At 66.7% G+C, this 113,943-nt stretch carries 101 protein-coding genes and 1 tRNA gene (1 of these 102 only partly in view); 63 read left to right on the forward strand and 39 right to left on the reverse strand.

The window, feature by feature from the left end:
- Positions 1-254, reverse strand: a 254-nt coding sequence (locus BMY35_RS29200) for an alcohol dehydrogenase catalytic domain-containing protein (RefSeq protein WP_177213737.1), incomplete at its 3' end; no start/stop codon positions are given.
- 657 nt (positions 255-911) lie between these two features.
- Between BMY35_RS29200 and BMY35_RS29205 the strand changes: the two genes are divergently transcribed.
- The 5 genes from BMY35_RS29205 to BMY35_RS29225 are packed head-to-tail and all read left to right on the forward strand — an operon-like array spanning position 912 to position 5,347.
- A complete protein-coding gene (locus BMY35_RS29205; RefSeq protein WP_093206503.1) occupies positions 912-2,090 on the forward strand; it encodes an aminotransferase class V-fold PLP-dependent enzyme in 1,179 nt (392 codons plus the stop codon).
- Positions 2,091-2,131: 41 nt separating this feature from the next.
- Positions 2,132-3,031 carry a transporter substrate-binding domain-containing protein gene (locus BMY35_RS29210; RefSeq protein WP_093206504.1) on the forward strand — a complete coding sequence of 300 codons (900 nt, stop codon included), beginning with the start codon at positions 2,132-2,134 and terminating at the stop codon, positions 3,029-3,031.
- A 42-nt stretch (positions 3,032-3,073) separates the two neighbouring features.
- Entirely contained in the window at positions 3,074-3,847 is a 774-nt protein-coding gene (locus BMY35_RS29215; protein ID WP_093206505.1) for an amino acid ABC transporter permease, read from the forward strand.
- Entirely contained in the window at positions 3,844-4,536 is a 693-nt protein-coding gene (locus tag BMY35_RS29220) for an amino acid ABC transporter permease (protein ID WP_093206506.1), read from the forward strand. Before BMY35_RS29215 ends, BMY35_RS29220 begins: the two co-directional genes overlap by 4 nt.
- Before the next feature lie 19 nt (positions 4,537-4,555).
- Positions 4,556-5,347 carry an IclR family transcriptional regulator gene (locus tag BMY35_RS29225; protein WP_170217132.1) on the forward strand — a complete coding sequence of 264 codons (792 nt, stop codon included), beginning with the start codon at positions 4,556-4,558 and terminating at the stop codon, positions 5,345-5,347.
- A gap of 34 nt (positions 5,348-5,381) precedes the next feature.
- Here the strand turns inward: BMY35_RS29225 and BMY35_RS29230 are convergent, their stop codons facing one another.
- Genes BMY35_RS29230 through BMY35_RS29240 form a run of 3 tightly spaced genes read right to left on the reverse strand, consistent with a single transcriptional unit; the run spans position 5,382 to position 10,342 of the window.
- Positions 5,382-6,116: an amino acid ABC transporter ATP-binding protein gene (locus tag BMY35_RS29230; protein WP_093206508.1), complete on the reverse strand. Its 735-nt coding sequence runs from the start codon at positions 6,114-6,116 to the stop codon at positions 5,382-5,384.
- 24 nt (positions 6,117-6,140) lie between these two features.
- Positions 6,141-7,388, reverse strand: coding sequence for a M20/M25/M40 family metallo-hydrolase (locus BMY35_RS29235; RefSeq protein WP_093206509.1), 1,248 nt, complete (start codon positions 7,386-7,388; stop codon positions 6,141-6,143).
- 5 nt (positions 7,389-7,393) lie between these two features.
- A complete protein-coding gene (locus tag BMY35_RS29240; RefSeq protein ID WP_093206510.1) occupies positions 7,394-10,342 on the reverse strand; it encodes an FAD-dependent oxidoreductase in 2,949 nt (982 codons plus the stop codon).
- A gap of 109 nt (positions 10,343-10,451) precedes the next feature.
- On the opposite strand from BMY35_RS29240, the gene BMY35_RS29245 reads away from it, so the two are divergent.
- The 6 genes from BMY35_RS29245 to BMY35_RS29270 all read left to right on the forward strand — a co-directional run bounded on the left by BMY35_RS29245 (position 10,452) and on the right by BMY35_RS29270 (position 17,798).
- The gene (locus BMY35_RS29245) at positions 10,452-11,348 is read left to right on the forward strand and encodes a dihydrodipicolinate synthase family protein (protein ID WP_093206511.1); all 897 of its coding nucleotides are present in this window, start codon (positions 10,452-10,454) and stop codon (positions 11,346-11,348) included.
- Positions 11,349-11,454: 106 nt separating this feature from the next.
- Positions 11,455-12,288 carry an ABC transporter substrate-binding protein gene (locus BMY35_RS29250; RefSeq protein WP_093206512.1) on the forward strand — a complete coding sequence of 278 codons (834 nt, stop codon included), beginning with the start codon at positions 11,455-11,457 and terminating at the stop codon, positions 12,286-12,288.
- Positions 12,289-12,336: 48 nt separating this feature from the next.
- Positions 12,337-13,059, forward strand: a complete 723-nt coding sequence (locus tag BMY35_RS29255; protein WP_093206513.1) for an amino acid ABC transporter permease — start codon at positions 12,337-12,339, stop codon at positions 13,057-13,059.
- A 25-nt stretch (positions 13,060-13,084) separates the two neighbouring features.
- Complete coding sequence (gene hydA / locus BMY35_RS29260; RefSeq protein ID WP_093206514.1) at positions 13,085-14,539, forward strand: dihydropyrimidinase; 1,455 nt, start codon at positions 13,085-13,087, stop codon at positions 14,537-14,539.
- Between the two features lie 72 nt (positions 14,540-14,611).
- On the forward strand, positions 14,612-15,298 hold the full coding sequence (locus BMY35_RS29265) for a GntR family transcriptional regulator (protein WP_093206515.1): 687 nt from the start codon (positions 14,612-14,614) through the stop codon (positions 15,296-15,298).
- Positions 15,299-15,401: 103 nt separating this feature from the next.
- Positions 15,402-17,798: a DNA polymerase II gene (locus BMY35_RS29270; RefSeq protein WP_177213738.1), complete on the forward strand. Its 2,397-nt coding sequence runs from the start codon at positions 15,402-15,404 to the stop codon at positions 17,796-17,798.
- Between the two features lie 74 nt (positions 17,799-17,872).
- Here the strand turns inward: BMY35_RS29270 and BMY35_RS29275 are convergent, their stop codons facing one another.
- Positions 17,873-18,796: a LysR substrate-binding domain-containing protein gene (locus tag BMY35_RS29275; RefSeq protein ID WP_093206516.1), complete on the reverse strand. Its 924-nt coding sequence runs from the start codon at positions 18,794-18,796 to the stop codon at positions 17,873-17,875.
- A 127-nt stretch (positions 18,797-18,923) separates the two neighbouring features.
- Here BMY35_RS29275 and BMY35_RS29280 point away from each other — a divergent pair, with 127 nt between their 5' ends.
- A complete protein-coding gene (locus BMY35_RS29280) occupies positions 18,924-22,550 on the forward strand; it encodes an ABC transporter ATP-binding protein/permease (RefSeq protein WP_093206517.1) in 3,627 nt (1,208 codons plus the stop codon).
- Between the two features lie 82 nt (positions 22,551-22,632).
- Here the strand turns inward: BMY35_RS29280 and BMY35_RS29285 are convergent, their stop codons facing one another.
- Positions 22,633-23,448, reverse strand: a complete 816-nt coding sequence (locus BMY35_RS29285; RefSeq protein ID WP_093206518.1) for a class I SAM-dependent methyltransferase — start codon at positions 23,446-23,448, stop codon at positions 22,633-22,635.
- Complete coding sequence (locus BMY35_RS29290; protein ID WP_093206519.1) at positions 23,445-23,834, reverse strand: cupin domain-containing protein; 390 nt, start codon at positions 23,832-23,834, stop codon at positions 23,445-23,447. The genes BMY35_RS29285 and BMY35_RS29290 overlap by 4 nt, the downstream gene beginning before the upstream one ends.
- A gap of 141 nt (positions 23,835-23,975) precedes the next feature.
- On the opposite strand from BMY35_RS29290, the gene BMY35_RS29295 reads away from it, so the two are divergent.
- A complete protein-coding gene (locus tag BMY35_RS29295) occupies positions 23,976-27,131 on the forward strand; it encodes an ATP-binding protein (protein WP_093206520.1) in 3,156 nt (1,051 codons plus the stop codon).
- A gap of 577 nt (positions 27,132-27,708) precedes the next feature.
- On the opposite strand, the gene BMY35_RS29300 is transcribed toward BMY35_RS29295, so the two are convergent.
- Positions 27,709-28,527, reverse strand: coding sequence for a hypothetical protein (locus BMY35_RS29300; protein WP_093206521.1), 819 nt, complete (start codon positions 28,525-28,527; stop codon positions 27,709-27,711).
- Positions 28,528-28,802: 275 nt separating this feature from the next.
- Positions 28,803-29,108 carry a helix-turn-helix domain-containing protein gene (locus BMY35_RS29305; RefSeq protein ID WP_093206522.1) on the reverse strand — a complete coding sequence of 102 codons (306 nt, stop codon included), beginning with the start codon at positions 29,106-29,108 and terminating at the stop codon, positions 28,803-28,805.
- 262 nt (positions 29,109-29,370) lie between these two features.
- Between BMY35_RS29305 and BMY35_RS29310 the strand changes: the two genes are divergently transcribed.
- The 10 genes from BMY35_RS29310 (at position 29,371) to BMY35_RS29355 (ending at position 38,640) form a co-directional block, all read left to right on the forward strand.
- Entirely contained in the window at positions 29,371-29,943 is a 573-nt protein-coding gene (locus tag BMY35_RS29310; RefSeq protein ID WP_093206523.1) for a helix-turn-helix domain-containing protein, read from the forward strand.
- A gap of 453 nt (positions 29,944-30,396) precedes the next feature.
- Positions 30,397-31,290 (forward strand): nucleoside triphosphate pyrophosphohydrolase family protein, encoded by an 894-nt coding sequence (locus BMY35_RS29315; RefSeq protein ID WP_093206524.1) that lies wholly within the window; start codon positions 30,397-30,399, stop codon positions 31,288-31,290.
- A 124-nt stretch (positions 31,291-31,414) separates the two neighbouring features.
- The gene (locus BMY35_RS29320) at positions 31,415-33,592 is read left to right on the forward strand and encodes a metallophosphoesterase (RefSeq protein ID WP_093206525.1); all 2,178 of its coding nucleotides are present in this window, start codon (positions 31,415-31,417) and stop codon (positions 33,590-33,592) included.
- 106 nt (positions 33,593-33,698) lie between these two features.
- Complete coding sequence (locus tag BMY35_RS29325; protein WP_093206526.1) at positions 33,699-34,364, forward strand: 4'-phosphopantetheinyl transferase superfamily protein; 666 nt, start codon at positions 33,699-33,701, stop codon at positions 34,362-34,364.
- 51 nt (positions 34,365-34,415) lie between these two features.
- Complete coding sequence (locus tag BMY35_RS29330) at positions 34,416-34,760, forward strand: hypothetical protein (RefSeq protein ID WP_093206527.1); 345 nt, start codon at positions 34,416-34,418, stop codon at positions 34,758-34,760.
- Positions 34,760-35,113 carry a helix-turn-helix domain-containing protein gene (locus BMY35_RS29335; protein ID WP_093206528.1) on the forward strand — a complete coding sequence of 118 codons (354 nt, stop codon included), beginning with the start codon at positions 34,760-34,762 and terminating at the stop codon, positions 35,111-35,113. The genes BMY35_RS29330 and BMY35_RS29335 overlap by 1 nt, the downstream gene beginning before the upstream one ends.
- On the forward strand, positions 35,097-36,089 hold the full coding sequence (locus BMY35_RS29340) for an ImmA/IrrE family metallo-endopeptidase (RefSeq protein WP_093206529.1): 993 nt from the start codon (positions 35,097-35,099) through the stop codon (positions 36,087-36,089). Before BMY35_RS29335 ends, BMY35_RS29340 begins: the two co-directional genes overlap by 17 nt.
- A complete protein-coding gene (locus tag BMY35_RS29345; protein WP_093206530.1) occupies positions 36,086-36,751 on the forward strand; it encodes a C1 family peptidase in 666 nt (221 codons plus the stop codon). The genes BMY35_RS29340 and BMY35_RS29345 overlap by 4 nt, the downstream gene beginning before the upstream one ends.
- On the forward strand, positions 36,748-37,548 hold the full coding sequence (locus BMY35_RS29350; RefSeq protein WP_093206531.1) for a thymidylate synthase family protein: 801 nt from the start codon (positions 36,748-36,750) through the stop codon (positions 37,546-37,548). The genes BMY35_RS29345 and BMY35_RS29350 overlap by 4 nt, the downstream gene beginning before the upstream one ends.
- 9 nt (positions 37,549-37,557) lie before the next feature.
- Positions 37,558-38,640: a nucleoside triphosphate pyrophosphohydrolase family protein gene (locus BMY35_RS29355; protein WP_093206532.1), complete on the forward strand. Its 1,083-nt coding sequence runs from the start codon at positions 37,558-37,560 to the stop codon at positions 38,638-38,640.
- Here BMY35_RS29355 and BMY35_RS29360 read toward each other — a convergent pair.
- Entirely contained in the window at positions 38,616-39,701 is a 1,086-nt protein-coding gene (locus BMY35_RS29360) for a nucleotide kinase domain-containing protein (protein ID WP_093206533.1), read from the reverse strand. The genes BMY35_RS29355 and BMY35_RS29360 overlap by 25 nt on opposite strands.
- Positions 39,702-39,752: 51 nt before the next feature.
- Here BMY35_RS29360 and BMY35_RS29365 point away from each other — a divergent pair, with 51 nt between their 5' ends.
- Positions 39,753-40,106: a helix-turn-helix domain-containing protein gene (locus BMY35_RS29365; protein ID WP_143080771.1), complete on the forward strand. Its 354-nt coding sequence runs from the start codon at positions 39,753-39,755 to the stop codon at positions 40,104-40,106.
- A gap of 133 nt (positions 40,107-40,239) precedes the next feature.
- On the opposite strand, the gene BMY35_RS29370 is transcribed toward BMY35_RS29365, so the two are convergent.
- On the reverse strand, positions 40,240-40,512 hold the full coding sequence (locus BMY35_RS29370; RefSeq protein WP_093206534.1) for a helix-turn-helix domain-containing protein: 273 nt from the start codon (positions 40,510-40,512) through the stop codon (positions 40,240-40,242).
- 253 nt (positions 40,513-40,765) lie between these two features.
- Between BMY35_RS29370 and BMY35_RS29375 the strand changes: the two genes are divergently transcribed.
- From BMY35_RS29375 to BMY35_RS29395, 4 genes are all read left to right on the forward strand, one after another.
- On the forward strand, positions 40,766-41,338 hold the full coding sequence (locus BMY35_RS29375; RefSeq protein ID WP_093206535.1) for a helix-turn-helix domain-containing protein: 573 nt from the start codon (positions 40,766-40,768) through the stop codon (positions 41,336-41,338).
- A gap of 513 nt (positions 41,339-41,851) precedes the next feature.
- Entirely contained in the window at positions 41,852-42,403 is a 552-nt protein-coding gene (locus BMY35_RS38915; protein ID WP_256229972.1) for a hypothetical protein, read from the forward strand.
- Positions 42,404-42,458: 55 nt separating this feature from the next.
- A complete protein-coding gene (locus BMY35_RS29390) occupies positions 42,459-43,502 on the forward strand; it encodes a relaxase/mobilization nuclease domain-containing protein (RefSeq protein WP_256229974.1) in 1,044 nt (347 codons plus the stop codon).
- Positions 43,503-43,848: 346 nt separating this feature from the next.
- Positions 43,849-44,100: a helix-turn-helix transcriptional regulator gene (locus BMY35_RS29395; RefSeq protein ID WP_093206537.1), complete on the forward strand. Its 252-nt coding sequence runs from the start codon at positions 43,849-43,851 to the stop codon at positions 44,098-44,100.
- Between the two features lie 96 nt (positions 44,101-44,196).
- Here BMY35_RS29395 and BMY35_RS29400 read toward each other — a convergent pair whose 3' ends face one another.
- The 5 genes from BMY35_RS29400 to BMY35_RS29415 are packed head-to-tail and all read right to left on the reverse strand — an operon-like array spanning position 44,197 to position 47,565.
- Positions 44,197-45,171 carry an SDH family Clp fold serine proteinase gene (locus tag BMY35_RS29400; protein ID WP_093206538.1) on the reverse strand — a complete coding sequence of 325 codons (975 nt, stop codon included), beginning with the start codon at positions 45,169-45,171 and terminating at the stop codon, positions 44,197-44,199.
- Positions 45,172-45,186: 15 nt separating this feature from the next.
- Positions 45,187-45,501 (reverse strand): ubiquitination-like system serine protease family protein, encoded by a 315-nt coding sequence (locus BMY35_RS39140; protein ID WP_371287206.1) that lies wholly within the window; start codon positions 45,499-45,501, stop codon positions 45,187-45,189.
- A complete protein-coding gene (locus tag BMY35_RS29405; RefSeq protein ID WP_093206539.1) occupies positions 45,498-46,877 on the reverse strand; it encodes a HesA/MoeB/ThiF family protein in 1,380 nt (459 codons plus the stop codon). Before BMY35_RS29405 ends, BMY35_RS39140 begins: the two co-directional genes overlap by 4 nt.
- Complete coding sequence (locus tag BMY35_RS29410) at positions 46,874-47,266, reverse strand: E2/UBC family protein (RefSeq protein ID WP_093206540.1); 393 nt, start codon at positions 47,264-47,266, stop codon at positions 46,874-46,876. The genes BMY35_RS29405 and BMY35_RS29410 overlap by 4 nt, the downstream gene beginning before the upstream one ends.
- Before the next feature lie 20 nt (positions 47,267-47,286).
- Positions 47,287-47,565, reverse strand: coding sequence for a multiubiquitin domain-containing protein (locus BMY35_RS29415; RefSeq protein WP_177213740.1), 279 nt, complete (start codon positions 47,563-47,565; stop codon positions 47,287-47,289).
- A gap of 107 nt (positions 47,566-47,672) precedes the next feature.
- Here BMY35_RS29415 and BMY35_RS37955 point away from each other — a divergent pair, with 107 nt between their 5' ends.
- The 4 genes from BMY35_RS37955 to BMY35_RS29425 all read left to right on the forward strand — a co-directional run bounded on the left by BMY35_RS37955 (position 47,673) and on the right by BMY35_RS29425 (position 49,485).
- A complete protein-coding gene (locus BMY35_RS37955) occupies positions 47,673-47,870 on the forward strand; it encodes a ribbon-helix-helix protein, CopG family (protein ID WP_218153028.1) in 198 nt (65 codons plus the stop codon).
- 80 nt (positions 47,871-47,950) lie between these two features.
- The gene (locus BMY35_RS37960) at positions 47,951-48,253 is read left to right on the forward strand and encodes a hypothetical protein (RefSeq protein WP_143080774.1); all 303 of its coding nucleotides are present in this window, start codon (positions 47,951-47,953) and stop codon (positions 48,251-48,253) included.
- On the forward strand, positions 48,250-49,059 hold the full coding sequence (locus tag BMY35_RS29420) for a zeta toxin family protein (protein ID WP_093206542.1): 810 nt from the start codon (positions 48,250-48,252) through the stop codon (positions 49,057-49,059). The genes BMY35_RS37960 and BMY35_RS29420 overlap by 4 nt, the downstream gene beginning before the upstream one ends.
- Positions 49,060-49,236: 177 nt before the next feature.
- Positions 49,237-49,485, forward strand: coding sequence for a VapC50 family PIN domain-containing toxin (locus BMY35_RS29425; RefSeq protein WP_177213741.1), 249 nt, complete (start codon positions 49,237-49,239; stop codon positions 49,483-49,485).
- A gap of 30 nt (positions 49,486-49,515) precedes the next feature.
- Here BMY35_RS29425 and BMY35_RS29430 read toward each other — a convergent pair whose 3' ends face one another.
- Together BMY35_RS29430 and BMY35_RS29435 are read right to left on the reverse strand one after the other, a co-directional pair.
- Positions 49,516-50,745 (reverse strand): tyrosine-type recombinase/integrase, encoded by a 1,230-nt coding sequence (locus BMY35_RS29430; RefSeq protein WP_093206543.1) that lies wholly within the window; start codon positions 50,743-50,745, stop codon positions 49,516-49,518.
- Between the two features lie 174 nt (positions 50,746-50,919).
- Positions 50,920-50,994: transfer RNA gene (locus tag BMY35_RS29435), tRNA-Arg, on the reverse strand.
- Between the two features lie 252 nt (positions 50,995-51,246).
- Here BMY35_RS29435 and BMY35_RS29440 point away from each other — a divergent pair.
- From BMY35_RS29440 to BMY35_RS29455, 4 genes are all read left to right on the forward strand, one after another.
- Positions 51,247-52,278 (forward strand): Bug family tripartite tricarboxylate transporter substrate binding protein, encoded by a 1,032-nt coding sequence (locus BMY35_RS29440; protein WP_093206544.1) that lies wholly within the window; start codon positions 51,247-51,249, stop codon positions 52,276-52,278.
- A 105-nt stretch (positions 52,279-52,383) separates the two neighbouring features.
- Positions 52,384-52,905: a tripartite tricarboxylate transporter TctB family protein gene (locus BMY35_RS29445; protein ID WP_093206545.1), complete on the forward strand. Its 522-nt coding sequence runs from the start codon at positions 52,384-52,386 to the stop codon at positions 52,903-52,905.
- Positions 52,906-52,930: 25 nt separating this feature from the next.
- Complete coding sequence (locus tag BMY35_RS29450; protein ID WP_093206546.1) at positions 52,931-54,463, forward strand: tripartite tricarboxylate transporter permease; 1,533 nt, start codon at positions 52,931-52,933, stop codon at positions 54,461-54,463.
- Between the two features lie 17 nt (positions 54,464-54,480).
- Positions 54,481-55,317 carry a cytidylate kinase family protein gene (locus tag BMY35_RS29455; RefSeq protein ID WP_093206547.1) on the forward strand — a complete coding sequence of 279 codons (837 nt, stop codon included), beginning with the start codon at positions 54,481-54,483 and terminating at the stop codon, positions 55,315-55,317.
- Positions 55,318-55,388: 71 nt separating this feature from the next.
- On the opposite strand, the gene BMY35_RS29460 is transcribed toward BMY35_RS29455, so the two are convergent.
- Positions 55,389-55,997, reverse strand: coding sequence for a Crp/Fnr family transcriptional regulator (locus tag BMY35_RS29460; protein ID WP_056595369.1), 609 nt, complete (start codon positions 55,995-55,997; stop codon positions 55,389-55,391).
- A 150-nt stretch (positions 55,998-56,147) separates the two neighbouring features.
- Between BMY35_RS29460 and oxc the strand changes: the two genes are divergently transcribed.
- The 11 genes from oxc (at position 56,148) to BMY35_RS29515 (ending at position 68,337) form a co-directional block, all read left to right on the forward strand.
- On the forward strand, positions 56,148-57,977 hold the full coding sequence (gene oxc, locus BMY35_RS29465; RefSeq protein ID WP_093206548.1) for an oxalyl-CoA decarboxylase: 1,830 nt from the start codon (positions 56,148-56,150) through the stop codon (positions 57,975-57,977).
- 33 nt (positions 57,978-58,010) lie between these two features.
- Positions 58,011-59,282, forward strand: a complete 1,272-nt coding sequence (frc, locus tag BMY35_RS29470; protein ID WP_093206549.1) for a formyl-CoA transferase — start codon at positions 58,011-58,013, stop codon at positions 59,280-59,282.
- Positions 59,283-59,376: 94 nt separating this feature from the next.
- Positions 59,377-59,823, forward strand: coding sequence for a PAS domain-containing protein (locus BMY35_RS29475; RefSeq protein ID WP_093206550.1), 447 nt, complete (start codon positions 59,377-59,379; stop codon positions 59,821-59,823).
- Between the two features lie 154 nt (positions 59,824-59,977).
- Entirely contained in the window at positions 59,978-61,225 is a 1,248-nt protein-coding gene (gene frc, locus BMY35_RS29480; RefSeq protein WP_093206551.1) for a formyl-CoA transferase, read from the forward strand.
- A 234-nt stretch (positions 61,226-61,459) separates the two neighbouring features.
- Positions 61,460-61,777, forward strand: coding sequence for an HAD family hydrolase (locus BMY35_RS29485; RefSeq protein ID WP_093206552.1), 318 nt, complete (start codon positions 61,460-61,462; stop codon positions 61,775-61,777).
- Between the two features lie 35 nt (positions 61,778-61,812).
- Positions 61,813-62,991, forward strand: coding sequence for an ADP-forming succinate--CoA ligase subunit beta (gene sucC / locus BMY35_RS29490; RefSeq protein ID WP_093206553.1), 1,179 nt, complete (start codon positions 61,813-61,815; stop codon positions 62,989-62,991).
- 34 nt (positions 62,992-63,025) lie between these two features.
- The gene (sucD, locus tag BMY35_RS29495) at positions 63,026-63,925 is read left to right on the forward strand and encodes a succinate--CoA ligase subunit alpha (protein ID WP_093206554.1); all 900 of its coding nucleotides are present in this window, start codon (positions 63,026-63,028) and stop codon (positions 63,923-63,925) included.
- 51 nt (positions 63,926-63,976) lie between these two features.
- Positions 63,977-64,759 (forward strand): fumarylacetoacetate hydrolase family protein, encoded by a 783-nt coding sequence (locus tag BMY35_RS29500; protein ID WP_093206555.1) that lies wholly within the window; start codon positions 63,977-63,979, stop codon positions 64,757-64,759.
- 46 nt (positions 64,760-64,805) lie between these two features.
- Complete coding sequence (locus BMY35_RS29505; protein ID WP_093206711.1) at positions 64,806-65,819, forward strand: 2-dehydropantoate 2-reductase; 1,014 nt, start codon at positions 64,806-64,808, stop codon at positions 65,817-65,819.
- Between the two features lie 154 nt (positions 65,820-65,973).
- A complete protein-coding gene (gene pyk, locus BMY35_RS29510) occupies positions 65,974-67,392 on the forward strand; it encodes a pyruvate kinase (RefSeq protein ID WP_093206556.1) in 1,419 nt (472 codons plus the stop codon).
- A 21-nt stretch (positions 67,393-67,413) separates the two neighbouring features.
- On the forward strand, positions 67,414-68,337 hold the full coding sequence (locus BMY35_RS29515) for a LysR family transcriptional regulator (RefSeq protein ID WP_093206557.1): 924 nt from the start codon (positions 67,414-67,416) through the stop codon (positions 68,335-68,337).
- 66 nt (positions 68,338-68,403) lie between these two features.
- On the opposite strand, the gene BMY35_RS38400 is transcribed toward BMY35_RS29515, so the two are convergent.
- Entirely contained in the window at positions 68,404-68,568 is a 165-nt protein-coding gene (locus BMY35_RS38400; protein ID WP_170217133.1) for a hypothetical protein, read from the reverse strand.
- A 678-nt stretch (positions 68,569-69,246) separates the two neighbouring features.
- Between BMY35_RS38400 and oxlT the strand changes: the two genes are divergently transcribed.
- The 7 genes from oxlT to BMY35_RS29550 all read left to right on the forward strand — a co-directional run bounded on the left by oxlT (position 69,247) and on the right by BMY35_RS29550 (position 77,557).
- Positions 69,247-70,527, forward strand: a complete 1,281-nt coding sequence (oxlT, locus tag BMY35_RS29520) for an oxalate/formate MFS antiporter (RefSeq protein ID WP_371287213.1) — start codon at positions 69,247-69,249, stop codon at positions 70,525-70,527.
- Between the two features lie 107 nt (positions 70,528-70,634).
- Complete coding sequence (locus BMY35_RS29525) at positions 70,635-71,123, forward strand: gamma carbonic anhydrase family protein (protein WP_093206558.1); 489 nt, start codon at positions 70,635-70,637, stop codon at positions 71,121-71,123.
- 273 nt (positions 71,124-71,396) lie between these two features.
- Positions 71,397-71,909, forward strand: a complete 513-nt coding sequence (locus BMY35_RS29530; RefSeq protein WP_093206559.1) for a formate dehydrogenase subunit gamma — start codon at positions 71,397-71,399, stop codon at positions 71,907-71,909.
- Positions 71,906-73,465 carry a formate dehydrogenase beta subunit gene (locus BMY35_RS29535; RefSeq protein ID WP_093206560.1) on the forward strand — a complete coding sequence of 520 codons (1,560 nt, stop codon included), beginning with the start codon at positions 71,906-71,908 and terminating at the stop codon, positions 73,463-73,465. Before BMY35_RS29530 ends, BMY35_RS29535 begins: the two co-directional genes overlap by 4 nt.
- 46 nt (positions 73,466-73,511) lie before the next feature.
- Entirely contained in the window at positions 73,512-76,385 is a 2,874-nt protein-coding gene (gene fdhF / locus BMY35_RS29540; protein ID WP_093206561.1) for a formate dehydrogenase subunit alpha, read from the forward strand.
- Between the two features lie 19 nt (positions 76,386-76,404).
- Positions 76,405-77,259 carry a formate dehydrogenase accessory sulfurtransferase FdhD gene (gene fdhD, locus BMY35_RS29545; RefSeq protein WP_170217141.1) on the forward strand — a complete coding sequence of 285 codons (855 nt, stop codon included), beginning with the start codon at positions 76,405-76,407 and terminating at the stop codon, positions 77,257-77,259.
- A 43-nt stretch (positions 77,260-77,302) separates the two neighbouring features.
- The gene (locus tag BMY35_RS29550; protein ID WP_093206563.1) at positions 77,303-77,557 is read left to right on the forward strand and encodes a formate dehydrogenase subunit delta; all 255 of its coding nucleotides are present in this window, start codon (positions 77,303-77,305) and stop codon (positions 77,555-77,557) included.
- A gap of 15 nt (positions 77,558-77,572) precedes the next feature.
- Here BMY35_RS29550 and BMY35_RS29555 read toward each other — a convergent pair whose 3' ends face one another.
- The 7 genes from BMY35_RS29555 to BMY35_RS29585 form a co-directional block, all read right to left on the reverse strand.
- Complete coding sequence (locus BMY35_RS29555) at positions 77,573-77,908, reverse strand: hypothetical protein (protein ID WP_240652167.1); 336 nt, start codon at positions 77,906-77,908, stop codon at positions 77,573-77,575.
- A gap of 96 nt (positions 77,909-78,004) precedes the next feature.
- Positions 78,005-82,081, reverse strand: coding sequence for a translocation/assembly module TamB domain-containing protein (locus BMY35_RS29560; RefSeq protein WP_093206564.1), 4,077 nt, complete (start codon positions 82,079-82,081; stop codon positions 78,005-78,007).
- A 15-nt stretch (positions 82,082-82,096) separates the two neighbouring features.
- The gene (locus BMY35_RS29565) at positions 82,097-84,043 is read right to left on the reverse strand and encodes an autotransporter assembly complex protein TamA (protein ID WP_093206565.1); all 1,947 of its coding nucleotides are present in this window, start codon (positions 84,041-84,043) and stop codon (positions 82,097-82,099) included.
- 63 nt (positions 84,044-84,106) lie between these two features.
- Positions 84,107-85,294: a vWA domain-containing protein gene (locus BMY35_RS29570; protein ID WP_093206566.1), complete on the reverse strand. Its 1,188-nt coding sequence runs from the start codon at positions 85,292-85,294 to the stop codon at positions 84,107-84,109.
- Between the two features lie 44 nt (positions 85,295-85,338).
- On the reverse strand, positions 85,339-85,926 hold the full coding sequence (locus BMY35_RS29575) for a GNAT family N-acetyltransferase (protein WP_093206567.1): 588 nt from the start codon (positions 85,924-85,926) through the stop codon (positions 85,339-85,341).
- A gap of 29 nt (positions 85,927-85,955) precedes the next feature.
- A complete protein-coding gene (locus BMY35_RS29580; protein WP_093206568.1) occupies positions 85,956-86,201 on the reverse strand; it encodes a hypothetical protein in 246 nt (81 codons plus the stop codon).
- A gap of 3 nt (positions 86,202-86,204) precedes the next feature.
- The gene (locus BMY35_RS29585; RefSeq protein ID WP_093206569.1) at positions 86,205-87,059 is read right to left on the reverse strand and encodes an AAA family ATPase; all 855 of its coding nucleotides are present in this window, start codon (positions 87,057-87,059) and stop codon (positions 86,205-86,207) included.
- 169 nt (positions 87,060-87,228) lie between these two features.
- On the opposite strand from BMY35_RS29585, the gene BMY35_RS29590 reads away from it, so the two are divergent.
- Positions 87,229-87,921 (forward strand): c-type cytochrome, encoded by a 693-nt coding sequence (locus BMY35_RS29590; protein ID WP_093206570.1) that lies wholly within the window; start codon positions 87,229-87,231, stop codon positions 87,919-87,921.
- Positions 87,922-88,013: 92 nt separating this feature from the next.
- Here BMY35_RS29590 and pcaG read toward each other — a convergent pair whose 3' ends face one another.
- Positions 88,014-88,622: a protocatechuate 3,4-dioxygenase subunit alpha gene (gene pcaG, locus BMY35_RS29595; protein WP_093206571.1), complete on the reverse strand. Its 609-nt coding sequence runs from the start codon at positions 88,620-88,622 to the stop codon at positions 88,014-88,016.
- A gap of 17 nt (positions 88,623-88,639) precedes the next feature.
- Entirely contained in the window at positions 88,640-89,374 is a 735-nt protein-coding gene (gene pcaH, locus BMY35_RS29600; RefSeq protein ID WP_093206572.1) for a protocatechuate 3,4-dioxygenase subunit beta, read from the reverse strand.
- A gap of 118 nt (positions 89,375-89,492) precedes the next feature.
- Here pcaH and BMY35_RS29605 point away from each other — a divergent pair, with 118 nt between their 5' ends.
- On the forward strand, positions 89,493-90,491 hold the full coding sequence (locus tag BMY35_RS29605; protein WP_093206573.1) for a LysR substrate-binding domain-containing protein: 999 nt from the start codon (positions 89,493-89,495) through the stop codon (positions 90,489-90,491).
- A gap of 3 nt (positions 90,492-90,494) precedes the next feature.
- On the opposite strand, the gene BMY35_RS29610 is transcribed toward BMY35_RS29605, so the two are convergent.
- Positions 90,495-90,929, reverse strand: coding sequence for a DUF1841 family protein (locus tag BMY35_RS29610; protein ID WP_019656213.1), 435 nt, complete (start codon positions 90,927-90,929; stop codon positions 90,495-90,497).
- Between the two features lie 313 nt (positions 90,930-91,242).
- Here BMY35_RS29610 and BMY35_RS29615 point away from each other — a divergent pair, with 313 nt between their 5' ends.
- The 7 genes from BMY35_RS29615 (at position 91,243) to BMY35_RS29645 (ending at position 104,610) form a co-directional block, all read left to right on the forward strand.
- A complete protein-coding gene (locus BMY35_RS29615; protein WP_371287209.1) occupies positions 91,243-95,631 on the forward strand; it encodes a hypothetical protein in 4,389 nt (1,462 codons plus the stop codon).
- 96 nt (positions 95,632-95,727) lie between these two features.
- Positions 95,728-96,231, forward strand: coding sequence for a peptidoglycan-associated lipoprotein Pal (gene pal, locus BMY35_RS29620; RefSeq protein ID WP_093206713.1), 504 nt, complete (start codon positions 95,728-95,730; stop codon positions 96,229-96,231).
- Positions 96,232-96,343: 112 nt separating this feature from the next.
- Positions 96,344-99,430, forward strand: coding sequence for a glutamate ligase domain-containing protein (locus BMY35_RS29625; RefSeq protein WP_093206575.1), 3,087 nt, complete (start codon positions 96,344-96,346; stop codon positions 99,428-99,430).
- Positions 99,427-99,720, forward strand: coding sequence for a hypothetical protein (locus BMY35_RS29630; protein WP_093206576.1), 294 nt, complete (start codon positions 99,427-99,429; stop codon positions 99,718-99,720). The genes BMY35_RS29625 and BMY35_RS29630 overlap by 4 nt, the downstream gene beginning before the upstream one ends.
- Positions 99,721-99,822: 102 nt before the next feature.
- Entirely contained in the window at positions 99,823-101,646 is a 1,824-nt protein-coding gene (locus BMY35_RS29635) for a peptidase domain-containing ABC transporter (RefSeq protein ID WP_093206577.1), read from the forward strand.
- 40 nt (positions 101,647-101,686) lie between these two features.
- Positions 101,687-103,003 (forward strand): HlyD family type I secretion periplasmic adaptor subunit, encoded by a 1,317-nt coding sequence (locus BMY35_RS29640; RefSeq protein ID WP_093206578.1) that lies wholly within the window; start codon positions 101,687-101,689, stop codon positions 103,001-103,003.
- Positions 103,000-104,610 carry a TolC family protein gene (locus tag BMY35_RS29645; protein ID WP_093206579.1) on the forward strand — a complete coding sequence of 537 codons (1,611 nt, stop codon included), beginning with the start codon at positions 103,000-103,002 and terminating at the stop codon, positions 104,608-104,610. Before BMY35_RS29640 ends, BMY35_RS29645 begins: the two co-directional genes overlap by 4 nt.
- Positions 104,611-104,789: 179 nt before the next feature.
- Here the strand turns inward: BMY35_RS29645 and BMY35_RS29650 are convergent, their stop codons facing one another.
- The 9 genes in view from BMY35_RS29650 to BMY35_RS29690 are tightly spaced (at most 36 nt apart) and all read right to left on the reverse strand, a layout consistent with a single transcriptional unit that may run on beyond the window.
- Positions 104,790-106,226: a sigma 54-interacting transcriptional regulator gene (locus tag BMY35_RS29650; RefSeq protein WP_093206580.1), complete on the reverse strand. Its 1,437-nt coding sequence runs from the start codon at positions 106,224-106,226 to the stop codon at positions 104,790-104,792.
- A gap of 16 nt (positions 106,227-106,242) precedes the next feature.
- The gene (locus tag BMY35_RS29655; protein ID WP_093206581.1) at positions 106,243-108,270 is read right to left on the reverse strand and encodes a TadG family pilus assembly protein; all 2,028 of its coding nucleotides are present in this window, start codon (positions 108,268-108,270) and stop codon (positions 106,243-106,245) included.
- Positions 108,271-108,283: 13 nt separating this feature from the next.
- On the reverse strand, positions 108,284-108,784 hold the full coding sequence (locus tag BMY35_RS29660; protein WP_093206582.1) for a TadE/TadG family type IV pilus assembly protein: 501 nt from the start codon (positions 108,782-108,784) through the stop codon (positions 108,284-108,286).
- The gene (locus tag BMY35_RS29665; protein ID WP_093206583.1) at positions 108,781-109,260 is read right to left on the reverse strand and encodes a TadE/TadG family type IV pilus assembly protein; all 480 of its coding nucleotides are present in this window, start codon (positions 109,258-109,260) and stop codon (positions 108,781-108,783) included. The genes BMY35_RS29660 and BMY35_RS29665 overlap by 4 nt, the downstream gene beginning before the upstream one ends.
- A 36-nt stretch (positions 109,261-109,296) precedes the next feature.
- Positions 109,297-109,761 carry a DUF3613 domain-containing protein gene (locus BMY35_RS29670; RefSeq protein ID WP_093206584.1) on the reverse strand — a complete coding sequence of 155 codons (465 nt, stop codon included), beginning with the start codon at positions 109,759-109,761 and terminating at the stop codon, positions 109,297-109,299.
- Positions 109,758-110,732 (reverse strand): tetratricopeptide repeat protein, encoded by a 975-nt coding sequence (locus tag BMY35_RS29675; RefSeq protein ID WP_093206585.1) that lies wholly within the window; start codon positions 110,730-110,732, stop codon positions 109,758-109,760. Before BMY35_RS29675 ends, BMY35_RS29670 begins: the two co-directional genes overlap by 4 nt.
- Positions 110,729-111,691 (reverse strand): type II secretion system F family protein, encoded by a 963-nt coding sequence (locus BMY35_RS29680; RefSeq protein ID WP_093206586.1) that lies wholly within the window; start codon positions 111,689-111,691, stop codon positions 110,729-110,731. The genes BMY35_RS29675 and BMY35_RS29680 overlap by 4 nt, the downstream gene beginning before the upstream one ends.
- The gene (locus tag BMY35_RS29685) at positions 111,688-112,698 is read right to left on the reverse strand and encodes a type II secretion system F family protein (RefSeq protein ID WP_256230004.1); all 1,011 of its coding nucleotides are present in this window, start codon (positions 112,696-112,698) and stop codon (positions 111,688-111,690) included. The genes BMY35_RS29680 and BMY35_RS29685 overlap by 4 nt, the downstream gene beginning before the upstream one ends.
- On the reverse strand, positions 112,691-113,943 hold the 3' portion of the coding sequence (locus tag BMY35_RS29690) for a TadA family conjugal transfer-associated ATPase (protein ID WP_093206588.1). It continues 70 nt past the right edge of the window; the window shows 1,253 of its 1,323 coding nt (coding positions 71-1,323); its start codon lies off the right edge, out of view — the gene reads right to left on this strand; its stop codon occupies positions 112,691-112,693. Before BMY35_RS29690 ends, BMY35_RS29685 begins: the two co-directional genes overlap by 8 nt.

The raw sequence follows: 113,943 nt of genomic DNA on the forward strand, positions 1-113,943 counted from the left end.
ATGACGTGGTCGCCCTTCTTCAGGGTGGTGACGCCGGGGCCGACGTCGACCACGATGCCCGCGCCTTCATGGCCGAGGATGGCGGGGAAGATGCCCTCGGGGTCGGCGCCCGAGAGGGTGTAGTAGTCGGTATGGCAGATGCCGGTGGCCTTGATCTCGACGAGCACTTCGCCGAACTTCGGGCCTTCGAGGTCCACGGTTTCGATGGTGAGCGGGGCTGCGGATTTCCAGGCGACGGCGGCTTTGGTTTTCATGGGACGAAGGTTCCTCGAGGGGCGAACGCCGCAAGGCGCGGCGATGTACGTTGGCTTCGTGGCAGAGGGAAACCCGCAAGCACCGAAGCGCATGGCACGGCAATCAGCCTGCTCACGAAGTCCTGCAGCTGCAGGGCGCGGCGGATGGTATGTCCGCGTGCCGCCTTGAGGTGTTCGGATTTCGATACGCAGGAGCCCGACGAACGGGCTTTCGCAGGCTGCCTCCTGCGTCGCGCTTGCCCGTGTGGCGCGCTGGTTGCATTCGCGTCCGGAAAGTGCAACGCAAAAAATCATCCGAACGGTTCCGGGCTCACGTCGCCCCGGCATGGTGCAGGAGTCCTGCTCTGGCAAGGGCGCCATCGCAGGGGGCGCCTGCTGCCCAGCCCTCTCCAAAACCCTGCAGGCAGTGCTTGGAAGTGCTCGTTCGACGCGGCTTGCAGCGAAATTTTGTCTCGAAATCCGGACGCGACTTCTGGAGCGATCTACCCGTGTTTTTCCTCGTAAGCCCAGCCTCCGGAACGGCCGAATATCGAGACGTGGTGACTCGAAGGCACTCCTAGGATGACACCGTCGCATCGATTCACGTCACACGGTGGTCATGCGTTCCGTGCACTAGCCGCCCCATTCCGGGGCAACGATTGTTGAACTGAGGAAGCCATGTCCGCCATTCTCGAGATTGATTCCATCCGCCAGGAGTTTCCGGTCACCAAGCGGATGCTCTACCTGGACTCCGCGCACCAGACGCCCATGGCGACCTGCGTGCGCCAGGCGCTTTCCGAATTTCTCGCGGAAGGCAACGAGATGGCCGGCCCGAAGCCGGTGTGGATGCGCCGCGTCGAGCGCGCCCGGGAGGACGTCGCCGCGCTGCTGAACGCATCGCCCGGCGAGATCGCCTTCACGAAGAACACGTCCGAGGGCCTCAACATCGCCGCCAATGCCGTTCCGCTCGCGGAAGGCGACACGGTCCTGATGCTCGAGGGCGACCATCCGAACAATGCCTATGCCTGGCTCAACCTGAAGCGCAAGGGCGTGCAGGTGCGCTTCGTGAAGGTGGCGGACGACGAGGTCGCGACGGCGGAAACCTTCGAGCCCTTCGTCGACGCCAGGACCCGGGTCATCTCGTTGTCGCACGTGACCTTCCATGCGGGCCAGCGACACGACATCGCCAGCATCGGTCGCCTGTGCGCGCAAAAGGGCATATACCTGGTCGTCGACGCGATGCAGTCCATCGGCGTGCTGCCGGTCGATGTGCGGAAGCTGGGCGTGTCCGTGCTGGCCGCCGGTTGCCACAAGGGATTGCTGGTGCCCCAGGGGCTGGGCATCCTCTACGTGAAGGCAGGTCTCGACGAGCTGCAGCCGGCGTACCTGGCGATGAGCAGCCTGGCGAATCCTCCCGAGGACTACATCGCGCGGCCCGACGACCTGGCGCCGCGCAAGGATGCAGGGCGCTTCGAGTTCGGCAACTACAACCTCCCCGACCTGCATGCCTTGTCGAGCTCGATCGAACTCATTCGAAAGACCGGCGTCGATCGCATCGAGGCCCATGTGCTCGAGCTGGGCGACCGGCTGATCGGCGGGCTCGAAACGCTCGGCGTGCGCCTCGTCGGACCACGAGCCCGTGCGGGCCGCGCGCACATCTACGTGCTGGACCTGCCGGTCGCGGAGTGGCTGGACTACTTCACGCAGAACCAGGTTCGCGTATCGCCCGAGCGCGGCGGCATCCGCATCTCCTTCGGCCTCTTCAACACTTCCGAAGACGTCGACCAGGTCGTATCGCTGATCCGGCAGCGCCTGAGCCGCGCCGCCCAGCCGGCCGCGGCAAGCCGGGTCGACTGATCGCCATCCGTTTTTTCTTCATTGATCGCAGGAGAGTCTTCATGAACCCGAAGTCGTCGTTTCTCACCGTTGCCGCAGCATGCCTGCTGGTCGCGACCATGCCCAGCTTCGCCCAGACCGGCGGGGACACGCTGCAGAAGATCAAGGAAACCGGGGCGATCACGCTCGGCTACCGCGAGTCGTCCGTGCCGTTCTCTTTCCTGGACGGCCAGCAGAAGCCCGTCGGCATCTCGATGGACCTGTGCGCGGCCATCGTGGACAAGGTGAAGCAGCAGCTGAACCTGCCGAAGCTGGAGGTCAAGCAGGTGGCCGTCAACTCGTCGAACCGCATCCCGCTGGTCGTCAACGGCACCGTGGACGTCGAGTGCGGAGGCACGGCGAACAACGCGGCGCGGCAGAAGCAGGTCGCGTTCTCCGTGGCCACCTTCGTCAGCCAGCCGCTGTGGCTGGTGCGCGTGGACTCCGGCGTGAAGAGCGCGGCCGACCTCAAGGGCAAGACCATCGTGGTTACGCAAGGCTCCAACGCCGTGGGCTTCGCGCGCAAGTTCAACGAAGAACAGAAGATGGCGCTGATGACGATCGCGGCCAAGGACCATGGCGAGTCGATGCTCACGCTCGACAGCAACCGGGCCGTGGCCTGGCTCGAGGACGACATCCTGCTGGCGGGCGAGAAGGCGAACTCGCGCAACCCGGCGTCGTTTGCCCTCGTGCCCGGCGGCTTCGACAATATCTACTACGGCCTGATGCTGCGAAAGGACGACCCGGCGTTCAAAGCTCTTGTCGACGGCGTGATCGGCGGCCTCATGAAGAGCGGCGAGTTCGACAGGCTCTACAGGAAGTGGTTCGAGTCGCCGATCCCGCCGCGCAACGTGAGCCTGGCCTTTCCGATGACGGAGAAGCTCAGGGAGCGCGTGAAGGCGCCCAGCGACCGGATCGACTGAGGCATAGCGACCACCATCACCTGACACTGACCGGAGCTCGATGTGTTCGAAGTTCTTTTCGAGACAGTCCAGGACGGCGAGGAGCTCTACCTCGCCTGGCTGTTCAGCGGCCTGGCCTGGACGGTCGCGCTGGCCCTGGCGGGCTGGTGCGTGGCCTTCGTGCTGGGGGTTCTGGTCGGCTGCGGCCGGACATCCTCCAACAGGGCCATCGCGCTGGCCGCGCGGCTCTACGTCGAGGTCTTCCGCAACATTCCCATCATCGTCCAGATGTTCCTCTGGTACTTCGTGCTGCCGGAACTGCTGCCGGCCGATCTCGGCAGCGCGATGAAGAAGATGGTGCCTCCCTGGGGCGCCTTCTTTCCCGCGCTGATCGCGCTGTCGCTCTACACCGGTGCGCGGGTGGCTGAGCAGGTCAAGGCAGGAATCGAAGCCTTGCCCTACGGCCAACGTTCGGCGGCCCGGGCACTGGGCATGACGGAGCTGGGGGTGTACCGAACCATCCTGCTGCCGCAGGCGCTGCGCATCATCATGCCGACGCTGACCAGCGAGGTGATGGGCATCTTCAAGAACACGTCGGTGGCACTGACCATCGGGCTCCTCGAGCTCACCGCACAGGCCCGGCAGATCAACGAGTTCACCTTCAAGACCTTCCAGGCCTTCGGCGCGGCAACCATCCTCTATCTGCTGCTCGCGCTCTCCGTCTACGCCGTCATGCACGGCCTGGAGAAACGACTTCGCACGCCCGGCACGGAGCCCATGATCGCGAAGCGCCGCTTCCTTTTCTTTCCCATGCGAAAGGAGGCGGCGAAGCCATGAACCACTTCGACTTCTCAGTGATCGCGCAGGCCTGGCCGTTCCTGCTCGACGGCCTGGTGTTCTCCCTGCAGCTCACGGCGGTCGGCTTTGCCGGCGGCCTGGTGCTCGGCATCGGGCTCGCTCTCGTGAGGCACCTGGAGGTGCCGGTCGCGTCGCAGCTCGCGAGCGCGTACATCACGCTGATTCGCTCGGTGCCGCTGATCATGGTGCTCTTCTGGTTCTTCTTCCTGATGCCGCTCGTGCTGATGTGGATGACCGGGGCTTCGCGACCGGTGCAGATCGGACCCGTGTGGACTGCCTTCGTGACGTTCACGCTGTTCGAGGCCGCCTACTACGCCGAGATCATCCGCGCCGGGTTCAAGTCGATCGCGAAGGGGCAGTACGGCGCGTGCAGGGCGCTGGGGATGTCGACCTGGCAAGGCTACCGGTTGATCATCCTGCCGCAGGTGCTGCGCGTGGTCAGCCCGATCCTGCTCACGCAGACGATCATCCTGTTCCAGGACACCTCGCTGGTCTACGTGCTGTCGGTCACCGACCTGCTGGGCGCCGCCTCGAAGATCGCCCAGCGCGATGCGCGCCTCGTCGAGATGTACCTGGCGGTCGCCGTGATCTACATGGTGCTCTGCTCGGCGACGTCGCAGCTCGTGGCCGTACTGAAGAGTCGCTATGCCGTCCCGGGCCGACGCTAGAAGCCGGAATAATGCGGCCATGGGCGCTGCGACCAGGAAAGCGAAGAAGACCTCGACGGCCGTCGCGGGAACGCCTGTCGAGCGGCTGTTCGCGGTGCTCAACCTGGCGGCGAAGATGGGCATGATCTCCGCGGCCGACATCGTCTACCTCCTCGACCTGCCCAGGCCCACGGCGCATCGCATGATCGCCACGCTGGAGGAGCTGCAGTTCCTCCAGAAGATGCCGGTCAAGGGCAAGTACGCGGTCGCGCCCAAGCTGGTCGGGCTGGCGACGTCGATCCTGGGCTCCACGATCGTCTACGCGCCGATCCAGGCGCTGCTGACGGCCGTTGCGCAGAAGACCGGAGAGACCTGCGGCCTCGCGCTGATGTCCTCCGGCGAGGTCGAGTACATCGCGAGCGTCATGGGGCAGTCTCCGCTCACGCTGCAGTTCCAGGCCGGGCAGAAGGCACCGCTGCACTGCACGTCCAGCGGGCAGGTCTTCCTGGCGGCGCTGCCGCCGGACGAACTCGCCAGGTTCATGGCCTCGGGGCCTTGGGAGCCGCTCACGCCCAAGACCATCACCGAGCCCAAGGTGCTCCAGGAGCGCCTTCGGAAGGTGAAGAACCAGGGGTATGCGGCCAACGAGTCGGAGTACATCGTCGGTGTGGTCGGGGCCGCGGTGGCCATACAGAACACGGACGGCCAGGTCGTGGCGGCGCTCACGATCTCCGCACCGAAGAGCCGCCGCACGCTGGAGGAGGTCGTGGCGATGGTGCCGACGCTGACGACCTACGCGGACCGGATCAGGCGGGCGATCCAGCCCAGGTGAGATCCCGGCGGCTCCCTGCGCAGGCGGTGCCGTCTCAATGCTGCAGGATCTTCGAGAGGAACTGCCGCGCGCGGTCGGAGCGCCCCGAGGGGTTGCCGAAGAACTCCTCCTTGGCGCAGTCCTCGACGATGCGGCCCCGGTCCATGAAGATCACGCGGTTCGCCACCTTGCGCGCGAAGCCCATCTCGTGGGTGACGCACATCATCGTCATGCCTTCGCGTGCGAGCTCGACCATCACGTCGAGCACCTCGTTGACCATCTCCGGGTCGAGCGCGGAGGTGGGCTCGTCGAACAGCATGGCCACCGGGTTCATCGCGAGCGCGCGGGCGATCGCCACGCGCTGCTGCTGGCCACCGGAGAGCTGGCTGGGAAACTTGTGCGCATGGGCGCGCATGCCGACGCGCTGCAGCAGCGCCATGGATGCGGTGCGGGCCTCGGAGGCGGAGCGCTTGAGCACCTTGACCTGCGCGATCGACAGGTTGTCCTCGATCGACAGGTGCGGGAACAGCTCGAAGTGCTGGAACACCATGCCCACGCGGGCGCGCAGCCTGTTGAGATCGGTCTTCGGATCGCCCACCGACACGCCGTCGACGGTGATGCGGCCCCGCTGGAACGGCTCCAGCGCATTGACGCACTTGATGAGGGTGGACTTGCCCGAACCCGAAGGCCCGCAGACCACCACGACCTCGCCCTTGCGGACCTGGGTGGTGCAGTCGGTCAGCACCTGGAAGGCGCCGTAGCTCTTGTCGACGTGGCTGATCTCGATCATGTCGTGTCCTCGATGCAATGGGATTCAGCGCGTGAGCAGCCGGTGGAGGGTGTTGGCGACCACGCGCGTGGCCTTGCGCAGCTCGTCCAGCGGCACGCGCTCGTCGGCGCGATGCCCGTTGGCTTCGAGCAGCGACTCGGGGCCGGCGCCGTACATCACGGTGGGAATGCCCGCCTCGCTGTACAGGCGCGCGTCGGTGTACAGCGGCACGCCGATGGGCGTCACGGGCTTGCCCATCACTTCGCTGGCCTCCTGGCACACCAGGGCAGCCAGTTCGTCGGCGCCGGGCGCGGGCGCGAAGGGGCGGGCCAGCAGGATCTGGCGGACTTCCACCGAGATGCCGGGCAGCGGGCGGCAGGCCGCTTCGATGACTTCGCGCAGCTCGGCCTCGACGGCCTCGGGCGATTCCTCGGGCACGATGCGCCGGTCGATGCGCAGGGTCAGCACGTCGGACACCACGTTGGTGTTGATGCCGCCGTCGATCAGGCCCACCACCATCGTGGGATGGGTGATGCCCGGCGTGTGCGAGGGGCGGGCGGCGAGGCTGTCGCGGTAGCGGTAGAGCGCGGGCAGCAGGGTGGCCGCGGCTTCGATCGCGTCGTGGCCGGTGTCGGGGCGCGCGGCATGCGCCGAAGTGCCGCGCACGACGACCTCGAGGTGGAGGCAGCCGTTGTGCGCCACCACGACGTGGTGAGAGAACGCGGCGGAAAGCACGAAGTCGGGCTTGCTCAGGCCCTTCGAGAGGATCCAAGCGGGGCCGGTCATGCCGCCGGTCTCCTCGTCGTAGGTCAGGTGCAGCTCCAGCGTGCCGGCCAGCGGCGTGCCCGAGGCCGCGAGGTGCTTGAGCGCGCGCATCGCGAAGGCGTAGGTGGTGAAGTCCGACTTCGAAACCGCGGCGCCGCGTCCGTAGAGCCAGCCGTCGTGCACCTCGCCGCCGTAGGGGTCGACGCTCCAGCCCGCGCCGGGCGGAACCACGTCGCCGTGTGCATTGAGCGCCACCACCGGGCCGTCGCCGAAGCGTTCGCGCACGATCAGGTTGGTCACGCTGCGCATGCCGTGCGCGGCCGCGAACTCGGCGGGCACTTCGTGGCGCTCCACCTCGAAGCCCATGGCTTCGAGCAGCCGCGCGGTGAGCTCGGCATGCGGGGCGCAGTCGCCCGGCGGGTTGTCTGAGGGGCAGCGCACCAGCTCGGCGAGGGTGCGCACCTGCTCGTCGAAGTGCGTGTCGATGAAGTCGCGCAGCGTGTCGCGCGGGGAGGCGTTTTCGGTCATGGCGGTCAGAGGAAGCGGTCGATGAGAAAGGGGCTGATGTCGATGTCGGCGCGGCCGCGCACGATCAGGTCGGCGACCAGCCGCGCGGTGATGGGGGCGAGCGTGTAGCCGTTGGAGGTCACGGCGTTGTAGAAGCCGGGGCGGCCCGGCACTTCGCCGAGGATCGGCGCGCCGTCGATGTTCACGTTCATGCCGGCCCAGCAGCGCACCATGTGCAGCCCGCGCACGGCCGGCAGCACGTGGCCGGCCACCCAGAGGTTGCCTTCGATGCTCTCGCGCTCGGCGCGGTTGAGGCGCATGTCCTCGTTGAAGGCGGCCGTCCAGCCGCCACCGATGATCAGGCCGCCGCTGGCCGCCTGCTTCAGGCTCAGGTGCCGGTCGGCGTGCGCGACGAGATGATTGACCAGCGGCGGCGCGGGCTCGGTCACGATCATCTGCAGCGGCGCGCCCTTGACCGGGATGCTCACGCCCAGCATGCGGCCGACGGCGCTCGACCATGCGCCGCTCGCGTTCACGACGCGCCCGGCGTGGATGGTGCCGCGCGAGGTGCGCACCATGAAGCCTGCGCCTTCGCCAGGCAGCGCCTCGATGGACTGCACGTCGCAGCCGCGCAGCATGCGCGCACCCTGCTGCTGCGCGCGCCGCGAGACCGCATAGGTGGCACGCAGCGGGTTGATCTTTCCTTCCATGGGGCAGAGTTCGGCGCCCAGCAGCTCGCCGGACAGGGCGGGCGAGAGGCGGCGCAGCTCGGCGCCGTCGATCACCTGCGCGTCGATGCCATGGCTGCGCTCCAGCGCGGCCTTGGCTTCGAGAAAGCGCATGCCGGCCTCGCTGTCGGCGACCATGAGGCCGCCGGTGATCTTGATCTCGAGGTCTTCGCCGCAGTCGGCCTCGATCTCCTGCCACAGGCGCACCGACATCGGCCCGAGCGGCAAGGTGGCCGCGGCCGGGCCGCCGCCTTCCTGCGCCTTGGCGCCGAAGTCGAAGGACAGCAGCTGCACGTGCAGGCTGCCGGCGTTGGCGCCCGAGGCCTGCAGGTTGATGTCGTCGCGGTCGACCACCGTCACGTCCTGGCCGGCCTTCGACAGGTAGTAGCCGAGGCAGGAGCCGAGCACGCCGGCGCCGATCACGAGCACGTCGGTGCGCAGCGTGGTCTCGAACGGCGCTTGCTCCACCGGCCGCGCGAGGTTGGGCGTGATGGCGGGCTTGTGGCCGCCCCACTCGGGTTTCTCGAAGCCGAGTGCGCCCGCCGGCACCGGCTTGGCGGGCGGGCGAGGCGCGAAGTACTGCTCCACCTGCGGCGGTCGGCCGGTCATCTCGGTCAACAACCTGCCCGCGGTGACGGCGCAGTAGCGCGCCTGGCAGCGGCCCATGCCCAGGCGCGTGTTGCGCTTGAGCGCGGCCAGCGTGTCGCTGCCGGCGCGGATCTGCTCGCGCACCGAGCCGAAGGTGATCTCCTCGCAGCGGCACAGCAGGGTTTCGTCGGGAACCGCTTCGAGGGATATGGGCGGCGGTGCGTAGATCGACCACAGCGCCTGCTGGAAGCATTCGGCGCGATGCAGTTTTTCCGTCGCTTCTTCTGGTTCCGGGGCTTGCAGGCCCAGATTTCGCGCGACGGCGGTGCCCGCCAGCGTGCCGCGCGCAAGCGCGACGCGGCAGCCGCCGAGATCGGCGCCGTCACCCACCACATACACGCCGGGCAGGCTGGTGGCGCCGTCTTCCTGCGTGACGGTCGCGAGATAGCCGAGGTGGCGGGGCGCGAGGCGGTGCTCGCAGCCGAGCATGCGCGCGAGCTCGGTGGAGGGGATGAAGCCGTAGCCGAGACAGAGTGTGCCGGCTTCGAGGCGGCGCACCGTGGAGGGAACGGCGTGGCCTTGGGCGTCGATCCGCGCTACTTGCACCGAGCTCAATTCGGCGGAGCCTTCCGCGGAAACGACGGCGTGTTCCCACAGCACGGGCACCTTGTGCGCGCGCAGCTTCCGCAGGTAGCGCCAGCCGTCGATCAGCAGGTCGGGGGCCGTGCGCGCCGCAGCGAGTAGATGGCGCCATTGCCGCGGCGAGGGGCGCGGGGCCGACTCCAGTACGGCGACGACCTCGGCGCCGCCGGCGAGAAGCTCCGCGGCGAGCTGCAGGTTGAGCGGCCCGTTGCCGGCGATCACCACGCGGCGCCCGGGTGCGACGCGGTATGCGCGCGCGAGCGTCTGGCCGGCGCCGGTGGTCATCACTCCGGGCAGGGTCCAGCCGGGGAAGGGCGCGGGGCGCTCGTAGGCGCCGGGGGCGATGACGAGCTGCCGGCAGCCGATGACGCAGGCTCGTCCGTCGATGAGCGCCGCGACCTCGCGCGGCGAGAAGGCGGCCCAGACCTGCGCGCCCTGGGCGATGACGACGCCGGCTGCGCGGACTTCATGTTCGAGCGCGAGGCCCTGCGCGAACTGGCGGTCGGCCGGCGAGGGCGCCTCGTGAGAAGGCGCGAGCGGCTTGTAGAACTGGCCGCCGGACTGGGGGCGCTCGTCGAGTACCAGCACATCGGCACCCGCCCGGCGCGCGGCGAGCGCGGCCGAAAGTCCGGCCGGGCCCGCGCCGACGACGAGCACGTCGACCTGACGGCGCTCGGGTTCGGCGCCGGGCGCTGGGGTGAGCGGCCGCAGCGGATCGTTGGGCGTACCGGCGGGTTGCGCCGAGCGAACCTGCTGGCCGTCGGCCACTTTCGTGAGGCAGGCGCGCTGGCTGGCCTGGCCATCGACGGTGACGAGGCAGTCGAAGCACGCCCCCATGCCGCAGTAGAGACCGCGGCGCTCGCCGCCGCGCGTGTGGCGCATCGCCTTGATGCCGCCGGCCGCCAGCGCCGCCGCGATGGTTTCGCCTTCCAGGCCCTCGACGGGCTGCCCGTCGTACCAGAAGCGCACGGGGCGCCCGGCCGGGGTGATGGAAGGGTGGGTCAGTCTGGCGCTCATGGGCAATGCGAAGGAAGAACGTCAACTTACGGTTGACGCGTCGAATTGTATACGTATACTCAACGTATACATATACCGAATCGACTCGAATTTTCCCCAAGGACTGCCCATGACAGCGTTCCGAGGCACCTATACGGTGCTCATCACCCCCATGACCGCCGACGGCAAGCACGTGGACGTGCCTGCGCTGAAGAAGCTGGTCAACTGGCAAATCGAGGAAGGCATCCACGGGCTGATCCCCCTGGGAAGCACCGGTGAGTTCCTCTCGCTGACGCCCGACGAGCGCCAGCTGGTGATCGAAACCTGCGTGAGTACCGCTGCAAAACGCGTGCCGGTGTTGATCGGTACCGGAGCGGAGTGGACCGACGAGTGCGTGCGGCTGAGCCGCGAGGCCGAGGACATGGGCGCCGACGGCGTCATGATCATTCCGCCCTTCTACAGCACGCCCACCGACGACGAGCTGTTCGAGCACTACCGCAAGGTGGGCGAGGCCATCGGCATTCCGATCATGGTCTACAACAACCCGGCCACCGCCAACGTCGACCTCAAGCCCGAGCTGGTGGCGCGCCTCTCGCGCATCGACAACTGCAAGTACATCAAGGAGTCGACGCTCGAGGTGACCCGCGTGCGCGACATCATCGAGCTGTGCGGCGACCGCATGACCGTGTTCGCGGGCATCCTGGGCTACGAATCGTTCTGGCTCGGCGCCCAGGGCTGGGTGGCCGTGTGCTCCAACCTCATCCCGAAGATGTCGGCGCGCCTGTTCGAGCTGGTGGCCGACGAGCGCGACATGCCCGCCGCGCTCGAGCTCTATAAAAAGATGCTGCCTATCGTGCGCTGGGTCGGCGGCCACCGCTACGTCGCGGCCTCCAAGGACGGCCTGTCGATGATGGGCCTGCCGGTCGGCAAGCCCCGCGCCCCCCGCCTGCCGCTGCCCGATGCGGACGTCGCGGACCTGCGCCGCGAGCTCGCACGCCTCGAACTGCTGGACTCGATCCGCGCCTGACGCCGCCGCCGCTGCACGCCAGGCACCTCATTCCCGTTTCTCCGTTTTCCCCCGTTTTCTCCGTTTCTCACCTCGTCGCCTCGATCCTCCCTCCAGGACAAACATCATGAAACTGCTCCCCGCTCTCGCGTCGGCAACGGCACTCTTCATCTCCTGCGCTGGCGTCGCGAACGCGCAGCAGGCCTGCAAGTCGCCCGTGCCGGATTCGGCCCTCGTCAAGAAGGGCACGCTGACCATGTCGGTCAACCCGACGCTGCCGCCGATGCAGTTCGTCGACCAGTCCGGCGCGCTCAAGGGCATGCGCGTGGAGCTGGGCGAGCAGATCGCCAAGCGCCTGTGCCTCACGCCCGAGTACGTGCGCATCGAGTTCTCGGCCATGATCCCCGGCCTGCAGGCCGGCCGCTGGGACGTCATCAACACCGGCATCTTCTTCACCGACGAGCGCGCCAAGCTCATGCAGATGCTCGTCTATGAAGACCAGGCCATCAGCATCAGCGCCGCCAAGGGCAACCCGCTGAAGATCGCCAAGCCCGAAGATCTCTCGGGCAAGAGCATCGGCGTGGAGATCGGCGGCTTCGAGGAACGCAAGGCGCGCGAGCTCGACAAGCAGCTCACCGACAAGGGCATGAAGGGCATGACCATCCGCACCTTCGAGAACTTCGCGATGGCCTTCCAGGCACTGCGCGCGGGGCAGGTCGAGGTGGCGCTGTCCATCGACTCGACCGGCGCCGAATACCAGAAGCGCGGCGACTTCGAGCGCGTGCTGCACGGCCTGTTCCCCACGCCGGTCGCGCTGGCCGCGCGCAACAAGGACCTGGCCGCCGCGATGGCCAAGGTCATGAACGACATGAAGGCCGACGGCAGCTTCCAGAAGCTGTTCGACCAGTACGGCGTCAAGGCCGCCGACGGCGCCGTGGCCGTCAAGGGCCCGGCGAGCTGACGGCGCGCCGTCATCGACATCGCCATCGAGCAAGCGAAGGAGACTTCCATGGGACAAGGCTGGAGCTGGTCGGGCTTCTTCGACTACCTGTTCAATCCGTACATCCTCAGCGGCGCGGTGACCACGCTGTGGCTCACGCTCGCGGCGATCGCGGGCGGGTTGGTCGTGGGCTGCGCGCTGGCACTGGCCCGCCTGTCCAGCCACCGCTGGCTGGCGGCGCCGGCGCATTTCTACATCTGGGTGTTCCGCGGTACGCCGCTGCTGGTGCAGCTCATCATCATCTTCACCGGGCTGCCGCAGCTGGGGCTGAAGCTCTCGGTGATCGAGTCGGCCCTGCTGGGGCTGATCCTCAACGAGGCGGCCTACCTCGCCGAGATCGTGCGCGGCGGCATCCAGTCGATTCCCGTCGGGCAGACCAACGCGGCGCGCGCCGTGGGCTTCAGCAGTGCGCAGACCATGCGCTACATCGTGCTGCCGCAGGCCATGCGCCTGATCGTGCCGACGCTGGGCAACAGCATCAACGGCCTGCTCAAGACCACCTCGATCACCTCGGTGATCTCGATGGAAGAGCTGCTGCGCCGCACGCAGGTGCTGATCCAGGAGAAGTTCATGGTGCTCGAGCTCTTCATCGTTGCGGCCATCTACTACCTGCTCATGACCACCGCCTGGGACTTCGTCCAGCGCCGCATCGAGCGCCACTACGGCCGTGCCTACGGCAATGCCGCCACGCCGCCGGCGGTGCCCGCCGAACCTGCGCTGGAGCAGCGCTAGGAAGAACGATGAGGAACCAACGCCCATGAGCACCTACGACCTGATCCTGCGCAACGCCGACATCGCCACCGCCGGCGACCGCTACACCGCCGACATCGGTGTGCGCGACGGGCGCATCTGCGCCATCGCGCAAGGCCTCGACGCGAGCGCCGCGCGCGAGATCGACGCACGCGGCCGGCTGGTCACGCCCGGCGGCGTCGACGGCCACTGCCACTTCGACCAGCCCACCAGCGACGGCTCGCGCTTCGCGGACGACTTTCTCTCCGGCACCCGCTCGGCGGCCTGCGGCGGCACCACCACCGTGCTGCCCTTCGCCGCGCAGCAGAAGGGCCGCAGCGTCCAGGAGGCCGTCGACGACTATCACCGCCGCGCCGAGGGCAAGGCGGTGATCGACTACGCCTTCCACCTGATCGTGGCCGACGCCACGCGCGACGTGACGCAGCGCGAGCTGCCCGCCTTGATCGAGAAGGGCTACACCTCCTTCAAGATCTACATGACTTACGACGACCTGAAGCTGGACGACCGCCAGATCATCGAGGTGCTGGCTACCGCCCGCCGCCACGGCGCGATGACGATGATCCACGCCGAGAACAGCGACTGCATCGCCTGGCTCACCGAGCAGCTGCTCGACGCGGGCCTCACCGCGCCGCGTTACCACTCCAGCTCGCGGCCGATGGCGGTGGAGCGCGAGGCGACGCACCGTGCCATCGCGCTGGCGGAACTGGTCGACACGCCCATCCTGATCGTGCACGTCTCGGGCCGCGAGGCCGTCGAGCAGATCCACTGGGCGCGCGGGCGCGGACTGCCCATCCATGCCGAGACCTGTCCGCAGTACCTGTTCCTGAGCGCGGAGGACCTGGGCATCGACCCCGACGATCCGATGCATGGCGCGCGCTGCATCTGCAGCCCGCCGCCGCGCGACAAGGCGAACCAGCAGTTCATCTGGAACGGCCTGTCCAGCGGACTCTTCACCATCTTCTCGTCCGACCACGCGCCCTTCAACATGAACGGCAGCGACGGCAAGCGCGTGGCCGGCGACGACGCTTCCTTCGACCGCATCCCCAACGGCATTCCCGGCGTGGAAACCCGCCTGCCGCTGCTCATGAGCGAAGGCGTGCTCAAGGGGCGCATCGACATCCACCGCTTCGTCGAACTCACGGCCACGAACCCGGCGCGCCTGTACGGCCTGTACCCGCGCAAGGGCACCATCGCCGTGGGCAGCGACGCCGACTTCGTGGTGTGGGACGTGTTCCCCCAGGGCCAGGAGAAGCTGCTGTCCAACGACATGCTCCACCACGACGCCGACTACACCCCCTACGAGGGCATGCGGCTGCGCGCCTGGCCCGGCCTGACCGTCTCGCGCGGGCGCGTGGTGTGGCGGGACGGCGTGTTCCAGGCCGAGCCCGGCTCCGGCCAGTTCCTTCCGTGCCTGCGGCCCCGTGCGCCCAACGACGGCAATCCGCTGGACAAATGGCTCTGAAAGAATGGCCCTGAGCCCGCCAGGCCGGCCCTGCTAAGCTCACCCGCCCTCGTGGCTTCCGCCCATTCCCGCATGCCCAGCCTTCCCAGCCCCTCGCAGCCCGCCACCATCACGATCGCCCCCCTGGAGGTGCGCTCGGCCAGCCTGGCCGAACAGGCCTACGACCGGCTGCGCACCCTCATCCTCGATCGCCAGATATCGGCCGGCAGCCCGCTGCAGGAGGCGCGGCTGGCGGAAGACCTGCGCATCTCGCGCACGCCCATGAGGGAGGCGCTGGTGCGGCTGGCGGGGGAGGGGCTGCTGGTGCGGCGCGACGCGCGCTCCTACGCCGTGCGTGCGCTGGAGACCAAGGAATACTTCGACTGCATGCGCGCGCGCGAGGTGATCGAGTGCGAGGCCATCGCGCTGGCGGTGGGCAAGATCACCGACGCCGAGATCGAGACGCTCGAGGCCGACATCGCGACGCTCGGCGCCAGCGAGCACAGCGAAACCGAACACTGGCACTTCGACGATCGCTTTCACATGCTGATCGCTACGGCCAGCGGCAACGTGGTGTTTCCGCGGCTGGTGGAAGAACTGCGCGTCAATGCGCGGCTCTTCCGGCTGCACAGTCCGCTGCACCGGCAGCCGGAGAACCACGACGAGCACGGAGAGATCATTCGCGCACTGCGCGCGCGCGACGCCGAGCGCGCCCGCGCGGCCATGCGCGACCACCTGCGCAACCTGCAGGAAGACGTGAAGCGCGCGCTCACCGAGTAGTTCGGCTGCGTGCCGGAAGGCGCCCGGACGAGTGGCGCTGTCAGATGCAGTGGCGACTGCGCAAGAATCGGTGGTGACCGAGTCCGCCCTTCCTCGCACCCCCATGCTCCAGCCTCCCGTGGCGCCCACCGAACTCAAGGGCTTCATCCTCACCCGCCACTGGCGGGATGCCCCGGCAGGCACGGAAATCGAATACTGGCTGGCCACGGATGCGGGGCCGATGCGGGTCGTGCTCACTTCCCAGACCTCCGTCGCCTTCGTCGCGACCCGGCACCGCGCGGCGGTGGAGGCTCAACTGGCCGCCATGCCTGGGATGGAGATTCGCGAGCTCGAATTGAAGAACTTCCAGCAGGAGCCCGTCGTCGGTGTCTACGCGAAGCACTTCCGGCAGATCGGCCGGCTGGCGCGCGCACTCCGGGCGCAGGACATCCCGCTGCTCGAGGCCGACGTGCGCCCGCACGACCGCCACCTCATGGAGCGGTTCATCACCGCCGGCGTGCAGGTGGAAGGAGGGCACACGGACCGTTGCGCGCTCGTCGACTGCAGGCTCAGGCCCGCGCCCGACTACCGTCCGGCGCTCAGGATGGTGTCCCTGGACATCGAGACCAGCCAGTACGAGGCGCTCTACTCCATCGCGCTGGACGCAACACAGGACCGGACCGTCTTCATGCTGGGCGAGCCGCCGGCCGTGCCGGGCGAGGCAGCGGCGAGTGCGGACTTCTCGCTCGTCTACTGCCCGACCCGCAAGTCCATGATCGAGAAGCTCAACGACTGGTTCGAGAGGAACGACCCGGACGTCATCGTCGGCTGGAGCGTCATCCAGTTCGACCTGCGCGTGCTGCAGAAGACGGCCGACGACTGCGGGGCGCAACTCCTTCTTGGACGGGATCGGCACACCATCGACTGGCGCACCCATCCGGGCAAGCAGGGCTACCTGTTCGCCTCCGTGCCCGGGCGGGTGATCGTCGACGGCATCGAGGCGCTGCGGGCCGCGATGTGGAGCTTTCCCTCCTTCAGCCTGGAGAGCGTCTCGCAGGCGCTGCTGGGCGAGGGCAAGGCCATCGGCGACGAGTACGACAAGATGGCGGAGATCGAGCGGCGCTACCAGGAGGACAAGCCCGCGCTCGCGCTCTACAACATCCGGGATTGCGAGCTGGTCCTGCGCATCTTCGAGAAGGCGAAGCTGCTGCAGTTCGTGATGGAGCGGGCCCAGACCACGGGCCTGCAGATCGACCACTTCGGCGGCTCCATCGCGGCGTTCAGCCACCACTACCTGCCGCGCATGCATCGCCTGGGCTACGTGGCGCCGAGCGTGGGCGAGATCGCGAGCAAGGCCTTTCCCGGCGGCTACGTGATGGACTCGAAGCCGGGGTTCTACGACTCCGTCGTGGTGCTGGACTACAAGAGCCTTTATCCCTCGATCATCCGGACCTTCCTCGTCGACCCCGTGGGCCTCGTGGAAGGCGCCAACGCCGCCGACCCTTCAATGCTCGTCCAGGGGCCCCAGGGGACGACCTTCTCGCGCACGAGGCACTGCCTGCCCGAGATCGTGACCACGCTCTGGCGCGCGCGGGACGAGGCCAAGCGGGCCAGGAACGAACCGCTGTCGCAAGCCCTGAAGCTGCTGATGAACTCGTTCGCCGGCGTGCTGGGTGCGTCCGAATGCCGTTTCTTCAATCCCAGGCTGGTGTCCGCCGTGACCCTGCGCGGGCACGAGATGATGAAGCTCACGCGCGAATTCGTGGAGCGCCGGGGCTACGAGACCATCTACGGCGACACCGACTCCATCTTCATCTGGCTCGGGCGCACCCACGCCAACGGGGAGGCACATGCCGTCGCGGCGGGCCTGGTGAAGGACATCAACGACTGGTGGACGCGCACCCTTCGCGAGACACACAAGCTTGAGAACTTCCTGGAGATCGAGTTCGATACCCACTACAGCAAGTTCTTCATGCCCACCATCCGCGGCTCGGACGTGGGCAGCAAGAAGCGCTATGCCGGCCTGAGCAAGGACGCCGCGGGCAAGGAGGAAATGATCTACCGCGGCCTGGAGATGGCCCGCAGCGACTGGACCCCGTTGGCGCGGCAGTTCCAGGAGGGGCTGCTCTCGCGCATCTTCCGGGGCGAGCCCTACGAGGAGTTCGTGAGGGAGTACGTGCGCTCGACGCTGTCCGGCGGCAAGGACGAGCTGCTTGTCTACAGGAAGCGCCTGCGCCATCGCCTCGATGCCTACCTCGTCAACGTGCCGCCGCAGGTGCGCGCCGCGCGCATCGCGGACGAACACAACGACCGGCTCCACCGACCCAGGCAGTACCAGAACGGCGGCTGGATCCGGTACGTCATGACCCGCAGCGGCCCGGAGCCGATGGAGGCCCTCCACTCCCGCATCGACTACGACCACTACCTGAGCCGGCAACTGCAGCCGATCGCCGACGCCATCCTCCAGCCCATGGGCAAGAGCTTCGCGGCCCTGACGACCTCGCAGCAGCATCTTTTCTAGCGCGCCGCGAGCGGGGCGAGGCTTTCCGGACTCGGCGTCCGGGCCTTCGTCCGGTCACCCCGGGCCATGCAAGGTCACCACGTCGGCGCGCGGCGGCCCTCTTCGGTCAGGAACTCCACCAGCGTCGGCAGCGATGCGTCCATCGGCCGGTTGGCGTGGATCCGCATCACATAGCCCCATGAGCCGGGCATGCTCAGGCCCGGCGTCAGCGCCACCAGCCGGCCGCGGGCGAGCTCGTCGTCGATCAGCGGCGCCCGGCCCAGCGCGATGCCGACGCCCGCCGCCGCAGCGGCGGCCACGGTGGACAGGCCGCTGAGCACCAGCGGATCCTGGCCGGCGCCTTCCGGCAGGCCCAGCCGCACGCGCCAGGTGCGCCAGTCGGTCTCGGGGCTGTCGACATGCTTTTCCTGCAGCCAGCGGTGGCGCGCGAACACGGCCGGATCGTCGCGCTCGTGCGGCGCGACCAGGGCCGGGCTGCAGACCGGCACCACGGTTTCGGTCATCAACGGAATGTCGCCGGGCGCCGCCAGGTGCGGCCCGAGGTCGCGCACATGCAGGAACGCGAGGTCGATGTCCTGCGCCTTCCAGGCGGGGTCCTGGCTGGCGTGCAGGAACACCTGCACGTCGATGTCGGGGTGCAGCTCGATGAAGCGCCCGATGCGCGGCGCCAGCCACAGCGCGGCCAGCGAGGGGTTGGCCGACACGTTCAGGCTGCGGCGGCGCCCGCCTCGGGCGCTGGCGCGCGCATTGCCGCAGGCGGTCTCGAGCAGGGTCAAGGCCTGTTGTACGGATGCCAGCAGCGCGGCACCGGCCTCGGTGGTCTGCGCGCGGCGCACCGTGCCGCCGCGGTGCAGCAGGAGCACCCCCAGGTCGGCCTCCAGCGCACGCAGCTGATGGCTGACGGCACTCTTCGTGACGTTGAGTTCCGACGCGGCACGGCTCAGGCTGCCCAGGCGGGCAACGGCTTCGAACGCGCGCAAGGCGGCCAGGGGCGGCATGAGGATCGGAATGAACGGCAGGTCGTCGGAGGGTGCAATTTATCTCAACTCCCGATTGAAAAACTATCGCTTTCGCACGTGCGGCGGATGCAAGACCATCGCGGCTTCGCAGAAAGCATCGACCGACATGTACTTCGACATCAGGCTTTGGCAATTGACCGCGGGACTGCGCTTGCGCATGGCGGGCGGCATCTTCCTGGGGTTGCTGGCGCTGGCCGCCGGCATCGCCCGCTACGTCTTCCTCGGCCAGTTGCTGGCGCGCGTGTTCGAGGGAGCACCCGCCAAGGAGTGGATCGCGCCGGCCGCCTGCGTCGGCGCCATGGTGCTGCTGCGCGCCTTGTTCGACCACCTCCGCACGGTGCAGGCCAACCGTTCCTCGGCCGACATGCAGCAGGCGCTGCGTGCGCGGCTGTACGACCGCATCGTGGCGCTGGGCCCGGCCTGGTTCGCCAACCAGCGCACCGGCGGCGTGATGCTGACGGTGGTGGACGGCGTGGAGCAGCTGCAGACCTTCTTCGGCCAGTACCTGCCGCAGGTCGTCATCGCGGCGGTGGCGCCGTTCGCGATCTTCGCGGTCATCGCCTTCTGGGACGTGCCGACCGCGCTGGTATTCCTGGTCGCGGCGCTGTTCGCGCTGTTCGGCCCGATGGCGGTGCACATGCTGGACCGCCGCGCCAGCCTGGCGCGCAGCCGTTCCATGGACGAGTTCGGCGAGGAGTTCCTCGACGCGGTGCAGGGCCTGCCCACCCTGAAGTCCTACGGCCAGGGCAAGGCCTGGGGCGAGCGCCTGGCCGCGCGCGCCCGCAAGCTCTCCGACAGTACTTTCTGGGTGCTCTCGGTCAGCCTGCTCACGCGCGGCATCAGCGACCTGGGCGTGGCGCTGGGCGCCGCACTGGCGCTGGCACTGGGCGCCTGGCGGGTGGCGTCCGGCGACATGAGCGTGGAGGCGCTGCTGATCGTGCTGATGGCCGGCACCGAGATCTTCCGGCCGCTGCGCGAGCTGCGTTCCGTCCTGCACCGGGGCATGCTGGGCCAGTCCGCCGCGGCCAGCATCCACGCGCTGATGGACGCCCAACCGGTGACCGCCGCACCCGCTGCCCAGGCGACTGCCGCACCGGCGCGCCTGGAACCCACCATCGAATTCGACGGAGTGGCGTTCTCGTACTCGCCGCAACGTCCCGCCCACCGGGGCCTGTCGTTCCGCATCGCGGCCGGCGAGCGCGTCGGCATCGTGGGCCCGAGCGGTGCGGGCAAGTCCACCATCGTGCGCCTGCTGCTGCGCGAGTGCGTGCCGCAGGCCGGCACCGTCCGCGTGGGCGGCCACGACATCAACGGCCTCGACACGCAGACGCTGCTGAGCCAGATCGCACTGGTCAGCCAGGACATCACGCTGTTCCACGGCACCATCGACGACAACCTGCGGCTGGGGCGGCCCGACGCCACCCACGAACAGGTGCGCGCCGCGGCGCGTGCCGCCAACATCGACGACTTCATCATGGCGCTGCCGCAGGGCTACGCCACGCCCATCGGCGAACGCGGCCTGCAGCTGTCGGGCGGCCAACGCCAGCGCGTGGCGATCGCACGCGCGCTGCTGCGCGACGCGCCCATCCTGATCCTGGACGAAGCGCTGTCGTCGGTGGACACCGAGAACGAGGCATTGATCCAGCAGGCGCTGGACCGACTCATGGCCGGGCGCACCACGCTGATCCTGGCGCATCGCCTGGCCAGCATCATCGGCGCCGACCGCTGCCTGGTGCTGGACCAGGGGCGCGTGGTCGAGCAGGGCCGGCACGCCGAGCTGATGCGCCAGCAGGGCCTCTATCACCGCCTGATGCACGAGCAGGCGCTCGACCTGGCCGGCACCGACACCGCCGTCGCTCCGGCGCCTGCGGCGGCGCAGACGGCCTCGCCGCGCGGCTCAAGAGAAGATGGCGACGTCGATGTCGATGACGACGGCGGTCGCAGGCCGGAGCCGCGCCTTCTGGACGCCGATGCCGACAAGGTCGGCTGGAAGGCCACGCTGGCCACCCTGCTGTCGGTGGTACAGCCTTGGCGCGGCACGCTGATCGCCACGATCCTGCTGGGTGTTGCGCGCGTGGCGGCCTTCATCGGCGTCGGCGTGCTCAGCGCGCTGGTGGTGGCCGCGATACGCGACGGCCGCGACACCACCGCGCTGATCGTCGGCCTGCTGGTCGCTGCGCCGCTGGCCGCGCTGTTTCACTGGCTCGAGTCCTGGCTGGCGCACGCCATGGCCTACCGGCTGCTCGCCGACATGCGCATCAAGCTCTACGACAAGCTGGAGCGGCTGGCGCCTGCCTACCTGCTGCAGCGGCGCTCGGGCGACCTTGTCGCGCTGGCCACGCACGACGTGGAAATGGTCGAGTACTTCTACGCCCACACCATCGCGCCGGCCATCGTCTCGGTCCTGGTGCCGCTGTCGGTGCTGGGTTTCCTGGCGGCGTACAGCTGGCCTGTCGCCCTGGCGCTGCTGCCGTTCCTGGCCTATGCGCTGGTGTCGCCCATCAGGGGCCGGCGCAAGGTCGACGCACTGGGCGACCGTGCCCGTCACGCGCTGGGCGAGATGAGCGCCCACACCGCCGAGACCATCCAGGGCCTTGCCGACCTGACCGCCTTCCAGGCCACGGGGCGCCGCCGCGCGCAGTTTCTCGCGGTGGCCGACCAGAGCCGCACGAGGCGCCTCGAGATCCTGGACGACCTGTCGCGCCAGACCGCGTGGTTCGAAATTGCCATGGGGCTGGGCGGCCTGACCGTCGCCGTGATCGGCGCATGGCAGGTGGCCATCGGTGCCTTGCCCGCCGGCATGCTGCCGCTGCTGGTGCTGATCGCGTCGGCCACCTTCCTACCGGTGTCCGAGATCTCGCAGGTCAGCCGGCAGCTGGCCGACACCATCGCGGCCACCCGTCGCCTGCATGTGGTCAACAACGAGCCCGAGCCGGTCGTCGACGGTCCGCTGCTTCCGCCGGCGTCGACCCACGGCCTGTCGCTGGCCTTCGAGGGGGTCTTCTTCGCCTACCCCGGCAAGACGCGGGACGCCCTGCGCGACCTGAGCTTCACCGTTCCGGCCGGAGCCACGGTGGCCGTGGTCGGCGCCTCCGGCGCGGGCAAGAGCACCGTGGCCAGCTTGCTGCTGCGGTTCTGGGACCCCCGCCAGGGCACCGTCAGCATCGACGGCGTGGACGTGCGCCAGCTTCGGCTCGACGGCCTTCGCGAACGCGTCGCGCTGGTGTCGCAGGACACCTACCTGTTCAACGACACGCTCGAGGCGAACATCCGGCTGGCCCGCCCCAACGCCGGCAGCGAGGAACTGGCCCAGGCCCTGGAGCGTGCCGCCCTGACGGGCTTCGTGCAGACCCTGCCCGACGGCCTGGCCACGCGCGTCGGCGAGCGCGGCATGCAGCTGTCGGGCGGCCAGCGCCAGCGCATCTCGATCGCCCGCGCCTTCCTGAAGAACGCACCGGTGCTCATCCTGGACGAGGCCACCTCGCACCTGGACACGCTCTCGGAAATGCAGGTGCGCAGCGCGCTGGACGTCCTCATGCAGCACCGGACCACGCTCGTGATCGCCCACCGACTGTCTACCATCCGCGACGCCGACCTGATCCTGGTGCTGGACGACGGCGCGCTGGCCGAAGCCGGCACGCACGAGCAGCTGCTGCGCCAGCAAGGCATCTACGCGAAGCTGGCCAGCCACCAGGGGGCGGGCGTGATGCAACCGCAGCGCGCGCGGGCGTGAAGGAGGATCGAGCCGCAGGCCGCGCGTGGGAGCGCGAGCGCTTCCCGCGGTTCGTGCCGGCCGGGCGACGGGACACCGCGGATCAGCCCACTTCCACCGTCACTCGCAGGAACGTCGCGGCGATCAGGCAGGTGTTGGGGTACTGGCTCTGGTTCTGGCTCTGGAACAGCGTCACCAGTTCCGTGCGCAGTTCGTCGGTGCGCCCCGCCTGGGCTGCCGCGTCGAATGCATTCATGGTCGGGCCGTAGAACTGCCGGAACGTGTCGACGAACTCCGCCGGTGAACCTTTGAAGTCGAAGATGTAGCTATCGCGTTCGTAGCTGATGGCCTCCGAAGCGACGCCCGCTGCGCCAAAGCGCTCGATGATGTTCGGGGTCGAGCCCCAGCCCATCGGGCTCACGAAGCCCTCGGGCGGCGGGGGCGCATACGACGAGCTGATCTTCAGGATCTGCGCCACCAGCGTGGGGTCGTTCGGGATCCAGTTGCCCATGAGGATGCGGCCGCCCGGGCGCGTGACACGCACCATCTCCCGTGCCGCGTCGAAGGGCTTGGGCGCGAACATGGCGCCGAACATGCTGATGACGAGGTCGAAGGACTTGTTCTCGAGCCGCAGGTCGCAGGCGTCCCCTTCCTCGAACCGGCAGCTGGCCGACAGCCCGGCCTGGGCTGCCCGCCGGTTGCCCGCGGCGACCAGGTTGGCGGCGATGTCGACGCCCAGCACCTGTGCGCCGAGTTTCGCGGCCGGGATGGCGGTGTTGCCATCGCCGCAGCCGAGGTCCAGCACCTTCATGCCGGGCGTGATGTGCGCGTGCCGCACGACGTCTTCACCGCTCTCGCGCATGCTCTCGGCGATGCGGGTGAAGTCGCCTTTTTCCCAGAGGGCCTTGTTCGGGTTCATGACTTCACCTTCTCGATCATGTGGTCGATCACGTGCGTGTGCTCGTGTTGCGGGCTGAACATCACGATCTCCGCGTCGGCGTCGACCTTGACGTTGTGGCCGGGCGGCCAGTAGAACAGGTCGTTGGCCTGGACGGTCTCCTGCTCCCCGGCGTCGTCGGTGGTGGTGATCCGGCCCTTGAGCACGAACCCCCAGTGCGGGCACTGGCAGGAGTTGTGGTTGTTCAGGCCCTGGAAGAGCGGCGTCGTGTCGACGCCCGCCGACAGCGTGAAGTACTCGCCGCTGATCTTGCTGTAGCCGGTCGCGTCACCGAAATTCAAACGCTGCCGGATCACGGCACCGGGAATTTCCATCTTCACGTCGACTGTGTCTTTTGCGATATGCATGAGGTACTCCTTGAGGGTCCGCGGGCGCGGGGGTGGTGCGTCTATTCGTTGCACCCGCCAGGTTCGATAGACGGCATACTCATCCTCCACGCTTGGCGTTCCTGAAACGTTCCCGGCCTGTGCCGGTGGAAAGGAATCGCGATGTCGCCCCCACCGACTCCGTCGTTCGATGCCGTGTCGATCCGGCTGCTGGGCCCATTCCGCCTGAGCGTGGGGTTGGCCGGGGATGACCCGCCGGCTCCGCCGGTGCCGCTGACCCGGCGGGCCGCCGAGCTGCTGCAGCTGCTGGCGTTGCAGCCCGGACGCAGCCTGGCGAACGAGCAGGTGGTGGAAGCCCTGTGGCCGCACCTGGACCCCGACGCAGGCAGCGCCAACCTGCGCAAGGCGGCGCACCACGCGCGCCAGTTCATCGGCCGGCCCGACGCCCTGGTGCTGCGAGGCGGCCGGGTTTTCCTGCTGCCCGACCAGGCTGTGGCGTGCGACGTCGACCGGTTCGAGCGCGCAGCGGACGAGGCCCTGCACGGCGGCGACCCGCAGGCCTGCAAGGCGGCCGCGCAGCTCTACGGTGGCGACCTCCTGCCGGACGCCCGCTACGAAGCCTGGACCGAGGCGCCGCGCCAGCGGTTGCGCGACAAGTTCCTGCAGCTGCTGCGCCAGACCGGCGACCTGGAACGGCTGGTGCGCGAAGACCCCACCGACGAGGCGGCCCATGTGCAGCTGATGCGCGAGGAACTGGCGGCCGGGCGACGCTCTTCGGCGCTGCGCTGGTACGGCCACCTGCGCGACCATCTGCAGCAGACCCTGGGCATGCGTCCCGGCCCGCCGGCCGAGGCGCTGTACCGCGAATGCGTGGCGGGCCTGGAAGGTGCCGCGCCGCGTTTCGTCGGCCGTGCCATGGAACTTGTGCGTGTCCTGGGTTGGCTGCGCGCCAGCCTCGCGGGCCGTCCGGGGGGCGCGGTGGTGCGCGCGCCGGCAGGAATGGGCAAGACCGCGTTCTGCCGCCGCCTCGCCGAAGAAGCGCGGGGCCTGGGCTGGCAGGTGCGCTCGTTGCAGGCCGGCGACTGGACCCGGCCCTACGGCATCGCGGCCGACCTGGTGGAGCCCCTGCTCGGCGAGCTGCCCGACGCGGCACAGGCTATCGGTGTGCACGCCCAGGCCGTGCTGGCGCAGATGACCGCCTCGGGCGACGTGAAGCCGCTGGCCCTGCCGCTCGGGCGCCACCAGATGGTGGGCGCCGTGCGCCGGCTGCTGCTGGCCACCGCCGCGCAAAAGCCGGTGCTGCTCATCGTCGACGATGCGCACGCGGCGGACGACGCGAGCGCCCAGGCGCTGACGCAACTGGCTGCGAGCGGCCCCCCGGTGTTCGTGCTGCTCGCATGCCGGCACGCGCTGCCGCCCCTGCTGGATCGGAACACCTCGCGCCTGCAGCGCGCCGGCCAGCTGGAGGCCCTTGAACTGGGCCCGCTGTCCGAGGAAGAAGCGGCGCTGCTCGCAGCCCGCTCGGCCGACGCACCGATGACGGCCGAGGCCACCACCGCCATCGCCCGTCGTGCCGAAGGCCTGCCGTTTGCCGTGGTCGAGCTCGCGCGCGGAGCGGCCAGCTCAGACGGCGCCACGGCGGTGATGTCCCGCAGCCTGTCGTCGGCCCTGGCCGAACGCCTGTGCGACCTGGACCCCGGCGCGACGGAGGCCCTGCGCCGGTTGGCCCTGTCGGCCGAAGATTTCGACGTGGCTACGGCCGTGGCGCTGGCCGCCGATGAAGGCCACGACGCGTTGGCGCGGCTCGACCAGGCGCTGGCCGCGGGCGTGCTGGTGGTAGCCGATGGCCGCTACCGTTTCCGCCACGCACTCGTGCGGGACGCGCTGGCCGAAGGCATCCCGCCGCACCGGCGTGTGCTGTTGCATCGCGACGTGGCGGCGCGGCTCGCGAAAGGCGGTGCGGCACCGGGCCTGGTGGGCCATCACTGGCTTGCCGCGGGCGATGCCGAGCGGGCGATGCCGTGTTCGCTGGCGGCTGCGCGTCAGGCCTTCCGCCTCGGTGCCTACGAGGACGTGTTGCGCCACGTCGAGCCGCTGCTCGCGCACCGGGCGGCGCAGCCGGAAGCCCTGGCGCTGCGTGCCGAGTCCCTGGATGCGCTGGGCCGGCCTGGCACGTTGGCCGCCTACGATGCGGCCGCCGCCGTCGTTCCGGAGGCGCTGTCCCACGAACTGCGCGCCAAGCGGGCCCTGGCGCAAGTGAAGATGAGCGACCCGCCCGGTGCCTTGCAGTACCTGCGGGACGTGCATCCCACCACGGTGGCGGGGCGGCTGGCCGAAGCGCTGGCGTACAGCGGCGCGGCGGCCCTGGGCTTCGGGGACCCCGCCGAAGGTACGCGCCGGTCGGCCGAAGTGCGCCGGATCGCCCTGGAGACCGGCGACGAAGGCACGCTCGTGATCGCCTCCTGGTCGCAGGCCGCGGCGGCCCACGCGCGCGGCGACCTGCACAGCAGCGTGTGGGCCGACCTCAAGGAGACGAGCCACCTGCCGCAGCTGGCGGTGCGCGTGTTCGATGGCCACCTGTGCATCACGCAGCGCTTCCTGTACGGCTCGCGGCCGTACGCCGAGGTCATCGCGTTCGCCGATGCGCTGGCCACGCAGGCGCAGCAGTTGGGCGCGGCGCGCGGGCATGCGTTCGCGGTCACGCTGCGCGGCGAGGCCCGGCTGCTCAGCGGCCAGCTCGACGCCGCCGAGCAGGACCTGGTGGCGGGCGGGCGCATGCACCGCGCGATCGGCGGCGCGACAGGCGAAGCGCTGTCGCTGCAGCGCCGTTCCGAACTGGCGATCTACCGCGGGCAGATGGACCGGGCGCGCGGCCTGCTCGACGAAGCGCTCGACGTCGCGCGCCAGTCCGACGTCGGTTTCCACCTGCTGGACCGCATCTACGGCACCCGCATCGCGATGGCCACGCAGCCCGATGCTGCGCTGGGCGTGCTGGAGGAGGCCGAGGCCAACGTGCGCGGCCCGCTGGAAAGCTGCCCCGGCTGCCGCATCACCTTCGCCATCCCGGCCACCATCGCGGCCGCGAGAGCGCACGAACTGGACCTGGCGGCCAGCCACCAGCAGCAGTCCGAATACCTGGCCAACGTGGTGATGAAGCTGCCGGCCTGGTACGCCTCGCTGCACGAGGCGCAGGCGCACATCGAACGGGCCGCCGGCCGTGTCGCTGCCGCACGCGAAGGCTTCGTCGCGGCGGCGCGGGAGTTCCACGCCTGCGGCCATGCACTGGACGCCGCACGCTGCCGGGAGTTGGCGGGCTAGGAAGCCCGCGCGGCACGAGCGTGACGAACGGATGGGGCTGCCGACTTCAGCGTCCGAAATCTGCTGAATGTCCCACGCATGTTCCGGTCGAAAAAAAAGCCGTTGAACATCAACGGCTTGCTGGTGCTTCGACAGGAATCGAAAACTAGGCTGTAGGGCGCATGAATCTGGAGTTTATTTATTCTGAATTCCGAAGATACCGACAAAAGTACCGGCAAATTGTTTGATGTCGTGCTTGCGCCACGGCAGGATAGTCGCGAGCGGCTGGACCTCATCGCGAAGGTCGGGGTTCGTCCGAGATCTCATTTTCTCGGCGGCAACGCGCGTCAGCTCTTCGCAGTTCTGCCGGCCCTCGGGCCAACCCCTCAAGCGTGGGTTCGCTGATTCCCCAACGATTTATCACAATTCGGATTCCGTATCGTTTATGCCATCGCTGACCCACAGCGCGCTCGATACAGAACTGCGTCTTGAGATATCTGTACGCCATAATTTGTTCGATACCCGCCGCTTGGCAAGCAGATGCCGCCAGCGCGAACGCAGCAAATGCCGCAGACCGGCCGCCACTCAGGTGCATTTGTTACCCGCCGGCTGCGATGAGGTAGCGGAGTGTGAGCCCTGCTGCTTCGCGAGGCAACTTGAATACCTCGCCGTACAGCGCCATTGTTAGTTCGCATGCATAGCGTTTGCTCCCCAGCGTGGTCTGCGGCTTGCCAATAGCCTCCATGTCTGCCACATAACGCGGGTTCAAGGCTTGAAGGGACATCACCACAGGCTCGAAGGCCTCCATAAACTGGGCCTCAGTCGGGACAGGCCGTGCTTCAACGACGGCAGCACGAAAGACTTCTGCGAGTGCGTCGCCGTCTCGCTGTGAAAGATCCCTGGGCAGCATTCCGATCAGATCGGAGTGACCTACGGCGCCTTCGGGCATAAGGAAACGGTAGCAGGAGTCGTCGCCACGATCACGCAGCACCTTGATCTCTTCCATCATCACGCGCATGTACGCGATGGCGGCAGCATCGCTGGTCGTTGGGACGCGTTTGAGAATTAGCGCCTGAACGTTTGCGGCCATCTCATCTGAGACTTTACCCATGTTTTCGCCCGCCTTGAGGCGAATCCGTGCAGCGTCAAGAATGCGGTTGTACGTTACGGGCTCGTATGCCTTCATGGCAACCCACGCAGGCGACTTCGACAGCTCACTGTCAATCCCGTATGCGTTGTAGTGAGCGTGCAGGATTGGCGTCACGTACTCGCGAGAGAGGCCGAAAAGCATCGCGAATACGGCGAGGGAAACCAGACGTCCCACCCCTTCGCTGCTTTTCTTGCCAAGTATCAGCGTCGCGATCAGTGCACCAACGGCACCGCACACCGAACCCACCACCATGCCGATCCAGTCCATACCTTCTCTCCTCGGTTGGGGACGAGTGTAGGGGGCGCGGGAAAGCTCGATCAACAAGCGCAGTGGTGCACTTTCCCTTATGCAAGGCGAACGAAGCTGTGCGGTTCCCTACCCGCCCAATCCGTCTCGTTGCGCCTGCAACATCGCATTCATCGCCTTTGCGACCTTGCGCATTTCGAGCCAACGGCCGCCTGAGTGGTCGCGAAGGACGGGGTTCATTGACCGCACAAGATTACTCGGCTACGAGGTACTTTGTCTGAATGTGGCTGGGACTGCTAGCCGGCTCGGCGGACACGTTTGACTACCCGCGCGGGCAGCGTTTCCACAAGTTGGGATACCGAGACCTCCAGGCCGCCGGCCAGCCTCCAAACGTTGAAGAGCGACAAGTTGCGCTCGCCGCGTTCAACAGAACCAACGTAGTTGGGGTGCAAGCCGGCCAACTCCGCAAGTTGCTCGATCGTAATGAGGCGGTCGTGTCGTAGGGCGCGCAGATGCTCGCCAAATGCTTGTTGCAGACGCTTCAGATCTTTGCTGGACGCGGAGTCCAGTGGCTGGGGCTTGTTTGCAACTACTCGGGGCATGCGCCCAAGTTTTCAATCTCCAACACTAAGAGTACACAAACTATCAGTTTGGTTGCGATACGGATTCTGGCAAAATGGCTGAAAACAAAACGCATAGTGTGTTTTGTTTCGATCAGATTTCTTTCCTCGTCAGCTCAACTATCTGGAGCGGAGTGAGATTCAAATGACGCGTCGACAAGTCGCTTCGCCTCTGCCAACGGCCCGACCTCTGCGGCTGCCGGTCTCGGTGACGCGTCTCCGCCCGAGGCAATCCGCACCTGTCGTGCGCAGTCTGTCCGCAGCACGCATCGGCGCGCAGGTGAGGGCGCTGCGCATGGCGGCCGAGGTGTCTGGCGGCGAACTGGCCAAGACCTCGGGGATTTCTGCCTCGATGCTTTCGCGCATCGAGCGCGGTCTGGTCTCGCCTTCGGTGGAGACACTGGAGCGCCTCGCGCAGGGGCTGCATGTGCCGACCTCACGCTTCTTCAGTGATCAGGCGCGGCGCACTGACTTTTGCCATGTGCGTGCAGGACATGGTGTCTTGGTCGATCGGATCGGCGCCGTGGCGGACTACCGCTACGAGCTGCTGGGTCATCTGCTTTCGGGCAACCTGTTCGTCGAGCCCTATCTGGTCACGCTGCTACCCGGCGCCGATCCCTACGTGACCTTCCAGCATCCGGGCCTCAAGTTCCTGTACTTCTTGTCCGGGGAGGTCAGCTACCGCTATGGCGGCAGGACTGTGGAGGTGAGGGCAGGGGACTCGCTGCTGTTCGATGCGAGTGCACTCCATGGGATCGAGGCCATTCGGACCCAGCCGGTCTCTTACCTCTCTGTAGTGTTCACGCTGCGGGAGTAGGCTGTTCTTGGGCCGGAGGGGATCGAATATCGGGCTAGGACCAACCAAAACCTACCTCGTAATGCCGCCGCCTTTGCGAGATACCGTATGCGAATCAGGTCGCCCCTCCCATAAATTTGGGATGCTCTCTCTGTAACCAAAGATTACACTGTCTGCATGAGGCTATCAGTCGGGCCAACCACTTCGGGACGTGTGAAACGAGCTATCGTGCTTGGCAACAACGGGCAGAGGCGAGAAGCCAGGAATGGATGCGACGAAGAAACCTCGCTTCGATTGCGGTCACGCTGACCGTCGCAATCAGCGTTGTGAGAGCAGTCTACTGAGCGTGCGAAGCTGGCGTAGCTGTTTAGATTCGAGCCACTTTCATTAATCTCGACGGTTTGGCGAGTGCCGTTGTTGTGGATGTGATTGTTTTCAACTTCTAAGCACGATTGTTCAGACAAGAAAGCAAAGATGGACCTCGACGAATACCAACGGCAGGCAAACAGCACGGACCAGACGGTTAATAAGGACGAGATGACGGCCTGGCTAACGTCGGTGCTGGGATTGGCTGCGCGCTCTGGAGCGCTGGCAACCGAGTACCTACGCTACGTACGCGATGGTGCCGCTTATCAGGCGTTCAATCAGCACATCGGCGAAACCCTGGGCGATCTGCTGTGGTACATCGCGAACATTGCTAGCAAGAATAATTTTTCCCTCGAGCAGATCGCAAAGTTGAACTTAAAGAAAACCGCGAGCCTGTGGGGCGCTCCGCCTCGGAAAAAGGGCGCCGCCCTCGACGAAGGGTATCCGCCCAATGAGCGCTTCCCGAGGCGTTTCAAGATTGATGTCGTGTCGGCCGAGCGCGAAGACGCCAAAGGCACAAAGGTACTGCAGCTCACATACGAAGGTGCTGCATTCGGCGATCCTCTGACCGACAACGCGGCTGTGGAGGACGGGTATAGATTCCATGACATGTTTCACTTGGCGTTCGTCGCTCATCTATGCTGGTCTCCGGTGTTGCGTGGCAAGATGTTTTTTGATTGCAAGCGCAAGAGCAATAAAAACATTGACGAGATTCAAGACGGTGGCCGAGCTGCAGTAATTGACGAAGCAATTGCTGCGCTGATCTTTAATGAGGCACGCAAGAACTCCAACTACGAGAACGTCCACAGCGTCAGCATCCAGTTGCTGCAACTCATTGCCCAGCTGACTTCGCATCTGGAGGTCAGTTGTCGGACGATGGGGGAGTGGAATCGCGCCATCCTCAACGCATTCGAGGTGTGGCGGCAGGTTAGCGCGCAGCCCAACGGCAGCCTGATTGGCGACCTGGACGCGCAAACGCTTATTTACGTGCCCCATGCATAAGGAAGGTTCAGGTCCGTGCTCCAGGGCCGCCGGTGCGGTTGCGTGGCGGCACGCTATGCACATGGTCCTCAAGGTGCCCCAGCATGCCAGCGGTTCCCGAAACGCAATTGCGGATAAAAGCTGAATGAGCATCCCGGTACGGCTATTGCACATCACTGACAGCCATATTGTTGTGGGTGGCGGCGACTACCGTCCATACGACAATAAGCTAGACCTCCCGATCGACGATCACTCGAGGGAGGAAGCTTTCAAGCTGCTGATCCATCGGATCGCGGAACGTATGGGGAATGGCGGCGAGACGCTTGACGGCGTCATTTTCTCGGGCGACGCGCTTTTGCGGGGCAAACCTGGCGGCAACCGTGCGTTGCTGGACCTAGTGATGCAGCGCTTCAACCTCGCCGCTAACAGGATTCTCGCGGTGCCTGGCAATCACGATGTGCCCCAAGGTACCGCGCCCGGCAGCGGCGAGCGCTACAGCGACTTTGTTTCTGTTTGGCGCAGTGCGGGCTGCATTACGCCTTGGCTGGATGGAGTTGATGCTCTGCCAGAGAAAGCTGACCCGTCGCGACACGTGCTGACCGCGACAGACAATTCGTGGGCGGTGCTGGCGGTTAACTCGTGTAATTGGTCTCACGTCGATGCAGCGGTTCCTGAAGCACTGCGGGAGGTCTGGGTGCACCTGCCCGCGGCGGCCGCCGAGTCGAAGGGGGCGGAAGCGCAGGAGGCGATCAAGAAGGCGCTGAACGATCTTCTGCGACACGACGCCGCGCACATTTCGCGCGCACAGTTCGAACACATTCGCGACATGTTTGAGCGGTTGCCCGGGCCCCAGCACGGCAGGCAGCTACGTATGGTGGCGCTGCATCATCACCTTAAGAATCCGAGCATGCGTCTCGAGATTAAGACCATGCCGGATCTCCTCCCGCTGGAGGCGCTCCGCGCGCAGCTGCGCGAGCTGGATGTGCGTGTCGTGTTCCATGGGCACAAGCACGTCTCGCGGCAGTACTTTGACTACATCGAGTCGAGGAGCGACCCTGAGGCCCCGCCCCGCAAGACGCTGGTACTGTCCGGCGGCACGTTTAGCGACGGCGATGAGCGCGACGCCGCCAGTTGCGTTGAGCTTGAGGGACTGCCATGGACACCGTCCGTGCGGGTCAGTACGTTTGCGGTGCCGCAGGCGGGCTTGCCGCTGCAGCCGAAGCCCAGCCCGCAGCTGCGGCTGTGGGACTACGCAGACAGTGCCCCTGCAGGCGCACTGGCGTTGATCAAGGGAACAGATCTCGATGAGGTCTACGCCAAGGTGCGCGCTTGTGCGGGCGGCGATGCCAAAGGGTTGCCATTGGTGGTGGAACTGGACCTCGCAGCCGACGCGCCAGTAGGGGTGCTGCCGCACGGCTACCCCGCCAGCGCGGCAGAGCAGCGGCGCCACGGCTGGTTGCGCGAGTTGGTCGAATGGTGGCAGCGTCGCGACTCGCAGTTGCAGGGGCGCATTCCCTACATTCATGGCAGTCGGCTTCTCAAGTACGCCGGCAACATCGATCAGATCACCCGGGTAACCAAGTTGCTGAAGGACCGCAACACCAGCAGGGCGATCGCGATGCTGGTCGACCCTCGACTCGATTTCGTTGACGAGCCAAAGCGACGTGAGTTTGCGTCGTTCTGCATGGTTCAATTCGTTAGGCGTCAGGACCCCAAAGGTGGCCTTCCGTTTATCGACGCCATTGGCTATTACAGGGCGCAAGAGATGACTCAGTGGTGGCCAATTAACGTGGCCGAGCTCCGGCATTTGCAGCTACAGATCATTCAAGGCGGAGTGAAGGCGCGCGCCGGGCGCATTACGACGATGACGGCCGATGCGCGCGCGGATGATGCGCCGTCGCCGACGCATGCAGCAATGCCGCTTGTTGATCGCTGGCTGGACCAGGCGCCCGAAAAATTCTTCATCCTGGCCAGCGCCATGCAAACGGGAAGGCTAGAGGGCAAGGCCGAGGCCGTAGGCAGGGAGTGGCTTGATGAGCTGGAGACGCTGCAGCAGTCTGTTCATCGTCCCGCTAACGATGGAGGGCCTGTTGTTGCCATTGACGGCCTGGATCGCCTCGGTGCGTATCTCAAGGCCGGCGATGGCAGTTTTGCCGGGGTGAGCGGCGAGCTTGCCACCGTTCTGGACCAACTGGCTCGCCACGCAGAGATAAAGCCCGCTGATTCGGGTAGCACCGAAGCTTGGCTGCGCGTGATGGACGGTCACCTGGCTAGGGCCACAGCCCTGAGCCGGAAGGCGCTGGGGGCGGAGCAGCCGTCTTGACCACCGACGTGCAGACCTTCTCCACGTATGTGGTAAGGCGTGAGGCCGGTGGTCGGCGTCGTGGACTAGGTACGCCCGGCGACGCGCCGGACGGGAGCCGCGTCAAGTGAACGCGAATCGAGAAACCTTCTTCTGGCACGGCGCCAGCTTGTGCGTTGCGCGGTTCAGCGCAAGTGCGATCGCCGCCTTGCCCGAGGAGCGTGCAATCGTCGCGCGGGACAGCACTACCCGGCAGCTCGAATTTGCCGCGGGCAGGGGAGCGGCGCGCGTGGCTGCTAGCGCAATCACCCGGGGTGTCCTTGAGCCGTTGTCCGTCGGGCAGTTCGACGAGCCTGTGTTCCCTGCGGGCATGGTGGGCAGCATTGCCCATGCGGCCGGTTGGGCGGCCGCGGCGGTGGGCTCATCCAGCAAATTCCGGGCAATAGGCGTAGACCTTGATGACGCACGCCGTATCACGTTGGCCGTTGCGCCCACCATAGCCACTCCTCGGGAGCTCAATGCCGTGGTGGAGTTGGGTTGGGCCGGTTGCCCAGACCTAGCGGCCAACTTCGCGTTCTGCGCCAAGGAGGCGTTTTTCAAATGTCAGTGTGCGCTTACAGGCATCCGGGACTTGTCTTTTCTCGATGTTGAGCTTGCACCGTCGACCGATCGTCGCTACCTCCTTCCACGCCCCCATGCGGAAGAAGTCGCCCGCGCGTGCGCAGGCGTGTACATCGACGCGCGGTCCATGGGCAACTTCCGTTTGGCCATAGCGCTGGCGCCGGTTGTTTGATTTTCGAACAACAACGATGTATATTGTTGGAAAACCGAACGAAAGGGCGCCATGAAAAAGGCACTGACCAAGGCTGAGTTCGATGCACAAGAAGCGGTGCTGCGAGCGGAGATCGTTAAGGCGATTGAAGTGCAAGCTGCTGAGAGCTATATCCCGGCGGCGCCCGAGAACACCGACGTTTTCGACGTGCCAGCGGTCGACTCCAAGACTGTCGCAAAGTTGTCTCCGATGATTGAAGAGAAGGTCGGACATAAGCTGAAGCCGAGTTGGATCAAGAAGGGCGGATACGCGTCGGCCCAAGCGGCGGCTCAGCACGTCATCGACATGCTGCGCGAGCATCACTACCAAGTCGACCAGTCCAAGGTGGTGCCGTTCATCCAGAAGAAGGCCGCGTGATGGAAGAGCGCCTCGCCCTTGCAGAGCGCATGAAGACCGCGCGTGAGTATCTCGGTCTCTCTCAGCAGGAGGTCGCCGACCATCTGAAGATCTCGCGGTCGGCCGTCTCCCTCATGGAGAACGGGCAGCGGAAGATCGAGACGCTCGAGTTGAAGGCTCTTGCAAGTCTGTACCAGCGACCCGTGGGCTATTTCACTGGCGAAGAAGTTGCGCAGGAGCGACCGGAAGAGGTCGAGATGCTGGCTAGAAAAGCTGAGCAACTCTCTCCACAGGACCGAGAAGAGCTCCTGCGTTTCAGCGAATTTTTAATGCAGCGCGCACAAGCGTCAAAGGGCCATGGTGACAAAACGTGACGCCATCCTGAATGGGACGATCAAGGCGACCGAGCTCCACAAGCAGCTGGGTCTCCAGCAGGCGCTTGCAGGCGGGCAGGCTCCGATCGACGTCTTGGGCGTCATGCACCACCTTGGCTTGGTAGTCATTTTTCGGCCGCTCGAGGGCCTTCTCGGCGCCTACCTGCCATTGCCTGGCGTGGCGGGAATCATCGTCACCACCAAGCGGCCACTCCAAGTTCAGCGATTCACTGCGGCGCACGAGCTTGGTCACTTCATGTTCAAGCACGCCGTCAGCACCGACAAGGATGTTGGCTTTGCTGCACGCGGCGAGATAAAGAGATACGACCCGCAGGAAGTTGAGGCGGACGCGTTCGCTTCGGAATTCTTGATGCCCAAGTGGCTGATTGCCGCGCATGTGAGAAGACAGAACTGGACTTTGAACGAGCTGCGACTGCAGCCGTACGTCTATCAACTTTCGCTTCGCCTAGGTGTCAGCTACGAAGCCCTGTGCTGGGCGCTGCAGGGTCACGGCATCATTCCCCGAACGGTGGCGGATGATCTACGAGCCCGAGAGGTGAAGGCGGCAAAGCAGGTGGCTGCAGGCGACGTGAAGCCGGCCACTTGGTGGGCCGACGTGTGGACAGTGCGGGAGCAAGACAACGGCGCTACGCTGCTAGGCGGACCAGATGACTTGCTGGTACTGAACCTGCAGGAGCACACGACCGCCGGATACCGGTGGGACCTTTCCGCGGCCGAAAGGTTGGGGCTCACCATCAAACAGGACACCCAGTTGCCGGTGCCTCAGATGGAAATCGGAGCCATGCCGACCCGGCGTGCCACGCTGCAAGGCGAGGTAGAGGGCACGCTGTTGCTGGAGCAGCGCAGGGCATGGGAGGCGCGCGGCAATGCAGGCGCTTCTCTCAAATTTGAGCTTTCACTTCATGGCAAGGAGTCCTCTGGTCTTCCCAGAGTTGCGAGGTTGAAGCACGCATGAGTTCATCTGTGGGAGAGATCGAGCCTGAGACCGATCTGCGGCACTACTGGGTTGGCGTGCGCGATCAGGGAATGCGCAGTTCGTGCTTGGCATGCTCAACTAGCGACTGTCACGCCTATGCGCATGGTCTCGGCGATCCGCTGTCGGTCGAGCATTTGTTCTATCGGGCATCCAAGCGCATGCCCGGCGGCAACAGCAGCACAGGGCTGACGTTTGACGCGATGACCGATACCTTGAAACGCGATGGCCAATGCGCGGAATCGCACTGGCCGTATTCGCAGACACAGCCGTCGCCTTGGGCTCCGCCAGATGGGATCACTGACCTCTGGCGAGGTGACACAAGCTTCACGAAGCTGGGAGCATCCGCAGCTCTGGTCTCCCTTCTCCAAGGGGGAACGCCCGTGATACTGGCGGTACGCATGCGCGAGTCGTTCCATGACGTGGCTGCGCCGCACTACACCATTGCGGATGGTGGCGCTTACCTTGGCGCGCACGCCGTTGTGGCTGCGGGCTTCGGCAAAGATTCCGCTGGGGGCGTGCAGATCCTCATTCGAAATAGCTGGGGGTTCCAGTGGGGCTTTGGCGGGTATGCGTGGCTGCCGGCGTCGTATATCGAATCGAACCTTCTTGGGTTTTCATCTGTTAGGGCGATCCAATCATGATCATTGCGCGCGGAAAAACGAGAGTAGGGGCTTGGCTTGATGCCATCTCTCAAATTGACCCGAAGAACGACGGCGGTCGAGCGTATAACGTTGTCGTCGAGGTTGCGCAGCCCTCCCTCGCTACAGCCGAGTCGCGGGAGGCTGAGCGGCTTGTAGATAGCGTTCTCGTAGCATCTGGTAAGCAGCCGTTGGTCACCGTCGCGGAGACGATCTTCCCGATGACCGAGTACAGGCAGGGCGGGATGAAGAGGGTCTACGAGTACCCGGAAACCATCTACAAAAACATCGCGGCCGAAAATCCGTGGGGCACGTACGCATTGCGTCTTGTCGCTGAGCGCGTCGATTCCGATGGGGAGACTTATCGCCCATTGGAGGCGATGATCAACAAAATGCGGAGGCAGCTTGAAGGCGAGGGCGGCAAGACGGCGCAACGCAAGCGTTGCTTTTATGAGCTAGACGTCGGCATGCCAGCGGCCGAGCTTAAGCTTTATGACCCAGACGACGACGCAGAAGCCACTATTCGCACGCAATGCCTCAGCCATCTGAGTTTCAAGTTCGGGAAGACGAACAGCCTGTATCTCACCGCGATGTACCGCAGCCAGTACTTTGTGGAAAAGGCACTCGGAAACTACCGTGGACTTGCCGCCTTGCAGGCCGCGGTTGCGCACGAGCTGAAGCTCGAAGCAGGGCCTTTGGTGGTCCACGCCACCTACGCGAACTACGACGCCGCAGCGGTCGGTGGCCCCGATGATGCCAAGGCCCTTATTGAAAGCGCACGTAAGGTGCTTGCTGGTTAGGGGCTGAGCATGCATCTCGATGACTACCAGCGAGAAGCAGCAAAGAATTCGCGCGTCAATTGGGGCGACGCGCAATCTCGTCACATCCCTGCGTTGGGGCTGCTAAGTGAGGCGGGCTCGCTAGCGGGGGAGGTGAAAAAGCTCATCCGTGATGGCGCCGCCTACACCGACGGATACAAGAGCCTTCAGATCGAGTTTGGCGATGTGCTTTGGTACGTGGCGGAGATTGCCACGCACGCCGGTGTGACGCTCAGCGAGCTCAGGTCCCCGCCTGACTCGCCATCGCGTGATGGACTAAGGCACATCTATCGGCTGGCGCACGCTGTCAGCGCGCTGATGAGCACGTCGCTATCGTCGGCAGATAGCGAGTCGACGATTGGGCTTCGGGGTGCAATTGCCGAGGCGTTAAATGCCTTACTCGACGCGATCGGCGCGGAGCAGATGAACCTCGAGGAAATCTGCCGACTCAATCTCGTCAAGGGCTCCAGCTACTTCGGCGGCCTACCCATCGGGCCCGCACCATTGCTGGATGCAGACTACCCAATGCATGAACAGTTGCCAAGGCGTATTGACATCAACGTTCTGGAGCTGGAGCGCAGCTCCCGCAAGGTTGAAGTAATCCTGCGTGTGAACGGGCTAAACATCGGGGATCGCTTGACCGACAACTCGCACACCGACGACGGGTACCGCTTCCATGACGCTTTCCACCTTGCCTACGTCGCGGTGCTGGGTTGGTCGCCTGTGTCTCGGACTCTTTTTCGATGCAAGCGAAAGAGCGTTGGGGAGATCGACGAGGTGCAAGATGGGGCACGCGCAGCGATCGTCGAAGAGGCGATCACGCACACCATTTGGGACTACGCCCGGGGTATGTCAATGCTGCACAACGTGGACCGCATCGACCACAACATCCTCACGTTGGTTCAGCGAATGGTCAGAGGCCTGGAAGTGGAGTCGTGTGCGCTGTACGAGTGGCAGCGCGCGTTTATCGTCGGGTTTGAAGCGTTCCGTCGGCTTCGTGAAAACGGAGGCGGTTGGCTACGGCTGGATGCCGATAGACGCGCGCTCGATTACTTCCGCGAACGGCCAGTTTGAGCAACGCCCGGGATCGCACTGTTGATCTTCCATTTCGGTGGAAACCACGGGGACGGCACAGGCTGCATGTTGACGGCGAACTTCTGCTTGATGCGCGTTCGACCGGAGATTCCGCTAACCTCCGGGTGCGCCACGCGTGCGTACTTATCCACTTCGCAGAACAGATTCTGACAGTCGATAAGCTGTAGCGGCCTGCCCCACAGGTCCGAAAATTTGAGCCCCAGGCGTTCGAACTCTTGCGACTGCTTTTCAGTGACCCACCGGATGAGGTTGGTCTCGTCATAGTCGCCGAGGTCGACAAAGCACTTGCGAATGCCGTCGCGCGCACCGGGCCCAGGAACGACAAACTCCATCTCGGAAAAGCTGAGCTCGTTTGTGTAGTTCAAATCGATGATGAACTGATAAGCGAGGAAGCGCCCAAAGCTGGGAACCGAAAGCAGGCGCTGATACGCCGCCTCCATCGTCGGAGCCTCTAAAAGGTCAGCCGGCAACCCCTTGGCGATCTCAGATGCCAAGAGCTCCAGATGCATGACATGCTTGCGGCCCCGCGGGCCCGCCGAAACGCCGCTGGGCATGATGTACGCGGCGGAATAGATCGAGCCACCCGTGCTCCTAGCCTGCTCGAGCACATTCGCGAATGCTTCCACATTGAAGCTTTTTGCATCTATCGTGCCGAACACGTGCTCTAGTAGCTTCCACGTCTCGATCTTGTTGAAGATCTTGAAGAGAAGCACGCGCAGGACAGTTGACTTCCAATCGAAGCCACCCCCGTAGATGACCTCCCTAATGAGGTACTGGCTGACGCGATCGGATGCGCGGTACGCGTTGGTGAATTTGTGCTGCTGCAGGATCGAGTCGGTAGTCCAAGGGGACGAGGCTCCCCTGACACGCCGGTGATAAATCGCCTGCCGCTCGACGGCAAACCGCCAATAGGTATCGAAGACCGCTGAGGGGCGCGGCGCTGACTTTCGGACGAACACATATGGGCTTGCGCCTGGCGCCGCAGTAGCGCTGGCGGGCGCGCTTGAACGGCTTGATTGGGATCGGTAGGCGTGCAACATGAGAATTCCCGCTTAGAATACCACATTCCCAAAGGGAATACACGCTGAAAAATGCCTTCGTTTCATCCCGATCCATTGGACCCGAGAGCCTTCAAGGTGACCGGGCTTATTCGCGCCGCTCGAGGTCAGATGAAGCAGGCGGAGTTTGGCCGTGCACTGGGCAACTTCAGCCAATCTCAAATCTCGAAATATGAGAAAGGCGAAGTAGATCCGCCTGCAGCGGTCATCGAGCGATGCATGGCTATTGTCGCTGAGCGCTGGGCGGGGTCTGCACCAGAACTTGAAACGGATTTGCTCCGCCAGGTCGAGTGGATGGTGGCCACGCCTGAGCTGAATCAGATTGCGCTCGGGCTGTCGCTGATTCTGGCAAGCCTGCGGCAGCATTTGCGGACCACCGGACGGTGACTTTTGCGCTTTGCCTGCTGAGCAAGCCTTGGGGCTGATCGCCGATGCGCTCTGACTTCGGAGCCGGTCAGCGGCATCTACAGAGATGGCTTCAATCGGAGTAGCGATTGCCCTGGATGACCGGCGAGATCTCTCACTCAGCCGCCGACTTAGTCCGCAGCTCTTTCTTGTAGCGCTTCATCAAGGAACTAATGAGTTCCGAAGGCTCTACCTCGAGCCCATTGCACAAGAAGATGAGACTGGTCAATGAAGGGCTGGTAGTGGCCGTCTCCAATTTGGCAATGAATGTGCGATTGAGGCCCGACGCAAAACCGAGCTCTTCCTGATTGAACCCGCGCACTGCCCGCCGAGCCTTCAGCTCGGCCGCAAAGGCTTTCAGTAGTGCGGGATCCTGCGTCGATCGCATGCAACGAATCTCGCTGCATGGACTTCTTTATGCACCTGCTTGTATGGTACATAATGAGTTGCGCATCTGCGTTTCTAATTCGCAATGGATCGCTCCTCCTGCGGGTTGCCTCTGTTGCCGAGATGCAAAGCTCTTACCGCTGCCAACGAATCCAATGACGCGTCGACAGATCGCTTCGCCTCTACCAACGGCCCGTCCGCTGCGGCTGCCGATCTCGGTGACGCGTGTCCGCCCGAGGCAATCCGCACCTGTCGTGCGCAGTTTGTCCACGGCTCGCATCGGTGCGCAGGTCAGGGCGCTGCGCATGGCGGCCGAGGTGTCTGGCGGTGAACTGGCCAAGACCTCGGGGATTTCTGCTTCGATGCTTTCTCGCATCGAGCGCGGTCTTGTCTCGCCTTCGGTGGAGACGCTGGAGCGCCTCGCGCAGGGGCTGCATGTTCCGCTCTCGCGCTTCTTCGGGGATCAGGCGCGACGTACGGACTTTTGCCATGTGCGCGCAGGGCAGGGCGTTGTCGTGGATCGGGTCGGGGCCGTGGCGGACTACCGCTACGAGTTGCTGGGTCACCTCCTGTCGGGCAACCTGTTCGTCGAGCCCTACCTGGTCACGCTGCTGCCCGGCGCCGATCCCTACGTGACCTTCCAGCACCCGGGCCTCAAGTTCCTGTACTTCCTGTCCGGGGAGGTCAGCTACCGCTATGGCGGCAGGACGGCGGAGGTGAGGGCGGGGGACTCGCTGCTGTTCGATGCGAGTGCACTCCATGGGATCGAGGCCATTCGGACCCAGCCGGTCTCTTATCTGTCAGTGGTCTTCACGCTGCGGGAGTAGCCTGTTCCTGGCCGCACTGCGCGGGCGACGCGGATGCCCATTCGATGATTCCCCTGCGAGTTCGCTACGTGTCGAATTCACCTCTCTGTCCATAGTTTTTTTGCGGTGTTCGGCATGCCGAACACCGAGAATTTCTCGAACGGCAGCAACAGCGGAGGCCTTCTGCTTGATGAAGCCGTGAGGAAATTCATGCAGCGGCCTTGTGGGCGTGCTCCACGAGCGGATTGAATTTTCGGTCTCGGTAGCCTGGACGCGGCGGTTGCAGGACGACATCGAAACTTCGAAGGCAAAGTCTTTGTGGGGCCACGAGGGCGGGATCGTTCCGTCCACCTCCGCAATGTTCGGCATGCCGAACATCGATGGAGGGCTCCGAACTGCCGGTCGACCGCAACGCTCGGGGAACGGCGAAACGGCGAGGGAACTCGACGCTGGAATTCCGAGGGCAAAGTCCTTGTGCGGCCATGAGGGCAGGATAGACTGACGTCAGACATTGTTAACAACGGTGGCGTTGCGATGACTAAGACCTCTCTGTCCAGCGTGATTGGGACCCGGGTGCCGCCCGAGACGAAGGCGCACTTCGCCGCGCTGGCCGCGCGGCATCAGCTCAGCGAGTCGGGGCTGCTCGCCAAAATGGTCAACGAAGTGCTGAGGTCCAACAGCGCGGGGTCGTGTGATTCGAATGCCGACGGTGTTGCCGCGGACCGCATCACGCTGCGGCTTCGCAAAGGCGATCGCGCGCTGGCGGCACAGCGAGCCCATTCCCGTGGGATGAAGACAGCCAGCTACCTCGCCCTGCTGATTCACAACCATCTGCGTGACGCGGCCGTGCTGCCGCCGAACGAACTGGACCAGATCAAAGTGACCGGCGCCCGACTGGCCGCGTTGGCGCGGCAGCTTCGAATGTTCGGCATGCCGAACACGCTGCCCAAGCCGGTGGCACCGGACCTGGGCGAGGCGATCGCGTCGGTCCGGCGGGAAGTCGAGGTGGCACGCAAAGCCACGGCCGCCCTCGTGCACCGCAACCTGATCAGCTGGGAGACCGGCGGCGGGAGTGCCCATGCCTGAGCAGAGGGTGCGCGGGGGCCGAAGCGGCCGCGGCGCGGCCGATGCGCCGCGCGACATGACGCTGGACATCGTGAGCTACGGTCGGCGAGGACCGGGTGGCCAGCTCCGCTTCGGGGCCGACCAGATCGCGCAGATCCAGCGCACGGGGGGGCGCACGCCCGAGGTGATGGTGAAGGTCTCCGGCGGCGGACGGGACGTCGGCGGCGTCGAGGCCCATCTGCGCTACGTCGGCCGGCACGGCAAGCTGCAGCTGGAAACCGACGAGGGACTGGCGCCGCAGGGCCGGGGTGCAGCCAAGGAGATCACGGCCGACTGGCAGCTGGAGCTTTGCAGAAGCCAGTACAAGCCGAGGCCCGCGCTGGGGCAGAAAGACACGCGTGCGAAGTTGGTGCACAACATCGTCCTGTCCATGCCCGCCGGCACGCCACCGGAAAAGGTACTGGCTGCTGCCCGCGTCTTTGCGCGCGAGAACTTTGCGCTGCAATATCGCTACGCCATGGTGCTGCACACCGATCAGCCGCACCCGCATGTGCATCTGGTGGTCAAGTGTGAGCACGAGTTCGAGCCCGGCAAGCGCCTCTACATCCGCAAGGACACGCTGCGCCAGTGGCGCGAGCAGTTCGCCGCGCTGATGCGTGAGCAGGGCGTGGCGGCCAATGCCACACCGCGCCAAGTGCGAGGGCAGACGCGCAAGCCCTATAGGGATGCGATCCATCACAGGCTCCGCGCGCTTCGGGCATTCGGGCAACTGCCGCCCGACGACCGAGCCAGGCATCGACCGCCGAGGACCTCGACCTTCATGCGCGCCAAGCTGGAGAGCGTGCTCCAGGCCTTACAGACAAACCGAGGCACCCTGGATGCCGGCAAAGAGACCATGCAGCGCACGCAGCAGGAGGTGGTGGCGGACTGGCACGCAGTTGCGGATGCGCTTCGAAGTCAGGGCCAGGCCGAGTTGGCCGAGCGGGTGGAGCGCTTCGTCGCGCGCATGCCGGCTGTGCAGACCGATGCGCAGCGAATGGCGGATCGATGGAAGGAGGCAGAGAGAAGTCGAGCGCCGGAGCGCGCGGATGCCAACTCGTCCGGGCCACGTGTCCGATGATGGTGGAGTCGTCCTCGTTTCAGTGACCTTCTGCAGGGTTGCCCGCACTGATACTGTGACGGTGTGGTCGTCTGAGCGGGGTCGTGAATGTGCCTGAGCCGGGGCGTTGCCCCTGTCAAAAATGCCAGTTGTCAGAAGCTGTGAGTCGTCGCACGCTCGGCGCAATTCCATGCGGAAGACGAGTCTAGGGGCGCTGGGTTGGGCTGCAATTGCCGGGGCGAGTCCGGATGGCAGCGCTGCTTTGGTTCCGGTGCCGGTCTGCTTTTGTCCGGGTCTTCAAGTCAGAAATTCACCGTCGGTACGCAAGCCGCTACTTGAAGGCTCGACTCAACTTCAAGGAGTTGTCATGCAATTCGAACCCCATGTCGATCACCGCCATGTTGATCTGTCGGGCGCGACGGGCCCCGCGTTTTTTCGCATGGCCGACGTGATACGCATCACCGCACTGAGCCGCGCCACCTTGTATCGCAGGATTGCTGGAGGCAAGTTTCCTCCTCCTGTGCATTTGGGCGGACGCGCCTGTGGTTGGCCTCGTGCAGCGCTTCAGCGCTGGGTCGATGATCCGGAGGGATACTCGGACGCTTCCCGGACCAGCTGATCTCAATATTGAAACTGGCCACGTCTTGGCTAGTTGGCTTCTACCGGGCAGTCGGAGATCCTGCGGCTACTATCGTCTGGAGCCCCAACACAGCAGCTAGTCACCCCGCGAGCGACTAGAGGCTGCGCCACTTTCAAACTGAACGGAAACAACGTCGGATTCGAAAAGCTTGACATCATCACGGACTGCCATTCGTTGTAGGGCGTAAAGCTGCCAGACGGGGTGCCAATCCGGTGACTGGGGATCGTGGTACTCAACGTTCAAGCCGATCGAGGTCGCATCTTCATGGCCGATCATTTGGCCGTGTGACAGCCATTTGTGCGTGTCCAGCAACGCCGCGGCCACTTTGGTGTATGTCGGCGAGTGCCGTTTAAGTTGACTCTCGGCGAACGTGCGCGCTCGTTCACGAGCGGCTTCGAACAGCTTTATAGTGCCAGGATCCAGCTTCTCCAGCATGATGCGCGCAGCTTGATCAGTAGGGTCCTGCTTTAGTGCCTGGCTGTGCGCTGCATATGCGTCAAGATAGCTCTGGATCGAGTGCGGTATTGAATTGCTATGCGCGTCGTTAAGCGTGATCTGTGGATCAATCGGACCAAGTTCCGAGCAATCGCTCATTGCGATCACGTCTGCGCCGATCGCGATCAGCGTCCCCGCGCTCTTGGCGAAGTCAGGCACGATGACCCGCAACCGCCCATTTCCCACCCGGGTGCGGATCATCGTGATCAGCTTTTCAGCCGCGTCCATATCTCCGCCGGGGGTATGCAACAGGAAGTCCAGATCGCTGCCCTTGGGGATGTTGTGCAGAAGATCGACAAAACCGAGGGTATCGTCACGATTGATGAGCGCTGCGGTCCCGGCTACATAGCAGACCAGTTTTCTGTTCGTGATCCCCTGAATGTTCTTAATCAGGAACTGGCGCTGATACCGCTCAGCATGCATGGCTTGGAACAACGGCGTTCGCATCATCCCGTTTGCTGGCGCGTTCCCAGGCGAGGGCTGCGATGCTGGCGAGTTGCCGGCCAGCGCGCTCGTCGCGTTCTTCTTCGGGCCGCGTGATTTCTTTTCCGCCATTTCAATTCCCTTCCTCTATACCCATCGAACAGTTCCGTCGCGCAGGACGTAATGGCACCGACGGTGTCCTCGATAGTCAACACTCGGCGTAACGGTGAGTGGCCGTTGTCTTCCTACTTGCCAGCGCGGTGCCCCTTGCAAGGGCAGCATGATCCGGTGTCCCGTACGGCAAGCACAATCGAATACGAGCCACTTGGCAATCGTGCCCGAGGCAACCAGCACCGCGCCGTTGCGCGGAAGCTTGTCGGGTACTTCGTCGGCAGCGTCGCAAGTCATTACGACACGCCATCTGAATAAGGGCAGCCAATCCCACCACTTGATGTTCATCATCGCCAAGCTTGCTCCAAGAACGGTTCCAAGGTGCCTGTTCCCAACTTACCCGCAGCAGGGTCGCAGTAATGTCCATCACGAGGCGGGACGATGTTTGTCGAAGTCTCACGATCGTGGGCACGGAGCAGTACCTCACTCGGTCGAGGAGTCGGCCCGTATCCCACAAGGCGTTCAATCAACTCAGAAACCGCGGCGGCAGCAACCATAGTTGTGAATGTCACGACGGCAGGCTCAACGCGCCCGAGCGATGGCGCGTAACCTTCCGCTGCAAGGCGCCCGTGCTCCGCCGCGCTCATCTGTTCGGCCGCCGCGCGCCGAAGGTCGACCCGATCACGGCAAACTAGACAGGAGGTTCCGGGACACAACGTCGTGACACGACCGTCAATCCCTGTGAGTTGTCCGGAGGCATCACTCGAGAGAAGGACGCCGCAGTCGAAAACAGGAATGAGAAAGTAGCTTGCGAGGCGGGAGAGCACCAAGCGGCCTGCGTTGTCGTCCGTGCAGCCAAACACGACGTCGCAACTCGCTAGTTGACGGGCGACCGCCTCTTCAAGAATGCTCTGATTGTGCGTTTCGCAGGAAAGATCGGGGGCGATCGCCAGAAGGTGATCACGCAGGATTTCTGGCTTCGGGCGTCCCACGTCCGTTCGACGCGATCCGTACACCCGGGTGAGATTGCTTGTGGTGAGCGTGTCCGGATCGAACAAGGCTAGCTTTCGGGCCCCAAGTCGAACCAGTTGTTCCGTAACGGCCGACCCTGTGCCACCGTTGCCGACAATGCCAAAGCGAAGCTCGCCCAACGACGCCTGTACAGCGCCGCCAAAGGCTCTAACGCTCCTGTCGAACTCCGGAGAAACCTCATCGCACCCGGCGCGGAAGGTCTTGGCGAAGCGGAGTCTGTCGCCGACCACGATTAGGCGGTCAATTTCTGCCCGCCACCGATCACCCTCAATAAAACCGGAGAACGTGAAGCCTCCCCTTCCTGGAGAGACGATCAGTGATCCGTATACCTCCGCGCCGGTGCGAAGCCGAAAGAGGTCTGACAGTTGCTCGTCTACGCGGTCGTCATGTGAACTTGGAAGCGGGATGCCGATGTGGGACGGATGGGTGTGAAACCAAATGGCGCAAGCCCCTATCGTCTCTGCTTCCTGTAGCGCAGGCACATAGCCGTCCGAACCGATCAGCAGCGCGTTTCCGCTTCGATGTCGATACGCCTCGGGAGGCACCCAGTGGATGCGGCGGGCCAACAGCTTTCGAGTCCCGTCAGCGAGATTGCACATGGATGCGAGCAAGACGCCGGCGGTCTCGAGGGGGTCTTGAGCGGCCTTCTCTATGTCTTCGGCGAGCCAGTGCGGCAGGACCAGTGTGCATGTCATACGGTCGCACTCCCGCAGCCACGCATCAACTCGGCGCGGATTAGGCCGATGAAATTTTCCAGGCGGTCGACGCCAGATCGCCACTGCCCGGGCTGCAAGTGTCTCGACCAACGTTGCCACGTCCGGCCGAGATGCTGTTCTCTTGCTTCGGTCGCCTGAATAGTCGCGCCATTGTTGCGTGTTACAGGGGGATCGAACCACCACATGTCGGGAGGGACATCGGGAAAGCCGGGATTGAGACGCAGCAGCAAGTCGGAGGCCGTCACGTTACTGCCGGCTGGCAATGGAAATTGCGGCAACAACACACAGATCATCCCCCCTTCGGTCGTGACCGAATAAGGCAATCCCCGCTCGTCGAGATACGAGATGTCGGAGGCTGGCAGGCTCATATGTACTCCTCAGTGACGCATCAGCCCGGGTTGATTTGGCCCGGTGCGGTAAAGAAGCGTTGGCCGTTATGAATCTCTACCACGTCGGTGTTTGCAATTTTGCGATCCGCAGTGCCGGGTACGACCTCAAAGAGGTCACGATCCGCGCCGATCGGCGGCGTCGTAAGTTGTCTGATTTCCGTGCCGCTCATTGTGAGTTGAAGCACCTGATAAGGACTGCGATCGATCTGGATGTGCAGTTCTTTTTCGGGTTTCGCGCCTGGCTTGGAGGGGTCAGGCGTTTGAGTCGAAGTGGGCATGATTGATTGGCTCCGTGCTACTGTGGTTGCATGATACCACGGCATCAATGAGCCTTGCAATCTCGGTTGTTTGGCCCATAATTCCAGGCATGAAGCCAGTAAAGTCCATGACCATTCGACTAACTGCAGAGCAGGCCGAAGCTCTGGAGACCGTGGCCAATGTCGAAGAGACGCCCATTTCAGAGGTAATCCGAGTGGCAATCGCGCACCATATTGATAGCCGTCGCAAAGATCCGCATTTCCAGGACAGCCTGCGCGGGCGTATTGAGCGCGCGCAACGGCTAATCGCGCCGGGGAAGCGCTGAGGTTCGCTATGGCTCAAATGAAAACATTGGCGGCCAAGTCAACGCGGCGAGGCAAGTCGACTCGCCCTGCAGTGGGGGGCATGGTGGTCAACGCTGTTAACACCAAGGGATCGTCTTCCACAGTCCGATTCGGGTCGGTGGTAGTGAACTCCATTGGGCCAAAGGGCCCCGAACTGCGACGCAACGTATCCAGTGGTCAAACGGCGCTCGCACGTGCGGCGACGAAGATCATTAAGGCGGGCGTGTCCTTGCCGAACGAGTCGACCGTGCCGCTGTACCACGCCGACCCCAAAGAGCCGGGGCGGCTCATCCGTGAACTCAACGGGAAGATGTCGGTCGGAGTGTTCGTTGAGGGCAAATTCAAGGTGCTATCCAGAGCATGACGACCATCGCGGAAGCGGTGGAAGAAGTCAGACGGGAACAGCGCCGCTCTCGAAAGCCACTCGCAGTCATCCTGGCCGGCCACAACGGATCAGGAAAGTCCACGATGTGGACGAAGCATCTATCGTCCGACTTCCGAATTCCCCTAGTCAACGCCGACCGCATGATGCTCTCGGTGCTGCCGGAGCCAGACCGCACCAAACTCCTGCCCGATTGGGCGCAGGAGTTGAGGGACCATGACGAGAGCTGGATGGCTGTCGCTCAAAAAGGCGTTGAAGCGTTCGTCGCACAAGCGATGGCGCGTGGAGTCCCGTTCGCCATGGAAACTGTGTTCTCGCATTGGCGGGAATTGAAGGGCGGCATAGTTGAGTCCAAGATTGATCTCATTCGTCAGATGCAGGATGCCGGTTACTTCGTGCTCCTCTTCTTTGTCGGACTGTCGAATGCCCAGTTGTCTATCGCACGGGTTTCGACACGAGTGGCGCAGGGTGGCCATTCCGTCGACATCCCACGTCTCATGTCAAGGTTCCCTCGGACGCAAAAGGCTATTCGCCTAGCGTGCTCAGTCGCTGACGCGACAATTTTTACCGACAACAGCAGGCGGAAGCGCTCCGCATTTACGGTTTGTCGAGTCCAGTTGCGAGATCGAGAGCTTTTCGATCTCCGCGCAGCATCGCGCCGCCCGCCCCGAGAAATTGTGGAGTGGCTGGATATCGTGAGTCCCGCCGTGCCGTTGCGAACACCATTGACGAACTACCGCTCCGGCCGCGCCAAGAAGGGCGACGGGGTCAAAAAACCAAGCCGGTAAAGCCGTACTTTCACCGCCCTGGATGAGTGCCCGCGCGTACAGCGGCGAATCAACTTGGCCGCTGCGAGCCACGTTTTGTGACTTGGGCTAGGAGCACCTGATCGAGGGCCTGAAGCTGCCGGACCCTGATGACCGCCACGTGCTGGCGGCTGCGATCCTGGGCACGCGGATGCGATCTTGACGTGGAACGAAAAGGACTTTCCCAGGGAAGTGCTGGAACCGTTCGGCATCGAGGTACAGACTCCCGACGAATTCGTCCTCAACCAGTTGATGCTGGAGAAGCTCACCGCCCTCGCGGCTTTGAAGCGAACGCGCGAGCGCTGGGCCCGGCCGCAGTACGACGCGATCGCGTTGGTCGAACTGCTCGAAAAGCGCGGGTTGCCCCAGACTGCGGCGCACCTGCGCGATGTCGTGGCACTCATCTAGCTGGCTTGGCAGGAGCGGGCGGACGTGGCGCTATGTCATCTGGCGCGGCTTCAAGGGAATCACGTCGGCACCGATGCGCAGCTTGTCCAGGTAGTCCGCCCAGCGCTGCATCATTTTCCGGCGCGCGGGGAGATGTGCGGTGCGGTTGTACGCACGACCGTTGGCATCCTTGACCGTGTGGGAGAGCTGGTGCTCGATGAAGTCCACGCGCTCGCCGAGCACCTCGTCCATGATGGTCCGCGCGGTTGCCCTGAAGCCGTGGGCCGTGTGGACTTCAGCGCTGTAGCCCATCCCACGTAGGGCGGCATTGATCGTGTTCTCGCTCATGGGGCGTTCACCCGTCCGTATGCTGGGAAACACAAACCGTCCATGCCCTGTGATCGGTTGGAGGTTCCGCAGGATCCGAACCGCTTGGGTTGCTAGCGGCACGACGTGATCGACCTTCATTTTCATCTTCGGGCCGGCGATGCGCCACTCGGCCGCGTCCAGGTCGATCTCAGCCCATTCCGCGGTGCGCAACTCGCCAGGCCGGACAAACAGCAGAGGGGAAAGCTTCAGCGCGGCAACGGTAGTGGGGTGGCCGCTATAGGCATGGATCGAGCGCATCAGATCTCCGACTCGCTTGGGCTCGGTAATGGCGGCGAAGTGCTTGGTCGCTTTCGAGGCCAGAGCTTCGCTCAGATCGGCAGTTACGTCCCTCTCTGCCAGTCCTGACACCACTGCGAAGCGAAACACCTGCCCGCAAAGCTGCTTGACGCGATGGGCGGTATCGACAGCGCCGCGTGCTTCCAGCTTGCGGACAACTCGCTCCAGAATGTCGCGCGGACCGATGGTGGACATGGGCATCTTGCCGATGAAGGGGAACACGTCCTTCTCGAGCCATGTCTTGACCTTGAGCTGCGTTCCGCTCGCTCGTTTGGCCGCAGTCTTTCCCAGCCATTCGCGCCCAACCGCCTCGAACGTATTCGCCGCTGCGTCGGCGCGGGCTCTCTTTTCTTCGCGCTTGGCCGCGCTCGGGTCAGTCCCGTCTGCCAGCAGCTCGCGGGCGGCGGCGCGGCGATCCCGGGCTTTGGCCAGCGAGACTTCTGGGTAGGTGCCCAGCGCTAGCGTTTTCCGCTTGCCGGCGAAGGTGTAATCCATTCGCCAGTATTTCCCGGCAGTCTTCACCAACAGGTACATGCCGGCGCCGTCGGCATACTTGTCGCCGATGGCCTTCCCGGTGGGCTTCACCTGCCGAACAAACGTGTCTGTCAGTGCCATCTCCACTCCTCAACGGTATCTCGTCACGGGGATTTCCGGGATACCGGAAAAAGTAACGGTATTTCCGTGCGATGGGATGCTACGCCGCGCGTTGTTGCGAGGCAAAGAAAAACCCGCTACGCCTTGGAGCGTGCGGGGTTTTGATGTGGGGTGAGACGCCGTGATTCGGGTCCTTGGTGCCTTCGACAGGAATCGAACCTGTATCTGAGTCTTAGGAGGACCCCGTTCTATCCATTGAACTACGAAGACCGGATGGATACGCGAGGCGGTGAGTCCGCAGCGCGCCCGCGATTTTATAGGGTTTGCGATGACAGTCCGGTCCGGGGTCGCGAGCAGCCCCGCGCGCATCGCCAGCGCGGGCTAACCCGAATACGAAATCTGCGAAAAGTTGACCGCGATCAAGCCGCCTCGAATCGTCGGCGCGCACCATCGTGCCCGTTCGCATCTCTGCTCAGATTCAAGAACAAAAAAGAGCGAAATCACTACACAGGAGACACCCTGATGAAGAAGATCGCCTCGAATGTTCTGAGCCGCGCGACTGCCGTACTTGCCACCACTGCCGCCGCGGTGGCGCTGGTGACCGGTGCCGCGCCCGCCTTCGCATGGGAACCCACCAAGCCGGTGGAGTTCGTGATTCCCGCCGGCACCGGCGGTGGCGCCGACCAGATGGGGCGCCTGTTGCAGGGCATCGTCATCAAGTACAAGCTGATGAAGGAGCCGCTGATCGTCGTCAACAAGTCCGGCGGCGCCGGCGCCGAGGGCTTCCTGGCGGTGAAGGAGGCGAAGGGCGATCCGCACAAGATCGTCATCTCGCTGTCGAACCTCTTCACCACGCCAATGGCCACGGGCGTGCCCTTCAACTGGAAGGACATGACGCCGGTCGCGATGCTGGCGCTCGACCAGTTCGTGCTGTGGACCAATGCCTCCGAGCCCTACAAGAGCGCCGGCGAATACGTCGCCGCGGTGAAGGCCGCGGGGCCGAACAAGTTCAAGATGGCCGGCACCGGCTCGAAGCAGGAAGACCAGATCATCACGGTCGCGCTCGAGAAAGCCACCGGCACCAAGTTCATCTACGTGCCCTTCAAGGGCGGCGGCGAGGTGGCGGTGCAGCTGGTGGGCGGGCACGTGCAGTCGACGGTCAACAACCCGATCGAGGCCGTGGCGCAGTGGCGCGCGGGCAAGCTGCGCGCGCTGTGCGTGTTCGACGACGAGCGCATGCCGTTCAAGGCCAAGGTCACCGACACCCAGTCCTGGAACGACATCCCCACCTGCAAGGAAGCGGGCGTGCCCACCAGGTACACGATGCTGCGCGGCATCTTCATGCCGCCCGGCGTCACGCCCGACCAGCTCGCCTTCTACAAGGACCTGCTGACCAAGGTGGCCGCGACGCCGGAGTGGAAGGAGTACATGGAGAAGGGTGCCTTCAACCCGACCTTCATGACCGGCGATGCCTTCGCCAAATGGCTCACCGAAGCCGAGGCCACGCACCGCACGCTGATGTCCGACGCGGGCTTCCTCGCGAGCAACAAGTAGGCGGGCAGACCGCCGACGACCGCCTGCCGCGCCCTGCGGCAGCGGGCGCGTGCGCCAGGAGTGCACGCCGATTTCCTTCTTCCACACAACCACGATGGGGGCTCCATGGAGCACGACGAAACATCCGAGGGCCCGGCGCGCACGGGCATCTCCACTCACCTCGTAGAGGCGGCGGTCGCAGTGGCGCTGCTGGTCATCGGCCTGGTGGTCGTCTTCGAGGCGCGCAAGCTCGGCGCCGGCTGGACCACCGACGGCCCCGGCGCCGGCTACTTCCCGTTCTTCATCGGCGTGATCATCACGATCTCGGGCGCCGGCATCCTCTACCAGTCGCTGCTCGGCAAGAACCGCAACACCGCGGTCTTCGTCGACTCGGTGCAGCTCAAGCGCGTGCTGTCGGTGCTGGTGCCGGCCACTGTCTACGTGCTGGCGATCTCCATTCTCGGCATCTACGTGGCGTCGGCGATCTACATCGCGCTCTTCATGGTGGTGCTGGGCAAGTACGCGTGGTTCAAGAGCGTGTTCGCCGCGCTGGCGGTGAACACGCTCTTCTTCTGCATGTTCGAGGTCTGGTTCAAGGTGCCGCTCTTCAAGGGCGCGCTCGATCCGCTTCGATTCCTCGGCTACTGAACCCGACCCAAGGAGCACAAGCGAAATGGAAGAAATCAGTGCCCTGATGCAGGGCTTCTCGGTGATCCTCTCGCCGATGAACATCGGCCTGATGTTCGTCGGCATCATCCTCGGCGTGCTGATCGGCGTGCTGCCGGGGCTCGGCGGCGCCAACGGCGTCGCGATCCTGCTGCCGCTCACGTTCACGATGTCGCCTACCTCGGCCATCATCATGCTGTCGTGCATCTACTGGGGTGCGCTCTTCGGCGGGGCCATCACCTCGATCCTGTTCAACATCCCGGGCGAGCCGTGGTCGGTGGCCACCACCTTCGACGGCTACCCGATGGCGCAGAACGGACAGGCCGGCGCGGCGCTCACCACCGCCTTCACCTCATCGTTCGTGGGCGCCTTCCTCGCGGTGGTGATGATCACCTTCCTCGCCCCGCTGGTCGCCAAGTTCGCGCTCAAGTTCGGCTCGCCCGAGTTCTTCGCGGTGTACCTGCTGACCTTCTGCAGCTTCGTCGGCATGGGCAAGGGTTCGCCCTTCAAGATCCTCGCGTCGATGGCGCTGGGCTTCGCGCTCGCGAGCGTGGGCATGGACACCGTCACCGGCCAGCTGCGCCTGACCTTCGGCCAGCCCGAGCTGATGCGCGGCTTCGACTTCCTGATCGCGGTGATCGGCCTGTTCGGCATCGGCGAGATCCTGCTGTCGATGGAAGAGGGCCTGAAGTTCTCGGGCAAGAGCGCGAAGATCGACCCGAAGGTGGTGTGGCAGACCTGGAAGCAGCTGCCCAGGTACTGGCTGACCTCGATCCGCAGCTCGCTCATCGGCATCTGGATGGGCATCACGCCGGGCGGCGCCACGCCGGCCTCGTTCATGGCCTACGGCCTCGCCAAGAAGATGTCGAAGAAGGGCGCCAAGTTCGGAACCGGCGAAGCCGAAGGCGTGGTCGCGCCCGAGACCGCCGCGCACGCGGCCGGCACCAGCGCGCTGCTGCCGATGCTCGCGCTGGGCATTCCCGGCTCGCCCACCGCCGCGGTGCTGCTGGGCGGTCTGCTGATCTGGGGCCTGCAGCCCGGGCCGCTGCTCTTCGTCGAGCAGAAGGACTTCGTCTGGGGCCTCATCGCAAGCATGTACCTCGGCAACATCGTCGGGCTGATCGTGGTGCTGAGCACCGTGCCGCTGTTCGCGTCGATCCTGCGCATTCCGTTCTCGATCATCGCGCCGGTGATCATCGTGATCTGCGCGATCGGCGCCTACACCGTGCACAACGCGATGCTCGACATCTGGTTCATGCTCGGTTTCGGCGTGCTGGGCTACCTCTTCAAGAAGCTCGACTTCCCGCTCGCGCCGCTGGTGCTGGCGCTGGTGCTCGGCGACAAGGCGGAAGACTCGTTCCGCCAGGCCATGCTGGTGTCGCAGGGCGACGTGATGGTGATGTTCTCGAATCCGCTGGTCGGCGGCATCACCACGCTGGCGCTGGTGCTGCTGTTCTGGCCGCTGATCTCCAAGGCGCTGGCCTTCGTGAAAAAGCCGAAGAAGCCCGACGAGTTCGCGGTCGAGCGGCCGGTGGATTGAAGCAAGGAGGAGAGCACATGCCAGTGATCGCACTGACCCAGGAGATGGGTTCCCTCGCGAAGGATGTTTCGCTGAAGCTCGCCGAGACGCTCGGCCTCGCCGTGATGCGCCACGAGGTCATCGAGCACGTGGCCGACCGGATGCAGGTCTCCACGAGCCTGATCGGCCGGCTGCGCAGCGGCAAGGCGGGGCTGGTGGAGCGCCTCACCACCGACAGGCGCAGCGTGGCGCTCTACACCGCCGAAGAGCTCTTCGCGCTGGCCGACCGCGGCAACGTGGTGCTGCGCGGCTGGGGCGCCACCTGCCTGCTGCGGGCGGTGCCGCACGTGGTGTGCGTGCGCATCACGCGCTCCATGAAGAAGCGGGTCGAATGGCTGATGGCCGACCTCGAGACCGACGATGCCGAGTTCGCCGAAGCCGAAATCCGCCGCAGCGACCAGGCGCACGCCGCGCGCATGCACTCGCAGTTCGGCGTGACCTGGGGCGACCCGGTGCTCTACGACCTGGTGCTCAACACGGACCGCCTGTCGGTCGAGAGCTGCGTCGAGCAGATCAGGCTGATGGTGAATCGCCCCGAGTTCGCCGAAACGCCGGCCTCGCGCGCGCTGCTCGCCAACATGGCGCTGGAGGCGCGTGTGCGCGCGGCGCTGAAGGAGCACGATGCGACGCGCGACATCAACGTGACGATCGCCGCGAACCAGGGCGAACTGCTGCTGCGCGGCATCGTGCTCGACAGCGAGGAGAGAGCACAGACCGAGAACATCGCGGCTTCCGTGGTGGGCGTGACGGGGGTGCACAACCAGCTGAGGCTGATGGCCAGCACGCGGCGCTTTGCTTCGGCGAAGCAGACCTGAGCGCGGAGCCTGGAATTCGCTTCTTGCTCCCTCTCCCGCAAGCGGGAGAGGGAGCAATCCCTGAGCCGCGCTCAGATCTTCCCGCGCTTGCGAAGCCGGCTAAGGGTTTCCGCTGAGAGATTCAGATACGAAGCCAGCTCCTTGCTCGGAATCCGGTCTTCCAGCTCCGGATGCTTGCGCATGAACCGGTGCACGCGCCCCGCGGCGTCGAGCAGGTGCAGCGTGATGGTGTGCGCCATGATCTCGCTCATTCCGCGCATCACCAGGAACTCGAACAGTTCCTTGGTTTCGGGATGCTTGTTCAGGAAGGCGATCCACTCCTTCAGCGGCAGGCTCGCCACCCGCGCCTTGGTCACGCAGACGATGCCGTAGGGTGTGGGCGTTCCCAGCCGCAGCGCGGCGTAGCTCGTCTCCATGTCGTTCTCGTCGGCGAAGCGAAGGATCATCTCCTTGCCCTCCGGGTTGCTCACCACCCGCTTGAGGATGCCGTCGAGGATGAAGTACTGCTCCATCTCCCGCACGCCCTGGTGCAGCAGGAACTCGCCCTTGTTGCCGTCCACGATGACCAGGTGGGCTTCCAGTTCGGCGCGATCCGCCTCGCTCAGGTCCTTGAGAAGCACGTTCTGCCGGAGCTGGGCACGAATGATGTTCTTCTCCGGATGGTTTTCCAACAACGTCATGGTCACCGTCTTCTCGAGTTCGCCGCCGGCGCTGCTCATCGGGGGCTGCGCCGTTTTCGGGAAAGTTGACCGAGGTCAACGGCCGAAAGTTTGGCCCGAATCATAGTCGCGGCTCGGGCCTAGGCCATTCACCCATGCAGAAGGAGAGACATGTCTTCAGTCAGAACAGAGAAAGAGGCAGCCACCACGCTGGACGAAGCCCTCAAGCCTGCGAAAAACCGTGATGCCGAAGGCGACGCGGTGGTCCGCGTCCTCAAGAGCGTGACGGAAGACAGCACGCCGGTGGGCGAGACCACCGACGGCTTCCATCTCGTCATCGATGCCCTCAAGCTCAACGGCATCGACACCATCTTCGGCCTGCCCGGCATCCCGATCACCGACCTCACGCGCATGGCCCAGGCCGAAGGCCTGCGCGTCATTTCCTTCCGCCACGAGCAGCACGCCGGCAATGCCGCCGCCGCCGCCGGCTTCCTCACGCAGAAGCCAGGCATCTGCCTGACCGTGTCGGCCCCCGGCTTCCTCAACGGCCTCACCGCGCTGGCCAACGCCACCACCAACTGCTTCCCGATGATCCTCATCAGCGGCTCCAGCGAGCGCGAGATCGTCGACCTGCAGCAGGGCGACTACGAGGAAATGGACCAGCTCGCCATCGCCAAGCCCCTGTGCAAGGCGGCCTTCCGCGTGCTGCATGCCCAGGACATCGGCGTGGGCATCGCGCGCGCCATCCGCGCCGCGCTGTCGGGCCGCCCGGGCGGCGTGTACCTCGACCTGCCGGCCAAGCTGTTCGCGCAGACCATGGACGCGGCGGCCGGCAAGGCCTCGCTCATCAAGGTGGTCGATGCCGCGCCGCGCCAGATCCCGGCGGCCGACGCCGTCCAGCGCGCGCTCGACATCCTCAAGGGCGCCAAGCGCCCGCTGATCCTGCTCGGCAAGGGTGCCGCCTACGCGCAGGCCGACGCGGACATCCGCGCGCTGGTCGAGAAGACGGGTATTCCCTACCTGCCGATGTCCATGGCCAAGGGCCTGCTGCCCGACACGCATGCGCAGTCGGCAGCCGCCGCTCGCTCCTACGTGCTGCAGGAAGCCGACGTGGTGGTGCTCGTCGGCGCGCGCCTCAACTGGCTGCTCTCGCACGGCAAGGGCAAGACCTGGGCGCAGGAGAAGGGCGCCAAGCGCTTCATCCAGATCGACATCGCGCCGACCGAGATCGACAGCAACGTCGCCATCGAGGCGCCCGTGATCGGCGACATCGGCTCCTGCGTGGCCGCGCTGCTGGCCGGCATCGACGCCAAGTGGGCCAAGCCGCCGGCCGAGTGGACCGGCGCCATCGCCGAGCGCAAGGACAAGAACCTGTCGAAGATGGCCGCCACGCTGGCCGCGCGGCCCTCGCCGATGAACTTCCACAGCGCGCTCAGCGTGATCCGCGACCAGGTGAAGGCACGGCCCGACGCCATCGTCGTCAACGAGGGCGCCAACACACTGGACTTCGCGCGCAGCATCGTCGACATGTACGAGCCGCGCAAGCGCCTCGACGTGGGCACCTGGGGGATCATGGGCATCGGCATGGGCTTCTCCGTGGCCGCCGCCGTGGTCACGGGCAAGCCGGTGATCGCCATCGAGGGCGACAGCGCCTTCGGCTTCAGCGGCATGGAGGTCGAGACCATCTGCCGCTACAACCTGCCGGTCTGCGTCGTCGTCTTCAACAACAACGGCGTCTACCGCGGCACCGACGTGAACTCCAGCGGCACGCCCGACGTGGCGCCCACGGTGTTCGTCAAGAACGCGCGCTACGACAAGCTGATGGAAGCCTTCGGCGGCGTCGGCGTCAACGCCACCACCGCCGACGAGCTGCAGAAGGCCCTGGCCGAGGCCGTCGCCTCGGGCCGCCCGACGCTGATCAATGCCGTCATCGACGAGACCGCCGGCACCGAGAGCGGCCGCATCACGAGCCTGAACCCCGCCACGGCGAAGAAGAAGTAACCCGCGTTTCGTTTCATTCAAGGAGATATCCCAATGAGCAACAAGCCCCTCAACGGCATCAAGATCATCGACTTCACGCACGTGCAGGCCGGCCCCGCGTGCACGCAGTTGCTGGCCTGGTTCGGCGCCGACGTGATCAAGGTGGAGCGCCCCGGCGCGGGCGACGTGACGCGCTCGCAGCTGCGCGACATTCCGGACGTCGATGCGCTCTACTTCACCATGCTCAACAGCAACAAGCGCTCGATCACGCTGGACACGAAGAAGCCCGAGGGCAAGGCCGTGCTGGAGAAGCTGATCCGCGAATCCGACGTGCTGGTGGAAAACTTCGGCCCCGGCGCGCTGGACCGCATGGGCTTCACCTGGGAACGCATCCAGGAGCTGAATCCCAAGATGATCGTCGCGTCGGTCAAGGGCTTCAGCGAAGGCCACCACTACGAAGACCTGAAGGTGTACGAGAACGTGGCGCAGTGCGCCGGCGGCGCCGCCTCCACCACCGGCTGGTGGAAGGGCGGAAACTCCGTCCCGACGATCTCGGCGGCGGCGCTGGGTGACTCCAACACCGGCATGCACCTGGCCATCGGCATCCTCACGGCCATCATCGGCCGCGAGCAGACGGGCAAGGGCCAGAAGGTGGCCTGCTCGATGCAGGACGCCGTGCTCAACCTGTGCCGCGTGAAGATGCGCGACCAGCAGCGCCTGGACAGCGTGGGCTACCTCGAGGAATACCCGCAGTACCCGCACGAGATGAGCGCATTCGCCGACAAGGTCGTGCCGCGCGGCGGCAACGCCGGCGGCGGTGGCCAGCCCGGCTGGATCCTGAAGTGCAAGGGCTGGCAGACCGACCCCAACGCCTACATCTACTTCACGGTGCAGGGCCATGCCTGGGAGCCGATCTGCGACGCGCTGGGCAAGCCCGAGTGGAAGACCGACCCCGACTACATGACGGCCAAGGCCCGCCAGCCGCACATCGAGCAGATCTTCGCCACCATCGAGGACTTCATCAAGGACAAGACCAAGTTCGAGGCGGTGGACATCTTCCGCAAGCACGACATTCCCTGCGCCCCGGTGCTGTCGATGAAGGAACTGCTGCACGACGAGTCGCTGCGCAAGAGCGGCTCGATCGTCGAAGTCCCGCACAAGGAGCGCGGCAGCTACTGGACCATCGGCAGCCCGATCAAGTTCTCGGACCTCAAGCCCGAAGTCACTGCCTCGCCCCTGCTGGGCGAGCACACCGACGACGTGCTGGCTGAGCTCGGCTACAGCCAGGACCAGATCGCCAGCCTGCACGCGGCCAAGGCCGTGTAGGGCAGCAGCAGCCCTGTGCGGGGGGCTTCACACCAACCAGATTCCCCCGCACAGTGACAGACCCCAGCCAGCAGTCAGCGCCCGGGAGGCACTCATGCAAGCGAACCTGGATTTCAAGCAGCTCGTCGAAGGCGCCGGCGATGCGATCATGGTGTGCGACGCGCAGGGCGCGATCACGCTGTGGAACCGCGCAGCCGAGCGCATCTTCGGCTTCAGCGAGGCCGAGGCCCTCGGCCAGTCGCTCGACCTGATCATTCCCCAGCGCCAACGTCAGCGGCACTGGGACGGCTACAACAAGACGATGGAAACCGGCGTCACCAAGTACGGCGCCGACCTGCTGCGCGTTCCCGCGCTGCACAAGGACGGGCACACGCTCTCCATTGCCTTCACGGTGTCGATGCTGTTCTCCGCCGCTCACGAGGTCACCGGCATCGTCGCCATCGTCCGCGACGAGACAGCCCGCTTCGCGGAGGAGCGCAAACTTCGCGCCCGTCTGGTAGAAGTCGAAGCCACGATGAACGAACCTGGGAACGACAGTTGACTGCGCCCGCCAGCACCACCCTCGACGCGCCATGCGGCGTTGCTCCTCCTTGCGGGCGCGAGCCCGCGGCGTCGTCCCGCCTTGCCTGGCACGCCGATCGTGGCACCGGCGAGCACAGTCAACTGCAGTTCCCAGGTCAAGAAGGAGACAGTCAATGAGCCAAGCACTCGAGGGCGTCCGCATCCTCGACTTCACCCATGTGCAGTCCGGCCCCACCTGCACGCAACTGCTGGCGTGGTTCGGCGCCGACGTGATCAAGGTCGAGCGTGCCGGCGAAGGCGACGCCACGCGCGGCCAGCTGCGCGACATTCCCGGCGCGGACAGCCTCTACTTCACGATGCTGAACCACAACAAGCGCTCGATCACGCTGGACACCAAGAACCCCAAGGGCAAGGAGGTTCTGGACAGCCTGATCAAGACCTGCGACGTGCTGGTGGAGAACTTCGCGCCCGGCGCGCTCGACCGCATGGGCATCACCTGGGCCCACATCCAGAAGCTCAACCCGCGCATGATCGTGGCCTCGGTCAAGGGCTTCGGGCCCGGCAAGTACGAGCACTGCAAGGTCTACGAGAACGTGGCCCAGTGCGCCGGCGGCGCGGCCTCCACCACCGGCTTCGAGGACGGCCCGCCGCTGGTGACGGGCGCGCAGATCGGCGACAGCGGCACCGGCCTGCACCTGGCGCTCGGCATCCTGGCGGCGCTCTTCCAGCGCAACAGCACCGGGCGCGGCCAGCAGGTGCTCGCGCCGATGCAGGACGCGGTGCTCAACCTCTGCCGCGTGAAGATGCGCGACCAGCAGCGCCTGGAGCGCACCGGCACCATGCACGAGTACCCGCAATACCCCGACGGCAAGTTCGGCGACGCGGTGCCGCGCGCGGGCAATGCATCGGGCGGCGGCCAGCCGGGCTCCATCCTGAAGTGCAAGGGCTGGGAGACCGACCCGAACGCGTACATCTACTTCATCACGCAGGCGGCCGTGTGGCCGGCGGTGTGCAAGGTCATCGGCGAGGAAGGCTGGATCAACGACGAGGCCTACGCCACGCCGGCCGCACGCCTGCTGCACCTGAAGCCGATCTTCGCGCGCATCGAGCAGTGGACCATGACCAAGACCAAGTTCGAGGCCATGGACATCCTCAACGAGTACGACATTCCCTGCGGGCCGATCCTGTCGATGAAGGAGATCGCCGCGGACGAATCGCTGCGCGAGACCGGCACCATCGTCGAGGTCGACCACCCGGTGCGCGGCAAGTACCTGACGGTGGGCAACCCCATCAAGATGTCCGACAGCCCGACGGTGGTGACGCGTTCGCCGCTGCTCGGCGAACACACCGAGGAAGTGCTGAGGCAGCTCGGCTACGGCGCGGACGACCTGGCGACCCTGCGGGCCGAACGCGTGATCTGAGGCGCGGCGCAGGCCCGCCTTCCCGTCATCTTCGAGTCTTGAGACAACGCCGCCCGCAGGCGGCGCGGAGGGTTCCTGCGCCTGCGAATTGCGCGCCTCCGGTGCATAACTCCTGGTGAATGGTTTTTATAAATTCATTTAATTTTTATTTATCGTCCATCGATCCTACATTTTGAACTCGCCGGAATTTCTCGATCAATTCAACCTCTTCGGCATTCATTCAAGGAGAAGATCATGGAAAACCATTCGCCCGTCCAATACTGGCGCGACGAAATCGAGCGCAATGCCTACAACGCCGCATTCTTCGAATTGGGATTGCGCTGGCATTGGGACGGAGAGACCTACGACCGCCTGATGGGCCTCGGCCAGGACGCGAACGAGCGAATCGGCCATTACCTGAAGACCCACCAGCCGCATCTCCTGAAGGCCTACGACGCCGAATTCCTGGCGGTCGCCATCGAGCAGAAGAAGGAAATTCACAGAAAGCGGGAAATGGCCTCTTCGAGCTATTTCAATTGGGCCGAAAGCCACGGCGTCGAGCTCGGCGCCTGAATTCCTCCAATTCAAATGAACGACCCGTTCCGGCCATGAACATCCACGAATACCAGGGCAAGGAAGTGCTGCGCCAATACGGCGTGGCGACCCCTCGCGGATTCGTCTGCCGCTCGCCCGACGAGGCGGCCGATGCCGCCAGCCGCATCGGCGGCCGGGCCTGGGTGGTGAAGGCGCAGATCCATGCGGGCGGCCGCGGCAAGGGCGGCGGCGTGAAGCCGGCCTGGTCCGTGGACGAGGTGCGCCGCCACGCCGGGCAGATGCTCGGCATGACGCTGAAGACGCCGCAGACCGGCCCCGAGGGCCGCGTGGTGAGGCAGCTGCTGGTGGAGGAGAGCGTCGAGATCGACAAGGAGCTGTATCTCGGCTTCGTGGTCGACCGCAATTCGCAGCGCGTGGCCCTGATGGCCTCGAGCGAAGGCGGCATGGACATCGAGGAGGTGGCCGCGCGCACGCCCGAGAAGATCCACAAGCTCTTCATCGACCCCGATGCCGGCCTGCGCATCGCCGACGCGGACGGCATGGCGCGCCGCATCGGCATCACCGAGCGTTCGCTGGTGCAGGCGCGCGTGCTCATGCAGAACCTCTACCAGGCCTTCGACGGCAGCGATGCCTCGCTGGCGGAGATCAACCCGCTGGTGCTGACGCGCGACAACCGCGTGATCGCGCTGGACGCGAAGTTCGACTTCGACGCCAACGCGCTCTTCCGCCAGCCGGAGATCGCGGCCATGCGAGACACCGACGAGGAAGACCCGATCGAGGTCGAGGCTTCGAAGTTCGACCTCTCGTACATCGCGCTCGACGGCGACATCGGCTGCCTCGTCAACGGCGCGGGCCTCGCGATGGCGACGATGGACGCGATCAAGCTCTACGGCGGCGCGCCCGCCAACTTCCTCGACGTGGGCGGCGGCGCCACGCCCCAGAAGGTGACCGAAGCCTTCAAGCTGATGCTGCGCAACCCGAAGCTCAAGGCGGTGCTGGTCAACATCTTCGGCGGGATCATGAAGTGCGACGTGATCGCGCACGGCGTGGTCGCCGCGGCGCGCGAGACCGGCCTGGCGGTGCCGCTGGTCGTGCGCATGAAGGGCACCAACGAGGACCTGGGGCGGACCATCCTCGCGCAGTCGGGCCTGGCGATCATCAACACCGACGACATCGCCGAGGCCGCGCAGCGGGCGATCGGCGCGGCCAGCAATTGGGAGCGCCAGCGATGAAGCGCTCATCCCCCAAGTCGATGGAGCTTGCGACATGTCCATCCTGATCAACAAGCACACCCGCGTCATCACGCAGGGCATCACCGGCAAGACGGGCCAGTTCCACACGCAGGCCTGCCTGGAGTACGGCAACGGCAGGCACTGCTTCGTCGCGGGCGTGAACCCGCTGAAGGGCGGCCAGTCGATGGCAGGCATCCCGATCTTCGGCACCGTGAAGGAAGCCAAGGCAGAGACCGGCGCGACCGTCTCCGTGATCTACGTGCCGCCGCCCTTCGCCGCAGCCGCGATCGACGAGGCGGTGGATGCGGAGCTCGACCTCGTCATCTGCATCACCGAAGGCATCCCGGTGCGCGACATGATCCGCACGCGGCACCGCATGCAGGGCAGCAAGACGCAGCTGCTGGGCCCCAACTGCCCGGGGCTCATCACGCCCGGCGAGATCAAGATCGGCATCATGCCCGGCCACATCCACCAGCGAGGGCGCATCGGCGTGGTCTCGCGCTCGGGCACGCTGACCTACGAGGCCGCGAGCCAGCTCGCGAGCTTCGGCATCGGGCAGTCGACGGTGGTCGGCATCGGCGGCGATCCGGTCGGCGGGCTGCGGCACATCGACGTGCTGAAGATGTTCAACGACGACCCGCGCACCGACGCCGTGATCATGGTCGGCGAGATCGGCGGCGACGCCGAGGAGCAATGCGCGCGCTGGATCCGCGACCACATGACCAAGCCCGTGGTCGGCTTCATCGCGGGCGCCAGCGCGCCGCCCGGCAAGCGCATGGGCCATGCGGGCGCCATCGTCTCCGGAGGCCGCGGCACCGCGCAGGAAAAGCTCGCGGTGATGAAGGAATGCGGCATCCACGTCACGCGCAACCCGGCGGACATGGGGAAGCTGCTGGCCTCGCTCGTGATTCCCGACTATCTCCCGTTCGACTGACCGACCGGCGACGGGCCCGAATTCTCATCAATCCAGAAAGCAGATAACAACATGGAACAGCAGCACCAGCAGAGGAAATGGGTCCGCTTCGAGCACGCGGGCGGCATCGGCTTCGGCACGCTCGAGGGCGACGCCGTGCACGAACGCCGGGGCGACATGTTCGGCAGCTCCGAGCCCACCGGCCGCGTGTTCGCGCTGGAGGGGCTGCAGCTGCTCACGCCCACCGAGCCCACCAAGGTGATCGCGCTGTGGAACAACTTCCACGCGCTCGGCGCCAAGCTCAGCCTGCCGGTGCCCGCCGAGCCGCTGTATCTGCTGAAGACGCCCAACTCGTACCTTTCGCCCGGCGCGCCCATCCGCAAGCCGCTGTGCGACGGCAAGGTCGTGTTCGAGGGCGAGCTCGGCATCGTCATCGGCAAGACCGCCACTGCCGTGTCGGAGGCCGATGCGCTCGACCATGTGTTCGGCTACACCTGCGCCAACGACGTCACGGTGGCCGACATCCTCAACCGCGACGCCTCCTTCGCGCAGTGGGTGCGCGCCAAGGGCTTCGACACCTTCTGCCCCATGGGCCCGGTGGTCGCCACCGGCCTCGATCCCGCCACGCTCACCGTGACCACGCTGCTCAACGGCGAGGTGCGCCAGGACTATCCGATCAGCGATATGCGCTTTTCGGTGCAGCAGCTCGTGAGCCTCATCTCGCAGGACATGACGCTGCACCGCGGCGACGTGATCCTCTGCGGCACCTCGGTCGGCGTCGGCTCGATGAAGCCCGGCAGCCTCGTGGAGATCGAGATCGGCGGCATCGGAAAGCTCAGCAACCGCTTCGGCTGAACGCAGCAGAAGGGTCGCGCAAGGATTTCAACTCTTGGGGATCGACATGAAGATTGCAATCATCGGCGCAGGCGCCATCGGCGGACTGGTCGGCGCGAAACTCGCGCTGGCCGGCGAGGACGTCACGTTCATTGTGCGCGGCGCCAACCTCGACGCCATATCGCGCAACGGCATCAAGCTGGTCTCGGCCGAAGGCGAGGAGCAGGTGGCGCGCAACGTGAAGGCCACCGACCGTTACGACGAGGCCGGCCCGCAGGACATCGTCGTGCTCGCGATGAAGGCCCACCAGGTCGAGGCCGTGGCCAGCGACGTGCCGAAGCTCTTCGGGCCCGACACGGTGGTCGTGACCATGCAGAACGGCATCCCGTACTGGTACTTCCACAAGCACGGCGGCGCGCTCGAGGGTACGCCGGTGCGCAGCGTCGATCCTTCGGGCACCGTCGCGGCGAAGATCCCGGCGCAGCGCGTGATCGGCTGCGTGGTCTATCCGGCGTCGGAGCTCATCGCGCCCGGCGTGGTCAAGCACATCGAGGGCGACCGCTTTCCGGTCGGCGAGCTCGACGGCTCCGCGAGCGAGCGCGTGAACAGCGTCTCGGCCTGCTTTACCGGCGCGGGCTTCAAGGCGCCGGTGCTCGACAACATCCGCGCCGAGATCTGGCTCAAGCTGTGGGGCAACCTGACCTTCAACCCGATCAGCAGCCTCTCGCACTCGACCCTCGTCGATATCTGCCAGTACCCGCCTTCGCGCGAGCTGGCCGCCGCGATGATGCGCGAGGCCCAGGCCGTCGCGCACAAGCTCGGCATCGAGTTCCGCGTGACGCTCGAGAAGCGCATCGCGGGCGCGGAGAAAGTCGGCAAGCACAAGACCTCGATGCTGCAGGACGTGGAAGCGGGCCGCGCGCCCGAGATCGACGCGCTGGTCGGCGCGGTGGTCGAGCTGGCCCGGCTCACCGAGACGCCCACGCCGCACATCGACACCGTCTACAGTCTCGTCAAGCTGCTTGCGCGCACCATGGAAGACCAGCGCGGCCGCGTGAAGCTGCACGAGATCGCGGCATGAGCGCGATGCCTTGCTCCCTCTCCCCTCGGGGAGAGGGCGGGGGTGAGGGGGGTGGCCTTCGCGCGCACCCCGCCTCGATCACCGCCGTCGGCCCTCACCCCAACCCTCTCCCAAAGGGGAGAGGGAGCAATACCCTGGATCCCGAGGTCCGTCGATGAGACGCACGCGCAGCGCCAGGATCGTCGCCACCCTCGGCCCGTCCACCACCGAGGAGCCGGCCATCCGCGAGCTGTTCGAGCGCGGCGTGGACGTGTTCAGGCTCAACTTCAGCCACGGCACGCAGCACGACCACGCGCGGCGCCTCGAGACCATCCGCCGCCTGGAGCGGGAGTCAGGCCGGCCCATCGGCATCCTGCTCGACCTGCAGGGGCCGAAGCTGCGCCTGGGCACCTTCGAGGGCGGCCGCGCGCAGCTCGATGCGGGCGCGCGCTTCAGGCTCGACATGGACAAGGCAGCAGGCAATGCACGCCGCGCGCCGCTGCCGCATCCGGAAATCTTCGCCGCGCTGCAGGACGGCACCGAGCTGCTGCTCGACGACGGCAAGCTGCGGCTGCGCGTGGACAGCCACGGCCCCGACTTCGCCGAGACCACGGTGCTGGTCGGCGGCCCGATCTCGGACCGCAAGGGCGTCAACGTGCCCAGCGTGCTGCTGCCGATCTCGCCGCTCACGCCGAAGGACCGCGACGACCTGGCCTTCGGCCTGTCGATGGGCGTGGACTGGGTCGCGCTCTCCTTCGTGCAGCGGCCCGAGGACATCGAGGAGGCGCGCGCCATCATCGGCTCGCGCGCCTGGATCATGGCCAAGCTGGAGAAGCCGGCGGCCATCGAGCACCTGGACGCGATCGTCGCGCTGTGCGACGGCATCATGGTGGCGCGCGGCGACCTCGGCGTGGAGCTGCCGCCGGAGCAGGTGCCCGAGCTGCAGAGGCTGATCGTGCGCGCCTGCCGCAAGCGCGGAAAGCCGGTGGTGGTGGCGACGCAGATGCTCGAATCGATGATCGCCTCGCCGGTGCCCACGCGCGCGGAAGTCTCCGACGTGGCGACAGCCGTGTACGACGGCGTCGATGCGGTGATGCTCTCGGCCGAGTCGGCCTCCGGCAAGTATCCGTTCGAGGCGGTCGCGATGATGGACCGCATCATCGCGCGCGTGGAGGCCGACCCGTCATACCGCGCGGGCATCGACGCCACGCACGATGCGGCGCTGTCGACCACGGCCGACGCCGTGTGCGCCTCGCTGCGCCAGGTGGCTTCGCTGCTCGCGCCGGCGGCGACCGTCACCTACACCTCCTCAGGTTTCACGAGCCTGCGCGCCGCGCGCGAGCGCCCTGCAGTGCCCATCCTGAGCCTCACGCCCGACATCGCCGCGGCGCGCCGCATGGCGATGGTCTGGGGCGTGCACGCGGTGCTGGTGGACGACGTGCACGACGTGGGCGAGATGATCGACTGCGCCTGCCGCACGGCGCGCGCCGAAGGCTTCGCGAAAGAAGGCGACGACGTGGTGGTGGTGGCGGGCCTGCCCTTCGGGCAGTCGGGCACCACCAACCTGCTGCACGTTGCCCGAATACCGCGCTGAGCGCTGCAGCAGGCGGCCCCCATGAAGCACGCGACCCTGCGCCAGCTGAAGGTCTTCGAGGCGGTGGCACGGCTGTTGAGCTTCTCGCGCGCGGCCGAGGAGCTGCACCTCACGCAGCCCGCCGTTTCCACGCAGGTGCGCAAGCTCGAGGAGCACGCGGGCAATGCGCTCTTCGAGCAGTTCGGCAAGAAGGTGTATCTCACGGCCGCGGGCAGCGAGCTGCTGCAGATCAGCCGCGCGATCATCCAGCAGTTCGAGGCTGCAGAGAACGCGATGATGCAGTTCAAGGGCGTCTCGGGCGGCAAGCTCAACGTGGGCGTGATCAGCGCGGGCGACTACTTCTTTCCGCGCCTGCTGGTCGAGTTCGCGAGCCGCCACCAGGGCGTGACGCTGAACTTCACCGTGCACAACCGAGCGGGGCTTTTGACCCACATCGCCGAGAACCTCACGGACCTGGCGATCATGGTGCGCCCGCCCACTGATCTCGACACCGTCAACCAGCCCTTCGCACCGCACCCTTACGTGATCGTCGCGGCGCCGGGCCATCCGCTGGTGGGCGAGAAACGGATCGCGGTGCAACGCCTGATGCGCGAGCCCTTCGTGGTGCGCGAGAAGGCGTCCGACACCTGGCATTCGATGGAAGACGGCTTCGGCGGCGACCTGAGCGGCATCAACATCGCGATGGAGATCCGCAGCACCGAGACCATCAAGCAGGCCGTGATCGCGGGCATGGGCGTGAGCTTCGTGTCGGCGCATACCGTGAGCCAGGAGTTGCGCGCGGGCAGCCTTCGCGTGCTCGACGTCGAGGGCTTTCCTCTGATGCTCAACTGGTACGTGGTGCATCGGCGCAGCAAGCGGCTGCCGCCGGTGGCGCAGGCCTTCAAGGACTTCCTGCTGAGCGACGGGCCCTCGCTGATCTCGCAGATCGTGCCCTTCGAGGGCTAGAAAGAAAAAGAGCGCGGCGACTGAATCGCGCGCGCTCTTCGGGAGAAGTGAATCCGGCGTTGCGGCTCAACGCTGCACGGGCGCCGAACGGCGCTGCATCAGTGCGGTGCGCGCGGCCTTGTAGAAGATCACGATGGGCATCACGGCGAACAGCTCGCGCATGATGTTGCCGGCGGTCGACGAGGAAGCGGGGGCGCGCAGTGCGTTGGAATCGATGGTGGTGTGGCTCATTGAGTGCTCCAAAAAAAGAATCTGAAACTGAATCGGAAAGACCGAAGGGATTACCCTGAATTTTAGGGTTTACCCTAGACGAGGGCAAACGCGATTTTTGCGTTTCTTGACCTAGGTCAATTTTTTCCTTTTCGGACAAGGCGCTGGATACGCCTCGGGTTCCGCTGCCATAGCCTCTGTCGGAGCCTCTGCCAGAGCCGTTCGAAAGAGCATCGGATGCACGCGCAACGCGCATCGCGAAGCCATCGAAAACATCGCGCGAACCGTCGCTTGCATCGCGCAAGCATCACGCGGAAATCATCGAAGTTCCGTCGTCGATTTCTCTTCATTCATGCAACGCGAACGCATCGTTCGATGCGTCTCGCAGAGCACTCTCTTCGCGCATCGAATGCAGTGCGATTTCATAGGGATACCTCGGGGGTTCCGAGAGAGCGCGATTCGTGTGAACTTGACTGAGGTCAAGAGTTTTTGAGTCGCTCGGTCCGACAGTCATCCACGCGCAGACAACTGGTGATTCCCATGCCGTGTATCGATGTCAACGAGGCCTCGTCGCCCGTCGATGCGCACTGATCGCTCGACTGATTGCCCTGCTTTTGCAGCCTGTCGGATTTCAACGAAAACACCAAGGACAACTCCATGACTCGGCCCACCTCCACGATCGCAGGATCCAACCCCGCGATGTACCCCCCGTCCGAAACCTATGGCGCCAGCGCGACCCGATCCGAGGCGTACCGATGGGGTCAATTGCTCATAGGCATCGTCTGCATGGCGATGATCGCCAACCTGCAGTACGGCTGGACGCTCTTCGTCAATCCGATCGCAGACAAGCATGGCTGGAGTCGCGCGGCGATCCAGGTCGCGTTCACCATCTTCGTCCTCACCGAAACCTGGCTCGTGCCGATCGAGGGCTACCTCGTCGACCGCTTCGGGCCACGCCCCGTGGTGCTGGTGGGCGGCGTGCTGTGCGGCGTCGGCTGGGTGCTCAACTCGGTGGCCGACTCGCTGGCGTTGCTGTACATCGCGGCAGCCGTCGGGGGCATCGGCGCGGGCGCCGTCTACGGCACCTGCGTGGGCAATGCGCTCAAGTGGTTCCCCGACCGGCGCGGCCTCGCGGCGGGCATGACCGCCGCGGGCTTCGGCGCGGGCTCGGCGCTCACGATCATCCCGATCTCCGCGATGATCAAGTCCAGCGGCTACGAAGCAGCGTTTCTCTATTTTGGGATCGGGCAGGGACTGATCGTGTTCCTGCTCGCATGGATGCTGACCCGCGCTCCCGATCATGCAAAGGCTTCGGGAAGCCGCAACGTGCAGCAGTCGCGCCGCGACTACGCGCCGTCCGAGGTACTGCGCTCGCCGGTGTTCTGGGTGATGTACGCGATGTTCGTGATGGTGGCGGCCGGCGGCCTGATGGCCACCGCGCAGCTCGCGCCCATCGCCAAGGACTTCAAGATCATCGATGTGCCGGTGAACATCATGGGCCTGGTGCTGCCCGCGCTGACCTTCGCGCTGGCCATCGACCGCGTGCTCAACGGCCTCACGCGGCCCTTCTTCGGCTGGGTGTCCGACAAGATCGGCCGCGAGCAGACCATGTTCATCGCCTTCGCGATCGAGTCGGTCGGCATCCTGATGCTCTACCACTACGGCCAGAACCCGATCCTCTTCGTGATCCTCACCGGCATCGTGTTCTTCGCCTGGGGCGAGATCTACAGCCTGTTCCCCTCGACCTGCGCCGACACCTTCGGCTCCAAGTTCGCGGCATCGAACGCCGGCATGCTCTACACCGCCAAGGGCACGGCCTCCCTGCTGGTGCCGCTGTCGAGCGTGCTGGCCGCCTCCACCGGCAGCTGGCAGGCCGTCTTCATCGCGGCCAGCGCGGTCAATGCGCTCGCCGCTCTCATGGCCTGGTTCGTGCTGCGGCCGATGCGCCGCAAGCACATCGAGGCGAGCCGTACCGAATAGAACAACTTCAGGCCGCCATCGCCGGTACCATCCGGACATTCCTTCCCCCCACACAGCCCCGCCATGAAGATGGCGGGGCTTTTTGCCGATGAACAGGAGCCCCCGCAGTGACGATCTACCGACTTGACGCGCATGAACCGGACATCGACGCCAGCGCCCGCGTGGCCGAGAGCGCCAGCGTGATCGGCCAGGTCGTGCTCGCGCCCGGCAGCCGCATCGGCGCGCACTCGGTGCTGCGCGGCGACAACGAGCCCATCAAGGTCGGCCGCGGCAGCCATGTGCAGGCAGGCGTGATGCTGCACGCGGACCCGGGCTATCCGCTGACCATCGGCGCCGACGTGACGGTGGAGCCCCACGTGATGCTGCACGGCTGCACCGTGGGCGACGGCGCGGTGATCGGCGAGCACACCATCGCGCTCAACGGCTCGGTGGTGGGTCGAGGGTGCGTCGTCGAGTCGGGCTCGCTGCTCACCGAGGGCAAGGTCTTTCCCGACCGCTCGCGCATCGCGGGCCGCCCCGCGAAGGTCGTCGGCGAGGTCGACGACGCGCAGGCCGAAGCGCAGCTGCAGAGGGCGCGCGAAGCCTCCGCCCGATAGGGTCTTTCCGGTCCTTCCGAAACCCTGCGTGGCCGCAGGGCGGTGCGCATTGAAACCCTGCGTTGCCGCAGGGTTTGTGCGCATTGGCACCGTGCTTGTTTCGGCGGAAATTGACTTGTGTCAAGGCCCCCGACGCCCGATTCATCGACATTGATCCCCAAGCGGATGACCACGGGATTCGCGTCGAATCCAACGACGTCGAACCCGTGACAGAACCACGATGAAAACAGCTCCGCTTGCAAGCTGACGGCAACGGAGCAGATCGGACGGACCATGAAACCAGAACAGGTTCAGCAGGCGCGGCAAGGGCAGCACGACACGGACGAACTCGCGGCCGTGCAGCGCATCCTTCAGCTGCATGCGGACGAGCCCGGCGCGCTGCTGCCGATACTGCACGACGTGCAGGACGCACTCGGCTACATCCCCGCCGACGCGGTGCCGGTGATCGCGGAGGCGCAGAACCTCTCGCGCGCCGAGGTGCACGGCGTCGTCACCTACTACCACCACTTCCGCAGCCAGCCCGCGGGCCGGCACGTGATCCAGATCTGCCGCGCCGAGGCCTGCCAGTCGATGGGCGCGGATGCATTGCTCGCGCACGCCGAGCTGCGCCTGGGTTGCAGCGCGCACGGCACGACGAAGGACGGCGCGTTCACGCTGGAGCCGGCCTTCTGCCTCGGCCTGTGCGCCTCGTCGCCCGCGATGACGCTGGACGAGCAGCCGTATGCGCGCATGACGGCCAAGGGGTTTGACGCGCTGGTCGCGCAGACCGAAGGAGGCCGTGCATGAGCACGATCACCGTCTACGTTCCGCGCGATTCGGCCGCGCTCGCTGCCGGTGCAGACCGCGTGGCCCGATGCATCGCCAAGGAGGCCGCGGCACGCGGTCTGATGCTCGAGCTGGTGCGCAACGGTTCGCGCGGCATGTTCTGGCTCGAGCCGCTGGTCGAGGTGAACACGCCCGCCGGCCGCATGGCCTACGGACCGGTGACGCCCGACGACGTGGCCGGCCTGTTCGACGCCGGCTTTCTCACCGGCGGCAGGCACCCGCTCGCGCTCGGCCCGACCGAGGAGATTCCGTACCTGAAGAAGCAGGAGCGCCTGACCTTCTCGCGCATGGGCATCACCGACCCGGTGTCGCTCACCGACTACCAGGCCTACGAAGGCTTCGCCGGCCTGCGCCGTGCGCTGGCGCTTGCGCCCGAGGAGATCGTGCAGCAGGTGCTCGACTCGGGCCTGCGTGGCCGTGGCGGTGCGGCCTTCCCGGCGGGCATCAAGTGGAAGACAGTGCTGGGCACGGCGGCGGCGCAGAAGTACATCGTCTGCAACGCCGACGAAGGCGACTCGGGCACCTTCTCCGATCGCATGACCATGGAGGGCGACCCCTTCATGCTGATCGAGGGCATGACCATCGCGGGCCTCGCCACCGGCGCGACGCAGGGCTACATCTACGTGCGTTCGGAGTACCCGCATGCGATCGCGACGCTGAACGAGGCCATCCGCGTCGCGGAGGCGGCGGGCTTCCTCGGCGACAACATCCTGCGTTCGGGCAAGCGCTTCTCGCTCGCGGTGCGCAAGGGCGCGGGCTCGTACGTGTGTGGCGAGGAAACTGCGCTGCTCGAGAGCCTGGAGGGCAAGCGCGGCATCGTGCGCGCCAAGCCGCCGCTGCCGGCCATCGAAGGCCTGTTCGGCCAGCCCACGCTCATCAACAACGTCATCACGCTGGCCAGCGTGCCGCTGATCCTGGCGCGCGGCGCGGCCTTCTACCGCGACTACGGCGTGGGCCGCTCGCGCGGCACGCTGCCGATGCAGCTGGCCGGCAACATCAAGTACGGCGGCCTGGTCGAGAAGGCCTTCGGCGTCACGCTGCGCGAACTGCTCTACGACTACGGCGGCGGCTCGGCCTCGGGCCGGCCGATCAAGGCGGTGCAGGTCGGCGGGCCGCTGGGCGCCTACCTGCCCGAATCGAAGTGGGACCTGCCGCTCGACTACGAAGCCTACGCGGCCGTCGGCGGCACGGTGGGCCACGGCGGCATCGTGGTGCACGACGACACGGCCGATCTGTCGAAGCTCGCGCGCTACGCCATGGAGTTCTGTGCGCTGGAGTCGTGCGGCAAGTGCACGCCGTGCCGCATCGGCTCGACGCGCGGCGTCGAGGTGATCGACAAGATCCGCGGCAACCAGAACCGACCGCAGCAGGTGATGCTGCTGCGCGACCTGTGCGACACGATGGTCCACGGCTCGCTGTGCGCCATGGGCGGCATGACGCCGTTCCCGGTGCTCTCGGCGCTGGACCATTTCCCGCAGGACTTCGGAATCGAAGCGCCTGACCGAAAAGCTGCCTGAGTCCCCGGGCCGCATCCAGAGAAGAAATCAGCAAGGCTAGACAGACATGTTGGACCATCTCAAGGAAACCGACTACGGCACCCCCAAGCGCGAATCCGAGCGCGAGGTGACGCTGGAGATCGACGGCAACGAAGTCACGGTGCCCGCGGGCACTTCGCTGATGCGCGCGGCGGTGGATGCGGGCATCCAGGTGCCCAAGCTCTGCGCCACCGACAGCCTGGAGCCCTTCGGCTCCTGCCGGCTGTGCCTGGTCGAAATCGAGGGACGCCGGGGCTTCCCGGCCTCGTGCACCACGCCGGCCGAAGCGGGCATGAAGGTGCGCACCCAGACGCCGAAGCTGCAGGATCTGCGCAAGGGCGTGATGGAGCTCTACATCTCCGACCACCCGCTCGACTGCCTCACCTGCTCGGCCAACGGCAACTGCGAGCTGCAGGACATGGCGGGCGTGACCGGCCTGCGCAACGTGCGCTACGGCTTCGACGGCGCTAACCACCTGAAGAGCGAGAAGGACGAGTCGAACCCGTACTTCAGCTACGACCCGTCGAAGTGCATCGTGTGCAACCGCTGCGTGCGCGCCTGCGAGGAAACGCAGGGCACCTTCGCGCTGACGATCAGCGGCCGCGGCTTCGAGTCGCGCGTGTCGCCGGGCCAGGACGAGGCCTTCATGGATTCGGAGTGCGTGAGCTGCGGTGCCTGCGTCGAGGCATGCCCCACCGCCACGCTGCAGGAGAAGTCGGTGATCTGGCTCGGCCAGCCCGAGCACAGCGTGATCACCACCTGCGCCTACTGCGGCGTGGGCTGCGCCTTCAAGGCCGAGATGAAGGGCAACGAGGTCGTGCGCATGGTTCCGTGGAAGGACGGCAAGGCCAACGAGGGCCACTCCTGCGTGAAGGGCCGCTTCGCCTGGGGCTACGCCACGCACCAGGACCGCATGCTCAAGCCGATGATCCGCAAGAACATCACCGACCCGTGGCAGGAGGTGAGCTGGGACACGGCCATCAACTACGCGGCCAGCGAGTTCAAGCGCCTGCAGGCCAAGTACGGCCAGGACTCCATCGGCGGCATCACCTCGTCGCGCTGCACCAACGAGGAGACCTACCTCGTGCAGAAGCTGGTGCGCGCCGCCTTCGGCAACAACAACGTCGACACCTGCGCACGCGTGTGCCATTCGCCCACTGGCTACGGCCTGAAGCAGACGCTGGGCGAATCGGCGGGCACGCAGACCTTCGCCTCGGTGGACAAGGCCGACGTGATCATGGTGATTGGCGCCAACCCGACCGATGGCCACCCGGTGTTCGCATCGCGCATGAAGAAGCGGCTGCGCCAGGGCGCGAAGCTGATCGTGGTCGATCCGCGCCGCATCGACATCGTGAAGTCGCCGCACATCAAGGCCGCGCATCACCTGCAACTGAGGCCCGGCACCAACGTGGCCGTGGTCACGGCGCTGGCGCACGTCATCGTCACCGAAGGGCTGATGGCCGACGACTTCGTCGCCGAACGCTGCGACTCGGCCTCGTTCAAGGAATGGAAGTCGTACGTGGAGCGCCCCGAGCAGTCGCCCGAGGCCACCGAGGCGGTGACGGGCGTGCCGGCGGCCGAGATGCGCGCCGCCGCGCGCCTCTTCGCCACGGCGGGCAACGGTGCCATCTACTACGGCCTGGGCGTGACCGAGCACAGCCAGGGCTCGACCACGGTGATGGGCATCGCCAACCTCGCCATGGTCACCGGCAACGTCGGCCGCGAGGGCGTGGGCGTGAACCCGCTGCGCGGCCAGAACAACGTGCAGGGCTCCTGCGACATGGGTTCGTTCCCGCACGAGTTGCCGGGCTACCGGCACGTGTCGGACAGCACCACGCGCGCCACGTTCGAGTCGGCCTGGGGCGTGCAGATCAACCCCGAGCCGGGCCTGCGCATTCCCAACATGTTCGATGCAGCCATCGGCGGCAGCTTCAAGGGCCTGTACTGCGAGGGCGAGGACATCGTGCAGTCCGACCCGAACACGCAGCACGTGGCGGCCGCGATGATGGGCATGGAGTGCGTGGTGGTGCAGGACATCTTCCTCAACGAGACCGCCAAGTACGCGCACGTGTTCCTGCCGGGCTCCTCGTTCCTGGAGAAGGACGGCACCTTCACCAACGCCGAGCGCCGCATCTCCCGCGTGCGCAAGGTGATGCCGCCCAAGGCCGGCCTTGCCGACTGGGAAGTGACGGTGAAGCTCGCGCAGGCCCTCGGCTATCCGATGGACTACAAGAGCCCGGAAGAGATCATGGACGAGATCGCCGCGCTCACGCCCACCTTCCACGGCGTGAGCTACAAGCGCCTCGACGAGCTCGGCAGCATCCAGTGGCCCTGCAACGAGAACGCGCCCGACGGCACGCCCACCATGCACATCGACCGCTTCGTGCGCGGCAAGGGCAAGTTCATCGTCACGCAGTACGTGGCGACGGACGAGAAGGTCACGCGCAAGTTCCCGCTGCTGCTGACCACCGGGCGCATCCTCTCGCAGTACAACGTGGGCGCGCAGACGCGGCGCACCGAGAACAACCAGTGGCACAGCGAGGACCGGCTGGAGATCCATCCGCACGACGCGGAGGAGCGCGGCGTGAAGGAAGGCGACTGGGTCGGCATCCAGAGCCGCGCGGGCGAGACGGTGCTGCGCGCCACGGTGTCGGAGCGCGTGCAGCCGGGCGTGGTCTACACAACCTTCCACTTCCCCGAGTCGGGCGCGAACGTGATCACCACCGACAACTCCGACTGGGCCACCAACTGCCCCGAGTACAAGGTCACGGCGGTGCAGGTGATGCCGGTGATGCAGCCTTCTTCCTGGCAGCAGGAGTACAGCCGCTTCAACCGCACGCAGCATGAGCTGCTCGCTGCCGCATCGGCGCCGCAGGGCGGCGAGACGGTTCCGGCCAAGTGAGGGCGCGACCCGTATGAACATGCTGGCCACCGATGCCGACACCGTCCGGTTCTGCGAAGGCGCGCAGCTGCTGCCCGTGCACGGCGTGCGCGGCGGCAGGCCCTTCGACGTGCAGGACTGGGTGGCCGAGGAGGTGCCCGTGGCGCTCGAATACAACGGCATCTCGCACGCGGTGATGCTCGCGACGCCGCTCGACCTGGAAGACTTCGCGCTCGGCTTCTCGCTGAGCGAGGGCATCCTCGATGCGGCGCACGAGCTCTATTCGGTGGAGGCCGAGCAGTCGGCGCTGGGCTTCACGGTGCACATGCAGGTGTCGGGCGCGGCCTTCACGCGCCTGAAGCAGCGCCGCCGCTCGATGGCCGGGCGCACCGGCTGCGGCCTGTGCGGCACCGAGAGCCTGACGCAGGTCTCGCGAGAGTTGCCGGTTCTGCAGGACGATGCCACGGTGCGCTTCGGGCGCGAGGCCATCGGCCGCGCGATGTCGCAGCTGCCGTCGCAGCAGACCTTGCAGGAAGCCACCGGCGCCGTGCACGCGGCCGCATGGTGTTCGGACGACGGCGAGGTGATGTGGCTGCGCGAGGACGTGGGCCGCCACAACGCGCTCGACAAGCTGGTCGGTGCGCTCGCGGCCAACGACGTCGATGCCTCCGTCGGCTTCATCGCGGTCACCAGCCGTGCGAGCTTCGAGATGGTGCAGAAGGCCGCGATGGCCGGTGCGCCGCTGCTCGCGGCGGTGTCGGCGCCAACCTCCTTCGCGGTGGCCACGGCGCAGCGCGCTGGCCTCACGCTGGTGGGCTTCGCGCGCGAGCAGGACCTGGGCGTCTACAGCCACCCGCAGAGGCTGCGCACGGCGCAGCAGCACAGCGTGCGCTGAAGATTCATCACTTCATCAAGCAACACATTTTTCAGAAAGTCCCATGGAGCACGATCACTCGGCACAGCTGGTCAAGATGGCCAACCAGATCGGCACCTTCTTCCAGGCGCAGTCGCCGAGCGACTCGGGCGCCGCAACGCAGGCGATCGCCGCGCACCTGAAGTCGTTCTGGGCGCCGAGCATGCGCATCCAGCTGATACGCGACTTCGACGCGGGAAAGACGCCGCTGCTGATGCCGATCGTCGCCTCGGCGATCCGCAGCCATCGCGCGACGCTGCTGCCCGCTGCGGCGGCCTGAGCCGGCGCCGCGGGCTCAGGCCTGCAAGGGCCTGGGCGCGACGGAAGACTGGGGCTGAGGCTGTTCGGGCGCCGTGCCTTCCTGCGCCTGCAGCAGCGACTCGTAGTAGAGGCACAGCGGCATCGCGACGAACACCATGCCAGCCACGTAGATCACGAGGCTCGTGACCGGGAAGTGCTCGCCACCCCAGTAGGGAATGGAAGCCACCGCCGCGATGCCCGCGATCAGCGCGATCGTGCCGCGCAGCGCGCCGCGCATGAACGCGATGCGCGAGAGCCCGGGTGGGGCGGACGTCCGAGAACCTTCTGGAAAGCTCGAAAGGTTCTCGCCCTTGTCTCCATCTTTTTTCATCGTCGTCGCTCCTCGGTGAAGGCGAGGGACGGTTCTTATCACGCGCGCGAGACGCGGGTCAAGGCCGAAGTCGGACGCGGTACCCCGCCGCCGCCTTCAGTCGTACTTGACCGTGTAGATCAGGTCGAGGCCGCTGGTCTGCCCGGCCTGGCCGCGCAGGGTGAGGCGCGTCGTCAGGTCGTAGAAGATGAAGAGGGTGCCGAAGGTGCCGCCGATGCTGCGTTCGTAGGTGATGTAGAAGTCCTTCGACAGGCGCTTGCCCAGCGTCACGGCCGATTCGCGCAGGTCGCCGCCGTTGCCCGGTCCCTTGAAGCCGAGCTCGTCCAGCCCGAAGCGGCTGGCCAGGCTGCCGCCGGTGGTGGCGCCGCCGATCTTGCCGAGCAGCGACAGCGCGGCCTGCTGCAGCAGCGCCGACTCGCCGCCGCTGGTGGCCGAGGCGCGACCGAGGATGACCCACGAGAGCGTTTCGGCATCGGACAGCGCCGGCTCCGAATACAGCTTCACGCGCGGCGACTGGGCGGTGCCGGTGATCTGCACGCCCGCGCGCTGCGACAGGTTCGGGCGGATCGCGAGGATGTCGAGCGCCGGGTTGTCGAAGGGGCCGTTGAAGCGCGCGATGCCGGTCTCGACGTCGAGCTGCTGGCCGTAGGCGCGGTACTGGCCCTTCACGGTCTTCACCTCGCCGGTGATGCGCGGCGGCGCGTTCAGGCTGGTGCTGCGGATCTCCAGGTTGCCTTCGAGCCGCGTGGTGATGCCGCGGCCCTGCACCGCGAAGTCGTCGCCGAGGTCGAACTCGACAGCCACGTCCGGCGGCTTGGCCGTCTGCGGCTTCGCGGCCTGCGCGTCGGCGCGGGCGGATTCGCGCTGCGCCGCCTCGGCGGTCTCGCGGTCCTTGGCTGCGGAGCGCACGACGACATCGCTGCCCAGGCTGGGCGCGGTCTCGTCGGGCAGGATGATGACGGCGCGGTCGGTCTTGAGCTTGCCGCGCACGGTGAACTGGCCGTTGTCGAGCTTTGCCTGCAGGTCGCCCGAGAGCGTGACCTGCCGGTCGGTGCGCACCAGCACGCGCAGCGCGCGCAGCTGGCCCTGCAGCGCCATGCGGATGCCCGTCGCGCTGCCGGTGGCCGGGCCCCAGCTGAGGTCGCCGGTGGCGGAGAGGGTGCCGCCGTCGGTGCGGGCTTCGCTGGCGGTGGTGCTGCGGTTGCCGCTCTGGCCGCCGATGCGCGCGGAACTGCCGGCGCCGCCCTTGAGCGTGAATTCGGTGATCTCCACGCGCTCGCCGGTGAGCGTGGCGCGCAGCCGGCCGTCGCGCAGGTCCAGCCCTTCCACCGGCGCACGCAGCGCGAGCTTGTCGGCGCCCAGCGTGCCGTTCCAGCGCGGCACGGCTCGGTTGCCCGAGAGCGTGGCGCTGGCGTCGAGCGTGCCGGCGATGCGCCAGCCCGGCGGCGCGAGCATCGACCACACGCCGAGGTTCGGCAGCGTGGCCTTGATGGTGCCGCCCAGCGGCGCGTCGGGCGCCCACTGCCAGCCGCCCGCGCGCTGCTGCACGCGGGTGTTGATGTCGGCGTCGATCTTGCCGGCGCGCTCGCTGTCCCACGCGAGCACAGCGCGCACGGCGTCGCCGTCGGCATCGAGGCGCAGCTCGGCCTGGCGCAGGCCAGCGGGCGTGCTGGGCGCGTCGCCACTGGCGGAAGCGGAATTCATCGTGCGCTCGCTGGCGGTGCCCGTGCCGGTGCTGGTGATGCGCGTGACGAGCGCAGCCTCGCCGGCCTGCACGCGGATGTCGCCGCTCTGGCGCGCGAGACGGGCCTTGGCGTGCAGCGTGTCGCCGGCGTCGATGTCCCAGTCGCCGTTGAACATCAGGTCGCCGCTGATTCCGTATTCGCCGAGCGTGGTGTTGGCGCCGAACGCGCCCGCCCAGGCCATCGGCAGCCCCTGCATCTGGCCCTTGGACTGCAGGCGGAACACGCGGTTGGGCGCGGCACCGCTCTGGCTGAAGCGCAGCGGCTGCCAGTCGATGCGCACCGTGCCGGGCACGGGGCCGCGCAGCGTGGCCGAGGCGGCGGAGGCCTCGACGTCGAGGCGAGGCGCGGTGCCGGCGCTGTTGTTGCCGGTGCGGATCGTCGCCGTGACCTCGCGGCCCAGCTCCAGCACCCACGGCGCGCCGGGGCGGGCGCTGTCCTGCGCCTGCAGCTTCAGGCTGGCCAGCGCCGCGCGCCACTGGCCGGCGCCGGCGATGCCGCCGCTGGCGCGGGTGTCGATGTCGATCTTCTGCGTGCCGGTGGCGGCTTCGCCCTTCAGCGCAAGCGTGGCCTGCGCGAGGCTGCCGGCAAGGTCGGCCTGCAGGTTGCGCACCTGGACGGAGGTGGTGGCGCCGCCGGGTTGCTCGGAGGGCAGGGCGAGCTCAAGGCGGGGCACGCCGAGCGCTGCCTTGATGCTGGGCTCGGTGCCGCCGCGCGGCGCGGGCGCGTTGGGGTTTTCGAGCCGGCGCTGGATGGTGCGCCATCCGCCCTGCCAGCTGGCGTCGAGCTTTGCGGAGCCCTTGGCGCTCGCGTCCGCGAACACCTTCGACAGCCCCGGCAGGCCCTGCACCCAGCGCTGCACGGTGTCTGCGTCGTCGATGGCGGCCCTGATCTCGCCGCTGCCCGAATCCGGCGCGATGCGGCCTTCGACCTGCGCGCTGCCGCCGGGCAGTGCGAGGGCCAGCTTGCCGCTCGCCGCCTGCTCGGCCACGCGCACCTGCAGGCGGCCGTCGACGCTGGCGCGCTGCGCCTCGATGCGCAGCGTGCGCAGGTCGAGCACCTGGTCCTTCCACTGGCCCTGCGCCAGCGCGCGGTCGAGCGCGAAGCCGGGCAGGGCCTTGCTGCCCGCGCCGCCCTCGGCGCGCAGATTGGCGTCGAAGACGATGGTGCTTTCCTTCTGCTCGGCCTTGAGCTGGCCGCTGACCGGCGCGCCCGAGAGCTCGCTGTAGAGCGCGCCCGGCCGCACGCCGCGCACCGTGGCCTGGGCTTGCCAGGGGGAGGGCGCGGGGCTCCACTTGCCGGCCGCGTCGATGCGCCCGCCGCCCGCGCGCACGGTGGCTTCGGAAATCGTCCAGTTCGTGCCGTCGAAGCCGACCTTGGCCAGCACCTGTTCGAGCGGCAGCTTCTCCTGGTCCCAGGGGCCGGGCACGGCGTTGCGGATGTCGGCCGAGGCCTTCCAGGCGGAGGGACCGGTGTCGGCGTCGGGCTGGAGTTCGACGATGCCGGTGAGCCTTGTTTCGGGCGCGCCGGGCCACAGGCTCGATGCGTCGACGTTGCGCAGGTCGGCCTTCGCGTCGATCACCGGCTGCGGCAGCCAGGGCGCGATCTGTGCCTGCAAGCTGGCTTCCATCGGTGCGTCGGCGTTCTCCTCGGCGGGCTTCAGCTCGGCGGCCACCTGCAGGCGCGCGGCGGTGCCGGCGAGCGTGCCCTTGACGGTGGCCGAGGCCAGCACGTCGATGTCGTGGTCCTCGGCCAGCGGCGCCTTCACGCGGCCGTCGAGCGCGACGTCGATCGCCATCGGCGCGGGGCCCTGCAGCTTCACGCGGGTGCTGTAGTGGCCGTCGGCGATGTCCACGCCCTTCACCTCGAGCAGATGCTCGGCCGCCTTGTAGCTGTAGCTGCCCGAGAGATTGAGCGCCTGCAGCACGGGCGGGCCGGCCCAGCGCAGTTCATCCACGCGGAAGGGCAGCTCGACCTCGACCGGCAGCGCGAGCTGTTCGAGCGGCTCGGTGGGCTTGTCGCTCGGCGGGCCGCGCTTCTCGATCAGCACCTGCTTCGCGTGCACCTCGCCGAGCTGCACCTTGCGCTGAAGCAGCGGCGCGAGCTGCCAGCCGATGGTGGCTTCGTTCACCTCCACGGCGATGCTCTCGCTCTGGTACTTGAGCCAGCCGATGCGCCCGCCGGTGCGAAGCGAGCCGCTCACGTCGCGGCTTTCCAGCGTCTGGCCGGCTGGAAGGCGCTGCGCCGCCTGCGCGAGCGCGAAGGCGAGCGATGTGTCGGAGCCCAGCCACCACCATGCGCCGGCGACCAGCAGTGCCACCGCGAGCAGCAGGCCTGTGATGGTCCAGGCGAGGGCGCGCATCGCGCGCCGCGCGCGAGAGCGGCGGGGAGGCGAGGGCGGCGTGGACTTGTTGTCGTCGTCGGTCTGCATCTGGCGTTGCCTGCGTCAGAAGGTGAAGCCGAGGCGGAAGTGCAGGCGGAACTTCTTCGAGTCCACGCCGTAGGCCAGGTCGGCCTGCACCGGCCCGACCGGGCTGCGCCAGCGCGCGCCCACGCCCACGCCCACCTTGGGCTTGAGTTCGCCGGGCTTGTCGGCCACGGCGCCGGCGTCGACGAACACCACGCTCTCCCATTCGGTGAGCTTGTTGTTGTAGACGAAGGGGCGCTGCCACTCCACGCTGGCCACGCCGAGGTAGCGGCCGGCCACGGTCGTGCCGTCGGCGCGCACGGTGCCGATCTGCTTGTAGCTGTAGCCGCGCACGGTGGTGTCGCCGCCGGTCAGGAACATCAGCGTGGAGGGGATCTGTGCGCTGTCCTTGGCCGACACGGCGCCTGCCTCCACGCGCAGTTGCAGGCGGCTGCGACGCGCGCGCAGTTCCTTGTCCTCGGCCGAGCCCAGCGGCAGCACGCCGAGCCAGCGCGCGTAGGTGCGCGTGAAGGGCACCTGCTCGCCGGTGAGCGTGTAGCCCGCAGCCACTTCGAGCGCGAGGCCGAAGCCGCGCGAGGGCGTGGCGTTGTCGTCGAAGTAGCGCCCGGTCCAGCCCCAGTTGGCCGTCACGGCCGAGGCCGAGGGCGGTGCGTTGGTGCCGCGGTTCTGCGCGTAGTCGTACTGCAGGAAGTAGCTGCGGTCGATGTGGTCGCCGGACTTGCTGCGACCGCCGCGCAGCCGGCCGCTGTCGACCACGTAGCTGCCCGACTGCTCGCTCTTGAGCTCCGCGCCGGAGAACCAGCGCCAGCCGCGGTCGTCGGGAATGGCCTTCAACTCGGTCGACAGCGACTTGATGTCGTTGTCCACCGACAGCCGCGAGACGGCGCGCCAGCCCAGCAGCGGGACCTGGTTATGGATGTGGTCGATCGAAAGCCGCGGGCCGTTGTCGGTGGTGAAGCCCACGCCCAGCACCACTTTCTGCAGCGGCGCCTCGCGCAGCTGCGCGATGACGGGCGCGGCCAGCGGGTCGGCGCTCTCGGTGTCGAGCGTGAGGAACACCGAGTCGTAGTAGCCGCTGCTCGCCAGGCGCTGCTGCGCGTCGAGCAGCTTCTGCTGGTCGTAGTCCTGGCCGCTGGGCAGGCGCGCGATGCGGCGCGCGCCGTCGGGGTCGTAGCGCTGGATGCCGCGCAGCACCAGCGGCCCGAACTTGTAGGCCGGGCCCGACTGGTAGGTGACGCTCAGGCGGGCTTCGCTGCGGTCGGCATCCACCTCGGCGCGGCTGATCTGGATGCTGCCTGTGGGGAAGCGCCTGGCGGTGAGGCTGCGCAGCGCCGTGGTCTTGGCCTCGTCCCAGGCTTGCTGCGTGAAGGGCTGGCCGGCGCGCAGGGCCCAGGCGGTGCGGATGGTGTCGCGCTGCGACTCGGCCGCCGCGTCGTCGGCGATGGGGCCGGCATAGCTGATCTGCACGTTGCTCACCTTGGTGAGCTCGCCGGGCGAGACGTTGATGACGATCTCGCGCGGCGCCTTCTCGCCCTGCGGCGTCTCGTTGAGCTCCAGTGTCAGCGTGGGGGTGAAGTAGCCGAGCGTGGCGAGCAGCTCGCGGGCGTTGGTCTCGGCCGCCACCATGAGGCGGGAGATCTCGGTCGCGCCGAGGTCGTCGAGCTCGCGGTAGCGCTGGATCTCGAGGTGAAGCTTGAGGTAGTCGCGCACGATCTCGGGGCCGCGCACGTCGACGGTGAAGGCGTCGCGCTTGTTGCCAGCGTTCTTGCCGTCGCCTTCTTCATCCTTGTCGGACGCGGTGGTGCCGGCACCGGCCGTGCCGCTGCGAACGAGGCCGGTCACGGGTTTGTTTTCTTCGGCGGATTCCTTTTTCGGCAGCAGACTGCAGCCTTGCAAGAGCAGGACGCCGAACAAAAGGAAAGCCGGCCACCATGCCGGCGAAGAAACAGGAACCGCCCTGACCATGGGCGGATTCTGACAGCAAGCCCGGCCGGTTCCTGAAGGCCCGGCCGGATCGCCGGCATCGTCCTACTTGGACAGCATGCGCATCGCTTCCTCGAGGCCCCGCAGCGTGAGGGGGTACATGCGGTTCGACATCAGCTGCTGCATCACCGCGATGCTCTGGCGGTACTGCCACACGCCCTGCGGCTCGGGGTTGATCCACGCGAACTTCGGGAAGGTGTGCGTAAGGCGCTGGATCCACTCGGCGCCGGCTTCCTCGTTGTTGTATTCGACGCTGCCGCCGGGCTGCAGGATCTCGTAGGGGCTCATGGTCGCGTCGCCGACGAAGATGAGCTTGTAGTCCTTGTTGTACTTGCGCAGGATGTCCCAGGTGGCGAACTTCTCGGAGAAGCGGCGCTTGTTGTTCTTCCACATGAAGTCGTACACGCAGTTGTGGAAGTAGAAGAACTCCAGGTGCTTGAACTCGGTCTTCACGGCCGAGAACAGCTCTTCCACGCGCTGGATGTGCTCGTCCATCGTGCCGCCCACGTCCATCAGCAGCAGCACCTTGACGTTGTTGTGGCGCTCGGGCCGCATCTTGATGTCGAGGAAGCCGGCGTTGGCGGCGGTCGAGTGGATGGTGTCGTCGAGGTCCAGCTCTTCGTCGTGGCCTTCGCGCGCGAACTTGCGCAGCCGGCGCAGCGCGACCTTGATGTTGCGCGTGCCGAGCTCCTGCGTGTCGTCGTAGTCCTTGTAGGCGCGCTGGTCCCACACCTTCACGGCGCTCTTGTTCTTGCCCGCGCCGCCGATGCGCACGCCCTGCGGGTTGTAGCCGCCGTTGCCGAATGGCGAGGTGCCGCCGGTGCCGATCCACTTGCTGCCGCCCTCGTGGCGTTCCTTCTGCTCCTCGAAGCGTTTCTTGAGCGTTTCCATGAGCTCGTCCCAGCCCATTTTCTCGATCTTGGCCTTTTCCTCGGCCGTGAACTCGCGCTCCAGCGTCTTCTTGAGCCAGTCGAGCGGCACTTCCTTGGTGAAGTCGGTCAGCATCTCCACGCCCTTGAAGTAGGCGGCGAAGGCGCGGTCGAACTTGTCGTAGTGCTTCTCGTCCTTCACCAGTGCGGTGCGCGAGAGGTAGTAGAAGTCGTCCAGGCTGTGGGCACCGTCGGAGTTGGGGCCCACCACGTCGGCCTGCAGGGCCTCCAGCAGCGTGAGGTATTCCTTGACCGACACCGGCAGCTTGGCCGAGCGCAGGGTGTAGAAGAAGTCGATGAGCATGGTGGCGCTCCTTCGTTGTGTGTTGTCGTCGCTCGCCGGCGCTTTTAGCCGCGCGGCTTGTCGAGCAGGTACAGCAGCTGCGCCTTCACCTCGGGCCATTCGCCCGCGCGCAGGCTGTACATCACGGTGTCGCGGATGGTGCCGTCGCGGCGCATCACGTTGCCGCGGATCACGCCGTCCTTCTTCGCGCCCAGCCGCTCGATGGCGCGCTGCGAGGCGAAGTTGAAGTTGTCGGTGCGCCAGCCCACCACGTTGCAGCCCAGCGCGTCGAAGGCATGCGTGAGCATCAGCAGCTTGCAGGTGGTGTTGACGTGGGTGCGCTGGCAGCGCGCGGCGTACCACGTGTAGCCGATCTCCACGCGCTTCACGGCGGGCAGGATGTCGTGGAAGCTGGTACTGCCGAGCACGGTGCCGGTGGCCTCGTCGGTCACGGCGAAGGCGAAGCGGTCCGCGGTCTTGAGTGCGGTCTCGATGTAGGCGCGCGTGTTCTCCGGCTCGGGCACGGAGGTGACGCGCAGCTTCCACAGCTCGCCGTCGGCAGCCGCGGCGCGCAGGCCTTCTTCATGGGCCGGCGCGAGCGGCACCAGCGCGATGCCGCGGGCCTTCAGCGTGACGGGTTCGACGAATGCCATTCTTTCCTCCAGGCTCTTCGCGGGCTTCCTCAGCCGCGCGGGTCGCCGTACTTGCCCACGTACCAGAAGCGTGCGGCCTGCGCACCGGCGCCGCCGCCCAGGCCGATGAGCGCGATGCCGATGAGCTCGCGCTTGTTGTATTCGCCGCTGCCGAAGGCGTCGAGGCCCAGCAGCAGCCCGAGCCCGCGGCCCAGCAGCGCGCCCACCATGAACATCACGGCCTGGGCGATGCCCAGCTTCATGAGCTGCCTGGTGGAGTGTTTCTGGCTGCTCATGGCTCAGCGGTTGTTGCGCTGCATGAAGACGAGCTTCTCGAAGAGCGTCACGTCCTGTTCGTTCTTGAGCAGCGCGCCCACCAGCGGCGGCACGGCGACCTTGTCGTCCTTGCTCTGCAGGGCCTCGAGAGGGATGTCCTCGGCCACCAGCAGCTTGAGCCAGTCGAGCAGCTCCGAGGTGGAGGGCTTCTTCTTCAGGCCGGGCAGATTGCGCACGTCGTAGAAAGTCTTCATCGCGGCCGCGAGCAGCTCCTGCTTGAGGCCGGGGAAGTGCACGCCGACGATGTGCTTCATCGTCTCCGCGTCGGGGAACTTGATGTAGTGGAAGAAGCAGCGGCGCAGGAAAGCGTCGGGCAGCTCCTTCTCGTTGTTCGAGGTGATGAACACCACCGGCCGGTGCTTGGCGCGGATGAGCTCGCGCGTCTCGTAGCAGTAGAACTCCATGCGGTCGATTTCGCGCAGCAGGTCGTTCGGGAATTCGATGTCGGCCTTGTCGATCTCGTCGATCAGCAGCGCCACCGGCTGGTCGGCCGTGAAGGCCTGCCAGAGCACGCCCTTGACGATGTAGTTGTTGATGTCGCTCACGCGCTCGCCGCCGTCGACGTCCTTCAGCTGCGAGTCGCGCAGGCGGCTCACGGCGTCGTATTCATAGAGACCCTGCTGCGCCTTGGTGGTCGACTTGATGTGCCACTGCAGCAGCGGCAGGCCGAGCGACTGGGCCACTTCCTCGGCCAGCATTGTCTTGCCCGTGCCGGGTTCGCCCTTGACGAGCAGCGGGCGCTTGAGCGTGATGGCAGCGTTGACCGCGAGCATCAGGTCCTGAGTGGCGACGTAGTTGTCTGAGCCCTGGAATTTCATGAGTGCGATGGATGGAACGGAAGGAACGAGGACGGGGGTGGAGAAAAGAACACACCCGATGTGCGTCGTGCAGCCTCAGGGTTGGCCTGCACAGGGTTCCAGGGGACCCCTGCATATAATCGAATGTTGATCCGAAAAACTGTACTCTCCACGAGATTGTGCGCGCAAAATGAACAAGTTGTTGACCACGATGTTTGCCCTTGCTGTCGCTTCCGTGACGGTCTCGGCTGAAGCCCAACAAGTCACTGGCAAGGCCCAGGACGGAGCAAAGAAGGTACAGATGTGCGTGGGCTGCCACGGCATCATCGGCTACCAGGCCAGCTTCCCGGAGATTCACAAGGTGCCGATGATCGCTGGCCAGAGCGCCACCTACATCACGGCGGCGCTCACCGCGTACAAGGGCGGCGACCGCAAGCATCCCACCATGCGCGCCATCGCGGACACGCTCACCGACCAGGACATCGCCGACATCTCCGCCTACTACAGCCAGCTCGGCCTGAAGGACGGCAGCGCGCCGCCGGCCACGCTGGCCAAGGCCACGCCCGCCAACGTAGAAGCGCTCATCACCCGCAACGCCGACAACAGCTGCACCAAGTGCCACGGCGCCAACTTCAACACGCCGAACGACGGCACCGTGCCCAAGCTGGCCGGCCAGCATGCGGACTACCTGTTCGTCGCGCTCAAGTCGTACCGCGTGAAGAACAACTCGCACCTGGGCCGCTCGAACGCGGTGATGGGCCAGCAGGTCGAGGAGAAGAAGTTCACCAACGCCGAGCTCAAGACGTTGGCCAGCTACATCAGCTCGCTGCCGGGCGAACTGAAGACGGTGCCCGAGTCGCGCATCCATCACGGCGCCGAATAAGCGTTCAGTGCAGGCGCTTCGTTGCGCACAAACAAAAAAGCCCGCTGCTGCGGGCTTTTTTGTGTCGGGGATTTCCCTGAGAGATCGGTGGCTCAGACGTCGAAGAACGCCGTCTCGTCCGCGCCTTGCATGCGGATGTCGAAGCGATAGGTGACTGCGCCGCCTTGCTCCACGCGCTCGGCGATCAGCGTATGGCGGCGGTCGGCAGGCACGCTCTGCAGCACCGCGTCCTTCCCGTTGGCTTCTGCCTCGTCGCTGAAGTACACGCGCGTGAACGCATGCAGCAGCAGGCCGCGCATCAGCACGATGACGTTGATGTGCGGTGCCTCGCCGGGCGATTCGGCGCCGGGCTTGACGGTGTGGAACACGAAGCGGTTGCCTTCGTGCGTGCCGGTGCCCACGCGGCCGAAGGCGCGAAAGCCCATGGCGCGCGCTTCCTCGGGCGTCTGCGGATAGCGGCCTTCGCCGTCGGGCTGGCTGATCTCGACCAGCGCATCGTTGATCGGGTTGCCGTCGCCGTCGATCACGCGGCCTTCGAGGCGGATGCGCTGGCCCTTGGCGTCGTCGAGCGCGAGCACGGCGTCGAAGGGCTGGTCGAAGTCGTAGCCGTACTGCGTGGCGGTGAGACCGTAGGCGAAGTAGGGGCCCACGGTCTGCGAGGGGGTCTGGCCGAAGTCGGCTTCCTGTGCGGTCATCAGCATGATGTGTGTCTCCTGGCTCATCGGTTTTCGAAGGGCGTTTCGTCGGCGCCGCGCAGCACGATGTCGAACTGGTAGCCCAGCGCGTAGCCTTCCTCGGTGATGTCGAGGCTGAAGTCGGCGATCAGGCGGTTGCGGTAGCGCTCGGGCGTGCCGGTGATCATCGGGTCGTACTGCATCAGCGGGTCGCCGGGGAAGTACATCTGCGTGACCAGGCGGCTCGCGAAGCTCTGGCCGAACAGCGACAGGTGGATGTGTTGCGGGCGCCAGGCGTTCGGGTGGTTGCCCCACGGGTACGCGCCGGGCTTGATGGTGAGGAAGCGGTAGCGGCCTTCGCTGTCGGTGAGGCAGCGGCCCGCACCGAGGAAGTTGGGGTCCAGCGGCGCGTCGTGCTGGTCGACCTTGTGCACGTAGCGGCCGGCGGCGTTGGCCTGCCACAGCTCGACCAGCGTGTTGGCCACCGGGCGGCGGCGCTCGTCGAGCACGCGGCCGGTGAGGATCATGCGCTCGCCCAGCGGCTCGCCGTTGCGGCGAGCGTTGCGCGTGAGGTCGTTGTCGAACTCGCCGATGCTGTCGTGGCCGTACACCGGCTGCTGCAGCTCGCCGAGCGAGGCCTTCAGCGGAATGAGCGGCTTCTGCGGGCCGCGCTTCACGGTGGACTTGTAGCCGGGGTAGACGTAGCTGGGGTGGGCATCCCAGTCGCGCGGCGTGAGGATGGGCGAGGGGCCCTTGGGGCCCTGGGTTTTGGTCAACATGAACGTTGTCTCCTGTCGTGGGACGAATCCGGAAGCCGCCACTTTAGAAGCGGCATCCGATGATGTAAATTGAAGATTGCTACGTTTTCAATAACCATAAGGAATTGAAAGCCCACCCTTGAAAGACCCGCTCACCGATCTTCGCCAGGACTTCGTGCGCAACGTGCAGCTGCGGCACCTGCGCTGCCTCGTCACGGTGGCGCAGGAGCGCCATCTCGCGCGCGCCGCCGAGCGGCTGGCGCTGAGCCAGCCGGCGGTGTCGAAGACGCTCTCGGAGCTGGAGGCGATCGCCGGCACGCGGCTGGTCGAGCGCAGCAAGGCCGGCCGGCGCGGCGTGCAGGGACTCACGGCCGCCGGCGAGCAGCTGCTCGCGCACGCGCTGCGCGTGCTCGAGGCGCTCGACGCCAGCGCGCAGGCCGTGGCGCCGGAGACGGGCGCGCGTATCGAGCGCCTGCGCATCGGCGCGCTGCCCAGCGTGGCCCCGGCCCTGCTGCCGCTGGCGCTGGCGCGGCTGCGCGACAGCCGGCCCTCGGTGCAGATCGTGGTGAAGAGCGCGGCCAACGCCGCGCTGCTCGACGAGCTGCGCGCCGGCGAGCTCGACCTGGTGGTCGGCCGCATGAGCGATCCGCGCCTGATGGGCGGCCTGAGCTTCGAGCTGCTGCACACCGAGGCGCTGGTGTTCGCCGTGCGCGCGGGCCATCCGCTGGCGCACAAGGCGGTGTCTGTGCAGGCGGTGCTGGCCTATCCGCTGGTGGTGTACGGCGAGGGCACGATCCCGCGCCACAACACCGAGAGCTTTTTATCGGCGCGCGGTCTCGTGCTGCCGGCCAATGCGCTGCAGACGCTCGACGTGGCGGTGGCGCGCGCGTTGGTGGCGGTGTCCGACGCGGTGTGGATCACGCCGCTGGGCGCCGCGCGAAGCGAGCTGGCCGACGGGCGCCTCGTGCGGCTGCGCATCGAGACTGGCGGCACCGAGGAGCCGGTCGGCCTGCTGCAGCGCAGCGACGCCGAGCCCTCGGCCCTGCGCGCCGCCATGGCCGCACTGCTGCGCGAGGCGGCGAAGGAACAGAGCGCCGTTCCGGCAAGGGCCAGGAAAAAGCCGAAGGCCGGCGGCTAGTACTCAGTCTTTCGTGGCTCGGCGCTGCACGCAGGCCACGTAGCCTTCGCCGTCCGGCGGCCGACCCGCGCGCTGGCTCTCCCACATCATCTGGCCCAGGCACTCCATCGCCTCGTGATGCGCATGGAGCAGCGAACCGCGCCGCGCCGCCAGCAACTCGACCGCCTGGCGGATGCCGCGCGGCTGGTCGATGGAGCACTGCTCGCTGATCGACAGATGCATCGACAGATGAAGGAACGGGTTCTCGCGCCCGTTCGATCCGTCGTAGACCCGCGCCACCGCTGCGTCGGCGTCGGCCAGGTCCTCGTGGTACTCGGGGTGCTGGTCGATCCAGCCGGCGGCGATGGTCTCGAGCGCTTCCATCGGCAGGCCCTGCCGGTGCTTGGCGTAGACGTCGCAGAAGAAGCGGCGCACGTCTTCCTGGGAGGGGTTGAACATATCTATATAGAGGTGAAGGAAAGAAGAGTGGGCGCGGTGCTCGCGGGCGCCCTTGCAGGCGCATTTGAAGGTGTGTCCACGAGCCCTCGGATGTGTCGGACGTTCCGGGTACGCGGCGTTACTTCGTTACGTAACGATTCGCCAAATGACCTGCTTACGAGCTGTTTCCACACCCCGCCGGCAGCCCGCCAAAAAGAAAATTTTCCATACGAATCAACAGGTTGCGATGCTCCGGGCCGCTTTGGCATGGGGCGCGGAAAAAGCGGCACGCTAGTTGCCCCTGAGTAGGCATCTTTTGTCACAGAAGGCTGCCATGACCGCTCAACAAGCATCGACCAATACGACCGAGGGACTTGCCGCCGCTGGCGCTGCTCCTGTGGTCATCGCCCAGGCTACCGTCACACCGCTCGGCACTCCCGGCGTGGTGAGTTCGGCGGCACCCGCCGCAACCGCGGCCCCCCCCGGCATCGGCACATTATCGAATGCCACGCCAGGCGTTGCGGTGATGCGCGACGGTGTCCGCATTCCCGTCGATGGCAATCAGACACTGATGGCCGGCGACCGCGTGATCGTTCCGCAGGACGGCCACGCCAATGTTCTCTTCCCCGGATCGGCCACCAACAAGGCCCCGCTCGCAGGTGTGTTCACCGGCGGCACCGACGCCACCATCGGCTCGACCAAGCTGCCCGGCGGCCTCGAACAAGTGAATGTGGATGTCGCGTCGGGCGACCTGCAGGTGACCCCGCCCGACAGCGATGCGGATGCCGCTGCCCTGGCCGTCACCAAGAAGCTCGCTGCCGGCAGCGGCATCGGGCTGGGTGAATTCGCACTGGGCGCACTGGGCGCCGCAGCCTTGGGCGCCGCGCTCAGCGGCGGTGGCGGCGGCAGCGACAGCGCGTTCCCGCTGCTCGTCGGTTCGGGCAACCCGACCAACCCTGGCGATTCCGACGCGGATGCCGACTCGGATGCGGATGCCGACGCCGACGCGGATGCGGACGGTGATGCGGATGCGGATGCTGACGCTGACGCTGACGCTGACGCTGACGCTGACGCTGACGCTGATGCCGACGCTGATGCCGATGCCGATGCCGATGCCGATGCCGATGCTGATGCTGATGCTGATGCTGATGCTGATGCTGATGCTGATGCTGATGCTGACGCTGACGCTGACGCTGACGCCGACGCTGACGCCGACGCCGACGCCGACGCCGACGCCGACGCAGACGCCGACGCAGACGCTGACGCCGACGCCGACGCAGACGCAGACGGCGACGCCCTCCTCAACCCCGGCGACAGCCTCGTCAACCACGCCGTGGACAGCCTCGGCGGCGCGCTCGGCCTCGGCGATTCGCTCACGCCGGTCACCAACGCGGTCGACGGCCTGACCGACACGCTCGACGACGTGCTGGCTCCGCTGCTCGGCAGCGAGTTCACGCCGAACGACCCCAACCAGTTCGACCCGATCGACAACACCGTCGGCAGCGTGACCGACCTGCTGGGCGACAGCCTGAGCCCCACGCTCGACAACCTGCTGGGTGCCGGTGCCACCACCGCCATCCTCGGCACGGTGCTGGGCCAGGTCGACTACCTGACCGACGCGCTGGACAACGGCCTGACCAACCTGGTCGGTGACCACGGCATCATCAGCGGCCTGACCGACGCACTCGGCCTGAGTGGGCTCACCGACCAGCTGGTGGGCAACGACGGCCTGCTGGGCGGCGTGCTCGACAACGTGCTCGGCGAAGGCAGCCTGGTGTCCGGCCTGCTGGCCGAAGACGGCCTCGTGGGTGGCCTGCTCGGTGACGACGGCATCGTCGGCGGCCTGCTCGGCGAAGACAGCGCGGTGGGTGGCCTGCTGGGCAACGTGCTCGGCGACGACGGCCTCGTCGGCGGCCTGCTGGGCGACGGCGCGGTGGGCAGCCTGACCGGCGGCCTGCTGGGTGACGACGGCCTGCTGGGCGGCCTGCTCGGCGACGGCAGCGCGGTGGGTGGCCTGCTCGGCGACGACGGCCTGGTCGGCGGCCTGCTGGGCGGCGAAGGCACCCTTTCCAACCTGCTCGGCAGCGGCGGCCTCACCGGCGAGCTGCTGGGCCACGGCGGCCTGGTCGACAGCCTGCTCGGCCAGGACGGCGCCATCTCCGGCATCATCGCCGACAGCCCGCTGGGCGGCCTGCTCGGCGGCGAAGGCGGCCTGCTTGGCGGCGCGGTGGGTGGCCTGCTCGGCGACGACGGCCTGGTCGGCGGCCTGCTGGGTGACGACGGCCTCGTTGGCGGTCTGCTCGGCAACGATGGCTTGCTCGGCGGTGTCCTGGGCGGCGACGGCCTGCTGGGCGGTGTGCTCGGCGATGACGGCCTGCTCGGCGGCGTGCTGGGCGGCGACGGTCTCGTCGGTGGCCTGCTCGGTGGCGACGGCCTGCTGGGTGGCGTGGTGGGCGATGACGGTCTGGCCGGCGGCCTGCTGGGCGGCGACGGCCTCGTGGGTGGCCTGCTCGGCGACGACGGTCTTGTCGGCGGCCTGCTGGGTGACGACGGCCTGCTGGGCGGCGTGCTCGGCGACGACGGCGTCGCTGGCGGCCTGCTCGGGCCGGACGGCCTGGTCGGCGGCCTGCTGGGCGAAGAAGGCCCGGTCGGTGGCCTGCTGGGTGAGGACGGCATCGTCGGCGGCCTGCTCGGCGGTCTGCTGGACGGCGTCGGCGGTGGCGGCACCCCTGGCACCGGCGCGGCGCTGCTCGACCCGGCCGACGGCGTGTTCGGCAACCTGGTCGACGGCCTGAATCAAGGCGTGCTCGGCGGGCTCGGCCTGACCAATGTGCTCGGACCGGTGGTCGGCGTCGCCGACGGCCTGACCGACACGGTCGGCGGCCTGCTGGGCCCGGTGCTCGGCACCAGCTTCTCGGAAAACGACCCCAACGTGCTCGACCCGGTCGACGGCCTCGTCGGCCAGGTGGCAAGCGGTGCCGCGGGCCTGCTGAGCCCGCTGACCGACCAGCTGCTCGGCACGAACACGACGGCGGCGCTGCTTAACGGCGTCACGGCGCAAGTCGACTACCTGACCGACGGCGTGGCCAACGTCCTGTCCGGCGACGGCCTCCTTGGCGGTGTCCTGGGTGACGACGGCCTGCTGGGCGGTGACGACGGCCTGCTGGGCGGTGACGGCGGTCTGCTCGGCGGCGTGCTGGGTGACGACGGCTTGCTGGGCGGCGTGCTCGGCGGTGACGGTGGTCTGCTCGGTGGCGTGCTGGGTGACGACGGCGTGCTGGGTGGCGTGCTCGGCGGTGACGGCGGTCTGCTCGGCGGCGTGCTGGGTGATGACGGCCTGCTGGGCGGAGTGCTCGGTGGCGACGGCGGCCTCCTCGGCGGCGTGCTGGGCGACGACGGTCTGCTGGGTGGCGTGCTTGGCGGTGACGGTGGTCTGCTCGGTGGCGTGCTGGGCGACGACGGCCTGCTGGGCGGAGTGCTCGGTGGCGACGGCGGCCTCCTCGGTGGCGTGCTGGGCGACGACGGCCTGTTGGGCGGCGTGCTCGGTGGCGACGGCGGCCTCCTCGGTGGCGTGCTGGGCGACGACGGTCTGCTGGGCGGTGTGCTTGGCGGCGACGGTGGTCTCCTCGGCGGAGTGCTGGGTGAAGACGGTCTGGTCGGCGGCCTCCTCGGCAGCGTGACCGGCGGCGACGCTGGCGGCCTGCTCGACGGCGTGCTCGGCAGCGACGGTCTGGTCGGTGGCCTGCTCGGCAGCGTGACCGGTGGCGACGCTGGCGGCCTGCTGGATGGCGTGCTCGGCAGCGACGGCCTCGTCGGTGGCCTGCTCGGCAGCGTGACCGGCGGCGACGCTGGCGGCCTGCTGGACGGCGTACTCGGCAGCGACGGCCTGGTCGGCGGCCTGCTCGGCACCGTGACCGGTGGCGATGCTGGTGGCCTGCTCGACGGCGTGCTCGGTAGCGACGGCCTGGTCGGCGGTTTGCTCGGCACCGTGACTGGTGGCGATGCTGGCGGCCTGCTCGACGGTGTGCTCGGTAGCGACGGCCTGGTCGGTGGCCTGCTCGGCACCGTGACTGGTGGCGACGCTGGCGGCCTGCTCGACGGCGTCCTCGGCAGCGACGGTCTGGTCGGTGGCCTGCTCGGCACCGTGACCGGCGGCGACGCTGGTGGTCTGCTCGACGGCGTGCTCGGCAGCGACGGTCTGGTCGGTGGCCTGCTCGGCACCGTGACTGGTGGCGACGCTGGTGGTCTGCTCGACGGCGTGCTCGGCAGCGACGGTCTGGTCGGCGGCCTGCTCGGCACCGTGACCGGCGGCGACGCTGGCGGTCTGCTCGACGGCGTACTCGGCAGTGACGGCCTCGTCGGCAGCCTCCTGGGTCAAGACGGCCTGGTGGGCAGCCTGCTCGGCGGCCTGACCGGCAGCGACGGCGCGGTGGCCAACATCCTGCAGCCGGTGACCGACGTCGCCGGCAGCGTGACCGACACCGCGGCTCCGGTCGTGTCGAGCGCCACCAGCGCAGTGCACGACGCGACCGCTCCGGTGACCGACATCCTGGCAGGTGCCACGACGACGGTCGCTCCGGTGGCGGATGCCGTCAACAGCACGGTGAGCGGCGTCGAACATGCCGTGACCCCGCTGGTGACCGAGGTTGTGACCCCGATCACCAGCCTGGTCGAGCACGCCGTGTCGCCCGTGACGAACGTCCTGCACGGCCTGCTGGGCTGATCGTCCGGAAACAGACAACAGAAGGAAGAGGGGCGAGGGAGCTTGCTGCAGCACCAGGGACAGGCCGCCACCGGCCTGTCCCGCGAAAGGACCAACATGAAAAAGAACTTCCAGACACTGGCCATCGTCGCGCTCGGCGCAGCACTCGTGGGCTGCGCGGCCCCCAAGAGCGGTCGTGACGATGCGACCTACTACTACTCGAACAAGGCCGCTACCGCGGTGCCGAAGGTGGAGCCGGCACCGCCGCCGCCGGTGCAGAACGGACCGGTCGGCGTGCCGAAGATCGTCTACTTCGACTTCGACAAATACAACATCAGGCCCGGCGACCGGAACATCGTGGAGGCTCACGCGAGCTTCCTGCGCAACCGGCCGCAGAGCCGGGTCGTGATCGAGGGCCACACCGACCAGCGCGGCGGCCGCGAATACAACCTGGCGCTGGGCCAGCGCCGTGCCGACTCGGTGGCGCGCGCGCTCACGCAGCTCGGCGTGCCCGCCGAACGCATCGAGGCCATCAGCTGGGGCCTGGAAAAGCCCGCATCGAACGAAACCACGGAGGAGGGCTATCAGCTCAATCGCAGAGCCGAATTCAGCTATCGCTGAGGCCGGATCACCGCGATGACTTCGGTCGTGGCAGTTCCCGGTCCGCGCACACGTCACCAGAGCGAAAGCAGATGACGGGCGTGGCCGGTTTCCCGCATCCGAACGGGGCCGAATGATGTCCTTCACAGACCAGCTCCACGCCTGCCACGAACGCCTTGTGTCGGTGTGCGCGGCGCTGCCGGCCCCGTATCCGGCCTTCACGCTGTTCTTCTCCGTGAGCGACGGCTCGCAACGTGCACATGTCGTGCACGCGCGGGCCGCCGATTTCGAGACCGCCTGGCGCGAGGGCGCCGGGCACATGGAGAGCTGGGTGCGCGAGCGCGGCATCGTGTCGCCGTGGCTGCGCATCGACTGGGTCGAGGGCGCGAGCCCGATGGACTGGGCCCAGTTCAAGACCCAGCTCACCGCCGTCAAGCGCAACTACTTTCGCCTCGGGCTGGCCTTCGACAAGGACTTCTCGATGGCCTTCACCGAGCAGGAGCTCAACGCCAACGCGATGCTGTGCGGCGACTCGACCATTCCGCACTCGGTGGTGAACGCGCGCAACTTCGAGGTCTACAGCCAGGCGCGCTTCGAGCGCTCGCCGCCGCTGGACATGTCGGCGGACCACCCGGTCTACCTGCTCGCGACCGTGGGCGTGTTCTGCCAGCCCGACGGCGTGGTGCACAAGCTGGTGGGCACGGGGCTCGACGCGGGCCGCCGGCAGCTGCCGGCGCTCAATCCGCAATCGGTGCTCGACCTCGTGCGCAGCGGCTCGTCGTACCTGGCGCGCCAGGTGCAGGGCGACGGCCTCTTCGTGTACGGCTACTTCCCGTGCTTCGACCGCCGCATCCCGACCTACGACGCGATGCGCCACGCGAGCGCGGTCTACGCCATGCTCGAGTCGTGGGAGCTCACGCGCGACGAGACGCTGCGCGCGGCCATCGACCGGGCGCTGGACCATCTCACCGGATCGCTGATCCGCGACTACACGCTGCTCGACGGCCGCGCCGTGGCCTTCCTGGTCGATACCGGCGGCGAGATCAAGCTCGGCGGCAACGCGGCCTGCGTGCTCGCGCTGGTGAAGTACTGCGAGCTGATGGAAACGCGCCGCTGGCTGCCGCTGCTGGAGCGGCTCGCGCTGGGCATCGTCTCGCTGCAGGACCCGGCCACCGGACGCTTCAACCACGTGCTGCACGCGGCCGACCTCACGGTCAAGCAGGCCTCGCGCATCATCTACTACGACGGCGAGGCGGCCTACGGACTCATGCGCCTGTACAGCCTCACGCGCGAGCCGCAATGGCTTGCCGTGGTGGAGAAGGCCTTCGACCATTTCATCGCCAGCCAGCACTGGCAGGCGCACGACCACTGGCTCAGCTGCTGCGTGCACGAGCTCACGCACTGGAGCCCGCAGGAGAAGTACTTCCGCTTCGGCCTGCAGAACGTGGCGGGGTATCTCGATTTCGTGCTCGACCGGAAGACCACCTTCCCGACGCTGCTCGAACTCATGCTGGCCGCGCAGCAGATGCTCCAGCGGCTCGAAGGCATGCCCGCGATGCGGCACCTTCTGGACGAGCTCGACACCGAGAAGTTCTACCGCGCGCTCGACTACCGCGCGCACTACCTGCTCAACGGCTTCTTCTGGCCAGAGATGGCGATGTACTTCCGCCGGCCGGCGACGGTGGTGGGCTCGTTCTTCATCCGCCACCACTCGTTCCGCGTGCGCATCGACGACGTCGAGCAGTACCTCTCGGGCTTCGCCGCCTACCACCGCTACCTGGTGGAGCGGCGGGCCTCGCCGGGCGCCGCGGGCACGGGCTCCGGCGGAGGCCGCGACGACGGCGCCGTGTGGACCGCGAGCGAGATGGCGCGCGTCACCGGCGGCGAATGGGTCGTGAAGCCCGAGGACGGATGGCGCGCCGCCGGCGTTGCGCAGCGCTCCTTCATGCGCAAGGGGCGCGTGGTGTTCGACCACCAGACGCGACCCTCGAAGACGCCGCTGGCGGCGGTCACGCTCAAGGGCGTGCTGCAGCCGGCCGCGGCCGTGCTGTGCTCCGACCCCAAGCCGCATCTCGACAAGCGCGTGCCCGTGCTCAAGGTGTCGAACGTGCTGCAGGCCGTGCTGGAGCTGGGCGACCATGCGCGCGCCGAATTCGCGGGCCGCGTGTGCGGCGTGCTCGGCAGCGGCGCTGGCAGCGGCACCGTGGCCGCCATGCTGGCCGGCGCGCTGACCGTGTGGGGCGAGGTCGGCCAGCCCGAGGGCAACATCAGCCTGCCGTCGGGCATCGCCTGGAACATGACCTGCATGCCGCGCCATGCGGCCTACTGGGTGCTGGAGATGGGCACCTCGCACATGCCGGCTTCCGCGCAACTGGTGCGCCCGTCGCTCATGGTGGTGACGGGGCTCTCGACCGCGTCGCAGAAGCACCGCGGGCCCTCGGAAGCGGCCGCGCGGCTCGACAGCCGGATCTTCCAGGCCATGGTGCCGGGCGACAGCGTGGTGCTCAACCGCGACATGGCCGAGTTCGCGACCTTCGCCGAGGCGGCGATGGCACAGCAGCTGCAGATCGTGACCTGCGGCGAGCACAGGGACGCCGACGTGCGCCTGCTCGGCTTCGACCACGGCGAGGTGCAGGCGCTGGTGGCGGGCGAGCCTTTCCAGCTGCGGCTGAACGCGCCGGGACGCCACATGGGCGCGAGCGCCATCGCGGCGCTCGCTGCACTGCAGGCGATGCGCCTGCCGCTGGCCGCCGCGGTCGAGCCCTTCGCGCACTTCGAGCCGCCGGGCGGACGCGGCGCGCTGCACACCATTCACATCGGCGGCGGCAGCTTCAAGCTGATCGACGAGACCTACGACGCCAACCCGAGCTCGATGCGCGCGGCGCTGGAGCTGCTCTCGCAGGCTCCCTGCGAACCGGCGCGGCGCGTGGCGATCCTCGGCGACATGCAGGAGCTCGGCCCCGCCGCGCAACGCCACCACCTCGACCTCGAGGCCGAGCTGCTCGCATCGCAGCCCGACCGCGTGCTGCTGTGCGGACCGCTGATGCGCGCGCTGCATGCGCGCATCCGCACCAAGGTCCGCTCGCACTGGTTCGTCGACGTGTCCGACCTGTCGACCGCGCTGGGCGGGCTGCTGCAGCCCGGCGACTGGGTGTTGGCGAAGAGTTCCGCGGGCATCGGCCTGTCGAGGCTGGCCCGCGTTTTGAAAGCACTGCCATGAGATGGAACGCACTCCTGCATTCGCCCTTCTTCGATCATGAGCCGCGGCTGCGGCGCGAGCCCTCGCGGCGCTGGTGGCTGGGCTGGCTGCAACTGCTGTGCGCATGGGTGCTGTGCATGCTGCTGTGCGCCAACATCGCGCTGGTGTTCGCACAGGGTTTGCCCGGACAGACAGGGGAGGCCAGGGCAGGGAGGCCGGCCGGTTGCGCGGTTACGGGAAGCGCCGCGCAACCGGAGCCGGTTCATGGGATCAGGGCCGATGTGACGAGAGGGCAGAAGCTGTCTTGCTGATGTGTGTTTGAAGCGCACCGCGCATCAATTTTTGCCTTGTAACAGCCGGGTAACAGTTGATAATGACGCAGGCGTCATTGCACGACGAACCGGCTCTTCTCCATGATCAAGTTCCTCCTGCCAAGCCAACTGGTTGCCGAGACTCCGGACGAGCCCGGTGCCAGTCCCTACGCGGGCGCGCTGAACGCCGCGTTCCGCGCCGCCTACCCGCTCGTGAAGAGCGCCGCATGGCGCTCGCTGCCCATCAGCCTGTTCGGGCTGCTGCCCTCGATCTTCCTGCTGCAGGTGTATGACCGCGTGCTCTCGCGCAGCGGCACGTCGACGCTCGCGGCGCTGGTCAGCGGCATCCTGTTTTTCCTGTGCATCGAGTTCTGGCTGCGCACGCGCCGCTCGCGTCTGCTGCGCAATGCGGGCGCCATCGTCGATCACGGTGTCTCGGGCGCATTGCTCGATTCGATGCTGGGCCGGCCGCTGCGCGCGCTCGAGGCGCGGCCCGCGTCGGTGTGGCACCTGTACTTCCGCGACGTGGCTTCGGTGCGCGGCACCATCACCGGCGGGCTGGCCCAATCCATCTTCGACCTGCCCATGGCCGTCTTCGCGCTGGTGGTCATCGGCATCGTCGCGCTACCGGTGCTGCCGGTGGTGTTGCTGTTCCTCGCGATCATGTCCTTCCTCGCGTGGTGGTGGGCCGACGAGGTGCGCTCCGGCCGCGTCGAGGAAGTGCAGCGCGGGCGTGGCCTGGAGCGCGTGACCGCCGAGATCTGCAACGCGCGCGAGACGCTCAAGGCCCAGGCCAACGACGGTCCCACCGTCGAGATGTGGCGCCAGACCTACAACGCCTGGCTCGCCGAGAGCTTCAGCAAGAACGGCCAGATCGAGAGCGCGCGCGACGGCACCACAGTGCTGCTGACCGTGTTCTCCGTCGTCGTCGTGACCGTGGGCGCGGTCTCGGTGATGGAGCAGTGGATGACGGTGGGCGGCCTCGTCGCCTCGAACATGCTGGCGCTCAAGGCGCTGCAGCCGGTGGCGGGGCTGGTGTCGAACTGGCGCTCGCTGGCCACCGCGAAGGAAGCAGCCAAGCGCCTGGAGACCGTGCTGCGCGAGCCGGTGGAGAAGCCGCCCACTGGCATGACACTGCCCCAGCCGCTGGGCCGCATCACGCTGAAGGACGTGAGCTTCAGCTTCACCGAGAACTCGCAGCAGCCGGTGCTGGAAAACGTCGACCTCGACATCGGCCCGGGCGGCCTGCACGTGATCGTGGGGCGCAACGGCGCGGGCAAGTCCACGCTGGTGAAGCTGCTGTCGGGCCTGTACACGCCCACGCGCGGCATCGTGAGCATCGGCGAGTACGACCTCTCGCAGTTCGGCCGCGAAGAACTCTCGCGCTGGATCAGCTACCTCTCGCAGGAGGTCTACTGGTTCGGCGGTTCGCTCATCGACGTGATGCGCCGCAACGCGCCGGGCCAGAGCGACGAGCAGATCGTCGCGGCCTGCAAGCTCTCGGGTGCGCACGACTTCATCTCGCGGCTGCCCGACGGCTATCGCACCATGGTGGGCGAAGGCGGCACCGGCGTGTCGGTGGGCGAGCGGCGCAAGCTGGCGCTGGCCATGAGCTTCCTGCGCAAGCCCTCTGTGCTGGTGCTCGACGAGCCCAGCAACGACCTCGATTTCCAGAGCGAGCGCAACCTGCTCGCCACGCTGCTCGCGGTGGCCAAGGTGCGCACCGTGGTGGTGGTCACGCACTCGCTGCGCATCGTCTCGGCGGCCAACGTGGTCTACCACGTCACTGGCCAGGGCAATGTGGAACAGGGCGCGGCCGCTGTGATGGTGCCGAAGCTTTTCGGCGTGAAGAAGCCGCTGGTGGCGCTGGGCGATGCGGAAGACGGCGCGGCGGGGGCCACGCCGGCCTCCCGTTCGATGGCGTGACGCGCAGCAGCGATGAACGACGAGTGACCGGGGACGCGATTTGAAAATAGACCTGCCGCAGATTCTTCAGGACGAGAACGACAAGCGCGCGGCACAGACCTCGCCACAGGGACGGCGGCGCCAGTGGATCATCGGCGGTGCGATCGGCCTGCTCGCACTGGTCGGCCTGGGCTTCCCGATGGAGACCGTGGTGGTCGCGCCGGGGCGCGTGATCCCGTCGGACCGCGTCAAGTCCATCCAGCATCTGGAGGGCGGCATCGTCAGCAACGTGCTGGTGAAGGAAGGCGAGAAGGTCAAGCAGGGCCAGTCGCTGGTCGAGATCGACCTCGGCGGCAGCGGCCTCAACCTCGAGGAGCTCACCGCCCGCTACGCCGCCACGCAGGCCACGCGCGTGCGGCTCATGGCCGAGAGCCGCGGCCAGCCGCTCACGCGCGCATCCTTCGCGACAGACATCGACGAGGGCGTGCTCGAAGGCGAGACCGGCGCCTACCAGGCGCGCGCGCTCGAGCAGCGCGGCGTGATGGCCGGCGCCGTGTCGGGCCTGGAGCAGGCGCGCAGCAAGAAGCTGGAGCAGGAGGCCAAGGCCAAGGGCCTGAGCGACCGGCTCGCGCTGATGCAGAAGGAACTGGAGATCTCCGAGCAGCTGCTCAGCGAGAAGCTGGTCGGCCAGGTCGAGGTGCTGGAGAAGCGGCGCCAGGCCGAGAGCGTGCGCAGCGAGCTCGCGGTGGCGCGTCAGGGCGTGGTCTCGGCCAATGCCTCCATCACCGAGGCGCAGGCCAAGATGGCCGAAGCCGAGGGACGTTTCCGCCGTCGTGCATCGGACGAGCTGGCCACCGTCGAGCGCCAGTTCGCGAGCCTGGCCGAGGACCTGGCGCGCGCGCGCACCCAGCGCTCGCGCACCGTGGTGAAGGCGCCGTCGGACGGCATCGTGAAGGGCCTGCGCAACTCCAGCCCGGGCTGGGTGGTGAAGCCCGGCGAATCGATTCTCGAAGTGGTGCCCGACGAGGACGAGATCATGGTCGAGGCGCGGCTCAATCCCAACGACCGCGGCTTCGTCGAAGTGGGCCAGCAGGCACGCGTGAAGATCACCGCCTACGACTACCTGCGCTACGGCGCGGTCGAGGGCAAGGTCAAGCTGGTGGCGGCCGACGCCGACCGCGACCCGGCCATCTCCAACGGCGCGCCGTACTACCGGCTGCTCATCAGCATGTCGCAGTCGCACGTGGGCCGCGACGAGAACCGCATCACCGCCGGCATGGAGTCCGAAGTGGACTTGCGTGTGGGCACCGACCCGTTCATCTGGTACATCCTGCGACCCGTGCTCAAGCTTCGCCGCGAAGCCTTCCGCGAACCATGAAGTACCGCAAACCGGTCGATCTGCGCCGCGTGGGCACCGGCGCCGTCTGCGCGGCCCTGTACGGAAGCCTGTATGCGGGCCTCGCGGGACTCGTGCTGTCGCCCGCCGCCTTCGCGCAGGAGCAGCAGCCGTTCCAGGAAGAGGCGGTCGTCACCTCGCCGGCTGTTCCGCTGGTTCTCGCGCGCCGGCTTTCTCAGCCGTCGCTCGGCGCGGCCAGCTACGCGCAGCAGGTGAAGCAGGCCCTGATCGCGCTGTCGCAGGAATACCCCGAGGTGCAGACCGCGCAGGCCGCGGCCAACACCAGCAGCTACGGCGTCGATGCCGCGAAGCAGGCGCGCTACCCGAAGTTCAAGGTCGGCACCTCGTCCGGCAACTACAACAGCGGCGCGGCCAACGCCAAGACTCAGAGCTACACGGTGCTCACCGCCGAGGCGCGCGTGAGCCTGCTCGACGGCGGCGCCATGAGCGCAGCGCAGCGCGCCGCCGAGGCCGGCAACCAGGCGGACGACGAAGCCGTCATCACCACATCGCAGAAGGTGGTGCTGGACGCGCTCACCGCCTACCTGCAGGTGCAGCGCTTCGACCTGAAGAAGCAGATCGCGCACAAGGCCACCGAGGTGGTGGCCGAGCTCTCGAAGGCCGAGGCCCGTCGCGTGGCGCTGGGCGTGAGCGGTGACAACGACCTCAACATGGCCGCCTCGCGCCGCGCGCTGGTGGCCGCGCGCGAATCCGACTTCGAGGCCCAGCGCGACGAGGCGATCGCCAAGTTCCGCAACTACTTCAAGTTCTCGCCCAATGCCGAGTCGCTGCCCGTGCTCGCGGCGCCCGCGCAATGGCGCATCGCCACGCAGGAAGAAGCGCTGCGCCGAGCCGAGGCGCGCAGCACCGAGATCGCCGAGGCGCAGGGCCGCATCGAGCGGGCGAGGGCGCTGGCCGACCAGCAGGACGCGAGCCTCTACCCCACGCTCGACGCCGTGCTCGTGAAGAGCAGGGACCCGCGCGGCGTGTCGCCGCAGGACCCGACGCGCGCGGCCTTCGAACTCAACTGGAACTTCGGCAACGGCTTCGACCGGCAACTGCGCCTGAAGTCGGCGCTGGCCGAAGTCGCCAACCAGGAAGCCAAGCTCGAAGGCGTGAAGAACAACCTGTTCGAACTCACGGCGGCCTCGTGGTCGCGCACCGTCTCCGGCCGCGAGCGCGAGAAGCAGCTGATGGAAGCCGTCAGCACCTCGGGCCAGGCCTTCCGCGGCCGCCGCCGCCTGATGGAATTCGGCCGCGAGACCCTGCCCAAGGTGCTCGACGCCCAACTCGACTACTACACGCTGCTCTTCGACTACGTCGATGGCGTCTTCGACCTGCGCATCTCGGAACTGCGCCTGGCGCGCACCACCGGCGAATTGCGCATCGACCCGCTGAGCCCCAACGGCTGGATCGACGGCCTCTTCGGCGCCCCCAGGCGCCAGGTGCTCACGGAAGACGGCCTGCTTGGCACCCTCTGCATCTCGAGCAACACCGCCTGCGCCACCGAGCCGGTGGCCGAACGCACGGTCGGAATGGCAGGGCCTCCGCCCGCCCTGCGCAAAACCCAAAGACTCTCCATCCCCTGATCCCCGAGCCGGGCAAGCGCAAGCGAAGCCCAATTTCGAGAACACCGAGGAACCGGCTCTGCCGGGCCTCAGGTGTTGCCCCCGGTAGGGGGTTGGCGAAGCGGACACGAAGTGCCGCGAAGCCTGGGGGCGAGCCAAGTCTTGCCTGGGGGCGAGCCAGGTCTTGCCTGGGGGCGAGCTTATTGTTCTTCGGGGATGCCAGGCTCGCCGTCGAGGATCTGGTACTTGCGCATCTTCTCCCACAGCACCTTGCGGCTGATGCCCAGGTGCTGCGCCGTGTCCTGGCGCTTCCAGTCGTTGATCTCCAGCGCCGCGATGATGCGGTTGCGCTCGCTGCTGTTCCAGCCCTTGCGGTCGGCGCTGCCGTCGAGAAAACCGCCCGCGCCATTGCCGTTGCCGCCCGCGCCGTTGCGGTCGGCCGAGGCCGCCGGCGCCGGCGTGCCGCGCGTGAGCGCGATGGCGCGCTGGATCAGGTTCTGGTCCCAGCTGTGCAGCTGCCGCGCGATCACGCCCACGCGTTCCGCGAGGTTGCGCAACTGCCGCACGTTGCCGGGGAAGTACGTCTCTGCCACCGCGTCGCTGAGCCAGTGCGGCGTCTCGCCCAGCGCTTCGAGCTCTTCGCCGAGCACGTTGGTCAGCAGCGCCTTGAAGATCGCGATCTTGTCGATCTCGCCGCGCTCCTCGAGGCTGGGCACGTGCAGCTCGATCACCGCGAGCCGGTAGAACAGGTCGGCGCGGAACTCGCCGCTCGCCACCATCTCGCGCAGGTTGCGGTTGGTGGCGGCCACGAGCCGGAAGTCCACGCGCACCGGCGCCGTCGCGCCCAGCCGCGTTACCGCGTTGTCTTCCAGCACGCGCAGCAGTTTGACCTGCTGGTAGCGCGGCAGGTCGCCGATTTCGTCGAGGAACAGCGTGCCGCCCGTGGCCTGCTCGAAGTAGCCGCGATGCGCATGCACCGCTCCCGTGAACGAGCCCTTGGTATGACCGAAGAAGAGCGACTCGAAGAGCCCGTCGGGAATCGCGCCGCAGTTCACCGCCACGAACGCGCCCTTGCCGTAGCGCTGGTGGCCGAGGTGCAGTTGCTGCGCGATGCGCTCCTTGCCAACGCCCGTTTCGCCGCGCACCAGCACGCTGTGGTCGCAGTCGGAAAATGCGTTCACTTCGGCCAGCAGGGCCTTCATTGCATCGGAGTGCGCCACCAGCACGTCGGGCGCCTGCGGTGCCACCTCGCGCGCGCGCAGCTGCCGCACCAGCTTCGCGACCATCGTGCGCAGCTCGGCGCAGGTGAAGTCGTAGGGCAGCACGTGCAGGTACTCGGGCGGATAGGTGCGCGAGTCGCGCTCGCGCGAGCCCGCGGCCACCCAGATCACCGGCATGCCCTGCAGCAGCTCGGTGGCATGCGCCAGCCCGCCGCTGTCGATGACCGTGACGCTGATGATCGCCACTGAAGGACGAAGAGCCGCACCCTGCTCCTGCGGCGGAGGCGGCATGCCGTCGGCCCGGATGACCTCCACGTCGAAGCTCGCCATGCACCGCGCGATGCGGTCGAGGATGTCGGCTTTGCCTTCCCAGACAAAGAGGTCGAGTTCGTCGAAATTGGCGGCGGGGGAATTCATCGGAAAGTGAGGGGCGTCAATACACCAGCATGGGCAGGCCCTTGCAGTCGAGCGACTTCAGGTTCACGTCGACCTGGCCGAGGTTGATGCCGAGCACGTTGGTCAGGAGGGGGGTAAGGACGGATGAGCCGATGGCATCGAGCACAGGTTGGAGCAGACCGGTCAGGACTGACAGCGCATTGGAGACTGCGCCACTCGGGCCGTTGCTGGTGCTCGACAGGGTGTCCTTGATCATGTTCTTGCAGCCTGTGTCGCTGCCCCCGATTCCGAGCAGGCCGGTGCACTGATTCAGCACGCCCGTCAAGAGATCGGTGACGCCGGTCAGAACACCGGTCAGCAGGCCGCTCGCTCCCGCGTTCTGTCGAATGGTGTTGACGACACTGGCGTATCGTTGGCCCCGGCAGGCTGAATTGTTCTGCGAGCACAGGCTCGAGGTGTCGTCCCAGAGCTGATTCGTCAGATTGACCAACTGCTCGTTGGTGGGTGTGCCGGTGGATGGGGTCTGGGAGCCACCAAGAAGAACCCGAGTCAGCTCGGTTACAAGAGTGGACACGAGCGTTCCCAGTTGCAGTTGATTGACCGATGTCGTTCCAGTCTCTCCTTCTGCGAGGGTTAGTTCGGACACCGGGCCCTCTAGCGCGTTCAACTTGACGTAGTTGTTCACCTTCAGCAGGCCCAGGACATTGACGAGTTCCATTGAACTCAGGCTTGTGTCGCAAACCTTCGACTTTGAAAAGAGATCGGCTGGCGGGATATAACCCACGCAGACATTCGCGATGCTGCTGGTCACCTGGAACTTCGCTCGATCCTTGCCGGTCGTTGGAGCCTGAAGTGCAGGGGTGCACATGTCGATCAGTTTGCCGACACCCGTCACTGCGTCAACCACGAGCGGCAGATCGATCTTGATCAAGCCGCTCAGCAGGGAGCCTGTCTTCAATGTGATGAAGCTTCGAACCTGGGCGTTGTAGGCCTGGGCTCCGATGCCGCCGATGGCGATGGACGGAGGCTCGATGACTGCGGCCTTGACTGTGGCCGTGAGAAGGCCCAGCACGTCGAGGCTGACACCAGTATCGACCGCATGCTGCGAGGTCGCAACGCCGATTGAAGTGAAGAGTAGGTCCAGCGCGCCCACCCCCACGTTCAACGCGCTGGCGCCGGTGCCGCCCGGCGAAATGATCTGCGCGAACAACCCGCGCGGCCCATCGGCGAGCGAGCCCAGCTGCACCATCAGGTTGGTGAGCCCGAGCTTGGCCTGGATGGCCTGCAGCAGCGCGATGTTGCTGGACAGCAGGCTGTTCTGCCCGGCCAGCGTGACGATGGCATTGAGCAGGTCGCCCAGTGCAACCGAGCGACCTGCAAGCAGCGTGTTGAGCTCGCCCACACCGATGTCGGCAGCTACCGGAATGCCTAGCGCAGCCAGCAGCCCGCCGGGCGTGATCTTGGCCTGCGCCAAGCCGTCATAGGCCACGAGCGAGGTGCCCGACAGGTCGAGCCCGATGCCCTTGAGCAGTCGCCCCAGCGTCGAGTCTCCGCTCACGACGACGAGCTTGCTGCCTACGGAGAACTCGGCGAGCGGCGCGCTCAGGGCTGCCACCGCGCTCACGCTGATGAGCCGGTTGCCCGTGAAGAACGACAGCAGCGTGGGCGAAGCCTTCTGGAAGGCCACGCGCACCGCGTTGGCCGTGCCGGTGACGGCCGGCGACTGGAAGCTGGTGTCCTTGTCCCAGTAGCCGCACTGGACTTCGCCCGGCAGCAACGTGAGGCCTGTCGGCATGTTGCCCGGCACGCCGCCGGACGCGCCGTTGGCATTGAGCTGCGCCGCCGTGGTCGCCGCCGTGCAGCCGGCACGGATCTGCTGTGCACCCGCCAGTGCGGCGAGGTCGGCCGCTTTCTGGAACTCGCGCTTCATGAAGTACATGAAGCCGATCTCGGTGCCCACCAGCGTGATGACGATCAGGCTCAGCGCGATCGCGGTGTTGATGATGACCGAGCCGCGCGATCGCGAGCGGCTCGAGGAAGAAGGTCTCCGGAGTACGGTGTTCATGTCGTTGACACCCTCAGGAAGACTTCAGCGCGGCGGTGGTCCGGCTGCGTAGTTGATCGGGCATCCACTGGCTGGTGTCCAGCAGCGGCATCGTCGGCAGGAGTCGGTTGGCGCTGTACGGATAGGTCACGGTCACGACATAGCGGATGTAGGCGCCCGGGCCGCTCGGGTCGCTGCGCGCCACGTCCACCGTGACGTTGGAGACGATCCAGCTGCGCCGTGTCGTCACGCTGGTGTTGGCCGACACGGGCACGACGAGCGAATTGGCCAGCGAGTCGTACACCGCGTCCTTGACCCGCGGGTCGGCCGCGGTCGGCGCCGGAGTGAGCAGGCCCACGGCCCGTGCGCCTTCCTCCGAGGCGCGCGTGACCGACTGCTGCGTGTAGAGCACCGCACCGAAGGTCGCGAGCGCGTAGAGCACGCTGAACAGAACGACAAAGACCAGCGCGAACTCGATGGCAGCCACGCCGCGCTCTCTGCCCTGCAGTGACCGGGTGCGCCCGTAGCGGTTCATGGCGCCCTCCCGTCGAGCAGCATGCTGGCCTTGCCGACGATGGTGGTGGGCATGGCGAAGCTCGGGAACGGCGGCAGCAGCATCTGCAGGTTGGTGGCAGTGACGGTCACGACCATCTGGCAGCGTGTGTCCCACGTGGCGCCGCAGGTGGGGGCCGTGCAGTTGTTGCTGACCACGCCACAAACGGTGGCGTTCACGGTGCGCGTGACCACCGCGGGCATCCAGTTGCTGCTGGCCGTTGCCGTCGTCTGGGCCTGGGTGGCGCGTGCCGCGAAGGTCGACTGGTAGCGCAGCGCGGCGCGCGCGCCGTCTTCCGCCGCGTTCTGCAGCCCGAGCCGGAACGCGAACAGCATGCCGTAGCTGATGATCCCGTAGAGGAGCGCGAAGAAGATCAGGAACACCATGGCGAACTCGACCGCGTACGCGCCGCGCTGGGAGTGCGCGCGCGTGCGGGTGAGAAGACGTGGTGTTGCCATTGCGATGCCTGGTTCTCTGTTCGTGCCTGGGGCTGCCTACTTCGGCGCACCGCCGCCGGAGCTGGAACCGCCGCCCGATGTCGACTTGACGCTGGACGTCATGCGCTCCGGGATCGGGTATTCGAAGCTCTTCAGGTAGCGCTCGTAGCTGCGGCTGGCGATGTCGCCCGCGATGGTCCGCGGCGTGGTGGACGAGATTTCTCCACCGCGCTGCCAAGCGAGCAGCCCCTGCGTGGCGTCTCCCACCTGCAGCCGCTCATAGACGTACTCGCCGGCCTCGGACATCTCATCCTGGCCTTGCTGCGGCGCTGCTGTTGCGGCAGCGGCAGGTGTCGGCGCGCTTGCTGCAGGCGCTGCGGGCTCCGGTGCCTTGGCCGCGCTGGACGGCTGCTGCGGTTGTTGCTGCTGCTGCGCGAGCGCCATGGGCGCGGCCACCATCAGCGTGGCGGCGAAGCCGGACGCGCAGAGCGCGGCAAGACGGGCAGTGGGTGTCTTTCTCATGGGGTGCCTCGTGAAGTCGAGTTCGGCGAAAGGGAGACTGCGGCGGCATTCGCGGTGGCGTCCGCCGCAGCGGGATTGAGTTGGCTGGCGGTACGGATGCCGCCGTTGCCCGACCAGCGCGAGGCCTTGAGCATCAGTGGCGGCGGGGCCGCGTCTTCGCGTGCCAGTGCCGCAGTACTCGGCAGCGGGCGCACGGCCACGGGGGCAGGCGATGCGCCGGTGGCCGCCGGTGCGACACCGCCTGCGCGAAGCTGCTGCGCTGCGTCGCGCACCGCTGCGCGGGCGGCGGGGGACATGCGATTGGCTTCCATCAGTCTGTTGGCCTGCTCGCCCTGGTCCGTGACTTCGAGATACAGCGCCAGGTTGGACTGGGCCTGTGCGCTGTCGGGGCGCAGTTGCAGGGCCTGCATCAGCGGCAACCGCGCGTCGGCGATCTGCCCGGCGCGCAGGCTGGCATAGCCCAGGTCGCTGAGCAGGGCGGCGTCGGTGGGTGTCAGGCGCTGGGCCTGCCTCAGCAGTTGTGCGGCCTCGGCGTAGCTGCCGCGAGCGCCTGCGAGGAGGCCGAGACCCCGGTAACCGGCGCTTTCGAGCGGCGTGCCGATCAGCCGCTTGTAGGCCTGCTCGCTCGCCTCGGCCTGGCCAGCCTGGCGAAGGGCGTCGGCACGCATGCGCGTGGACTCGGGCGACACGCCCCAGCGCTGTTCGAGCGCGTCGATGTGCGCCAGCGAGGCGAACCACAGGCCTTCCTTCTGCATCTGCTCGACGAGCTTGAGATAGGTGGCCTTGGTGTCGACCGCGGCGCCGGCCTTGGTGTCGGCCGCGGCTTCGGCGGAGGCGCGTTGCTGGGCGTCGGCAGTTGCTGCGTACTGGTCCTTGAGCGTGCCGCAGCCGGTGATGGCGATCGCGGCAGCGACGCACGCCAGCAGGCGGCTGGCGGCGAGTGTGCGAGCGGGAAGGTTTTCGGTTTTCACTTGATGATGCCTCCCAGTGAACGGAATATCGCGATGAAGCCCGGGCCCGCGGTGACGATGACCAGCGCCGGCAGCAGCGTGCTCACCATGACCCCGGTCATCTTCACGGTGATCTTCCCGATGCGCTCCTTCAGTTCGGAGCGGCGGCTTTCGCGCAGCCGGTCGCTGAACACGCGCAACGGCTCCTGCACCGCGCCGCCGTGCCGGTCGACCTGCACCAGCAGCGAGACGAGGCCGCGCATGTTCTCGTTCTTGTGCAGCGTGGCCAGGCGGTGCAGCGAGTGCTCGCGGGTACGGCCCTGGCTGTATTGCGCATTGGCGATGCTCAGCTCGTAGCCCAGCACGCGCAGCACGTGCGAGAAGTCGGTCGCCATGATCTGCAGGCTCTGGTCAAGGCTCAGACCCACACCCTGCAGCAGCCGCAGCAGGTCGACGAACAGCGGCAGCTCCCGCGCCGCGCGTTCGCGCCGGCCTGCGGCGATCCGGCCCAGCACCCACTTGGGCGCCATGAATCCGATGGCCGCAGCTGCCGCAAGCACGATGGTGACGGTGCTGCGCGTGTGTCCGCTGCTCCAGAACAGGTACGCCAGCAACGGCAGCAGGAAGGCGAGAGAGATCCGCGCGATGAGGAAGACCAGTTGGGCCCGCTTCGACGGCAACCCGCACTGGTCGATGAGGTTGCGGTCTTCGTCCGCCACCAGGGCCCGGCCGATGCGCGAATCCAGCCAGTGGAACGGCAGGTCCAGTTCGGGCTTGAAGGGCGCATCGGGGTCCGCCGGAGTTTCGACGGTGGACTTGAGGTCCGGCACGACGGCTGCCTGCCGGATCGCCCGGCCGATGGCCTGCCCGCTGCGCGTGCGTCGCAGTTCGGCCGCGACGAGCGCTCCGGCGCCGACCAGCAGGCCCAGCGCCAGCAGCACGAGGCTCACGATGGCGAGCAGGTTGGGCGTCAATGTCATGCCAGCCTCGCCAACCGGTAGAGCAGCGCCGCGCCCGTCAGCTGCAGGCCCACCGCGGAAAAAATCAGGATGCGGCCGGTGTCGTCGTTCCACATCCCCAGGAAATAGCTGGGGTTGGTGAGGATCAGGAAGGCACCCACGCCCACTGGCAGCAGGCCCAGGATCCAGGCCGACAGACGCGTCTCCGACGACAGCGCGACGAGCTCCTGCTCCGCCTGCTCCCGGTCGCGCATGAAGTTGCCCACGCGTTCCAGCAGCAGGTCGGCGCGTCCGCCGTAGCGCACGCCCAGGCCCAGGATGGAGGCGAGCAGGTACATCTCCTCGATGCGCACGTTCTCCGCCGTCTGGTGCAGAGCACGGTCGAGGTCCACGCCTGCGCGCACCAGTGCCGCGGAGCGTTCCAGGTGGCCGCGCAGCGGCGCCTGGGTGGTGGCGATCGCGAGCTGGAAGGCGGCCTGCGTGGAGTTGCCGATGGTGATCAGACGCACCATCGCGTCGATGTAGCCAGGCAGCTGGCGGATCAGCTTGCGGCGGAACTTCTGCAGCTGCAACCACAGTGCGAAGCTCGTCATCAGCACCAGGAGGAACAACACGCCCAGCGCGGCGAGTCCTCCGACGAGAACGCCGACCAGCAGGCAGATACCGGCAATGACACCCAGCGTGAAGGCGATGGTGCGTGGCTCGACCACGCCCATCATCCAGCCGGGAATTGCCCGTTCGAGCAGGCTGGCGCGTACAGGAGCGGCGGTCGCCGCCTCGGTGGCGAGCCATGGGTCGGTGGTGAGGCCGGAGGCGAGGCCGTCGCTGGCGAGGTCCCGCAGCGGCATCGGTATCGGCGTCGCATTGGCTGCCGAGGCCGAGGCCGCGGCAGTGGCCTGGATCTGCTGATCGAGATGCCGCTCCGTCGCCAGCCGCACCTGCCGGTTCTTCGCCCATTGCCACAGCAGCAGCCCCGCGGCCGCCATCAGCAGCGCGATGCAGAGTGCGACGAGCAGGGCTTCACGCACGGTGGTCCCCTCCATGCTGCGATGCGCGCTGCAGCGACTGGCGGAAGCGCGTGATCTTGGGCGAGTGCGGCGCGATGCCCAGCGACACCCAGCGGTCGCGCTCCTCGCCGTCGGGCGAGACGATGGGCTCGTAGCGGTAGAGCTCCTGCATCGCCACCACGTTGTCGTTGACGCCGGTGACCTCGCTCAGCGAGATGATGCGGCGCTGTCCGTTCGACAACCGTCCGATCTGCACGATGAAGTCGATGGCGTTGGCGATCTGCCGGCGCAGGCTCACTTCGCTGCCCTGGTAGCCGGCGAAGCCCGCGAGCATCTCCAGGCGGTAGAGGCATTCGCGCGGCGAGCTCGCGTGGATGGTGCCCATCGAGCCTTCGTGGCCGGTGTTCATGGCCTGCATCATCTCGATGACTTCGGCGCCGCGCACCTCGCCCACGATGATGCGGTCGGGCCGCATGCGCAGGCTGTTGCGCAGCAGGTCGCGGATCGACACCACGCCCTGGCCGTCGAAGCCGCCGGGGCGGCTTTCGAGCCGCACCACGTGGCTGGTGCCCAGCGAGAGTTCGGCCGTGTCCTCGATGGTGATGACGCGTTCGCGCGCCGGGATGAAGCTGGCCAGCGCGTTCAGCAGCGAGGTCTTGCCCGAGCTGGTGCCGCCGCTCACGAGGACGTTGCAGCGCGCGCGCACCGCGATCTCGAGCAGCTGCGCCATGCCCGCGTCGAAGGTGCCCAGCTTCACAAGGTCGGCCGGCGTGAGCGGCTCCTTGCGGAACTTGCGGATCGACACCGACAGGCCGTCGATGGCCAGCGGCTCGATGATCACGTTGATGCGCCCGCCATCGGGCAGGCGCGCGTCGACCATCGGGTTCGATTCGTCGAGCCGGCGACCCAGCGGCGCGAGGATGCGCCGCACGATGCGCATCACGTGCTCGGAATCGGCGAAGCGCACCGTCTCGCGCTCCAGCACGCCGTGGCGCGACACGTACACGTTCTGGTAGCCGTTGATCAGGATGTCTTCGACGGCCGGGTCGTTGAGCAGGTCTTCCAGCGGGCCGAAGCCGGCGAGTTCCTTCGTGAGCGCATCGGAGATGAGCTGCATCTCCCGGTCGTTGATCGGCACGCGGCGCAGGCGCACGAAGCTGTCGACCTCCAGTTCGACGAACTGCTGGATCGATGCGCGCGACCAGCGGCCGAACTCCGCGCCCAGCTCCTCGATGCGGCTGAGCAGGTGATCGTGCGTCCAGCTCT

Origin of the sequence: Variovorax sp. YR750 (genome assembly GCF_900109805.1) — a bacterium.
Lineage (GTDB): Bacteria > Pseudomonadota > Gammaproteobacteria > Burkholderiales > Burkholderiaceae_C > Variovorax > Variovorax gossypii.

Coding starts and splice junctions, on each gene's coding strand:
- BMY35_RS29340 (WP_093206529.1), top strand. CDS start 35,097: ATGGTGACAAAACGTGACGCCATCCTGAATGGGACGATCAAGGCGACC.
- BMY35_RS29235 (WP_093206509.1), bottom strand. CDS start 7,388: ATGACCGAAAACGCCTCCCCGCGCGACACGCTGCGCGACTTCATCGAC.
- BMY35_RS29680 (WP_093206586.1), bottom strand. CDS start 111,691: ATGACATTGACGCCCAACCTGCTCGCCATCGTGAGCCTCGTGCTGCTG.
- BMY35_RS38400 (WP_170217133.1), bottom strand. CDS start 68,568: ATGAGCCACACCACCATCGATTCCAACGCACTGCGCGCCCCCGCTTCC.
- sucC (WP_093206553.1), top strand. CDS start 61,813: ATGAACATCCACGAATACCAGGGCAAGGAAGTGCTGCGCCAATACGGC.
- BMY35_RS29350 (WP_093206531.1), top strand. CDS start 36,748: ATGATCATTGCGCGCGGAAAAACGAGAGTAGGGGCTTGGCTTGATGCC.
- BMY35_RS29225 (WP_170217132.1), top strand. CDS start 4,556: ATGGGCGCTGCGACCAGGAAAGCGAAGAAGACCTCGACGGCCGTCGCG.
- BMY35_RS37955 (WP_218153028.1), top strand. CDS start 47,673: ATGACCATTCGACTAACTGCAGAGCAGGCCGAAGCTCTGGAGACCGTG.
- BMY35_RS29410 (WP_093206540.1), bottom strand. CDS start 47,266: ATGAGCCTGCCAGCCTCCGACATCTCGTATCTCGACGAGCGGGGATTG.
- BMY35_RS29400 (WP_093206538.1), bottom strand. CDS start 45,171: ATGGCGGAAAAGAAATCACGCGGCCCGAAGAAGAACGCGACGAGCGCG.
- BMY35_RS29485 (WP_093206552.1), top strand. CDS start 61,460: ATGGAAAACCATTCGCCCGTCCAATACTGGCGCGACGAAATCGAGCGC.
- BMY35_RS29625 (WP_093206575.1), top strand. CDS start 96,344: ATGATGTCCTTCACAGACCAGCTCCACGCCTGCCACGAACGCCTTGTG.
- hydA (WP_093206514.1), top strand. CDS start 13,085: ATGAGCACCTACGACCTGATCCTGCGCAACGCCGACATCGCCACCGCC.
- BMY35_RS29335 (WP_093206528.1), top strand. CDS start 34,760: ATGGAAGAGCGCCTCGCCCTTGCAGAGCGCATGAAGACCGCGCGTGAG.
- BMY35_RS29455 (WP_093206547.1), top strand. CDS start 54,481: ATGCCAGTGATCGCACTGACCCAGGAGATGGGTTCCCTCGCGAAGGAT.
- frc (WP_093206551.1), top strand. CDS start 59,978: ATGAGCCAAGCACTCGAGGGCGTCCGCATCCTCGACTTCACCCATGTG.
- BMY35_RS29430 (WP_093206543.1), bottom strand. CDS start 50,745: ATGGCACTGACAGACACGTTTGTTCGGCAGGTGAAGCCCACCGGGAAG.
- pcaG (WP_093206571.1), bottom strand. CDS start 88,622: ATGCTGATGACCGCACAGGAAGCCGACTTCGGCCAGACCCCCTCGCAG.
- BMY35_RS29365 (WP_143080771.1), top strand. CDS start 39,753: ATGCCTTCGTTTCATCCCGATCCATTGGACCCGAGAGCCTTCAAGGTG.
- BMY35_RS29635 (WP_093206577.1), top strand. CDS start 99,823: ATGATCAAGTTCCTCCTGCCAAGCCAACTGGTTGCCGAGACTCCGGAC.
- BMY35_RS29530 (WP_093206559.1), top strand. CDS start 71,397: ATGAAACCAGAACAGGTTCAGCAGGCGCGGCAAGGGCAGCACGACACG.
- BMY35_RS29240 (WP_093206510.1), bottom strand. CDS start 10,342: ATGAGCGCCAGACTGACCCACCCTTCCATCACCCCGGCCGGGCGCCCC.
- BMY35_RS29405 (WP_093206539.1), bottom strand. CDS start 46,877: ATGACATGCACACTGGTCCTGCCGCACTGGCTCGCCGAAGACATAGAG.
- BMY35_RS29550 (WP_093206563.1), top strand. CDS start 77,303: ATGGAGCACGATCACTCGGCACAGCTGGTCAAGATGGCCAACCAGATC.
- BMY35_RS29535 (WP_093206560.1), top strand. CDS start 71,906: ATGAGCACGATCACCGTCTACGTTCCGCGCGATTCGGCCGCGCTCGCT.
- fdhD (WP_170217141.1), top strand. CDS start 76,405: ATGCTGGCCACCGATGCCGACACCGTCCGGTTCTGCGAAGGCGCGCAG.
- BMY35_RS29390 (WP_256229974.1), top strand. CDS start 42,459: ATGACGCTGGACATCGTGAGCTACGGTCGGCGAGGACCGGGTGGCCAG.
- BMY35_RS29500 (WP_093206555.1), top strand. CDS start 63,977: ATGGAACAGCAGCACCAGCAGAGGAAATGGGTCCGCTTCGAGCACGCG.
- BMY35_RS29290 (WP_093206519.1), bottom strand. CDS start 23,834: ATGCATATCGCAAAAGACACAGTCGACGTGAAGATGGAAATTCCCGGT.
- oxc (WP_093206548.1), top strand. CDS start 56,148: ATGTCTTCAGTCAGAACAGAGAAAGAGGCAGCCACCACGCTGGACGAA.
- BMY35_RS29440 (WP_093206544.1), top strand. CDS start 51,247: ATGAAGAAGATCGCCTCGAATGTTCTGAGCCGCGCGACTGCCGTACTT.
- BMY35_RS29300 (WP_093206521.1), bottom strand. CDS start 28,527: ATGGACTGGATCGGCATGGTGGTGGGTTCGGTGTGCGGTGCCGTTGGT.
- BMY35_RS29305 (WP_093206522.1), bottom strand. CDS start 29,108: ATGCCCCGAGTAGTTGCAAACAAGCCCCAGCCACTGGACTCCGCGTCC.
- BMY35_RS29475 (WP_093206550.1), top strand. CDS start 59,377: ATGCAAGCGAACCTGGATTTCAAGCAGCTCGTCGAAGGCGCCGGCGAT.
- BMY35_RS29585 (WP_093206569.1), bottom strand. CDS start 87,059: ATGAAATTCCAGGGCTCAGACAACTACGTCGCCACTCAGGACCTGATG.
- BMY35_RS29505 (WP_093206711.1), top strand. CDS start 64,806: ATGAAGATTGCAATCATCGGCGCAGGCGCCATCGGCGGACTGGTCGGC.
- BMY35_RS29245 (WP_093206511.1), top strand. CDS start 10,452: ATGACAGCGTTCCGAGGCACCTATACGGTGCTCATCACCCCCATGACC.
- BMY35_RS37960 (WP_143080774.1), top strand. CDS start 47,951: ATGGTGGTCAACGCTGTTAACACCAAGGGATCGTCTTCCACAGTCCGA.
- BMY35_RS29645 (WP_093206579.1), top strand. CDS start 103,000: ATGAAGTACCGCAAACCGGTCGATCTGCGCCGCGTGGGCACCGGCGCC.
- pcaH (WP_093206572.1), bottom strand. CDS start 89,374: ATGTTGACCAAAACCCAGGGCCCCAAGGGCCCCTCGCCCATCCTCACG.
- BMY35_RS29580 (WP_093206568.1), bottom strand. CDS start 86,201: ATGAGCAGCCAGAAACACTCCACCAGGCAGCTCATGAAGCTGGGCATC.
- BMY35_RS29590 (WP_093206570.1), top strand. CDS start 87,229: ATGAACAAGTTGTTGACCACGATGTTTGCCCTTGCTGTCGCTTCCGTG.
- BMY35_RS29420 (WP_093206542.1), top strand. CDS start 48,250: ATGACGACCATCGCGGAAGCGGTGGAAGAAGTCAGACGGGAACAGCGC.
- BMY35_RS29460 (WP_056595369.1), bottom strand. CDS start 55,997: ATGACGTTGTTGGAAAACCATCCGGAGAAGAACATCATTCGTGCCCAG.
- pyk (WP_093206556.1), top strand. CDS start 65,974: ATGAGACGCACGCGCAGCGCCAGGATCGTCGCCACCCTCGGCCCGTCC.
- BMY35_RS29275 (WP_093206516.1), bottom strand. CDS start 18,796: ATGCCGCCCCTGGCCGCCTTGCGCGCGTTCGAAGCCGTTGCCCGCCTG.
- BMY35_RS29445 (WP_093206545.1), top strand. CDS start 52,384: ATGGAGCACGACGAAACATCCGAGGGCCCGGCGCGCACGGGCATCTCC.
- BMY35_RS29280 (WP_093206517.1), top strand. CDS start 18,924: ATGTACTTCGACATCAGGCTTTGGCAATTGACCGCGGGACTGCGCTTG.
- BMY35_RS29565 (WP_093206565.1), bottom strand. CDS start 84,043: ATGGTCAGGGCGGTTCCTGTTTCTTCGCCGGCATGGTGGCCGGCTTTC.
- fdhF (WP_093206561.1), top strand. CDS start 73,512: ATGTTGGACCATCTCAAGGAAACCGACTACGGCACCCCCAAGCGCGAA.
- BMY35_RS29320 (WP_093206525.1), top strand. CDS start 31,415: ATGAGCATCCCGGTACGGCTATTGCACATCACTGACAGCCATATTGTT.
- sucD (WP_093206554.1), top strand. CDS start 63,026: ATGTCCATCCTGATCAACAAGCACACCCGCGTCATCACGCAGGGCATC.
- BMY35_RS29450 (WP_093206546.1), top strand. CDS start 52,931: ATGGAAGAAATCAGTGCCCTGATGCAGGGCTTCTCGGTGATCCTCTCG.
- BMY35_RS29315 (WP_093206524.1), top strand. CDS start 30,397: ATGGACCTCGACGAATACCAACGGCAGGCAAACAGCACGGACCAGACG.
- pal (WP_093206713.1), top strand. CDS start 95,728: ATGAAAAAGAACTTCCAGACACTGGCCATCGTCGCGCTCGGCGCAGCA.
- BMY35_RS29555 (WP_240652167.1), bottom strand. CDS start 77,908: ATGAAAAAAGATGGAGACAAGGGCGAGAACCTTTCGAGCTTTCCAGAA.
- BMY35_RS29665 (WP_093206583.1), bottom strand. CDS start 109,260: ATGGCAACACCACGTCTTCTCACCCGCACGCGCGCGCACTCCCAGCGC.
- BMY35_RS29355 (WP_093206532.1), top strand. CDS start 37,558: ATGCATCTCGATGACTACCAGCGAGAAGCAGCAAAGAATTCGCGCGTC.
- BMY35_RS29265 (WP_093206515.1), top strand. CDS start 14,612: ATGCCCAGCCTTCCCAGCCCCTCGCAGCCCGCCACCATCACGATCGCC.
- BMY35_RS29370 (WP_093206534.1), bottom strand. CDS start 40,512: ATGCGATCGACGCAGGATCCCGCACTACTGAAAGCCTTTGCGGCCGAG.
- BMY35_RS29255 (WP_093206513.1), top strand. CDS start 12,337: ATGGGACAAGGCTGGAGCTGGTCGGGCTTCTTCGACTACCTGTTCAAT.
- oxlT (WP_371287213.1), top strand. CDS start 69,247: ATGTACCCCCCGTCCGAAACCTATGGCGCCAGCGCGACCCGATCCGAG.
- BMY35_RS39140 (WP_371287206.1), bottom strand. CDS start 45,501: ATGATGAACATCAAGTGGTGGGATTGGCTGCCCTTATTCAGATGGCGT.
- BMY35_RS29670 (WP_093206584.1), bottom strand. CDS start 109,761: ATGAGAAAGACACCCACTGCCCGTCTTGCCGCGCTCTGCGCGTCCGGC.
- BMY35_RS29655 (WP_093206581.1), bottom strand. CDS start 108,270: ATGAACACCGTACTCCGGAGACCTTCTTCCTCGAGCCGCTCGCGATCG.
- BMY35_RS29560 (WP_093206564.1), bottom strand. CDS start 82,081: ATGCAGACCGACGACGACAACAAGTCCACGCCGCCCTCGCCTCCCCGC.
- BMY35_RS29210 (WP_093206504.1), top strand. CDS start 2,132: ATGAACCCGAAGTCGTCGTTTCTCACCGTTGCCGCAGCATGCCTGCTG.
- BMY35_RS29270 (WP_177213738.1), top strand. CDS start 15,402: ATGCTCCAGCCTCCCGTGGCGCCCACCGAACTCAAGGGCTTCATCCTC.
- BMY35_RS29360 (WP_093206533.1), bottom strand. CDS start 39,701: ATGTTGCACGCCTACCGATCCCAATCAAGCCGTTCAAGCGCGCCCGCC.
- BMY35_RS29610 (WP_019656213.1), bottom strand. CDS start 90,929: ATGTTCAACCCCTCCCAGGAAGACGTGCGCCGCTTCTTCTGCGACGTC.
- BMY35_RS29630 (WP_093206576.1), top strand. CDS start 99,427: ATGAGATGGAACGCACTCCTGCATTCGCCCTTCTTCGATCATGAGCCG.
- BMY35_RS29230 (WP_093206508.1), bottom strand. CDS start 6,116: ATGATCGAGATCAGCCACGTCGACAAGAGCTACGGCGCCTTCCAGGTG.
- BMY35_RS29395 (WP_093206537.1), top strand. CDS start 43,849: ATGCAATTCGAACCCCATGTCGATCACCGCCATGTTGATCTGTCGGGC.
- BMY35_RS29330 (WP_093206527.1), top strand. CDS start 34,416: ATGAAAAAGGCACTGACCAAGGCTGAGTTCGATGCACAAGAAGCGGTG.
- BMY35_RS29285 (WP_093206518.1), bottom strand. CDS start 23,448: ATGAACCCGAACAAGGCCCTCTGGGAAAAAGGCGACTTCACCCGCATC.
- BMY35_RS29295 (WP_093206520.1), top strand. CDS start 23,976: ATGTCGCCCCCACCGACTCCGTCGTTCGATGCCGTGTCGATCCGGCTG.
- BMY35_RS29615 (WP_371287209.1), top strand. CDS start 91,243: ATGACCGCTCAACAAGCATCGACCAATACGACCGAGGGACTTGCCGCC.
- BMY35_RS29250 (WP_093206512.1), top strand. CDS start 11,455: ATGAAACTGCTCCCCGCTCTCGCGTCGGCAACGGCACTCTTCATCTCC.
- BMY35_RS29650 (WP_093206580.1), bottom strand. CDS start 106,226: ATGAATTCCCCCGCCGCCAATTTCGACGAACTCGACCTCTTTGTCTGG.
- BMY35_RS29415 (WP_177213740.1), bottom strand. CDS start 47,565: ATGCCCACTTCGACTCAAACGCCTGACCCCTCCAAGCCAGGCGCGAAA.
- BMY35_RS29220 (WP_093206506.1), top strand. CDS start 3,844: ATGAACCACTTCGACTTCTCAGTGATCGCGCAGGCCTGGCCGTTCCTG.
- BMY35_RS29575 (WP_093206567.1), bottom strand. CDS start 85,926: ATGGCATTCGTCGAACCCGTCACGCTGAAGGCCCGCGGCATCGCGCTG.
- BMY35_RS29205 (WP_093206503.1), top strand. CDS start 912: ATGTCCGCCATTCTCGAGATTGATTCCATCCGCCAGGAGTTTCCGGTC.
- BMY35_RS29345 (WP_093206530.1), top strand. CDS start 36,086: ATGAGTTCATCTGTGGGAGAGATCGAGCCTGAGACCGATCTGCGGCAC.
- BMY35_RS29660 (WP_093206582.1), bottom strand. CDS start 108,784: ATGAACCGCTACGGGCGCACCCGGTCACTGCAGGGCAGAGAGCGCGGC.
- frc (WP_093206549.1), top strand. CDS start 58,011: ATGAGCAACAAGCCCCTCAACGGCATCAAGATCATCGACTTCACGCAC.
- BMY35_RS38915 (WP_256229972.1), top strand. CDS start 41,852: ATGACTAAGACCTCTCTGTCCAGCGTGATTGGGACCCGGGTGCCGCCC.
- BMY35_RS29570 (WP_093206566.1), bottom strand. CDS start 85,294: ATGCTCATCGACTTCTTCTACACCCTGCGCTCGGCCAAGCTGCCGGTG.
- BMY35_RS29515 (WP_093206557.1), top strand. CDS start 67,414: ATGAAGCACGCGACCCTGCGCCAGCTGAAGGTCTTCGAGGCGGTGGCA.